Consider the following 115,099-nt stretch of genomic DNA (forward strand, 5'->3'; position numbering starts at 1 on the left):
TCGAGGGTGGAGGCAACGACGCCGCACTGGGTGCCTCGGACGCGCAGATCCTCGCCGGTGCCGATGCCCTCGTGGCGGCACTGAGGAGTACATACCCGTCGTCGCCCCTGGTCATGATCGGTACCCTCAGTCGGGGGGCCGGTGACGGCGGGGGCCGCCGTGCACAGGTCGACGCCGTCCTCGGCGGCTTCGCCGCCCAGCGGGGCATCCCTTTCGTATCAGCCGGCGACTGGCTGACGCGCCACAGGCTGGCGGGCTTCCTCGCCGACGGCGTCCACCTCACCCCTCAGGGCCATCTGCTGGCGGCGCAGGTACTCGAGCAGCACCTCACCGCACTGCAGCTCACCGCCGAGGAAACCTCCCCGGAACCCGTGCGGCGTCGGCCCCACGACCATCGACCGACGGAGTAGCAGCGGACCCCGCGAGCCGTTTCCGCCGGCAACGCTAAGTCGGCTTATTGTTATGCCATGAGCTTCAACGACAACGCCCGGTTCGATCCCTCCCGCGTCAGTGACCGGCGGGGCCGCGGACGCGGTGCCGCCGTCGGAGGCGGAGTGGGCGGCGGGCTCCTGCTGATCCTCTCCCTGATCTTCGGACCCGGCGTGGTGGACGACCTCGGACTCGGCGACGGCAGCACCATCACGCAGGAGCAGGATCCCGCCGGCGAGCCGGCCATCAACGAGTGCCTCACCGGCGCCGATGCGAACGAGCAGCTCGACTGTCGCATCCTCGGCACCGCCGAGAGCCTCGACAGCTTCTGGTCCCCCTACCTCGACCAGTTCGGCGTCACCTACACCCAGCCCGGAGTCGTCCTCTTCACCGACCGGACGAACACGGGCTGCGGCACGGCCACCAGCGCCGTGGGCCCCTTCTACTGCCCGGTCGATGAGCAGACCTACTACGACACCGCGTTCTTCGACGAGCTCGTCACGCAGTTCGGCTCCTCCAGCGGCCCGCTCGCACAGGAATACGTCGTCGCGCACGAGTTCGGCCACCATATCCAGAACCTGATCGGCACCCTCGGCGCCGCGCAGCAGGATCCGCAGGGCGAGGAGTCCGGAGGTGTGCGCGTCGAGCTGCAGGCGGACTGCCTCGCCGGGATGTGGGCGGCCCACGCCACCTCCGTCCCCGATCCGGAGTCCGGCGAGCCCTTCCTCCGCTCCTTCTCGACCACCGACCTCGGGGATGCGCTGTCAGCTGCCGCGTCGGTGGGCGACGACCGCATCCAGGCGGCCGCGACCGGCCAGGTCAACCCCGAGGGCTGGACCCACGGCTCCAGCGCCCAGCGCCAGGCCTGGTTCTCACAGGGCTTCGAGACCGGCGACCTACGGTCCTGCGACACGTTCGCCGCACGCGATCTCGACAACCCCTGAAGGATCACCCCGTGACCGACCGACTCGCCGTCGTCGTCCCCGTCCTCAACGAACCCGGGATCGCTGACACCCTCGAGGCGCTCCGGCGGCAGCGGGACTGCCCGGACCTCCACGTGTACGTCGTGGACAACGGCTCCACCGACGGCACCGTGCAGCGCGTGCGGCGCTTCGCCGCCGAACATCCGACACCCCGCATCACGATCCTCCACGAGCCGCAGAAGGGCACCGGCGCAGCCTGCGACACCGGGTTCCGCAGGGCGATCGCGGACGGCTACGCGCTCGTCGCCCGCACCGACGGCGACAGCGCACCGACCGAGGACTGGGCCGCCCGGCTCCGCACGCTGTTCACCCTCCATCCGGACGTCGCGCTCGTCGGCGGCACGAGCGTCCCGCTGCGCGACAGGTACTACCGCTGGGGCGATGCCCAGCTCATGCCGGGCGCACTGTGGCTCCTGCGGATGATGATGGCCGTGGGACATCTCGATGCCGCCTACCTGCGCTTCGTCGTGGGTCACAACATGGCGGTGCGTGCGACGGCGTACCTCGAGGTCGGCGGTCTCGGACGGACATCGATCGACACCTCCGACGAGGACATCGACTTCTCCGTCCGGCTCTCGCACCGGCTCGGCCACCGCGCCGTCCTGATCGACCCCCGCCTGCGCGTGGCGACGTCGATGCGCCGCGTGCGGCGCTACGGGCTCGGCCTGATGGGTCTCCACCATCTTGTGCCGGCACTGCGCGGGAAGCTCATCCGCACCATCGACGTCCGGTAGGCAGCACCCGCCCGACCGGCGCGACGGCGTCCGGCCCGTCGGGTGCGGGTCGGACCGTCAGCCTGCCCCGCTCGCCCGGACGAGGGCGACGGCGTCCTCCACCGTGCTCACCCGACCCTGGTGCGCCCCCGAGACGAGACGGACGATCCTGCGGAACGAGGCGTCGTCGCCTTCGCCCGTCCGGAACGCCGGGAGGTGGGCCAGGACCGCCGCGCGTCGCAGCCAGGGGTCGTCCGCTGCTGCCCACCGCTCGAGCACGGCGTGGGCGCGCACGGCGTCCTGTCCGCGCAGCCGGAGGAGCAGGGGCCCGACGACGTCGACGGCGAGGGGATCGACGAGGTCGGGCAGGTGGGCCGAGCGCAGGAAACCCTCGATCCGGGTGAGGTCGGAGGATCGCAGGAGTCGTACGGAGGACTGCAGCAGCACGGCGGCCGCCAGGCGCCGCTCGAAGACCGGGCGACTCCACAGCTCGGAGGCCAGGGCTGTGACGTCGTCGTGCCCGAGGCCCGGGTATCGGCGCTGCGCGTTGCGGAGGGTTCCACGTACCGCACCCACGGATGCGCCGTAGTACTCGAGGTGGTCGCCGTGACGCCGCTCGTAGTCCTCGGCCCGCTCCCAGGAGCTCTCGTACTGGAGCGCCTCGTCGATGAAACCGGCCGGGCCATCCGCGTCGGGCATCAGGCGGGCATCCGGCGCAGCGTGAGGTAGGACCCGGCGGTGAGCACCACGGACACCAGGATGGCCCACAGGGTCAGCCCGAGCGCTCCGGTGTCGAGGATCCACTGCCCCACCTCCGGCCAGGCCTGCTGCCACGTCACGAGGGCTACGAGACCCACGAGCGCGAGGCCGATACCGATCAGGACGGTCGTGAGCACCGCCGTGCCGTACCGCTTGTAGATGGTGGCGGACCAGAAACCGACGATGAAGAACAGCATGGTCAGCACGAAGTACGTCAGGCCCGCCGCGACCGGTCCTCCCTGCCACAGCCAGTCCAGGTAGGCGAAGTAGCCGTTCATGCCGTAGCCCCCCGTCGCACGTTCGACCAGGCCGAGCAGCACGAACACCAGCGACATCCCGAGACCGCTCACCGCCGCCGCCGCGAGGGAGCCGACGTAGAACTCCCGCCGGGTCAGGCTCATCGCCTGCGAGAAGGGGAAGGTCATGGTCATGGCCTGGATGCCGACCACGAGGAAGTACCACAGCGGGGCCTGCGAACCCCCGCCGGTCTTGACCCCGGTCACTCCCGCGTTCTGCAGGATCCAGTAGATGAGCATCGTCAGGACCCAGGCACCACCCAGGACGAGGGCAGGCACCCAGATGAACGTCTGCGTGTTGACGAACTGCAGGCGCACCACGTTGCGCGTGCGGTTGCGCACGACGGCAGGGCGCGTCGCGCTGCCGGACTCGATGGTGGTCATCGGAGGCTTCCTTCCTGCGCTTCGGCGGCGAATGCGTCGCGGCCCGGGGTTCTCTGCTGGGTGAGGCGGACGATGAGTTGCTGCAGCGAGACGGGCGCGAGGTCGAGCCCCGCTGCGGCGAGCGCGTCGCGCTCCGCTGCGTCGAGCCGTCCCAGGAACGTCACGGAGGCCACGCGGCCGAGGCTCTCGCGGTGGATGACCTCGCGGCCGCGGAGGGCCCTCTCGACGGCGGCGGTGTCGCCGACGACATTCGTGGCCTGTGCGCGGGCGTCCTCCGTGGACTCGTCCATGATGATGCGCCCCGCGTCGATCACGAGCACCCGTTCGATGAGGTTCGAGACCTCGTCGATGAGGTGGCTCGACAGGAGCACCGTCCGCGGATGCTCGGCGTAGTCGGTGAGCAGGCGGTCGTAGAAGATCTGGCGGGCGACGGCGTCGAGACCGAGGTACGGCTCGTCGAAGAAGGTGATCTCGGCGCGGGACGCCAGCCCGATGATGACACCGACGGCGGAGAGCTGCCCCCGCGAGAGCTTCTTGATGGTGCGTTTGAGCGGCAGCTGGAACTCCTCCACCAGGTCGTCGGCGAGCTCCTGGTCCCACTGCGGGAAGAACAGGCGCGCGGAGGCGAGGGCGTGGCGGGGTGTCGCGTCGTCCGGGTACTTCTGGCTCTCACGCACGAAGCACATGCGACTGAGCACCCGGGCGTTCTCGTAGGGATCCTCACCGAAGACGCGGACCTGTCCGCTCGTCGGGAGGTTCTGCGCCGTGAGGATCGACATCGCGGTGGTCTTGCCGGCACCGTTGCGACCCAGGAAGCCGTAGATGGTGTCCCTCCGGATGTCGAAGCCGACGTCGTCGAGGGCGAGGACGTCCTTGTAGCGTTTGGTGAGGTTCCGGACCTCGATGACAGAGTCCATGATGTCCTTCGATTCGATTGCCCTTACGGGGTCACCGGCTCCACGCCGGCTCGGATGAGGCTCGCGACGTCATCGAGTTCGAGCCCGATCCTGCGCGCCTCGGCAAGGAGGGGTTGCACGTACCGCACGGCGAAGTCGTTGCGGCGCTCCTCGAGCAGCAGGTCGCGGGCACCGGCGGCGACGAACATGCCGATCCCCCGGCGCTTGTAGAGCACTCCCTTGTCCACGAGCATGTTCACCCCCTTCGCGGCGGTGGCCGGATTGATGCGGTAGAAGGCGGCGAGTTCGTTGGTCGACGGCGCCTGGGTCTCCTCGGCGACACTTCCGTCGACGATCGAGTCCTCGACCTGCTCGGCGATCTGCACGAACAGGGGCTTGCCTTCCTCGATCACCGCATCCTCCCTGTTCGCTGGTTAGTTACTTGACTAGTGAACCCCTTCGGTGGTGCGGAGTCAAGCATCAGTAGAGGAAGATGTCGATCCAGGCCCGGTTGTGCGCGTGGATCAGGACGAGGAACAGGACGAGATCGAACAGGAGGTGGACGCAGATGATGTAGGACAGGGACCGCGTCCGGGTGAAGATGAACGCCTGCAACAGCGCGAAGGGGAAGATGAACAGCGGCGCCCAGGCGTGGAACCCCAACTCCCACAGGAAGGACGTGAACAGGACCGCCTGCAGCACGTTCGCCTGTGCCATCGGCAGATGTCGGCGGAGCAGGGCGAACACCGTGCAGATGAAGAACAGCTCGTCCCAGATCCCGAGCCCGTTGGTGCCGACGAACAGCCTGACGATGTCCGCGGGCTCCGACGCCGCAGGCCAGTTGGTGTACACGCCCGTGCGGAGCATGTAGACGGGCAGCAGGGCATAACCGAGGACGACGACGACGGGCAGGTACCACTTCTCCGTGCGCGTCCACCGCTCGCCCGTCCGCACGGGGAAGGTGATCGCGTGGTCCCGGTAGACGAAGCGTGAGACGGCGTAGGGCACGCCGACCGCGAGGATCATGGCGGTCCCCATGACGGCCATGTGCTCGGGGCTGATGTCCGTGGTGATCGGCACGAGCGTCATCACGGACAGGCCGAAGGCGATCAGCAGCAGGTCCCGGAAGAACGCCCTGCCGACGAACGCCGCCGTTCCGAGCGCCACCGCCAGCACGGCATACCCGATCACCGCCTGGTGCAGCACCAACACGAGGAAGCCCGCGAGGGACACCAGCGCGGACGGGATCAGCTCGGGTGACGGCGTGGTCCACGGGCCCTGCTTCCAGGCCTGCTGGCGGGCCGCCTCCGGTAACGCCGGGGCTCGCTGTTCCACCCGATCACGCTCCTTCGTGAGGTGCTCCCCAAGTCACGCCGTCCTGCGCCGGCGCGGGACGCTACCATTCTTTCCCCTGGTGCCCGGCCGGTCCACTGGGGTTCCCCCGCTCGCGGGATGGAAGACTGAGGGCCATGCGTGAGCTCGTCATCCTCGGCACGGCGTCGCAGGTGCCCACCCGGACCCGCAACCACAACGGCTACTTCCTGCGCTGGGAACGCGAGGGCATCCTGTTCGATCCCGGCGAGGGCACGCAGCGCCAGATGCTCCTGGCCGGCGTCCCGGCGTCGAGGATCACGAGGATCTGCCTCACCCACGTCCACGGCGACCATTGCTTCGGGCTGCCCGGCGCACTCTCGCGTATGGTGCTCGACGGCGTCGCCCACCCCGTGCACCTCCACTACCCGGCCTCCGGCGAGGACGTGGTGCGCGCGCTGGTGTCGCTCGCGACGCCGGGACTGGACCTCCACCTGCACCCCCACGGCGCGGCCGGCGGCATCGCGCCCGGAATCAAGGTCGAACCGCTGCGCCACCGGATCGAGGCCTACGGCTACCGGTTGACCGAACCGGACGGACGGACGTTCCTGCCCGGACTGCTCACTGCCGCAGGGATCACCGGACCCGACGTCGGACGCCTGCAACGCGAGGGCGCACTCGGCGCCGTCCGGCTCCACGACGTCAGCGTGCACCGGCCCGGGCGCCGCTTCGCGTTCGTGATGGACACGGCGGAGTGCGACGGCGCGGCGGCGCTCGCGGACGGCGCCGACCTGCTGGTCGCCGAGAGCACCTTCAGCGACGACGACGCGACCCTCGCCGAGCGCTACCTGCACCTGACGGCGGGACAGGCGGGCGCGATCGCCGGCAGCGCCGGGGTGGGGACGCTCGTCCTCACGCACTTCTCGTCGCGGTACGACGACGTCGGCGTGCTTGCCGCGCAGGCCCGGGTGAGGGCAGGCTCCGCGGGGGTGGTCGCGGCGTCCGACCTCGACCGCATACCGTTCCCCCCGCGTCCGGAGGCGGGGGTTCCCGGTGACCGCCGAGGCCCTCCCGCATCGGACGGCTGACGGGCCACGGGATGCCGTCCGTCCCGCATGTCCCCATCCCGTTCGAGGGCGGACTGCTGACCGGACCTGCAAACGAGCGGGAATCCGGGCCCTTCACGCGCCCGATCGATGTCACTAGACTGTGCCGCATGACCGGGCAGGAACCGTCCCCGCCGTCCCCCGCTGCGCCCCGAGGCAGCGGCTCACACCCCTCCGACGACGCCGCCTCCCTCCAGAGCGCTGAACACTCCGTCGACGACGCGGACTCCTCCGCCCAGGGCGGGGACGACGACGGCATCGACCGGTCGGTCCGCGACCCGAAGCAGCGCTCGCGCACCTTCGCCGGCATCCTCGTCAATACCGCGCTCGCGAACATCACCACGAGCTACCTGTGGTTCGCCCTGACGTTCTGGGTGTACCTCGAGACCCGCAACGTCATCGCCACGGGGGTGGTCGGTGGGGCGTACATGCTCCTGATCGCCCTCTCCAGCATCAGCTTCGGCACCTTCGTGGACCGCTTCCGCAAACTGGCGGTGATGCGCTTCGCCGCCGGTTTCACCCTGGTGATGTTCCTGCTGGCCGGGGGCATGTTCCTGGTGACGCCCACCGCGTGGCTGCTGGACCTGGGGCAGCCGTGGTTCTGGGTGTTCATGCTCGTCATCCTCGTCGGTGCGGTGGTGGAGAACATGCGCAACATCGCGTTGTCCACCACCGTCACCATCCTGATCGAACCGGACCGGCGGGCCAACGCCAACGGGCTCGTAGGCATTGTGCAGGGGCTCATGTTCATCGTCACCTCGGTGCTCTCCGGGCTGTCGGTCGGGCTGCTGGGCATGGGCTGGACCATCGCCGTCGCCGTCGTCCTCACGGCCCTGACCGCCCTGCACCTGCTGACCCTGAGCATGCCCGAGGAGGTGCGGGTCGCCAGGACCGACGCCCACGGCGGCTTCGATCTGCGCGGTTCGTTCGCCGCCGTGCTGGCCATCCCCGGGCTGTTCGCGTTGATCCTGTTCTCGACGTTCAACAACTTCGTGGGCGGCGTCTACATGGCGCTCATGGACCCCTACGGCCTCGAACTGTTCTCCGTGGAGATGTGGGGCACGCTGTTCGCCGTCGGTGCGACGGGGTTCATCGTGGGTGGCGCGCTGATCGGCAAGTTCGGCCTCGGGTCCAACCCGCTGCGCACCATGCTCCTCGCGGTGATCGCCATGGGCGTGCTCGGTGCGGTGTTCACCCTCAGGGAGTGGAGATGGCTGTACATCGCGGGGATCTGGGCGTACCTGGTGCTGATCCCGTTCATCGAGGCCGCCGAGCAGACGGTCATCCAGCAGACGGTGCCGCTCGAGCGCCAGGGCCGCGTGTTCGGCTTCGCCATGGCCTTCGAGTCCGCGGCGGCGCCGGTCACCGCGTTCGTCATCGCGCCGATCGCCCAGTTCTGGATCATCCCTTATGCACGCTCGACCGAGGGCGCAGCCCGACTGGCTCCACTGCTGGGAGAGGGTACGTCCCGCGGGATCGCCCTGGTGTTCCTGATCGCCGGGATCATCATGGTCCTGGCCGCCGTCGCGGCGTTCTTCACGCCCGTATACCGCCGGGTGTCGGCGTCGTACGCCGCGTCGACGGCGGGGACTCCCGAGAGTGCGTCGGCGCCGGTCGGGCGGTAGGCGTCGTCCGCCGTCGCACGCGTGTCGTCCGTCTAGGCGGTGTCCGTCTCGGCGGTGTCCCTCTAGGCGGTGTTCGGGAGAAGGGCGTCGAGTGCATCGAGGACGGCGAGGGACGGCATGTCCGCGACAGCCGCGACGACGGCCAGCGGTTCTCCATGGCTCACAGCGGATGCGACCGCCTGCTGGAGCTCGGCGGGCGGTTCGGCATCCACGGTGAAGCCCGTGGAGTGTGCAATTGCAGCAACCTGTTCGAGGTGGTCCGAGCGCATTGGGTGTCCTGTCGAGTGGGTGTTTCGAGTGTGACCTGCACGCACTGCAGACAGGAAGCACCGGAGCGGATGGACCCGCGCTTGCCAATGCCTGAACCATCAGGATGCCGGCGCTGAGACAGAGGAAGAAGGTGGACAGGATGACGCATCGGGTGAGGACGGCAGTACAGCGGGACGCTGCCACGGTGGGACAACTCCTGTACGACTTCAATACGGAGTTCGACGCTGTGACGCCGACGGCACGGGTGCTCGGTACCCGCTTCGATCGACTCCTCGCCTCCGCTGATGTCGTCGTGATCCTCGCGGAGGACGGCAGCGGCGAGGCGATCGGTTTCGCCTTCCTCACGCTGCGTCCCACCCCCTACTACGACGGTCCCGTCGCCCAGCTCGAGGAGCTCTATGTCCGCCCGACCCTCCGCGATGGAGGCATCGGCACCGCACTGCTCGGCGGGGCGATAAGCCTCGTGCGCGCCCGCAGTGCCGGGGAGATGCAGATCAATGTGGACGAGGTCGACGTCGACACCCGACGCTTCTACGAGCGCCACGGGTTCGTCAATACCGAGCCCGGTTCCGACTACCGGATGCTGTGCTACATCCGTGATCTCTGATGTGGGGATGAAGCGGTCGCACGATGCCGCCCCCTAGCCGGCCCTCCCGCGTCACGTCGGAGGGTCGAACGGCAATCGACTACAGCGGAAGCCCCACACCCCGCGGGCGCTCCCCTGCGAGGTGTGGGGCGTCGTGGCTACTGGACGAGGAAGTCGTCGATCCTCACCTGCAGCGGCGCGATGGTCGCCGACCCTGAGAGGTAGGCAGTCACGGCCACGGAACCGGCCTTCTGAAGTACGGGGTCGGAGTCGGTCGACGTGACCTGCCAGCCGGCAGGCTCCGCCGCGCCGACCTTCCACACCTTCACCTGCACCGTCGCCGGAGCAGTACCCGAGACCCTGACGCGCACGTTGTACGTATCCGCCACATTGAAGGTCAGCGGAGACAGCGAGGCACTCCCGAGGGTGGTCACCGTCCCGTTCACGGCCTTCTCGGTGATCAGCGTCATCCCGCCAGTTCCCGAGATCAGGAGCTTCGCCCTGTAGTCCCCGGCCCCTGCGACACTGCGGCCGATCACCGTGAGGTGGAACCCGCCCCCGTTGGGCGCCTTGTCGAGCTTCGTCGTGAACCGGGTGTCGGTGGTCAGCGAGGAGACGGAGTTGAGCTGTACGGTACCGCTCGATGCTGCTGCCGCCAGGTTGATGAGACCCGCGCCACCGTTGACGGAGTACTTACCGGTGGAACCACCGACTGCCCACGGCCCGCCGACGTCCGCGCTGCCCCAGCCGCCAGTGACGGACCGGCCGAACGCATCCCGTGCCAGTTCCGTCACAGGCTCCCCTGCGGCCGTGACCGTCACGGCACGGGAGACGACGTTGGTCGCTCCCGCGTTGTCCATCACCGTCAGCTTCACCGTGTAGGTCCCGGCCGCGGCGTAGGTCCTCGACGCCCTCACGCCTGTTGCTGTCCCCCCGTCACCGAAGTCCCATGCGTAGGAGGCGATGGTGCCGTCCGCGTCGCTGGAGGCCGACCCGTCGAAGGATGCCGCGAGCCCGGCGGCGGTATGGGTGAACGCCGCGGTCGGTGGCGTATTCGCGGGAGTGGGCGCCGCGACGGTGATCGCCCTGGACACCGAATGGGTGGCGCCCGCGTTGTCCGTGACGGTCAGTTTCACGGTGTAGGTCCCGGCCGCGGCGTAGGTCCTGGACGCCTTCGCGCCGGTCGCTGTCCCCCCGTCACCGAATTCCCACGCGTGGGAGGCGATGGTGCCGTCAGGATCGGTCGACGTCGACCCGTCGAAGGATGCTGTCAGGCCGCTGACCGTCTCCGTGAACCGTGCCACCGGTGCAGTGTTCGCCGCGCCCGCCATGACGGTGACGCTCACCGTCCCTGAGCGGACCTCGTTACCGAAGGGATCGGTGGCGATGATCTGGTAGGTGTGAGTCGACGAGGGGGCGAGGCCCGAGTCCTCGAACGTCAGCACGGGACGCTCCCAGAACCTCGACAACTGGGAGACCTGGTGGACCGGGGTGGCGATCTGGCCATCGCGGATCACCTTGTAGGTGAGCTTCTCGTTGTCGTAGTCCCAGTTGGCCGTCCACTTGACGGTGACCCGCCCGGCAGCCGTGGAGGTGAGGGTCGGGTTGGTCGCGGTGCCGGTGACGTTCGGCCCGACCTTGTTCGGCGCGATGCTGCGGACAGCGAACCGCACGAGTCCCTGCTGCCCCTTGCCGTTCACCCGCGGGAATTCCCCGCCCAGCACCACATAGTTGGCGTTGCCGGTCACCGACCAGGCCGCCTGGCCCTGGCCCGTGAACGTGCCGGCGGTCAGCCGGGGGAACCAGGTGAGGAGCGACGGGGCCGGATTGCCCTCGAAGTTGAAGTAGTTGCCCTCGCTGTTCCGCTTGACGGTCCCCGTCGCACTCTTGCTGAACGATATGGCCCGTTGCCAGTCCCGAGGGTTCGACTCGGGGAACCCGCCGATATTTCCGCAGTAGTGGGCATGGCCCACGCTGTAGATCACTTCCCCGAGGGGAGCGACGCTGTAGGAATCGCCATGGCAGTCCTCGATCCACTTCAGGGTTCCCCCAGCCCAGTTCGCGGAGAAGGTGCCCTCGAAGTTGCCGCCGCCGCCGAAGACATAGCCGGTCCCGTAGACATTGGTGCCGTCGGTGGAAAGGCCGGTGATGGCGGCATCCACTCCCCCGTTGCGGACCAGTCCGTTGACGGCCCACGGTCTCAGCGCGCCTGTTGCCGTATCGATGGCGGCGAGCCCGTACCCGGGGTTCGAGGACCCGTTGAGGGTTGTGAAGCTGCCCCCGACGACGACCTGGCTGCGGTCGGGAGAGATCACCATCGCGGAGACGTCCCCTCCTGCAGCCCTCGGATTCCAGCTGCGCAGGGCGCCCGTGCTCGCGTCGACTGCCGCGAGCCTGGCCCGCGAGGTCGACCCGACGGCGGAGAACCAGCCGCCCAGGTATACGGCGTCGGCGGTTGCCACGATCGCATCCACCCGGGAGTTGGGCGTGGGTTTGAACGAGGTGATCAGTGCGCCGGTTGTCGGATCGAGCGCGGCGATCCGGGAGGCGGGTGTCCCGTTCACCGCTGTGAACGCGCCTCCCACGTAGATCCGCGACCCGTCCGGTGATGCAGTGATCGACCGGGCCTGCGCGTTGAGGCTCGGGGCGAAGGACTGGATGAGGGCCCCTGTCGTGATGTCGTACGCGAGGATATGGTTGCGGGTCACGGTGCTGGTTCCGGGTGCCGCCCCGGCCGGCCTGGCCGTCGTGAAGTTGCCCGCGACGTAGACGGTGTTGCCGACGATCACCTGCTGCCAGACGACACCGTCGACCTGCACTGTCGGCAGCGGGTCGGCCGACACGGTGGGCGGATTCGCCGCGGTGACCGGGTCCGGCGCGGTATCCGCCGAGGCGATGGGGCCCGCAGTGAGCGTGGCTCCGACAGCGAAGGCACAGGAAGCGGCCATCGCAAGGATGCTCCGGAATGCCCCGCCGTATCGCCTCTGCCCTGGTGCGTGCGTTCCCGGCGTGGAAGGAGAGGTCGTAGCGCTTCTCATGGTGCCTCTCCTTGGACTGGCGCGGCGCCCTCGAAGGCTGCGACCGGCAGAACTGCCTGATAGTGGAACAGGACGCGGACGGTCTTGCGCTCCTCCGGTGGGACCTGGAAGACGAAGACCCCCGAGACCTTCTGTCCGGGAGCGACCTCGGCGGGGAAGGGCACGGCCCCAGGGCCGCTGAGCTCTTCTGCCGGGATCCGATCGGCTCCCCTCTCGACGTTCACGACTGCTTCGGCCAGGGAGATGGGAGCCGCTGTGGTGTTGGTGACCTCCAGGGTGAACTGGACGGCCGGCCCACCCACCTCTCCGACCCCCCGGGCTTCGCCCTGGACGGACTTCAGCGCCTTCACCTTCGTCTTCACGCCCGTAGCGACGTCCGCTTCACTCCCGAACCCCTTGGCTGCCGCAACAGGCGGTGGTTCGTTGATGATCTTCCCGCCGGCAGCGGGTGGTGCGGCTCGTCCCGCGTCAGGGGCGGCAGGAGCGGGTGCGGCTTCTGCCTGCCCGGGAGCGGCAGGACTCCCCGGGGCCTGCGCCTCACCGTCGGGCGTCCCCGGTTCGGGGGCGGGAGGTGCCAGCAAGAATTCGAGCTCTGACTCGGATTCCGGGGAGGTGACGGCAGGCGTCTCCGGTGACGCTCCGGAGTCGACCGACGGCGGATCCGAGGGAACCTCGGCCTGCACCGATCTGGACATCGGTTCGGGAGGGGGCGCGAGCGGGCCGGCGGCCACGGCCCACCCTGTCAGGCCGACGACGGCACTCAAGGCTGCAGCACCTGCGGCCAGTCGTCCGCTGGATTTCTTCTTTTCCGGCTGTCCGGGCTGGGTCGGGGTCATGGCGCTAGTCCGTTCGAGGAGGTACCCATAGGAGGACGCAGGCCAGGAATCTCAGTCCCTGGGCGAGGGTCAGGAGGGCGGCGATCGCCGCTACGACGAGCATGTGCACGGTCTTGGAGGCCGGGGTGGGCAGGAACCGTGGAGGGAGGGCGAGTCCGGCGGTGGCCGCGCGGGTGGGGCGCAGTGGGATCGCCAGCTGTCCGGAGGTACGGCGAAAATCGCTCATACCATCACCACCCAATGCATGACGTGCTTGTCGGAATCGATCCCAGAGTGTTCATTCCGTGCAAGGACAAGCCTATGCACCGGCGGGTGCGACCACACGAGTAGGGCTACGCGACACCGCCCCGCGCAATACGCAGCTCCATCACTCTGCTCACATCGAGTAATAGCCCCCTTACCTGTCTCGTGGTCCGGTTGGTGTCGGCGGGTGGGGTGTGGTTGGCTGTACGCGCATCGCCTTCAGCACAACAGGCGGGACGCGCCCGACGGGAGCCCACCCCGACAGCTACCCTGAAGCAACCACTGCGAATCCTTTCCTCGCGGTCGAACCACCTCAGGAGAAATTCATGGCTGCCAGCCGTAACCCGCTCGACGAGCTGCGCGAGACGCTCGGTCATCTGGCCGATCAGCTCAAGCTCCCGAGTTCGGAGCGGATCGACGACCGCGTGAGCGAGCTCTTCAGTGCGCGCCCCGGGCCGGCGCGGCCGCTCTTCGAGGTGCAGGCCGAGCTCGACGCGCTGGTGGGGCTGGAGACCGTGAAGGAACAGGTGCGGGCGCTCGTCGCGCTGCTCCAGGTCCAGGCCCGCCGCAAGGCGCACGGCCTGCCGGAGGTGGCCACGTCGCAGCACCTCGTGTTCCTCGGTAATCCGGGCACCGGCAAGACCACCGTGGCCCGCCTCCTGGCCGAGATGTATCGCGCGGTCGGGTTGCTGCAGAAGGGCCATCTCGTCGAGGTGGACCGGTCGGGTCTGGTCGGCCAGTACGTCGGTGAGACCGCGGTCAAGACGGACCGGGTCATCCGGCGGGCCCTGGACGGGGTCCTGTTCATCGACGAGGCCTACGCGTTGACCCCGGAGGAGGGCCGGGTCGACTTCGGCCCGGAGGCGATCGAGGTCCTGCTCAAGCGGATGGAGGACCACCGCCACCGGCTGGTGGTGATCGTGGCAGGCTATCCCCGGCTGATGGAGTCGTTCCTGCTCTCCAACCCCGGCCTCCGGTCCCGGTTCGCGCGCGAGATCACCTTCCCCGACTACTCGGTCGACGCGCTCGAGACGATCTTCAACCAGATGCTCGTCCAGCACGAGTACGTGCTCGAATCCGGCGCGGACCAGATGCTGCGCCGCATCCTCGCCAACCTCCACGCCGGAGAGGACTCGGGCAACGCGCGCTTCGCTCGTACGCTGTTCGAGCAGGCGCTCAACCGCCAGGCGCTGAGGCTGTCGCTCGACGCCGATCGTGATCTCGACGCTCTCGATCGGGACGAGGTGATGACGCTCACCACCGACGACCTCATCCGGGCCGCCCAGGCCCTCGGCGAGGAACCGGAGCCGGCGCCCCAGCCGGAGCCCGAGCGGTCGTCATGGTGGCGCTGGCTGACCTCGCCGACCGGTTGAGCGGACCGGCTCGGTGGCTGCGGTTATCCAGCAGGGTTACTGACCGGGGCCGCACCGGAGTCCGGCGGATGGCGGCCGCAGAGCGAGCCCTTCATTCGGCCGGCGGTCGCCGGACGAACGCCGGAGCGCGGGGCGCTCGACGGCTGGGAGTCATGCGGCGCGATCGAACCAACCGAGTGCGAGGTCGGCGACCTCGGCGGGGGCGTCGTCTGTGATGAAGTGCGCCGCGTCCTCGACGTAGGCGAACTCCACGTGATCGGCGTATCGCTCCGGGTTGCGGCAGATGCGCTCCAGGACCGGTTCGGTCCACGGGTGGTCGCGGCGGCCGTAGACGATGAGCGTCGGCACCGTGAGCCGCCGACGGCGGTAGACACCCACCATCATGCGCACGGCTTCGGGCAGAATCATGCCGCGGGTGAGCGGACGTACCGCCTGATCGATATGGGGCCGGCGCAGCGGGGCAAGGTTGGCGTCGACGGTCGCCTCCGACATCGGGCGGGCCACATAGGCCTCGGAGAAGATCCCTCGTAGTGAGGCGTCCGGGCGGTGCCAGATGAACCGCGGCAGATGCCGGAAACCGGGAACGATCTTCGGGCTGAAGGCGAAGAAGGCCGGCGGCACGGCGAGTTGAACTGCCGTCCGAACCCGCTCGGGGTGGTCGTAGCACAGCTGCATGGCGGTGATGACACCCATGTCGTGCGAGACGACGTCGGCACGCGAGATGCCGAGGATGTCGAGGAGAGCGAGCAGATCGCGAAGCCGGCTCTCACGATCGATCCGCGGATCGTCGGCCTCCGTCCAGCCTGCACCGCGCAGATCGGGACAGATGACGCGGTAGCCGCGTGCGGCGATGATCGGAGCTATGGCGCGCCACTGCCACCAGTGCTCGGGAAATCCGTGCAGGAGCACCACCGGATCACCTTCCCCGATGGTGGCGATGTGCGTCCGCAGGCCGGGCGTCTCGACCACGAGGTGGTCGAAGCCTGCTGCATCCGGCAAAGGCGGGGACCAGATCGAGGTGGGCGTGGACATGGCGACCTCCTTCGTGAGGTGGAGATACTATGTTCATAGTAAACCTCGCGGAAGGGGGTGTCCATGCCAGCGTCCACGCGCGAGCGGGGCCTGGAGGCGGCCGTGGAGTTGCTCGGTGCGGAGGGCGTGCGCGCGTTGAGTCATGCGCGGGTCGATGAACGGGCCGGCCTACCGCAAGGGTCCACCTCGAACTGGTTCCGCACGCGCCGGGCGCTGCTGGGCGGGGTGGTCGACTGGATCGCGGAGCGCGAGCGGGCCGATTTCGACCCAGCCGCGATGCCGGCTATCACCGGCGCCGACGGACTGATCGAGGGTTTGTGTGCCATGGTCGAGCTGCAGGCCGGGCCGTTCGCTGTGCGGACCCGCGCGCGCTATGCCCTCTTCCTCGAACTCGCCGCCGATCCTGAGCTCGGCGAGCCGTTGCGGCAGCAGCGCCGTGAATTCGAAAAGTGGACCGAGTCAATCGTGACGGCCGTCGGAATCGCCGATCCCGAGCCAGCTACGCGGGCCCTCATGGCGCTCGCCGACGGACTACTCCTGCACCGGCTGACCGTCGATCCCGAACTCGACATGCGGCCCGCCATCGATCGCGCGGTGCACGCCCTCGCAGAATCATGACCGCTCCGACGCCGGATCCCGCCGCCACTGGCCGAACAGGGGTTTCGAGGGTCCTCGGACCTAGGTTGCCATGGCGCCATCCCGGCTTCGATAGCGTAGTCAAGGATTGCAGTGGGTAGCCACCGCTCATGATCGGGTTCAGAATCCCAGGGATTGTGGCCACTGTAGGGCGCTTTGCCCGGCTCGCAGCCTTGCCTTGGAGAACCAGCGCTACGCACGAGGCAGAGAGGTGCGTTCCCCTGCCGAGCTCACCCGAGTGCCGGACTCCTGCACGGGACTTCGACGAAAGGGTCCCGTCAGACTTCGGGGACCATCTTTACAAGCGTCAGACCGCTCTCATTCGACACGCGCAGAGGACTCGCGGGCAATGGAGCGTTGCGGTGGTTCACCGACGAGTGGACGCGCGGAATGGGAGCAGTGCTCGAACTGGTCCAACATGCCCCCACGTCAGCATGAAGGAGTTTCCCGTTCACCTACTCGGCGACCCGGAAACCATCGAACTGAAGTCCGCAGAACTCGATGTCCTTCTCACGAAGGACGATGGTTTGAGTATGGAGAGCACCGGTGCGAAGGAGCTTCCGGGAACGAAAGGGCGAGAGGAACTTGAGCAGTATCATGATGGTCACCACATTGCTTCAGCCCTTGCTTGGGTTCTCTCTGGAGCACTCAGTTCAAGTGAACTTCGCGGCGACGCCGTCGAAAATGACGCGGGAACTACAATACGATCGAGAAAATTAGTGAACTTTCCGTCGTCGCTCGGTTCCATGAATGGGCGCTCTCTCTCGGATCCTGTATCGGGCCACCACAATATTGTGGATTAGGTGCTGCTTAGTGAATCGTCACGGCTTATGAGGAGCGATCTCGCACTGTAGGTATCGACGGCGAAAGCCCTGCGCGACGACGCGCAGGGCTTTCGGCGAAGATGCGCGTATCGCGCATCAGTGACTAGACGGGCTTAGAAATCCCAGTCCTCGTCCTCGGTGTTCACGGCCTTGCCGATCACGTACGAGGAACCCGAGCCCGAGAAGAAGTCGTGGTTCTCGTCGGCATTCGGGGACAGCGCCGAGAGGATCGCCGGGTTCACATCGGTCACCGAGGACGGGAACATCGCCTCATAGCCCAGGTTCATCAGCGCCTTGTTGGCGTTGTAGTGCAGGAACTTCTTGACGTCCTCGGCCAGACCCACGGAGTCGTAGAGGTCGTGCGTGTACTGGACCTCGTTCTCGTACAGCTCGAAGAGCAGCTCGAACGTGTAGTCCTTGAGCTCCTGGCGGCGCTCCGGCGTCGCGCTCTCCAGCCCGCGCTGGAACTTGTACCCGATGTAGTACCCGTGCACGGCCTCGTCACGGATGATCAGGCGCACCAGGTCCGCCGTGTTCGTGAGCTTGGCCCGCGAGGACCAGTACATCGGCAGGTAGAAGCCGGAGTAGAACAGGAACGATTCGAGCAGCGTTGAGGCGATCTTGCGCTTCAGGGGATCGTCGCCTCGGTAGTAGTCCGTGACGATGTTCGCCTTCTTCTGCAGGTTGACGTTCTCCGTGGACCAGCGGAACGCCTCGTCGATCTCCTTGGTGGAGGCCAGCGTGGAGAAGATCGACGAGTAGCTCTTGGCGTGCACCGACTCCATGAATGCGATGTTCGTGAGCACGGCCTCCTCGTGCGGGGTGAGCGCATCAGGGATGAGGCTCACGGCGCCAACCGTGGCCTGCACCGTGTCGAGCAGCGTGAGCCCCGTGAAGACACGCATGGTGAGCTGCTGCTCCTCCGGCGTCAGCGTGGCCCACGACTGCACGTCATTGGACAGCGGCACCTTCTCGGGCAGCCAGAAGTTGTTCACCAGGCGGTTCCAGACATCCACGTCCTTGTCGTCCTGGATGCGGTTCCAGTTGATGGCCTGGACCCGGTCGACGAGCTTCAGTTTCTCGCTCATGAGATGTTCCTTGCTTGGGGTGGGAATGGCGATGGGAAGAACTGCGGGACGGTCTGATTCAGTTGCCTACAGCATGCAGCTGACGCAACCCTCCACCTCGGTGCCTTCCAGCGCGAGCTGGCGGAGACGGATGTAGTAGACGGTCTTGATGCCCTTGCGCCAGGCGTAGATCTGCGACTTGTTGATCTCACGCGTGGTGGCGGTGTCCTTGAAGAACAGCGTCAGGGACAAGCCCTGGTCCACGTGCTGCGTGGCAGCGGCGTAGGTGTCGATGATCTTCTCGTAGCCGATCTCGTACGCGTCCTGGTAGTACTCCAGGTTGTCGTTGGTGAGGTACGGCGCCGGGTAGTACACGCGGCCCAGCTTGCCTTCCTTGCGGATCTCGATCTTCGACGCCACCGGGTGGATGGAGGACGTCGAGTTGTTGATGTACGAGATCGACCCGGTCGGCGGGACGGCCTGCAGGTTCTGGTTGTAGATGCCATGCTCCATGACCGACGCCTTCAGCACACGCCAGTCCTCCTGCGTGGGGATGTGCACGTCCGCGAACAGCTCACGCACGCGCGGAGTCGCCGGCTCCCAGACCTGATCGGTGTACTTGTCGAAGAACTCGCCCGTGGCGTACTTGGACTTCTCAAAACCGGCGAACCGTCGACCGGTCTCGATGGACATCAGGTTCGACGCCCGGATGCAGTGGTACACCACGGAGTAGAAGTAGATGTTCGTGAAGTCCAGGCCCTCTTCGGAGCCGTAGTGGACCCGCTCACGGGCGAGGTAACCGTGCAGGTTCATCTGGCCGAGGCCGATGGCGTGCGAGGCGTCGTTGCCCTTGGCGATCGAGGGCACCGAGCTGATGTGGCTCATGTCGGAGACGGCCGAGAGGGTGCGGATCGCGGTCTCGATGGTCCGGCCGAAGTCGGGCGAGTCCATGGTCTTCGCGATGTTCAGCGAGCCGAGGTTGCAGGAGATGTCCTTGCCCACGGAGTCGTAGGACAGGTCCTCGTTGTACGTGGTGGGCTCGGAGACCTGGAGGATCTCGGAGCACAGGTTGGACATGATGATCTTGCCGTCGATCGGGTTGGCCCGGTTCACGGTGTCCTCGAACATGATGTACGGGTAGCCGGACTCGAACTGGATCTCCGCGAGGGTCTGGAAGAACTCGCGGGCCTTGATCTTGGTCTTCTTGATGCGGGCGTCGTCCACCATCTCGTAGTACTTCTCGGTGACCGAGATGTCGGAGAACGGCATGCCGTAGACGCGCTCGACGTCGTACGGCGAGAACAGGTACATGTCCTCGTCGCGCTTGGCGAGCTCGAAGGTGATGTCGGGGACGACGACGCCGAGGGACAGCGTCTTGATCCGAATCTTCTCGTCCGCGTTCTCGCGCTTGGTGTCGAGGAAGCGGTTGATGTCCGGGTGGTGCGCGTGCAGGTACACGGCTCCCGCACCCTGGCGGGCACCGAGCTGGTTCGCGTAGGAGAAGCTGTCCTCGAGGAGCTTCATCACCGGGATGACGCCGGAGGACTGGTTCTCGATCTGCTTGATCGGCGCGCCGACCTCGCGGATGTTGGTGAGGGCGAAGGCCACGCCGCCGCCGCGCTTGGAGAGCTGCAGGGCGGAGTTGATGGACCGCCCGATCGACTCCATGTTGTCCTCGATGCGGAGCAGGAAGCAGGAGACGAGCTCACCGCGCTGGCGCTTGCCGGCGTTGAGGAAGGTGGGGGTGGCGGGCTGGAACCGGCCGTCGATGATCTCGTCGACCATCTGCTCGGCGAGCTGCTCGTTGCCGCGGGCCAGGTGCAGGGCGACCATGCAGACGCGGTCCTCGTAGCGCTCGAGGTAGCGCTTGCCGTCGAACGTCTTCAGCGTGTACGAGGTGTAGTACTTGAAGGCGCCCAGGAAGGTCTCGAAGCGGAACTTCTTGGCGTACGCGCGCTTGTAGAGGTCGCGGATGAAGTTCATCGTGTACTGGTCGAGCGTCTCGCGCTCGTAGTACTCGTTCTTCACGAGGTACTCGAGCTTCTCCTCGAGGTCGTGGAAGAACACGGTGTTGTTGTTGACGTGCTGCAGGAAGTACTGGTGCGCGGCCTCGCGGTCGGCGTCGAACTGGATCTGCCCGTCGGGACCGTACAGGTTGAGCATGGCGTTCAGCTCGTGATATCCCATGTCCTTGAAGCGGTCCACCGCGGCTGCGGGTGCGCCCGTCTCCGTCTCTGCAACACTCATGTCCAAAACTCTTCCAATCCTGTGGTTACTCGGTCCACGTCCTCGGACGTGCCCATGACTTCGAATCTGTACAGCACGGGGACCCCGCACTTGGCCGCGACGATGTCGGCCGCAAGGCAGTAGGTCTCACCGAAATTTGTGTTGCCGGCTCCGATGACCCCCCGGAGGAGGCCGCGGTTCTGCTCGTCGTTCAGGAACTTGACGACCTGGCGGGGCACCGCACCCTTTCCGGTGATGCCCCCGTAGGTCGGCAGGACCAGCACGTACGGCCGGGTGGCCCGCAGCGTCGGCTCCCTGGTGAGGAGCGGCATCCGGGCAGCCGGAACCCCCAGCTTCTGGACGAAGCGGTGGGTGTTGTCAGACACCGACGAGAAGTAGATCAGTGGAGCATCGGTGACCGGCCCCTCCGCGTCCCCGACCGGGGAGGCGGAGGTCGCCTGGTCATCCACGATGAGGGTGCTCATCCCGATGCCGCGCCGAGCGGACCCCGAAGGGTTCCGTTCAGGCTACCGAGCTGACGGCGGAGTCCGCGAGGGCGCTGATCTTGTCGGGGCGGAAGCCGGACCAGTGGTCGTTGTCGGTGATGACGACGGGTGCCTGCATGTAGCCCATGGAGCGGACGCGCTCGAGCGCCGTCGGGTCCTGCGAGATGTCGACGCTCTGGTAGGCGATGCCCTTCTTGTCCAGAGCGCGGTAGGTGGCGTTGCACTGTACGCAAGCCGGCTTCGTGTAAACCGTGACGGTCATGTCCTAGTCCCCTTTTCCTCATACGGCTGCTGAATATCCATCAGCAGCGTGCTGTCGTGTCATGAGCGGCGCGGCCCCGGAAATGGGGAAGAAATCTGGGGTTTCTCGCACCTTGCGGCTCATGCTGTGCAGCGGCTGTTTCTGTCCCTCGATACTACATCTAGTGCGGGCCCTCGGGACAGACCCCAACATGATGTATTACAAGTATGTCATTCCGGCAGCGAGTAGTCCACACGATGTCCACAGATCAGCGCCCGGCGGAAGCCCGGAAACGCGCCGAATCCGGCCCTTTTCGAGGCTCCGGTCCACATGCTGTGGAGGACTTCCACACAGGCGCAAGAATTTTCGTGTCGCGCATTTTCTGGCGTGTCGCGCTGCGTGCCCGGCAGCCGCGAGGTGAGGATCCGGCGCCCCGGTAAGCTCGACGGACAGCCGCCGGACGAGAGGAAGGGTGGTCGATGGTCAACCCGATCCACCTGAGGACACTGCTCGAGGTGATCCGCCACGGGTCCTTCAGCGGGGCGGCGACCAGCCTGGGCTACACGGCGTCGGCCGTCTCCCAGCAGATGTCGGCGCTGGAACGCGACACGGGCGCCACCCTCTTCACCCGCTCCGCCCGCAGTGCGGTGCCCACGGACGCGGCTGTCGCGATGTCCCGCCATGCCGCGAAGGTGCTGACGGACATCGACGCCCTGCTCGCCTCGACGGCACGTGCCGGCTCGGGCCCGGCGCACGAACTCCGCATCGGGATCTTTCCCAGCCTCGCGACCTTCGCCCTGCCTCGTCTGCTCCGCATGCCCGAGTGGCAGCGGCTCGGCGTGTCGCTGCGCCTGTTCGTCGGGGAACCGGCGCACGCCATCCAGGGACTCCGCACCGGCGGCGACCTCGACCTCGCGCTCGTCTACCAGGTGGGACAGGCCGGCCTCGCCTGGCCCTCCACGCTCAGCCGCCAGTGGATCGGCGACGACGACTTCCGGGTCATCCTGCCTGCGAGCTGGGGCATCCGCAGCGGCTCGCGCGTCACGGCCGACCAGCTGGCGGACATGCCCTGGATCATGCACCACCCGGGCACGGCCGACGCCACGGTGATCGAGCGGCTCTTCGCGAGCTGCAACCTCCACCCCCGGATCGCGGCCTACTGCGACGACTTCAACGCCAGCCTGGAACTGACGGCCGCCGGCCTCGGCGCGGCACTGGTGCCCGAACTCGCCATGGTCAACCGGCCCGAGGGCATCGTGACGCTCGACGTCCCCGAGATCCGGCTCGCCCGCAGCATCTTCGCGCTGCGCACGGGCGACGCCGACGACGCCCGGGTGCGGCTCTTCATGGACCAGCTCGCCGAGATCCTCAGGAGTCAGAGCATCGGGCCGAAGCACACGGCCCGGGGCTATGCACCCACGGCCGCTCGCTGATCCCCCGTTGCACGCGCGGCGACCGGACCGTACGTTCGGGGACAGGGCGGGCGCGGGTCCGCCGGCCATCGGACTCTCGTCAGGAGGAACCCCCATGCGCATCAGGAACAGCGTGGTCGTCATCACCGGTGCAGGAAGCGGGATCGGCCGAGCCACGGCCCTGCACTTCGCCCGCCGCCGCACCTGCCTGGTCCTCGCGAGCAGGCGGGAGGAAGCACTCGAGTCCCTCGTCGCGGAATGCATGGCCCTGGGCTCCCGGGCCATCGCCGTCCCCACCGACGTCTCGGAGCACGACGCCGTGCAGGAACTCGCCAGCCGGGCCGTGGAGGAGTTCGGCCGCGTCGATGTGTGGGTCAACAACGCCTCCGTGGCCGTCTTCGCACCCTTCCTCGACATCCCTCTGCGCGATTTCGAGACCGTGATCGACGTCAACGTGATGGGGTACGTCTACGGCTCCCGCGCCGCGCTCGAACGCATGCAGGAGCAGGGCTCCGGCGTCCTCGTCAACGTGGCCTCCATCCTCGGAGCGGTTCCGCAGCCGTACAATTCCGCCTACTCCATGTCCAAGGCCGCCGTGCGGGCCCTCGGGGTGAGCCTCAGGTCCGAGCTGATGCTGGAGAAGAAGAAGCGCATCCACGTGTGCACCGTCCTTCCGCCCACCATCGACACGCCGTTCTTCCACCACGCCGCGAACTACACGGGCCGGCGCGTGGTGGCCATGCCGCCGGTCTACCCCGCCGACCTCGTCGCCAGGGCGATTCTGGCCGTCGTCGAGAAGCCGGTGCGCGAGGTGGCCGTCGGTCGTCTCGGGCGTTCCGTGGTGCGCCAGCACCGCCTCATGCCGGGCCAGGTGGAGAAGGGTATGGCGGTGCAGGCGAAGCACGGTCAGCTCTCGACCGAGGAGCCGGCGCAGGACTCCACCGGCAACCTGTACGGCCCGTCCCTCGATCCCACCGACGCCGCAGTGAGCGGCGGCTGGAGCGGCAAGCGCCGCACCGCCCAGCGCGTGGTCATCGGCTCCGTTCTTGCGGGAGTCGGGGCCGTGGTCTTCAAGGACAAGCTCGTGGCTGCCACTCCGACGGCGGTCACGGCGATCGCCGCCGCGGGAAGGGCCGTCACGAAGAGTTCCTAGCCCGGCACGACCCCCGACGCCCGGACGGCCCACGCCGGGTACGCCGCCTGCTCGTCCTGCCGCAGGGGCAGCAGGGAGCTGCCGGCCCCCGCTAGAGGGAGGCTGCGAGTCCCGCCTGCGGGGGCCGCGCGAGGTCCAGGGCGTCGAGGACGTCCAGGGCTGCGGCGTGCTGGTTGAAGGTGTAGAGGTGCAGGCCCGGGGCGCCGTCGTCGAGTGCCGCCCGGGCGAGGTCCACCGTGGCGGCGACACCCACGCGGCGGCGCTCGTCGTCGGTACGCGCGCCCTCGAGTCGGGCCCACAGGGCGTCGTCGACGTCGATCCCCGCGAGGCTGCTCAGCTTCCGCAGCCGCCGGGTGCTCGTCAGGGGCATGACGCCGGGGATGATGGGCATCGTCACACCGGCGCGCCGGGCCCGCGCGACCAGGCGCGTGTAGTCGGAGGACCGGAAGAACACCTGGGTGATGGCGAAATCGGCGCCGGCCTCCTCCTTGGCCAGGAGCACGTCGATGTCCTGGTCGAGGTTCGCCGAGTCGGGGTGGCGTGTCGCGTACGCCGCCACACCGACCGACACCCTGCCGGCGGCCAGCTGGGCGGTCCGCTGCGCCTCGACCTCCCGGATCAGGCGGACGAGCTCGTCCGCGTGCTCGACGTCGCCCGCCCGCGTCCTGCCCTCCGGCGTGTCGCCCCGCAGCGCGAGGATGCCGCGCACTCCCCCGCCGATGAGACGGTCGATGATCCCCGTCAGCTCCGTCCGGCTGCTGCCGACACAGGTGAGATGTGCCAGCGGCTTCAGCGTGGTCTCCGTCAGGAGCCGCCGCAGCAGGCCGATGGCGGCTTCCCGATTGCTGCCGGCCGCGCCGTAGGTCACGGAGACGAAATCCGGGCGCGTCTCCTCCAGCCGGCGGATGGTGGTCCACAGGGACTGCTCGGACTCGGCGCTCCGCGGCGGATACAGCTCGTAGGAGAGAGCGGGGTAGGACGGTTGCGACATCGCGGGCCTCTTCGTACGTGCCGTGCACCGCTGGGCGCGGGGCCGGCTGGAGATTGTGCGGGCGACCGCGAACGATCCCCGCCGGGCATTTGTACGAATGTCAGGCCCGCATGGAGGCACTCGCCCTTCCCTGCGGAGGTCGCTGACCCGCTACCGGAGTAGCTAGGACCACACGCTACGACACACCTGCGCGTGCATCAAGGACCATGGAAGGATGACGCACCGCGTGCAGGCGGGGATCAGCCGTTCTCCTCCGGCTCATCGGCCGAACGCACATCGTTGCGGATGATGCCCAGCTCCGCGAGCTGATCGGACATGCCCGCGCCGTCGGGTGCGTAGATCCAGGGGATGCCCGGCGTCGGGCGTACCCCGCTCTTCGAGCGCCCGCCGGCGAGGACGGCCTCCCCGGTGGACAGCTGGCGGATCGCGATGGCCCGGACGTTCTGCGGGTGGCGCTGCGCGAACTCGGAGTAGATCGCCTCGTCGTGCTGGCCGTCGTCGCCGACCAGCAGCCACTTCACGTCCGGGAACTCCTCTGCGAGGCGCTCCAGGGAGGTCCGCTTGTGGTCCTGGCCGCTGCGGAACCAGCGGTCGCGGGTGGGCCCCCAGTCGGTGAGCAGCTTCGGGCCCGCGGGGTAGAGGTTGCGGGAGAGGAAGCGGGACAGGGTCGGCGCCACGTTCCAGGCGCCGGTGGAGAGGTACAGCACGGGTGCGGAGGGGAGGGTCCGCACGATCCGCTCGTAGAGCACGGCCATCCCGGGCGTGGGGGTCCGCGCGTGCTCGTCGAGCACGAAGGTGTTCCAGGCCGCGAGGAACGGCCGCGGCAGGGCGGTCACCACCACGGTGTCGTCGATGTCGGAGACGACGCCGAACCCCGTGCCGTCCGCGACGATCCGCACGGGGGCTTCCACGGTCTTCGACTCACCCGACTGCAGGGCGATGGTGTGCCACCCCGCGTCGAGGGTCACGGGGATGCGGGCGTCCACCACGCCACCGCGGTCCGCCTCGACGTCGTGCACGGTGTCCCCGATGGTGACGTGGACGACGGCGTGTGCCACCGGGGCGCTCGTGAAGTTGCGCCAACCGCGCATGCCCTCCTGCAGGGGCTTCAGCGGGCCGTCCGCCGACCCCTTCCCCGTATCACGCGGGTCGCTGAGGACCACCCGCGCGAGTACCCGCACCCACGACGTCGTGCCGTAGCCGGTGTACGGGATGACGGTCTCGACGCGGCCGCGGCGAACCGCGAGGCGCGTCTGGAACCGGAGCCAGGCGTCGTCGAGGCGCATGCCGAGGTGCCGGTCCCCCACCCCCGGCGCGACCGCGGGATTGCTGCTCGAGCTGGTGGTGCGTGCGTGCGACTTCGCGAAACGTGGACACATGCGTCCCAGTCTGGCACGGCGCGCCCCGGTGGACGACCCATCAACGCGGCCGTGCGCAGGTAACGGGCGGCTAACAACTTCCGCTTTCACCTCGCGGCGTCTTGTTGGCGGGAACCGGCGGCTGCGACGCTGGAGCCTCTATCCAGCGAGGGAGCATCGGGGGAAGCCATGGCATTCGACTCGGAAGTGGTCGGCGTACGCGTGAAGCAGGACGTGGTTCTGCGCACCTGGAACCGGGCGGCCGAGCAGGATCCGGCCACTGCGGCGGCCGACCTGGCACACGCCGTGCTCTTCGGCAGGGCGCAATCGGCCCTCGAAGCGGTGGCCGCGGGCGGCGTGGGCCTCACCGTCGACCACGCCCGTGCACTCCACTTCGCGAACGAGATGGCGGAGCTGCGGCACTACGCTCCGCTGATCGCCGTCGAGGACGGCCTGCCCACGCTCGCCCCGGGAGTCCGGGAGCTCATCGACACCATCAACGAGTGCGGCCTGTGGGACGGCCAGCCGGCCTGGCACCTCTGACGATCAGCTGCTGTCGACCCATCCGCCCGCCTCCCCTGCTCCGAATGGATTCCGGTTCGCGCCCCTCCGCGCGGTCCGCCGCCGCAGGGCGGTTCATCGGATGTCCCGGCGGCACTGCGAAGCGCGGCCGGGACGCGTGGAAGGCGCTCGCTGGAAGTGGATACGGACGTACTGGATGCTCGCCCTGATCACGCGACGTCCGAGGACAAGGCCCGGTTCTCCCTGAGGGTCCTGCCCTTCGCGCTCCACTTGTGCTGGCAACCGCGCCTCGTCATCGACCGGGCGGATATCGCGCAGGTCGGCTCCGCTCTCGCCTCCTCCGGCCGGCGGGGGTTGCCGCTCCTGGTGGAGGTCACCGCCCTCGAGGACATGACCCGTGAGGCGCGTGAGGCGATCCACGCGTACGAGCACCCCGCGCGCATCGCGATCCTCGGGTACGACGCCGTGGACCGCATGCTGGCCGCGTTCACCGTGAGGACCGCGACCGACGTCCGGTTCTTCACGGGCCGGGACCACGCCGTGCGCTGGCTGCTGCAGTGACCATCACCGGCGCGGGAGAAGCTCGGAATCACAAGGCGCTGGAAGAACCGGGCCGGACCTCAACTGTGACCCAACCGAGACGTGTCGACAGTAGCCCTGCCACCTCGAAGCCGGACACTTGGAGCATGGCGCTCATGGGACTCGAATCGGCACGACCGACGCAGTGGTTGAAGGACAACGGAGGGGCCTTGCCGTCGATCGCGGCTCTGGTCGGCGTGGCCCTGTTCTGGGTCGTGGGAGCGGTCGGAGGGATCGGGTTCCTGCGGGACGCGAGTTCCCCCATGGCGATGCTGGCGGGGCTCTACGTGATGCTTGCCGCCGTCGCCGTCTCGATCATCATCGCCATCCTGGCACTGACCGACCTGACCCGCCGCTATTCCCGGCCGCGCACCCGCCGCTGAAGGCCGGCTCACCTGCAGGACGGCGCATCCCGGTCTGCACCGCGGCGACGCCCCGTGCGCGGAGCCCTGCGGCCGACGTGGTGGACCAGCCTGCGACGACGGAGGAACCAGGACTGACGGCCCTGCCCTCGGGTCGGTTCTTCGGCCGGGTCATCGGTGGCGCGTCGCCCGCGCTGGCGGCGGACCGGCTGGGCCGTCGACATCTTTCTCGCCTGCACGACAAAAAACCGCCGGATCAGGGCTCTCACCCTGTGGTCCGGCGGTTCGTCGTGGAGCTAAGGGGATTCGAACCCCTGACCCCCTGCATGCCATGCAGGTGCGCTACCAGCTGCGCCATAGCCCCGTGCTTCGCTGCTCCCGGAGGTCTTCACCCCGCCGAAGCAACTTGTTCAGTGTAGTAAATTCTGGCTGCTTCGCCAAATCGACCACCCTGGCGGTCTCACCCTTCGAGCGGCTCCACCGGCAGCGAGCCGAGTCCCACATTGTGCTCCGTCAGCTGCCACGAGAAAAGCGCATCGGCCCTGCCCACGACTTCGTGGACCTCGGACCAGTGACAGTTGGACAGGCCGGCAAGGGAACCCCAGCGCCTCGGCGGCAGCCCCATGAGTGCCGCCAGCGCAGCCCTGATCGCTCCACCGTGGCTGACCACCACGAGGGTCTCCGCGGGCTCGATGCGAGCGACGGCATCCGTGACCGCCGCCAGCATGCGGTCGCCGACATCGATCCGGTTCTCCGCACCGCCGGCGCGCACCTCGGGGTCTCCCCCACGCCAGGCGGCGTTGTCCTCGGCGAACCTCTCGTCGATCTCGGCGAAGGACAGACCCTGCCACTGGCCGGCGTCCGTCTCGCGCAGACGTTCGTCGAAGGACACCGGCACGCCGCTGAGCCCGGCGAGGGCGGCCGCCGTGTCGGCGGCCCGCCGGAGGTCGGACGAGACGATCATCGCCGGCTGCCGGGTCACGAGCACCTCGGCAGCACGAGCCGCCTGCTCACGGCCCGTCTCGTCCAGGTCGATGTCCTCCTGGCCCTGGAACAGGCCGGAGCGGTTCCACTCCGTACGGCCGTGGCGCCAGAAGATGACGCGGCGGGCTGCTGGATCCGCGTGGGGATATCGCGTCACTCGGCGGCGTCGGAGGCTGCGGTCTGAGGTGAGCTCTGCAACGCACCCTCGAGCTGGAGGTCGACGGACGGGCAGTCCTTCCAGAGGCGGTCGAGGGCGTAGAACACGCGGTCCTCCTCGTGTTGCACGTGGACGACCACCTGGGCGTAGTCGAGCAGGACCCAGCGGCCCTCACTGCGCCCTTCACGCCGTACGGGCTTGAGGCCCTGCTTCGAGAGTTCCTCCTCGATGCCGTCGACGATCGCGTTCACCTGGCGCTCGCTGGGTGCGGACGCGATCAGGAAGATATCCGTGATGGCGAGCCGGTCGCTGACGTCGATGGCGATGATGTCCTGGGCAATCTTGTCCACGGCGGCGTGCGCCGCGGTGCGGGCGATGCTGATGGACTCTTCGGTAGCGCTCACTGATCTCCTTGTGTGGTGCCAGCGGTTTCACCCATTGAGGGAGCTGACTGTCAATACTATTCCGGTTGAGAGTGCCGCCGCGCCCGCACCGAGCAGCGAATACTGGATGATGCGGATACGGCGCAGCCTGCCGAGGCCTGCGGTCATCGCGTCGAGGGGATCCAGGCCGAAGGCGCTTCGCGCCCCGACCGGTTCGGTCTCGTCGGGATCCACCCGGGCGGGTGTGCCGACGCCCCCTCCCTCGGCGCCCTCCGCGGACGGGGTGGGAGAAGACGGCGCGGGATGCAGGAACACCACCGGCACGGAGGAGGTGGCCGGCGCCCGCAGCACGGCCTGGGACCCGCCCGGGACCTGGACGAACTCGGGCGGTGCGACGATCGACAGGTTGTGTGCCGTCGTCGGGTCGTTCACCGGCACCGTGGGCTGCTCATTCGGCCGCGAGGGCCGCTCCTCCGTCGCACGAGCCCGACTGTTCAGGAGCGCGGCCCGCTCGGCGAGTGCCTTCTGCTGCGCCAGCAGCCCGGCGTCCACGATGAAGGGATCGTCGGTGCCGGCGGTCCGGAGCCCGGCGACGAGCTCCCTCGCCTCCTCGGCGATCGCGTGACGCGCGGCGAGGGCCTCCTCGACGCTCAACTCCTCGGTGCGTCTCCCATCGACCGCATCGTCGACCGCCCTGTCGGATGCGCCGCCGGAGACACCCGCGGGCGTGTCCGGCGTCCCATCTGCTGGGCGACCGCCCCGCCGACGTCGATCCCGGCGCCCGCCGGGGACCGGCGTCGGTGCTGCCCCGGCAGCGGTCGCACACGGTCGGTCAGCCATGGAGGCGGAATCCGTCGGGGTCACGGCCACCAGCCCTTCGGTCAGGGGCCGGGGCAACACTGCCCGACCCTGCGCCTGCTGCAGCCTCAACTGCCGCCGGGTCGGCATCTCGACGCGTACGCCGCTCTGCTGGGGGTCCTGCGCCTCGGCAAGGGTGTGGGACGCCCTCGGCGCCTCCCCGTCGCGGGCTCGTGTCCGCGACGCGCGCTCCACCGCAGCCTCCGGTACGGAGTCGGCCGGCGCCTCCGCTGCCATCCTGCTGCGACGCGCGGCGCTGTCCACGGTCGTCCGGTCCGCTCCGTCACCGACGGAGGCGGGGCCGGTGCTGCCTGTCATCCCGAGTCCCCCTGACTCGGGGCGGTCCGCTCGGTCCCCGGTGACAGGTGCGTCGTCGCTCGCCTTGCCCATCGCCTCTTCACCCGGTCGGTTGGTGTACGGTGCTGGGGCTGCCCCCGTGCTTCCCCTCCGCCGGGAAGACTTCCTCGCCCTCGGGGCGCCGGGGCAGCCGGCCTCCGGACGGTGCCGCGCGCCGGTACAGGCGGTGCTTGGCGATGTACTGGACGACGCCGTCGGGCACCAGGTACCAGACGGGCTTGCCCTCGCCCACGCGACGTCGGCAGTCGGTGCTCGAGATGGCCATGGCCGGGACCTCCAGCAGGCTGACGTCGCGTCCCCGCCCGTTCAGCTCGTGGCCGGGCCGCGTGACGCCGATGAAGTGCGCGAGGGACCACAGTTCCTCCGCGTCCTTCCACGTGAGGATCTGCGCCATCGCGTCGGCACCGGTGATGAAGAACAGCTGCGCGTCCGGCCGCTCCGCCTTCAGGTCGCGCAGCGTGTCGATCGTGAAGGTGGGACCCGGCCGGTCGATGTCCACGCGACTCACCGTGAAGCTGGGATTCGAGGCCGTGGCGATGACCGTCATCAGGTAGCGGTGCTCCGCCGCCTCGACGTCCTTGTCGGCCTTCTGCCACGGCTGCCCCGTGGGCACGAACACCACCTCGTCGAGGTCGAAGACCGTGGCGACCTCGCTGGCCGCGACGAGGTGGCCGTGGTGGATCGGGTCGAAGGTCCCGCCCATGACGCCGAGTCGCCAGCGCGATCCGTCCCGGTGCCGCTGCTGAGGGCCGCCCATGGCGTCCCGCTGGATGCTGTCCGTTACCACCTGGACCGCTAGAGCCGGTTCGCTTCGCCGTGGTCGTGGTTGTTGGCGTGCTGCTTGTGCGGGTCGATGTGCTCCTCGACGGCCTCGTGGCGATTCCGGACGTTGGAGAAGGACAGCGTGACGACCATCAGGGTGAGCAGGATGCCCATGGCGATCAGACCGTACGCGATGGCGGGCATCGGCAGTTCGGTGTGGTGTTCCATGGCTTCGGTCGCCAGCAGTGCGCTGCCGAGGGAGTAGAGCATCGTGATTCCCCTGTCGGGTCAGGTTCCGCCGGTCCGTCCGGCCCGGCGCGGGCATTTGCTTCAATGGTACGCGCAACCGGACCGCGTCCTCCCCGCGGACGGGGGCGTCAGCGACGGACCTGCCCCTCCCCCTGCACGATCCACTTGGTCGTGGTCAGCTCCGCCAGGCCCATGGGACCGCGGGCGTGCATCTTCTGCGTGGAGATCCCCACCTCGGCGCCGAGACCGAGCTCACCGCCGTCGACGAAGCGGGTCGAGGCGTTGACCAGCACGGCGGCCGAGTCGACGCCGGCGATGAACTCCTCGGCCGACGCCAGGCTGTCGGTGATGATGGCCTCGCTGTGTCCTGTGCTCCACCGCCGGATGTGCTGCAGCGCCTCGTCGACGCTGTCGACCGTCCGCACGGCGAGATCGAGCTGCATGTACTCGCGCCCCCAGTCGTCCTCCGTCGCGGGCGGCGCGTCGGCCCCGGCGGGCAGCAGCGCGCGTGAGCGCTCGTCCACGTGCAGGACCACCCCGGCGCGCACGAGGGCGGCGAGGACGGCGGCCGCGGCACGCGACCGGCTGTGGACGAGGAGCGTCTCCACGGTGTTGCAGACACTGGGACGCTGGGTCTTGGCGTTGAGCAGGATGTCGACCGCCATCTCCTCGTCCGCGCTCTCGTCGAGCAGGATGTGCACGTTGCCCTCCCCCGTCTCGATGACGGGGACGCGCGCGGTGGTCACGACCGACTGGATCAGCTCGCGCCCGCCCCGCGGGATCAGGACGTCGATCCGCCCGCGGGCCTGCATCAGCACCTGGGCGCCCTCCCTGCCGAACTCGTCGACGGTGAGGACGGCGTCGTCGGGCAGGCCGTGGTCCTCGAGGGTGTCGCGGATGATCCCGACCAGCGCGGCATTCGTGGCCGCGGCCGCACTGCCTCCGCGCAGGATCACGGCGTTGCCGCTCTTGAGGGCGAGGCCCGCGATGTCCACCGTGACATTGGGGCGCGCCTCGTAGATGGCGGCGACGACGCCGAGCGGCACGCGGACCTGCCGCATCCTCAGCCCGTTGGGGAGTGTCTCGGCACGGACCGCGGTGCCGACGGGGTCCGGGAGCGCGGCGAGCTCCGTCAGGGCGTCGGCGAGCTTGTCGATCCGCGCCGGATCGAGGCTGAGCCGGTCCAGCAGGTAGGCGGAGGTACCGGAGGCCCGGCCGCGCTCGACGTCGGTGCGGTTCGCGGCCAGGACGACGTCGCGTCGCGCGACGAGGGCGGCGGCGACGGCGAGGAGGACCCGGTCCTTGCGGGCCCGGTTGGCGCGCCCGAGGACACGGGAGGCGACGCGCGCCCGGTCCGCGATGGCGTGGACGGCCGTCGTGAGCTGTTCCGGGGACAGGGCCTCGGCGTCGTCGGTCCGGGGGGTGGTCTCGGCCTGCAGGTCGGTCATGCCAGCAGTCTAGCGAGGACCCTGTCCGCCGACCTCCCAGGGGTGCTTCATGACGCGGCAGCGGCCTGCAGCACCACGAGGTCGTTGACGTGCACGATCGAGCGCTCGTACTCGGCCCCGAGCTCGTCGGCGAGCTCGTGCGTGGACCGTCCCAGCATCCGCGGGAGCTCGGCGGAGCTGTAGTTCACGAGGCCGCGCGCCACCACCGTCCCGTCGCCGCTGACGAGCTGCACCGGATCCCCGGCCTCGAAGACGCCCGAGACGTCCACCACACCGGCCGGCAGCAGCGACCGGCGCCGCTCGCCCACGGCGCGCACGGCGCCGTCGTCGAGCACCAGGGTGCCGAGGACGCGGGCGAGGTGGGCCAGCCACAGCAGGCGGATGGGCTGGCGCTTGCCGGTCGGCGTGAACCACGTCCCGACGTCGTCGCCGCGCAGGGCCGCCGCGGCGTTCGCCGTGGACGTGACGAGGGCGGGGATGCCGGAGGACGCGGCGATGGTGGCGGCCTCGACCTTCGTGACCATGCCGCCCGTGCCCACACCGGCCCTGCCGGCCCGCCCGATCGTGACGCCGTCGAGGTCCGACGGTGAGGCGACGAGCGGGATGCGGCGCGCGCCGGCAGCGGGCGGCCCGTCGTACAGCGCGTCGACGTCGGACAGCAGCACGAGCGCCTCCGCCTTCACCAGGTGCGCGACCAGCGCAGCGAGGCGGTCGTTGTCGCCGAAGCGGATCTCGTGGCTGGCGACGGTGTCGTTCTCGTTGACGATGGGCACGACGCCGAAGTTCAGGAGCCGCTCCATCGCACGGTGCGCATTGGCGTAGTGGGAGCGCCGGATGAGGTCGTCGGCGGTGAGCAGGATCTGGCTCACCGTGACGCCGTGGGCAGCGAAGGCCTGCGAGTACTGCGCCATCAGCAGGCCCTGCCCCACGCTCGCGGCAGCCTGCTGGGTGTCCAGCTGGGACGGGCGGCGGGCGAGGCCGAGAGGCGCGAGGCCCGCGGCGATCGCCCCGGAGGACACCAGGATGACCTCCGTGCCGGCGACGCGCCGCTCCGCGAGGACGTCCGCGAGGCCCACGAGGGCCTGACCGGAGATGCCTCCCGAGACGGACGTCAGCGACGACGACCCGACCTTGACGACGATCCTGCCCGCGGCCGCCAGCCCCGCGCGGGACGGCAGGGGCCGGCGCGACTGCTCCGGTCCCACCGCGTCAGTCCCCCTCGCCGTCCGCTTCCTGCGGGGCAGGGGCGGTCTTCGAACGGTTCTGCACGGACTCGGTCCAGATCCCCGCCCTGCGGTCCGCCTCGAGGTCCGCGCGCGCGGCGGCCTTCGCCTCCTTGCGCTCCTGGTACTCCTCGCGCTTCTGCTCCCGCGTGGGCCGGACGTACTCGGCCAGGCGGAGGTCGGAGCCACGCGGGCCGGCGAGCAGCTCGGCGCCGCCCATCATGGTGGGCTCCCAGTCGAAGACGACGCCGTCGCCCTCGCCGATCACCACGGTGTCGCCGGGCTTGGCCCCGGTCTTGAACAGCTGCTCCTCCACGCCGAGCTTGGCGAGGCGGTCCGCGAGGAAGCCGACGGCCTCGTCGTTGGTGAAGTCGGTCTGCTTCACCCAGCGCTCGGGCTTCTCCCCGAGCACGCGGAACAGCGGCAGCGCGTCCTTCTCCTCGTGCCGGATCCGGAACGAGGCCGCATTGACGCCGCGGGGGCGCAGGACGGGCGCTGCCACCTTCGGGGGCGCGGTCGCCACGGCCTTGCGGGCGTTCTCGACGATCTCCGCCATGGCGAAGCCGAGCCCGCGCAGCCCCTCGTGGCTGGAGGCGGACACCTCGAAGACGCGGTAGCCGCGGGCCTCGAGGTCGGCACGGACGAAGTCCGCCATGTCGCGTCCGTCGGGGACGTCGACCTTGTTGAGCGCGATGAGCCGCGGGCGCTCGTTCAGGGGTACGACGTCGCCGTCGGGTCCCGCGAAGCTCATGTCCACCGAGTACTTGTCCAGTTCGCGTTCGATGATCGCGAGGTCGGCCAGCGGATCGCGGTCGGTCTCGAGTGCGGCGCAGTCCAGGACGTGCACGAGGGCCGCGCAGCGCTCCACGTGGCGCAGGAAGTGGTGGCCGAGGCCCTTGCCCTCGCTCGCACCCTCGATGAGGCCCGGGACGTCGGCGATGGTGAACCGCGTGGAGCCGGCCTCGACGACACCGAGATTGGGCACGAGGGTGGTGAACGGGTAGTCGGCGATCTTCGGCCGTGCGGCCGACATGGCGGCGATCAGGCTCGACTTGCCGGCCGACGGGAAACCGACCAGCGCGATGTCCGCGATGGACTTCAGTTCGAGGACGACGTCCCGCTCGTCGCCCGGGATGCCGAGGAGGGCGAATCCGGGTGCCTTGCGCTTCTGGGAGGACAGGGCTGCGTTGCCGAGGCCGCCCTGTCCGCCGGCGGCGGCCACGAACTCCGTGCCCTCGCCGACGAGGTCGGCGAGGACCTGACCGTCCTTCGTCTTGACGACCGTGCCGTCCGGGACGGGCAGGATCAGCGTCTCCCCGCTCTTGCCTCCGCGCCAGTCGCCCATGCCGTTGCCGCCGTTGGTGGCGTGGCGGTGCGGGGCGTGGTGGTAGTCGAGCAGGGTGGTGGTCTGATGGTCGACGCGGAGGATCACGTTGCCGCCGTCGCCGCCGTTGCCGCCGTCGGGCCCGCCCAGGGGCTTGAACTTCTCTCGGTGGACGGAGACGCAGCCATGGCCACCGGTGCCTCCGGATACGTGCAGGACTACGCGGTCAACGAAGCTCGCCACGGTGGTCTCCTTCTACAAATGTCTCGCTGTGCCGAGTCTAATCGGCTTAAAAGAAGGTGGGGCGAGCCGTAGAGGCTCACCCCACCCGAATGCTTCTAGCACCGTGTACAGGCAGAATTACTCTGCTGCTGCTCCGACGATGTTGACGACCTTGCGTCCGCGACGCGTGCCGAACTCGACGGCACCGGCCTCGAGGGCGAACAGGGTGTCGTCCCCGCCGCGGCCCACGTTGGCGCCCGGGTGGAAGTGGGTGCCGCGCTGGCGGACGATGATCTCGCCGGCCTTGACGACCTGACCGCCGAAGCGCTTCACGCCGAGGAACTGCGCGTTCGAGTCGCGGCCGTTGCGAGTGGAGCTTGCGCCCTTCTTATGTGCCATGAGTTATGCCTGCCTTCGCTGAAGTGTCTGCTTGACCGAACGATAGCCCGAAGGGACTACGCGATGCCTGTGATTTTGACGCGGGTCAGTTCCGAACGGTGACCCTGGCGCTTCTTGTAGCCGGTCTTGTTCTTGAACTTCTGGATGACGATCTTCGGTCCACGAAGATTCTCGATGATCTCGGCAGTGACGGTGACCTTCTCGAGGTCCTCCGCTGCGGAGGTGATCTTGGCGCCGTCTACCAGAAGGAGGGCGGGAAGCTTGAACGTGCTTCCTGCCTGACCGGCGACGCGGTCAAGGGTAACGAGGTCTCCTACAGAAACCTTTTCTTGGCGGCCGCCTGCGCGGACAATCGCGTACACCACTTGGGAACTCACTTCTCTCGACATTCTTGACTTCTGATGAAAAAACCTGGGTGCGCTTCGGCAGCGATCCTGGAGCTTGCTCCCCGTGCGGGATTCGCTGTGCGCGTCCCGGACACCGCAGCCTGGGCTGCCGAGATCCGAAGGACATCTGCGTGCGTGCATCCCTCACCGTTGCCGCCGGACATGCCGGTTGACAGGCAAGTGCACCGAGGGTCCAGATTACGGCAGTACGGCACCTTCCCGCAAATCAGCGGGCGGGACGGCGCTCGCGCCGGCCGATTCCCGGACACAGGAACGCCGGAGTCCCCGTGGACCCCGGCGTTCCCTCTCCCTGGCCTCTACGGCCCCGTTCAGCCCCTACAGCTCCGAGGCGGGCACGCCGACACCGAAGATCAGCGGCTCGGCTGCCGATGCCTCGGGCTTCCGTGCCGCCACGGGCGCCTTGGCGACGTGCCGGGTGCCGGCGGGGTCACCGGCGGGCCCCGCGACCTGCGTCTCGATGGTGGTGTCCGCAGCGCCCTGGGCGCTGCGGGCGACCCTGCGGGGGCGCGTACGGCGGGCAGGCGCTTCCGCCACCTCCGTGGGCGCTCCGGGCCGCGACGCAGCGGGAACCCGCGCCTCGTCGGCCACCGCTGCGGCCGGCGGGCCGGACACCGCCCGGACCGGGGCCACGGGATCCTCCTGCACGTCGTCCCCCGCGCTTTCCCCGGGCTCTGCTGCGGGTGCCGCTGCTGCGTCGTCGGCCGGCTTCCTGTTGAAGGCCTCGCTCAGGCTGTCCAGTGTCAGGCGGGTCGACGGCGGGACCTCCCGGTCCCGGCCGTCCTGGTTCCGGCCCTCCGCACGGGGCAGGGTCACCGTCTCGCCGTTGAAGGTGAGCACGGCCTCCGTCACCTGGACGGCGGCCTCGACAGCAGCCTCCGTGCCCTGTTCCTCCTGAGCGTGGTGCGTCGCGGCGGCGATGCTCGCCAGGGCGGCGCGCGCCGCCTCCGCCTTCGCAGCGCGATCGGGGCTCTCGGCCACGGGTGCGACGGCGGCGGGCAGCACCAGGCCCTCGTCCTGCTGGCCTCCGCGTCCGCGGTTCCGCTTGCGCTCGCTCCGGGACACCCGGTCCTGGCGCACCTGCGGCGTGCTCTCGGGCGCGGGCGCGGTCCGGCGGTGCTCCACGGGCTCCATGTGGGTCACGACGCCTCGGCCCGCACAGTGCTCGCAGTCCTCACCGAAGACCTCGAGCAGGCCCGTGCCCATGCGCTTGCGCGTCATCTGGACGAGCCCGAGGGAGGTCACCTCGGCCACCTGGTGCTTGGTCCGGTCGCGGCCGAGGCACTCCACCAGCCGGCGCAGCACGAGGTCGCGGTTCGCCTCGAGCACCATGTCGATGAAGTCGATCACGATGATGCCGCCGATGTCGCGGAGGCGGAGCTGCCGGACCACTTCCTCCGCGGCCTCCAGGTTGTTCTTGGTGACGGTCTCCTCGAGGTTCCCGCCGCTGCCGGTGAACTTGCCGGTGTTGACGTCCACCACCGTCATGGCCTCGGTGCGGTCGATCACGAGGGATCCGCCCGAGGGCAGGAAGACCTTACGCTCGAGTGCCTTGGAGATCTGCTCGTCGATGCGCGACGCGGCGAAGATGTCCTCGTCGCCCGTCCACTTCTCGAGCCTGCCCACGAGGTCCGGGGCCACGTACATGACGTAGGCCTCGATGGTGTCCCAGGCCTCCTCGCCGGACACGACCAGCTTGGAGAAGTCCTCGTTGAAGACGTCGCGCACCACCTTGATGGTGAGGTCGGGCTCACCGTACAGCAGCTCGGGTGCCAGGGTCTTGGTGGAGCCGGCCTTGCGCTCGATCTCCTCCCACTGGGCGCGCAGGCGGTTGACGTCGTGCGTCAGCTCCTCCTCGCTCGCGCCCTCGGCCGCGGTGCGGACGATCACGCCGGCGTTCTCGGGCAGGCGGTCCTTCAGGATCCGCTTCAGGCGGTTGCGCTCGACGTCGGGCAGCTTGCGGGAGATACCCGTCATCGACCCGCCGGGCACGTACACGAGGTAGCGGCCCGGGAGCGAGATCTGGCTCGTGAGCCGGGCGCCCTTATGACCCACCGGGTCCTTGGTGACCTGCACCAGCACGGGGTCGCCCGACTTCAGCGCGAGCTCGATGCGGCGCGGCTGGCCCTCGAGGCCCGCGGCGTCCCAGTTGACCTCACCGGCGTACAGGACGGCGTTGCGACCCCGTCCGATGTCCACGAACGCCGCTTCCATACTCGGCAGGACGTTCTGCACCTTGCCGACGTAGACGTTGCCGATCAGCGAGTCCTGCTGCGTCCGGGAGACGAAGTGCTCGGCGAGGATGCCGTCCTCGAGGACGCCGATCTGGATCCTGTCGTCGCGCTGGCGAACGATCATCTGCCGGTCCACGGACTCGCGGCGGGCGAGGAACTCCGCCTCGGTGATGACCTGTCGGCGGCGGCCCGTGTCCCGGGACTCGCGGCGCCGCTGCTTCTTCGCCTCGAGCCGCGTGGAGCCGCGGACGCTGGTCACGCGATCGGACACGGGCTCGCTGGACTGGCGGGGGGCGCGGACACGCGTGACGGTGTTGGGCGGGTCGTCGTCGTCGCCGCCGGAGAGTTCGAGGTCCTGGTCACCACGACGACGACGGCGGCGGCGGCGTGACGTGACGCCCGCGCCGTTCTCCGGGCCGTTCGATCCGGCCTGCTCGTCCGGTCCGTCCGCCTCGGCGTCCTCCGCGCCGGGCTCGGTCTGGCCGGCGTCGCCGCGGCCGCGGGTCCTGCTGCGGCGGCTCCTCCGCGACCGGCGTCCGGGGTCCTCGGCGTCCTCGTCGGCGTCCTCCTCGGCGGGAGGGGTGACCTTGACGGCCGGCACGGTGACAGTGCTGAGATCCGGTGCGTGGAACAGGAGCGAGAGCGGCGATTCCGGGACGGCGAAGGGGTCGGCTGCGGTCACCGGGGCCGGCTGGTCCACGGTGCTCCGGGAGTCCTGCGCGTCGTCGGGGTCCTGCGCGTCGTCCGCGGCGGGCGCTTCCGGGGCGGACGCCGTCGGGGCAGCGGCCGCGTCGGCGGCGGGCGAGGGGACGTGGTCCTGCTGGACCGGTTCGGACGCGCGGCGGCTGCGGCTTCTGGTGGAGGTACGGCGCGCGCGTGCCGGCTTCTCCTCGGTGCCCTCGGCGTCCTCCACGGCGGTCCCGGGCTCGACGGCCGGTGCAGCCTCGACGACGGGCTCGACGACGGGCTCGGTGGGGGCCGCGGCGACGGGAGGCTGCTCGACGGGGCGGGCGGGGCCCGCCTCAGCCGTGGCGGCGCGACGACGCGTGCGGGTCGCGCGGGCCGGGGCCGCAGGTGCCTCGGGTGCTGCATCGGCGTCGGTGGTGCCTGCGGCCTCGACGACGGCGGCCTGCGCCGGTGCTGCGTCCGTGACCGTCTCGTCCGTCACGACGACGGGCTTGCGCGTCCGGGTGGCCCGCTTGCGGACCGGAGCGGCGGCTTCGACCTCGGCATCGGGCCCGGCGTCGGGCAGGGATCCCGTGAGGGCGGGTGGCGCCCCGGCCGGGGCGCTGGCGGTGCGTCGCTTCCGCGGGGCCTTCGCCGGCGCGGCCTGCTCGGGCGCTTCTGCCGTTGCGGCCGCGTTCTGTTCGTTCCCCAGCTGTTCTGACTGATCCATGGGTGCTCGCTCCAAGCCCCTGCGGCACCGGCCACATTCCGGCACCCTCCAGGGCGGTATGTCGGCCCGCCGCGGGCCCTTCGCCCGGCGGCTGACCGGAAGTCGTTGTCATGTCGCCCGAGGTCACACCGTCATGGGGGTGCGGAATCACTCGGAGACCAGTGGCGCTTTTCCACCTCAGCCGTCCGGGTGGACGGTGGGTCCCGACAGCGGATTCGGCCTACTTCCGCCGACGGGGCGGACTCGGTAGGACGGAAGCATCGCCGGCGGAACGGAAGCCTGTCACTGGACCGGCGCGGGAATGTGGTTCCCTCGTCGGCCTTCGCCATTATCTCACACCACCTCCCGCCTGCGGCTCCCGCGCACCGGCGAGCCCGCCCGGCCGGTCCGGCGGAGCGACGGTGGGGAACCGCGGCCGGGCACGGGTGTCCCGGCCGGGAGCACCGTGCCGGGCACCGCCGGATCCCTCGGTCAGTGCTTGGGGAGCTGCCCGGTCACGGGTGGGGAATCCCCCGCGAGCGGACGCGCGACGGGCACCTTGGTGCCGAGGACCTGCGCGACGACGTCGTGCGTGATCTGCTGCGCCGTGAGGCCCACGCGCTCCAGGACCTGGTTGCGGGAGCCGTGGTCGAGGAACTCGACCGGCAGGCCCACCTCGTTGAGCGCGGTGTCCACGCCCGCCGAGCGCATCTCCTGGCGGATCCTCGAGCCGACACCGCCGGCACGGACGCCGTCCTCGATGACGATCACGATGCGGTGCTCGGCCGCGAGGTCGATCACGGACCGGCGGACGGGCAGGAGCCAGCGCGGATCGATGACGGTGGAGCTGATGCCCTGGGCGCCGAGCCGGTTCGACACGTCGAGGGCCAGCTCGCTCATGGCGCCGACGCTGACGATCAGGACGTCGTTGGTCCGGGAACCGGCGGGCCGGCGGGAGAGGACGTCCACGCCGTCGTCCAGGCGCTCGATCGCCTCGACCTCGGCCCCGACCGACCCCTTGGAGTAGCGCACCACGCTCGGGGCGTCGCCGATGGCGACGGCCTCGCGCAGCTCCTCCCGGAGCCGGGTGGCGTCGCGCGGGGCGGCGAGGTGCAGGCCGGGGACGGCCTGCAGCAGCGCGAGGTCCCACATGCCGTGGTGGCTCGCGCCGTCCGGCCCCGTGACACCGGAACGGTCCAGGACCACCGTGACGCCCGCCTTGTGCAGGGCCACGTCCATGAGCAGCTGGTCGAAGGCGCGGTTGAGGAAGGTCGCGTACAGGGCGATCACCGGGTGCAGCCCGCCGAACGCCATGCCGGCGGCGCTCGTGAGCGCGTGCTGCTCGGCGATGCCGACGTCGAACACGCGGTCCGGATGACGGGCCGCGAAGCGGTGGAGCCCCACGGGGATGAGCATGGCGCCGGTGATCCCGACGATGTCGGGGCGCTCGTCGGCGATGTCGGCGATCTCGTTCGCGAAGACGGAGGTCCAGGACTGCTGGCCCGCGACGTCCACGGGTTCGCCGGTCTCGGGGTCGATCACACCGACGGCGTGGAACTGGTCCGCCTCATGGGCGCGGGCCGGCGCGTAGCCGTGGCCCTTCTCGGTGATCGCGTGGACGATCACCGGCCCCTCGTAATTCTTGGCGAGCTGCAGGGCCTGCTCGACGGCCGACTGGTCGTGGCCGTCCACCGGACCCACGTACTTCATCCCGAGGTCCTCGAACAGGCCCTGGGGCGCCCACCAGTCCTTGATGCCCTTCTTCATGGCGTGCAGGCTTTTGTAGCTGAACTCGCCCACCGTCCCGCCGTCGTGCATGCGCTGCTTGACCCAGTCGAGGGTGCGCTCGTAGACGCGGTGCGTGCGCACGGAGTCGAGGGTGGGGCGCAGGGACGCGAGGTAGTCGGCCACACCGCCGATGGTCGGTGCGTAGGAGCGGCCGTTGTCGTTGACCACGATCACCACGCGGCGTCGCTTGTCCGCGGCGATGTTGTTGAGGGCTTCCCAGGCCATGCCGCCCGTCAGGGCGCCGTCCCCCACGAGCACCACGGTGTAGCGGTCGCCCTCGCCGTTCAGGACGCGGGCGCGGGAGATGCCGTCGGCCCACGAGAGGGAGGACGAGGCGTGCGAGCTCTCGACGACGTCGTGCACCGACTCGGCGCGTGACGGGTAGCCGGACAGTCCGCCCTGCTGGCGCAGCGAACTGAAGTCGTGGCGGCCCGTGACGAGCTTGTGCACGTAGGACTGGTGCCCGGTGTCGAAGATGACGCTGTCGCGGGGCGAGTCGAAGATGCGGTGGATGCCGAGGGTCAGTTCGACCACGCCCAGGTTGGGGCCCAGGTGCCCGCCCGTCCGCGAGACATTGCTGACCAGGAAGGCGCGGATCTCTTTGGCGAGTGACGTCAGTTGCGCGTCGCTGAGCTTGCTCAGGTCCTGCGGGCCGTGGATAGTCTCCAGAAGTCCCATCGGCGCCTCCTCGGTTCGTTCGGCGTGGCGAAGGAATCGCCGTTGACTGTTCTTAACTCTAACGTTCGGGCTTCGGACGAGGTGCCATTGCCATCGTGTGGCGATACCTCAGACGGACGGTGGCAGGAGCCGTGCGAAGGACTCCATGTGGTGGGTGTGGGGGTAGAGGTCGAAGACGCGCAGGGTGTCGAGCGACCAGCCGGCGGCGAGGAAGTAGCCGAGGTCGCGGGCGAACGACGCCGGGTCGCAGGACACGTAGCCGACGGCCCGCGGGTTTGCTGCGAGGATCTGCCGGACCACCTTCTTCCCCGCCCCGGCACGCGGCGGGTCGAGCAGGACGGCGTCCAGCGGCTCGGACCACCGGCCCAGGACGGCATCCACGCGGCCCTGCACGATCGCCACGTGGTCCTGTCCGTGCAGGTTGCGCTTGGCGTCCCGGCTCGTCCCGGGCGATCCCTCGACCGACAGCACCGCACCCCCGGGCCCTACCGCGCGCGCCAGCGGGACGGTGAACAGTCCCGCACCGGCGTAGAGGTCGGCGACCCGCTCCCCCGTGGCGGGCCCGAGTCCGTCGAGCACAACGGAGGCGAGGGCCTCCGGCGCGCCGCGGTGGATCTGCCAGAAGCCGGCCCCCGTGACGCGGTAGTCGAGGCCCAGCACGCTCTCCTGCAGCCAGGTCCGTCCCTTCAGGCGCTGCACCTGGCCGGACTCGGGATCCAGGACACCCACCGAGGCGCCGTCGATCGAGGCCGCCACGGCGGCGACGCGGCGCGGGGACGTACCGGCTGCGGGCACGAGGAGGACCAGCGGCTCTCCCCCGCCCGAGGGCGCGGCGACGTCGACGCGTCCGATGCCGGAGAAGTCGAGGGTCCAGAGCCGCAGCGCGTTGATCGCGGGGACGGCCAGGGGCATCTCCCGGATCGGGGCGACGGCGTGGGAGCGGTGCAGGTGCATCGCCAGACGGCCGGCGGTGTCCACGGCGAAGGCCGCGCGGGTGCGCCAGGCGAGCCCGTCCGCCGTCTCGCCGGGGGCGGGTTCCACGGTCACCGTGCGCTCGGTCCGCGCGAGCCGGGTGAGTTGCTCCTCGAAGATGGCGGCCTTCAGGCGCCGCTGCTCGTCGAGGGCGATGTGCCCGAACTCGGCGCCGCCCACGGCCGCGCGTCCGCGGGCGGCGGTGAAGAGGGCATCAGCGAGGGGCCAGTGATGCGCCACCCGGTGCGGGGAGGCCTCGAGTACCTCGACGACGTCGGCACGCCAGAAGCTGGCGCCGTCGTCCGTCTCGGTGAAGCGCACCCGCACCCGCTCACCCGGCAGCGCGTGGCGGACGAAGACCACACGGCCCTCGTGCCGGGCGACGAAGTGCCCGCCGTGTGCGGGCCGCTCGACGGTGAGCTCCGCCGTCGCCGCCTGGGCGGTCCCGGGAGCGGCTGGTGCTGCGGGTGGTACGGCGTCTGTCATCGTGTGTTCCTACTTCAGGTCCTGGTAGATCCGACTCGCGTCGGAGGACGCGAGCTGCCACGGCACGCTGGCCACCATCACGCCGGGCACGAAGTGCAGGCGCGCCTTGATACGGAGGGCGGTCTGGTTGTGGACCAGCTGCTCCCACCACTTTCCCACCACGTACTCGGGGATGTAGACCACGACCAGATCGCGCGGGGAGTCCCTGCGCATGGTGGTGATGTAGTCGAGGATCGGGGTGATGGTGTCGCGGTACGGCGAGGCGAGGACCGTGATGGGCACGGGGATCTCGTATCGCTCCCAGTCGGCGAGGGTGCGGCGGGTCTGGGCGGGGTCGACGTCCACCGTGATGGCATCGAGCCGGGACGGCCGTGAGGCCCGTGCGAAGGCGAGCGCCCGCAGCACCGGCTTCCGGACGTGGGAGACGAGGATCACGGCGTGGACCCGGGAGGGAAGGGCCCGCAGGTGCACGGCGTCGTCGATCGCGAGTTCGGCGGCCACCACGTCGTAGTGCTTCTTGATGCTGCGCATGACGGCGAAGAGCATCGCCATGGCGAGCACCGCGATCCACGCCCCGTACTCGAACTTGGTGATGAGGACGACGACGAGCACGGCCGCGGTGAGGCCGAAGCCGAGCGCGTTGATGGCCAGCGACCGGCGGATGGACCAGCGCTCCTGAGCGCCGACGGTGCTGCGCAGGGTCCGGCTCCAGTGCCGGACCAGACCCAGCTGTCCCCCCGTGAAGGAGACGAACACGCCGACGATGTACAGCTGGACCAGCGCTGTCACGTCCGCCCGGAAGACGAGGATCAGCACCACGGCGCCCAGCCCGAGCAGGAGGATGCCGTTGCTGAAGGTCAGCCGGTCCCCCCGGGTGCGCAGCTGCCGGGGCAGGTAGCCGTCCTTGGCGAGGATGGAGGCCAGCACGGGGAACGCGTTGAAGGCCGCGTGGCCGGCGAGCAGGAGGATCAGCGCCGTCGCCGCGACGACACCGTAGAAGGCCGGGGATCCGGTTCCGAAGACGGTCCGGGCCAGCTGGCTGATGACCGGCGCCTGGATGTAGTCGGCGGGGACGGGCTGTCCGTCGAGGAGCAGCTGCGCCGCGGGGTTCTGCACCACGTGCACGCGTGTGGCGTTGGCGAGGTAGATGACGCCCGCGAGCATCGCGGAGGAGACGACGCCCACGAGCAGGAGGGTGGTCGCCGCGTTGCGGCTCTGCGGCGCCTGGAAGCGCTGCACGTTCGACGCCGGCCCTTCGAGTCCGGTCAGCGCCGCGGCGCCGGCCGAGAACGCCCGCAGGATCAGCAGGCCGCCGGCCAGGCCCACGAGGCCGGCGTCGAGGGCCGCCTCGGGCACGATCTCGAACCGGGCGCTCGGCGCCTGCCCGAGCGAGCCCGTGAGCGCCCGGACGATGCCCGTGGCGCACAGGGCGAGGATCCCGGCGAGGAAGGCATAGGTGACGACCGCGCGGGCACGGACGCCCCGCGTGACGCCGCGCAGGTTCAGCAGCACCAGCACCGCGACGCCCGCGACGGCGAGGGTCACGCGGGCGCCCTCGAGCGCCGGGGCGAGCGAGACGACGTACTGAGCAGCCGCCGACACCGAGACGGCCACGGTGAGCAGGTAGTCGATCATGAGGGCCGACGCGACGGTGGTGCCGGCCCGGGGGCCGATGTTCCGCTTGGCGATCTCGTAGTCGCCGCCGCCGGACGGGTAGGCGTGGACGGCCTGGCGGTAGGAGGCGACGACCACGAGCAGCACCGCGATGACGGCCAGGCCCACCCAGGGCGAGATGGCGACCGAGGCCACTCCGGCGAGGGCGAGGGTCAGCAGGATCTCGTCGGGGGCGTACGCGACGGACGAGAGGGCGCTTGCGGAGTACACGGGCAGGGCGAGGCGTTTCGGCAGGCTCCTGGTCCTCAGCCTGTCGCTGGCGAAGGGCTTGCCCACCAGCACCCTCTTGACAGCCTCGAGAAAAGTCAGCACAGCCCAGACTAGCGCGTCCGCGCCTGCGCCCAGCCACTAGGCTTGGTGCTGGTACGGCACGGGACGGCATGGTCGGCAGCAGGATCTACAGCAGGAATCAGGGGTGCCCTCGGTGGCTCATTTCGTGATCATGGGGTGCGGCAGGGTGGGCGTCAGCCTGGCGCACACGCTCGACGAGTCCGGGCACTCCGTGGCGATCATCGACCAGGACGACCGTGCGTTCCGCCGGCTGCGCTCCTCGTTCGGCGGGCGGAAGGTCACGGGTGTCGGCTTCGACCGGGAGACGCTCAAGCACGCCGAGATCGAGACCGCCTACGCCTTCGCCGCCGTCTCCAGCGGTGACAACTCGAACATCCTCGCCACGCGCGTGGCGAGGGAGACGTTCCACGTACCGCACGTCGTCGCCCGTATCTACGATCCGGGGCGCGCCGAGATCTACCAGCGCCTCGGCATCCCCACGGTGGCCGCGGTCCGCTGGAGCGCCGACCAGGTGCTGCGGCGGATCCTGCCCGAGCAGACCATCAACGGCGACTTCCGGGAGACCTCGGGCCGGCTGATCCTCGCCGAGCTCGCACTCGCCGACGCCTGGCTCGGCAGGTCCCTGAGGAGCATCGAGGCCGCGAGCGGCGTGCGGATCGCCTACGTCACGCGCTTCGGCGAGGGCATCCTGCCCACGGCCGGGACGAGCTACCAGCAGGGTGACACCCTGCACGCCATGATGAGGACGACGGCGACGGACGAGATCACGCGCATCCTCGCCGCGGCGCCGAAGGAGGAGGACTGATGAGGGTCGTCATCGCCGGGGCAGGGAGCGTGGGATCCTCGATCGCGCGGGAACTGCTCGGCAACAAGCACGAGATCCTGCTGATCGACGAGAAGCCGGAGGCCATCGGCCGCAGCGGCCTCAAGGGCGCCAAGTGGCTGATCGGCGACGCCTGCGAGTTGACCACGCTCAAAGACGCCCGCCTCGACGAGGCCGACGTCGTGGTCTCGGCGACGGGCGACGACAAGGTGAACCTGGTGGTGTCGCTGCTCGCCAAGAGCGAGTTCGGGGTGGGGCGCACGGTGGGCCGGGTGAACAACCCGAAGAACGACTGGATGTTCGACGACTCCTGGGGCGTGGACGTGGCCGTCAACACCCCGCGCCTGATGACCGCCCTCGTCGAGGAAGCCGTGGAGGTGGGCGACCTCGTCCGCCTGCTGACGCTGCAGACCGGGGTGTCCTCGATCGTCGAGTTCACCGTCCCCGCGGACTCCCCCCTGGTCGGCAGCACGATCGGCTCCATCGCCCTTCCCCAGGACTGCGCCGTCGTGGCCGTGCTGCGCGACGACTCCCCCGTCACGCCGAGCCCTGACGACGTCGTCGAGGGCGGCGACGAGATGTTCTTCCTCGCGGCGATCGCCGCGGAGGACGACCTCCGGATCGCCCTCTCCGCCCGCAGCGACGGGCCCGAGGACTAGCCGCCGGGTCACCGGTCGGAGGCTTCGCGACGCCGACCCGACGCTCAGCGGCTCCCTAGTCCGCCGTCCCGGAACCGGAGGCTGCGCCTGCCGGCACGGCGGGCCGGGACACGACCCACGCGAGCCAGAGACCGAGCGCGTAGAGCGGCAGGCCCATCGCCACACGCGTGGAGCCGAGGGCCGCGACGTTCTCCGCGAGGTACAGCGGCACCTGCACCACGAGGCGCAGCGCGAGGACCGTGACGATGATCCAGGTCGCCACGCCGTAGGCGCGGACGCGTGCAGCATCCTTGCGCCACTCGATGCCCTCGTTGCGGATGAAACCGAACAGGAGTCCGGCGAAGGGCCACCGGAACACCACCGAGGCCACCATCGCCACGATGTAGCCGGCGTTGATGAAGAACCCGGGGAGGAAGAAGTCCTCGGCGTTGCCGGTACGCAGCGCCACGAACGCGCAGACCGCGACCCCGATCAGCCCGGCCACGGCCTGGGTGACGGGTGTCCGCGAGACGAGCCGCACCACGGTGAAGACCGCCGAGACGGCCAGCGCCGCGATCAGCGAGACCTGGAGGTCCGTGGTGAAGGTGAAGAGCACCGTGAACACGAGCCCCGGGCCGATGCTCTCCGCCAGCCCCTGCACGCCGCCGATCGAGGACAGCACGTCGATCTGGCCGGAGTCGCCGCGACGCACCCCGGACTTCGCCGCGTACTGCGTCGCGAGGTCCGCCGCCGACGGGCCCGCCTGCTCGCCGGCCGGTGCAGCGGCCGTGGGACGGGCACCCGGGCCGGCGCCGCCCGCGGCGGGCACGGGCTGCCCGGCCTCCGGCTCGTCGATGGGATGGCTCATGTCTGGTTGCTCATTCAGTACTCCTCGGGACGTCCGATGATCTCGTAGCGCGGGTTGTACACGGTGGGGGTGCCCCCGACGCGGCTCAGCATCCCCTCGAACCGCAGCGCGACACCGGCCTCGATGCCGGGGACGCGCCGCTGACCCATCCACATGAGCCGCACGTCCTCCTGCGTGCCGTTCCACTCGATCCTCGCGAGGACGGCGAACGACGGCGGGGCCGTGACGGGGGCGATGGTGATCCTGGCGACGACACCACGTGCCTTGATCCTGCCGCGCTGCGGCAGGGGTGCAGGAGCGCCGGACGCCGCCGGGCCCGCGGCCACGTCCGGCCCGGACGAGGCCGCGCGGCGGGGGTTCGCCTGCGATGCGGGTACGGAGCGGCCCGCCGGGCCCTGGGGATCGGCGGGACCGGGGGCGTACTGCCGCGCGGTCATGGGCTCTAGCGGGTCTCGGTGATCTCGGGACCGCGCTCGAGAGGGTTCAGGTCCGGGCGCGCGGGGGCGGGGGCTGCGGGAGGGCCGGCTGCGGCGTCCTTCGGCAGCTTGAGCGGCAGCAGCTCGCGTGGCGGGAGGGGGTGCTCGCCGCGCACCACCACGACGCTGCGGAAGAGCGCCTCGATGGGCGCTGCGGCGTTCTGGTCGAGCGCTGCGGGACCGCCGAACACACCGCGGAGGAACCAGCGCGGACCGTTGACACCGACGAAGCGGGCCACGCGGTAGCCCGCCTGGCCGTCCGGGGTCTGCGCGGGAAGTTTCGCCAGCAGCTCGGTCCCGAGGCGTCCGGGCCGCTCCTCCACGGTGCCGCCCTGCGCGCCCACCGAGGCGCCGATCTGCTCCCGGATCTCGTCCCAGAGTCCTTCGGTCTTCGGGGCGGCGAAGGCCTGCAGCTGCAGCGTCGAGCCGCCGAGGTCCAGTGTCACGGCGATGACACGCTTGCTGCGCTCCTCGACTTCGAGGCGGAGCTGCAGGCCCTCGGCCGCGTTGATCCGCAGGGCGCCCAGGTCGATGTATCCGCTCGCCGTGTCCTGCTCTGCGGCGTCGAACGGTCCGAGCGTGCCCCGGGCGTAGTCGGCGCTGGAGACGTGGCCGGCGGGCACGCGGGGGACATCGGCGCCGGGCCGGCCCTCCGTGCTCCCGGTGGCGTCCCCGGCGCCCGCGGTCGCCGTCGTGTCTCCGGCGTTCGGAGCCTCCGCGGCGTCGGCCGGCGCGTCCTGCATCGGGGACGCGTCGGCGTCGTCCTGCTTCTTCTTCCTGAGGCGCCCAAAAGCCATGTCCGGGGTCCTTTCCTGATTACGTGGTCGGGGAGGTGTGTCGTGGGGCGTGCTGCGTGGCCCGCAGGGCGGGTTCAGCCGCCCTCGGGGATGCCGACGGCCGTCAGCGTGGCGTCGGGTGTCGTGAATCCGCCGGTCGAGCCGAATCCACCCGTGCCGCGGACGCTCGCCGGCAGCTCGTGCACCACGGAGAAGCGGGCGTGTTCGACGCGCTGGATGACCAGCTGCGCGATGCGGTCGCCGCGCGTGAGGCGGACGGTCTCGTTGGGGTCGGTGTTGAGGAGGCAGACCTTGATCTCTCCGCGGTAGCCGGCGTCGATGGTGCCGGGGGCGTTGACGATGGTCACTCCGTGTCGCGCGGCGAGACCGGAGCGCGGGTGGACGAGGCCCACGTAGCCGGTGGGCAGCGCCATCGCCACACCCGTGGGGACCAGCTCACGCGCGCCCGGCGCCAGCACGACGTCGACGGCGGTCCGGAGGTCCGCGCCCGCGTCGCCGTCCGTGGCATAGGCGGGGGGCTCCAGGCCGTCGTCGAGCATCAAGATCTGGACCGGGAGGTCCTGCTGTGTACCCATTGACCGCATCTCCCACGCAAGCTATCCGGTTACCAGCCCCCCACTTTAGCGCCTTTGCCTCGGCGTCGGCGGCGGCCCGGGATGAGTCAGCGGACAAATGGTGGAATGCTGGTGTCATGTCCAGCGCGCCAGGGGAAGCCCCCCGGAACACCCCCGACCAGGCCGTCCTCTACGAGGAGCGCCTGTGGCCGTCCCCGTGGATCTGGCTGATCGCCGCGGGCTTCTCCTCGGCCACGATCGTGATGTTCGCGCCCATCTCGGCGGAGGTCGGCTTCGGCGCCGCAGCCGTCACCGCGATCATCGTTTTCACGCTGCTCATCCTGTCGACACCGCGCATCACGGTCACCGCGACCACCCTGACCGTGGGCCGCGCGAGCATCGAGCGGGCCTATCTCGGGGCGGTGGACTGGTTCACCGGCGACGACGCCACCTACCAGCGCGGTCCGGGCCTGAACGGCCTCGCCTACCTCTGCATCCGGGGATGGATCTCCCCCGTGGTGCGTATCGAGGTCACGGACCCAGCGGACCGCACGCCCTACTGGCTCGCGTCCTCGCGCAACCCGGAGCGTCTCGTCGCCGCGCTCGCCCGCTGACGCACCTCGCGCTCAGCCCTCGCAGTCCATGCAGTAGAGCTTCCCGGCCCGGTCCAGGGCGATCTGCGAGCGGTGGCGCACGAGGAAGCACGATGCGCAGGTGAACTCGTCGGCCTGCGCCGCGAGGATCTGCACCGAGATCTCCTCGCTGGAGAGGTCGGCTCCGGGCAGGTCGAACGAGTCGGCGGCCTCGATCTCGTCCTCGTCGACCGGCGGCGTCATCAGCGCCGTCGCCGAAGCCGTCATCGGGCCGGACCCGGGCGCGGTCCGCCGGACCCCGTGCTGCCGGAGGTGCCCCGGGTCGCGGGATGCTCCGTCATCGCCCGCTGCGTGCTGTGCCTGGTGTTCCATCGCCATACCTGCCTCTTTCCCCCGTCATCGACCCCCGCCCTCCGGACGGGTTCCATCGGAATCGCATAACGCGGAAACCGCCGGATTTGTGCCCGCCGCCGCTGCGACGTGCGCCACGCCTTCGCGCGTAGTAGGAATGGCCGCCATTCAATGGCACAGTTTCCCCTAGGAATTATTGTCGGCTGGAGGATTCGATGCAGGAGTTACGCCTGGTGGGTGTGGATGGCGAACATCTGCTGTTGAGCGGCGAGGAGGGCACGTCCTACCGGCTGCCCGTCGACGACGCACTGCGCACCGCGAGCACCGCCGGAGCCTCGCCGGCCCCCGCGCCGCCGCAGGCCGCTCCCCGCCAGAAGCCTGCCAAGGCCCCGGTCCCCCTGACGCCCCGCGACATCCAGGCGCGCATCCGCGCAGGTGCGACGGCGGAGCAGGTCGCCGCCGAGTCCGGGCTCGAACTGTCCCACGTGCAGCGGTACGAGGGCCCGGTCCGCGCCGAGCGCGACTACGTGGCGTACCTCGCGCAGCGCGTCGAGGTCGCGACCCCCCTGCCGAGCCACGACGGCTACCGCTCCGCCTTCGGCGACAACCCCGCCCTGCTCGGGGACATGGTGACATTCCGGGTGCGCAGCTACGGGATGGACCCGGCGTCGCTCGAGTGGGATTCCTGGCGGCGCCAGGACGGCTCGTGGCACGTCGAGGCGTCCTTCGACCTGCCCGACGGTTCGACGGTGGACCTCGGGGAGGAGCCCCCCGCGCAGTGGACGTACAACCCGACCCGGAAGACGGTCGCCAACGGCAACCGGTGGGCGCAGGTGCTCAGCGAACTGGAGCCGCTCGACGGCCCGCTGCCCTCCCGCCGGCTCAGCGCCGTCGCGGACCGCGTCTTCGACTTCGAGGCGGAGGCCGAGGAGGCCCCCGAGACCCCGCCGGCGGATCAGGACGGCCTGCTGGACGTGCTCCGCTCACGGCGCGGCCAGCGCCTCGGAGCCGACGAGGACGGCGATGACGCCCTCGCCGAGCTCCTGAGCCGCGGCGGTATCCCCGCCGCCCACCCCAGGAACGCCGAGGGCACCGACGACGAGCAGGAGGACGAGGACGTCCCCGTGCCCGGTCTCTCGCTGGCGCCCCGCACGGCGGACGGCGACGACGTCTTGGGCGCGGCGCAGGACGCCACGCTCCACGAGGACGGCACCCCGAGACTCTACGACGGCGTCAGCACCGAGACCCGGGAGATCAGCATCTTCGCGCAGCCCGCGCGCCGGCTGCAGCCGCCCGCTCCGGAGACGCAGGACCCCGGCGCTCCGGCAGCGGGAAGGGCATCCGGTCGCGGCGCGGCCGCGGCGGCCTCCGACGACTCCGGGCAGGACACGGGCGGGGACGCGGCCAAGGAGGCGGCGAAGGACACGGCGAAGACCGGCACCGAGGCGTCGGCGGAGCGCCGGCCCAAGCCCAAGCGGTCGAGCGTCCCGAGCTGGGACGACATCGTCTTCGGACGCAAGGGCGACTAGCGGCGCCCGGTCCTGCGGGGAGGTCGGTGTCCGCCGTCGCGGCTACGGGCGACGGCGGCTCCCAGGGCCACCCCTGCCAGCGCCCAGAAGGCTCCGGCCCCCACACCCGCCAGGACGATCCAGAACGGAACCCTCAGGGGGTCGTGGTCGCTCCGCTCTGCGGCTTCGGCACCCGTGTGCGTCATCGTCGGAGTCTGCCGGATCCCTGCTTCGATTCGAAGGGCAGCGGCATCTCGTTGGAGTAGAGCGACGGCGACGTCCTGGAGGTCTGCCGGCGCATATGGTGCCGTCGGCACAGCGTCTCGTAACCGACCACCGGTTCGCGGCGGGTATCGGTGAGCGGTTCCCGGCGGTGGTCGGGCGCCCGGCCGGGCGTGCGGTCAGGTTTGGTGTCGGGCACCGGTTCGAGCACGGCGTCCAAGACCGGCTCCCGCACCCCCTCGAGCGCGGCATCGAGCGCGGACCCGAGCACCGCATCGGGGTCACCGGGCTGGTCGACGTCCCCGACCACCATCTGGTCGCCCTCGACGACCATGACGCCGTCCACCGTCCGGGCGTTGTGGGTAGCCCGCTTGCCGCACCAGCACAGGGCCTCGACCTGCAGGACCTGCACGCGGTCTGCGAGCTCGATGAGGCGCTGCGACCCGGGGAACAGCCTGGTGCGGAAGTCCGAGGTGATGCCGAAACTGAAGACGTCGATGTTCATCTCGTCCACGACGCGCGCCAGCTGGTCGATCTGGTCGGTCGTGTAGAACTGGGCCTCGTCGCAGATGATGTAGTCGATCCGGGCCCCCATGGTCTGCCGGACGGTCAGTTCCACCCAGAAGTCGGTGTCCGGGAACACCTCGACGGCGGACACCTGCAGTCCCAGGCGGCTCGAGATCGTCGACTCCCCGGCGCGGTCGTGGGAGCTGAACAGCAGCCCCTTCCGCCCGCGGGCCTTGTGGTTGTGGTCCATCTGCAGGGCGAGGGTGGATTTCCCGCAGTCCATGGTGCCCGAGAAGAACAGGAGCTCAGCCACGTCCGGCCCCCCTGCCGCTCCGGCGCCTGGGACCGGCGGGCTTGTTCAGCGTCAGCAGCGGGATGTCGCGCTCGGCCCGGGTGAGGGAGCCGTGCTGCCCCACCATCTCGAACGCGCCGGCCTGGACGCGCCGTCCGTCGATGAGGGCGATCGGCTCGCGCGCCAGGACGAGGATGTCCCCGATGCGGGGCAGGACGGCGTCGTCCACGGTTCCGAAGTAACCCTGGGCCACGGCTTCCTCCCGCGTGAGGATCCAGGCACGGGAACCGAACGCCTCGTGCCAGCGCGCGGCCAGCGCGTCGCGGCCTTCCGCGGGGACACCGGGGTCGAGGTAGAGGTGGAGCATGCGCGGTTCGCCGGCCGTGTGGGCGACGCCCTCCAGCAGGTCCTCGCGTTCCGAGTAGTCGATGCGCCCCGACGGCGGGACGTCCACCATGCCGTGGTCCGCCGTCAGCAGCAGCAGGGTGTCCGGCGGCACCCTGCGGGCCAGGAGCTTCAGGGCGGCGTCGAGGTCCTCCAGGGCGCGCACCCACTCCGGGGAGTCGATCCCGTACCGGTGACCGGCCTTGTCGAGGTCGTTGACGTAGAAGTACATGAGCATCATGGGCGTCTTCGCCAGGTGCTCCGCGGCGGCATCGATCCGCGCGTGGATGGTGCCTGCGCCGACGAAGGTGGCGCCGCGCAGGGCCGCCCGCGTCATCGGCGAGTCCTCGAAGCGCGGCTGGCTGACCGTGACCACCGGCAGGTGCGCGGACACCCGCTCGAAGACCGTGGGGTGCGGCTGCCACGCGAGGGGATCGACGCCGGCGTCCCAGTGGCCGAGCATGTTGACCACGCGGTCCTGAGCGGGATCGAGGACGTCGTACCCCACCATCCCGTGCTGTCCGGGCGCCAGTCCGGTCCCGACGCTGGCCAGCGATGCCGCCGTCGTGGAGGGGAACGCGGAGGAGAGGATGCGGGCGGAGTCGAGGCTCTCGCGCAGGAAGGGCGCGTGTGCCGCGTACTTCCGCAGCAGCGACATGCCGAGGCCGTCCACCATGACGATGGCGATCCGGCGGGAGGCCGGCAGCGCCAGGGCGTTGTGGAAGCCGTCGACGCCGAGCGCCACGGCTGCGCTGGGCATCACCTCGGCGACCGTGGAGGCACCGTAGAGGGGCGGAGCCGGGAGGGGCTCCTTGTGCGGGAGGGCCACCGCTACTGCTGGTGGTGGGCCCGGTTGAACCGTCCGCCGAAGCCCGGCTGGCGCCGGGTCGTCGCCTCGGGTGCGCCGATGTACCCGCCGATCGCGGGGCTCGCCGTGTTGGCCTTGCGCAGCGCCCGGGCGAACGCCTTCGCGTTCTGCACCGCCTGCGCGCCGTCGGCCTCGGCGCTGACGCGGAGCACGATGTCCTCCTGCGCCACGGTGCCGGTAAGGCCGTGGTCGGCGTCGCACTGGGGGTCGCCGCAGCTGGCGGGGCCGATGTCGAGGCGCTGGCCGCCGGACCAGGCGATCGCGAGCGTCATCTCGCGGACGGGGTCGCTGGGCTTGTAGTCCTGCGGCTGGGCGTAGAGGTAGCTGAGCACCACCGAGCGGATCTGGCTGACGGGGACGGATTCGGTGGAGATCTGCGCCATGACCTGCTCACCCGCGTCGTCGAGCTGCTGGTCGTCCACGTGCGTGATGACGAGCATGTCCTCCGTGAGCACGAGCACGGTGATGTGCCGGTGCACCTCGGTGCGCTCGAAGTGCGTCTCGAGATGCGCGACGTGGGACAGCGGCTCGCGCCCGTCGAGGGCGTCGTGGACGACGTCGGCCACGAGGCGTGGGTAGAAGCCGGCCCGCTCGAGCGATGCATCGAGGTCACGCCACTGGGCGGAAAGCGATGGGGTCATGCCCCCAGTTTCCCCCACCGGCCCGGGTTGTGCCTAACCCGCGACGCGTCAGTCGCGCATGGCGCGGCGGGCGCTGTCCGTGCGCCGCTGGGGGTTCCCGACGTCGATCACGGCGCTGAGCACGGTGAGGCCCGACGACGCGACGAGCACGGGGTTGAACTCGAGCCGCGCGATCTCGGGATGATGGTCCTTCAGCAGCGCCACGCGGGCCACGAGGTCCTCCACGGCCGCGACGTCCGCCGGCGGCAGGCCCTGGTAGCCGAAGAGCTTGCGGGACGCGCGCGGTGCCCGGACGAGGTCCGCGATGTCTCCCGTGCTCAGCGGCGGGACGGCGTGGGCCCAGTCGTCGAGGAGGTTGACGGAGTCTCCCGCGAGGCCGAAGGACAGCACCGGGCCGAGGAGCGGGTCCTCGATGGCCCGGATGCTGCACGCCTGGCCGGAGGGGGCCATCGACTGCACCTCCATGCCGAAGCTGCCGAAGGGCGCGAGCACCTTCTCCATCCGCGTGATGTTGCGCCGCAGGGACTCGGCGTCGTCGATGTTCAGTCGCACGCCGCCGAGATCGAGGCGGTGCCTCAGGTGCTCGTCCATGGTCTTCAGTGCCACCGGCCAGCCCAGGCGGCCGGCCTGCTCGACGGCGTCGTCGGCGGACGAGAAACGGGCCGAGGGCAGGAGCCGGATGCCGTAGGCACCCATCAGGGCGGTGCATTCGTCCGGCGTGAGCCGCGTGAGCTCGATGTCCGCGACACGCGTCCGGATCTCCGCCAGGATCCGGGAGGCCTCGTCGGCGTCGACGCCGTCGGGGTCAAGGAACTCGCCGTGATCCCGGGCGCGCCACTGCGCGTACCTGACGACGGCGCCCAGTGCCGCGAGCGCGGCTCCCGGGCTCGGGAAGCAGGGCAGGCCGCGCTGCAGGGGCAGGACGGCGGCGGTCTCGCGTTCGGCGGTACCCGCGCCCGCCGGCGCCGCGGGTGCGCCGGCGTCGAGCGGCCCCTGGACGGTATCAACGCCGTCCTGCTCCGCATCCTGCCCGGGGTGCTGCGCGTGGGCTCGGGACAGGGTCGGCGCCGACACGAGCCCGTCGAGCTGCAGGCGGACGTCCAGGATGCCCGTGAACGAGGCGACGACCGGCTTGCCCGCCCGCTCCGCGCACTCCTGCAGGCATGCTGCGATCGCCTCCGCCGTCAGGCCTCGGGCCGGCAGGGTGGTCACGACGGCGGCGTGGACCGACTCCTCGCCCAGCGCGTCCCCCACAGCCGCGGCGAGGGCGGGCAGGGCCACGGACTGTCCGGTGTCGAGCTGCAGGCCGGTCTCCAGCCGCGCGACCGTCATGCCCTGCGAGGCGACGCCGTCCGCCACCACCTTGCCGAGCGCCGACGAGTTGCTGAACACGGCCACGCCGGTACCCTGCGGCAGGGGCTGGCTCGCGACGATCTGCGCGATGTCCATGAGCTGCTCGGTCGTCTCGACCCTCATCACCCCGGACTGGCGGAGCATCGAGTCGAGGGCGCCGGGCGGCGCCTCGGTGGTCCGGACGGCGTGGCCGGGCGGCAGCTGCAGGCCGGTCACGTCGGATTTCGCGACGATGACGGGCTTCGTCCTGGCCAGTCGGCGGGCGATGCGCGAGAACTTCCTCGGGTTGCCGATCGATTCGAAGTACAGGCCGACGGCGCGGGTGCCCGCGTCGTCCTCCCAGAACTGCATGGCGTCGTTCCCCGAGACGTCCGCGCGGTTGCCCGCCGAGATCACCGAGGACACCCCGAGCCCGCGGCGGTGGGCGCTCGCGTACAGGAGCACGCCGAGGCCCGCCGACTGGCTGAAGAGCGACAGCGCCCCCCGGCGGGGCAGGTCCGGTGCCATCGAGGCGTTCAGGCGGACCGCCGGGTCCGTGTTGACGAGGCCCAGCGAGGCGGGCCCCACCACGCGCATGCCGTGCGCCCTGGCCTTGTGCACCAGGGCGCGCTGCCGGGCGAGCCCGTCGTCGCCGTCGTCGGCGTAGCCCGCCGTCGCCACCAGCAGTCCCTTGACCCCGGCCCGCGCGCAGTCGTCCACCACCGCGTCCACCTGGTCGTGCGGCACGGCCACGACGGCGAGATCCACGGGTTCGGGGACCTCGGCCAGCGAGGCGTGGGAGATCATGCCGTGCAGCTCGAAGGCCTCCGGGTTCACCGCGTACACGTGGCCCGTGAACCCGCCGTCGGTGAGGTGTTCGAGCAGGGCGTAGCCCACGGTGCCCCACTCCCGGCTCGCGCCGATCACGGCGACCGACGACGGCGTCAGCAGCTCCTTCATGCTCCTGGCCTCCGCGCGGTGCTCGCGCGCCTCCATCACGGCCTGCGACCTCCGCGTGGGGTCGATGTCGAAGCTCAGCATCACCACGCCGTCGTCGAAGTGCCGCTCCACCTCGTACCCGGCCTCGGCGAAGACCGTGATCATCTTGCGGTTCTCGGGCAGCACCTCGGCGGAGAAGCGCCGGATGCCGTTCTCGCGGGCGGCGGCGGCCAGGTGCTCGAGCAGGATGGAGCCGACGCCGCGGCCCTGGTGGTGGTCCGAGACGTTGAAGGCGACCTCGGCCTCGTGCGGGTCGTCGAGGCGGTCGTAGCGGCCGATGCCGATGATGTCCGCGCCGCGGGTGATGACGAAGGCCACGCGGTCGCGGTGGTCCACCTCGGTGAAGCGCTTGAGCTCCTTCGCGCTGAGCTTGGCCTTGTACGTGAAGAAGCGCAGGTAGATGGAGTTCTGCGACTGGCGGACGTGGAAGGCCTGGACCGCGTCCGCGTCCAGCGGTGAGATGGGGCGCAGGTGCCCGGTCCCGCCGTCCCGCAGGACGACATCAGCCTCCCAGTATTCCGGGTATTGTCCGTCCGTCGCCATAGACTCAGGGTAGTCGGCATTGCTTCGGGCCCGGGTCGGGCCGCCGCCGGACGCGCGGAGATGCGCCGACCACCCCATCCGATCACCTGAGTTGTTGAGGAACCGCGACGCACATGGCCAGGCGCCAGAACTCCGCACCGCCGGAGGATTTCACCGAGAAGATCATCGACATCGACGTCGAAGCCGAGATGGAGGAGTCCTTCCTGGAGTACGCGTACTCCGTGATCTACTCGCGCGCCCTCCCCGATGCGCGGGACGGCCTGAAGCCGGTGCAGCGGCGCATCCTGTACATGATGACGGACATGGGCCTGCGCCCGGACCGCGGTCACGTGAAGTCCGCGCGCGTGGTCGGCGAGGTCATGGGCAAGCTGCACCCGCACGGCGACACCGCCATCTACGACGCCATGGTGCGCATGGCCCAGGACTTCTCGCTCCGGCTCCCCCTGATCGACGGGCACGGCAACTTCGGCTCCCTCGACGACGGTCCCGCCGCGCCGCGCTACACCGAGGCCCGCCTCGCGCCGTCGGCACTGGCCATGACCAGCCACCTCGACGAGGACGTCGTCGATTTCATCCCGAGCTACGACAACGAGCACACCCAGCCCGAGGTGCTGCCGGCGGCTTTCCCGAACCTGCTCGTCAACGGCGCCAGCGGGATCGCGGTCGGCATGGCCACGAACATGCCGCCGCACAACCTCGGCGAGGTCGTCGCGGCGGCCCGCCACCTCATCGCGCACCCGGATGCCTCGCTCGAGGACCTGACGCGTTTCGTCCCCGGACCGGACCTGCCGAGCGGCGGCAAGATCGTGGGCCTCGACGGCGTGCGCGACGCCTACGCGACGGGCCGCGGCTCCTTCAAGACCCGCGCCACCGTGACGGTGGAGCAGCTGTCGGCGCGGCGCACGGGCCTCGTGGTCACCGAACTGCCGTACACGGTGGGACCGGAGAAGGTGATCGAGCGCATCAAGGACGCCGTCACCGCCAAGAAGCTGCAGGGCATCTCCGACATCGTGGACCTGACGGACCGGACCCACGGCCTCCGCCTGGTGATCGAGCTGAAGAACGGCTTCAACCCGAACGCCGTGCTCGCCCAGCTCTACCGCTTCACGCCCATGGAGGACTCGTTCGGGATCAACAACGTGGCGCTCGTGGACGGGCAGCCGCGCACGCTGGGACTCCGGGAACTCCTGCAGGTCTACGTGTCCCACCGGATCCTCGTGGTCCGACGCCGCACCTCCTACCGGCTGCGGCGCAAGCGTGACCGCCTGCACCTGGTCGAGGGCCTGCTCGTCGCGATCGTGGACATCGACGAGGTCATCCAGATCATCCGGTCCTCCGACGAGTCGGCAGCCGCCCGCGAGCGGCTCATGGCGATCTACGACCTCACCGAGATCCAGGCGAACTACATCCTCGAACTCCGCCTGCGGCAGCTCACCCGGTACTCGCGGATCGAGCTGGAGAAGGAGCAGGAGCAGCTCCGCCGGGAGATCGCCGAGCTGGAGGCCATCCTCGGATCCGAGGAACGCCTGCGCACCCTCGTGTCCGACGAGCTCGCCGAACTGGCAGAGCAGTTCGCCACACCGCGCCGGACGGTCCTGCTGGAGTCCGAGGCCGCGGCCCCGCTGAAGGGGTCCACACTGCCCGCCCCTGCCGGCAAGGGCACCAAGGCGGTGATGCCGCTCGAGATCGCCGACGACCCCTGCTGGGTGCTGCTCTCGGCGTCCGGGCAGCTCGCTCGCACCTCCGACCGCCAGCCCCTGGGTGACGGGCAGCGGATCAAGCACGACGCCTTCCGGTCCGTGCTGCCCTCGACGGCCCGCGGAGAGGTGGCGGCCGTGACCTCCGCCGGCCGGATGATCCGCCTCCAGGTCATGGACATGCCCGCCCTGCCCCCCACCGCCGGGGTGCCGAACCTCGCGGGCGGCGTGCCGTCGTCGGAGTTCATCACGCTCGACCGCGGCGAGAGCCTCGTGGGACTGGCACCGCTGAACGGCGTGGTGGCCCTCGGGACGTCCCAGGGCGTCGTCAAGCGCGTCCAGGCGGACCACCCGCTGAACCGCGACGACTGGGAGGTCATCGCGCTCAAGCCCAAGGACAGGGTGGTGGGTGTCGCCTCCGCCTCGGACTCCGACGATCTCGTGTTCATCACGCGCCTCGCGCAACTGCTGCGCTTCCCGGCGTCGGCGGTGCGCCCGCAGGGCAGGACGGCGGGCGGCATGGCGGGCATCAAGCTCGCCGCCGGGGACGCCGTACTGCACTTCGGCGCGGTGGCGCCCGGAGACGAGCAGGGCGTGGTGGTGACGGTCGCCGCGGCCGGGAACGCCCTGCCCGGCACCGCCGCCGGATCGGCGAAGATCACCGAGTTCTCCGAATACCCGATCAAGGGCCGGGCCACCGCGGGCGTGCGGGCGCACCGTTTCCTGCGCGGCGAGGACGCGCTGTCGCTGGCCTGGGCCGGGCACGGTCCGGCGCGGGCGGCGTCGGCGAACGGCGTGGCACGGGCGCTGCCCACCGAGCACGGTCGCCGCGACGGCTCGGGTGTGCCGCTCACCCAGCAGATCGACGCCGTGGGTCCGAACCTGGCCGGGCTCATCGAGGCGTCACGCCCGGTGGTGCCGGCCGGGTCGGCGGGCCCGGCGGCGTCGGACGCCTCCGTCGCCGGGGTGCGGCTCGTGGACGGATCCGCATCGGATTCTTCCGTCTCTCAGGACGGGTCCGACGACGGTCAGGGCACGCTGCTCTAGCGTCCCCACCGGCAGGCACCCGCGCCGGGCGCCCGCCACGCCGGTCAGTCAGCCTCGGCGGTGAGGGGCAGGTCGAAGACGATCACGCGCTGCGTCGGCACGTAGCCCATGCGCTCGTACAGCCCGAGGGCTCCCGAAGGGTTCTCGGTGTCGACGCCCAGACCCGCGTTGTCCATCCCGGCGGCCCGGTAGCGCTTCATCGCCTCGGCCAGAAGCGCCGGGGCCAATCCGCGGCCGCGCCAGGTCCGCCGCACACCCAGCAGGTCCGTGTACCCCTCCGCGTGGCCCAGCAGTTCCGGGGAGTCGGGGTCGAAGCTGGCCAACTGGTAGGCCGCCACCTCGCCCGTCGCCGGGTCCAGGAGCGCCAGACTCCAGTCGGCGCGGAATTCAGGATGGGTGACGGTGAACTGCCACGACTCCTGGTCGCGCGGCTCGCTCCCCCAGTGGTCCTGGAAGGCGTCGTTGTGGGCGAGGCGGACCAGTTCCGTGATGTTCCGGTGGGCACCCTCGGCGAAGCTCAGGAGCTCCAGCTCCGGCGGGAAGGGCAGGTCGGGGATCGGCTGGTCCAGCGGCCTCGTCATCTCGGTGAAGTACCGCACGATGGTGCTCCCGCTCGCCCTGAGCAGGGCCAGGTGCGACGGATTGCGTTCCTCGACGTAGTTCCTGAAGGTCCCCTCCGCCTGGCCGGTCTCGCGCAGACGCTCGCGTGCCCGCAGCACCTGCCAGGCGAGGACGGCCCGCCCGATGCCCCGTCCGCGCCACTGCGGGTCCACACCGCCGCCACCGTGGACGAGCGAGGACCCCGTGTTCATCGACAGGCGGCCGAAGGCGCGGGGCGTACCGTCCCCGTCGAACCCTGCGACGGTGTCGCGGCGCGGGTCGTTCTTGGAGGCCCGCAGTGCCTGCTCGAGGTCGGCCCGCTGCTCCACCCAGTCCGGCTCGTCGACGGCCGCGATGCGGCGGACCAGCGCGAGCCAGCCGTCGATGTCGGCGTAGGTGAGCGGACGCCACTGCAGCATCCCGGGCAGCGTCGGGGTCTCGGGTGCTGCAGCGCTCCCGGTGTCGGGATGCTGCCCGGGCGTGTCGGAGGTACTCATGATCCCAGCGTATGGCAGGGCGGTCCGCCCGTGCGGAGCGTTACGCGCAGGAGGGGACGGCGGCCCGCAGCTCGACCATGGCGTCGCACAGCATCGCCTCATCGGCGTCGTGCGTCACCAGCAGGACCGCCGTGCCGGTCAGTCCGCGCCGCAGGTCCTCGAGCAGTGAACGGGCGCCCTCGGCGTCGAGGTGCGCGGTGGGCTCGTCGAGGAGGAGGACGCCGGAGCGTGTCAGCAGTGCTCGCGCGACGGCGAGCCGCTGCCGCTGCCCGCCGGACAGCCGCGATCCCCCGGCACCGACCTGCGCGTCCAGGCCGTCCTCGAGACCGGACACCAGCGGCGTGAGTCCCACCGCGCGGAGGGCTCCCTCGAGCTCGTCGTCGGTCGCCGCATCCCCGGCGGACCGCGCGAGCTGCAGGTTGGAACGCAGACTCGAGTTGAACAGGTGGCTCTCCTGCGGGCACCAGGCGACGAACGGCGCCGCCCCGTCGGGGACCTGCATGCCGTCCGCGAGCAGCCGTCCCTGCTCGAGCGGCAGGAACCCTGCCAGGGCTCCGATCAGGGTCGACTTCCCGCTGCCGGACGGGCCGGTGAGGGCCGTCCAGGTCCCCGGGGCGAGGTGCAGGTCCACGTCGGTGACCACCGGCCGGCCGGGTTCGTACCCTACTCCTGCGCCTTCCAGGTCCAGCCGCCTCACCGGTACCAGGGCCGGTCCGTCACCGTCGGCCACGGGGGCATCCCCGTCCTGCGGCGGCGCGAGCATCGGGAGGATGCGGCGGGCGACGGCGGACAGCGGGCCCCAGTGCTGCACGGCCGATGCACCGGCGACGAAGGGCTCGACCAGCGCGAGCTGCATGAGCACGAGCACCGCCGTCGTGTCCGCGGGCAGGGCGGCCGAGTGCACGAGGATGCCGAGCGACGCGGTGCAGCACGCGGCGATGATCAGCGCGGTCGCTGCTCCCGCGGCGGCTGCCGACCGGCGTGCGGCAGCCGATGCCGCACGGTCCAGGCGGCGCGTCGACTCCAGTGCGGCCCGGTGCGCTCCGTTCACCCGGAGGTCGGGCGCTGCCGCCAGCAGGCCGGTGACCCGCGCGAGGGCGTCCGCGCGTACCTGCACGGCCGCGGACCCCGCCGCCCGCTCGCGGAGCACGGCCACGACGGGAGCGACGACGACGGCCACGCCGACCGCCAGAGCCTGCCAGCCCAGGGATGCGGGGTGCAGGACGGCGGTCGTGACGAGTGCCGCGAGTCCGGTGAGCACCGCCGTGAGGAACGGCAGCAGGGCCCTGGACGAGAGGTCCCGCAGTTCGTCGATGTCGCCGACGAGCCGCTCGACGCCGCCGGACCCGCGGGCCAGGGTCCGCCACGAGGACCCCGATCGGAGGAGTCCGGTCCACAGGCGCAGGCGTGTGTCGTCGGCCCGGTGGAACACGGCGCGGTGCAGCCAGAGGCGTTCCTCGTAGCGCAGGAGGGACCGCCCGATCCCGAAGAACCGGACACCGACGATGGCGGTGAGCAGGTACAGGATCGGCGGCTGCTCGGCGGCGCGCACGATCAGCCAGCCGCTCAGGGCGGTGAGTGCGACGGCGAAGACCGAGGCGCCGAGACCGAGCGCCGCCGCGGCAGCGAAGCGACGGTCCCAGGGCCGCACGAGGGCGAGGACGTCGCGCCCCGACCGGAGGAGGGAGACCTCCCGGGTCGGTCCTGTAGGGCTCTCCTCCCCCGGCGCGGTGTCACCGGGTACGGGAGCGGGCCGGGCGGCGGGCGGCGCGGTGCGCGGCGCCACCTGGTGTCCGGCAGCGTGCCGTGCGGTGTCCGGTGCGCCGGTGTGCGGTCCGGTCGCGTCCGATGAGGTCGCGTGCGGTCCGGCGAGCTCGCGGGCATGCGTGAGAACTGGCTGAGCACGGAGAGCCACTGATCGGTATCCCGCAGTGAGCACACCGACCGGGGCGAGCGCGTCGACCCGCTGCGCGTCGAGGCGTACCTCGGCGGTGGCGATGGCTGCCGTCTCGTCGTCGTGCGCGATCAGCAGGACCGTGAGCCCCGGCCGGCGTGCCTCGATGGCCGAGCGGATGGCACGCGACGCGTCCGGGTCCACGTGGGCCGTCGGTTCGTCGAGCAGCAGGAGGCCCACCGACGGATCCTGCGCCCTCGACAGTGCGCGGGCGACGGCGACACGCCGCAGTTCCCCCGGGCTCAACTGCCCGGTGTGCCGGTCGGCCAGTCCTGCGGCGCCGACGGCGTCGAGCTGGTGGTCGATGGCAGGGGCGTCCTCGTCGAGTCCGCCGTACAGGGCCAGCTCCGCGCGGACCGTCTCCGTCAGGAGCGCCGGATGCTGCGGCACCCACGCGACGCCCTCCGGCAGGCCCGTGATGCGTCCTTCCGTCCGGAGCCCGGCCGGGACTGCCGCTCCCCCGGCCAGCACGCGCATGAGCGTCGACTTGCCCGACCCGCTGGGGCCGCGGAGGGCCACGACGGAGCCCCGCTCGACGACGAACGAGACGTCCGCGAGGACCGGCTCGAGCAGGCCGTCGTAGCGCGCGGTCAGCCCCTCGATCCGGAGGTCGCCGCCCGCTCGGGCAGCGACCACCGCTCGGGCAGCCTCCGGGTCGGGAACGACGCCGGCCGGATCCTCCACCGGCGGCACGACGGCGGCCGGACCCGCCGCAGGAGCCTCGATGACCGCACGCACGCGCGCTCCGGCTTCCTCGCCGTCCTCGCTGGCGTGGTGCGCGGCGCCGACGTCGCGGAGCGGGCCGTAGCACTCCGGTGCCAGGATCAGCGCGATCAGGGCCGTCTCCAGCCCCAGGTCGCCGTGGATCAGGCGGACCCCGGCGAACACCGCGACGACGGCCACCGAGATGGTACTGATGAGTTCGAGGGCGAGGGAGGAGAGGAACACCGTGCGCAGCGTCGTCATGGTGCGGGAGGTGTACGCACCGGCGATGTCACGCAGCGCCCGCGTCTGCTCCGCCGCACGCCCGAGGCCCACGAGGACCGGGAGCCCCCGGGCGAGCTCGAGGAGGTGGTCGGACAGGCGTCCTAGGGCCGCGGCCGCCTGCTGCGTGCGCTCCTGCGTGTGCAGGCCGATCAGGGCCATGAACACGGGCACCAGCGGCACCGTGAGGACGATGATGAGGGCGCTGACCCAATCGGCCGCGAGGACCCGGACGCCGACGAGCAGTGGCACCACGGCGCACGTGATCAGTGCGGGCAGATACTGCGTGTAGTACTTGTCGAGGCCGTCGATACCGCGGGTGAGCAGCACCGCGAGGGACCCCTGGCCGCTGCCGGGTGCGGCCGCGGACGTGGTGCCTCCGTCGTCGAGCACGCGCAGCAGCGCGGCCTCCCGCAGCCGCTCCTTCACGCCGACGGCGAGGCGCGCGGCGGTGGCGTCCTGACCCCAGGCGGCGACGGTACGCAGGACCGCGCCGAGGACGCCCTGGAGCAGGACCGCGCGGACGTCCAGCGACCCTGCCGCGAGAGAGGCGATACCCAGGGCGAGTGCCTGGGCCATGAGCACGAGTCCTCCGGCGCGGGCTGCGGCGAGCACCCCGAGGAGATACACGGCCGACGTCGACCCTGCGGCCCCGGCCGGTCCGCCCGATGTCAGCACGGCCAGGGGGCTGCGACGGGACGCCGCGGGGCCGGGTGTCCCGCCGGCGGCGCTCACAGGGCCACCACGGGGTGTGCCTTGGGGATGCTCGCCTCGGACACGCGCCGCCGGAAGACCCAGTACGTCCACGCCTGGTACGCGAGCACGAGCGGCAGGCCGAAGCACGCGACGATGCTCATCAGGCCGAGTGTGTAGGGCGAGGACGAGGCGTTCTGGACCGTCAGGTCGAAAGCGCCGTCCAGGGTCGAGGGCAGCACGACCGGGAACACCGCGGCGAAGATCGACCCGACGAGCGCGAGCATCCCGACGCCGAGGGCGGCGAACGCGCGGCCGTCCCGGCCGCCGGCTGCGGACCGGTAGGACGCCGCGAGTGCCGCGACGGCGAGGACCACGGCGAGCCGGGTGAGGGTCGATCCCGAGTCCACCTGCACGAGGAGCGCCCACCCCAGGAACGGGAGCATCGCGACGGGCAGGAGCCGGCGGAACAGGCGCTCCGCCTGGCCCCGCACACCGCCCTCGGTCTTCAGCGCGATGAACGCGGCGGCATGGACGAGGCAGAACAGCACGACGGCGGCGGCCCCGAGGAGCGCCGGTGCCGTGGCCCACGCGAGGGCGCCTCCCACGCGATTGCCGTCGGCGTCGAGCGGCAGTCCCGTCGTCGTCAGTGCCAGGGCCGCGCCGATCCCGGCCGCCGCGGTGAAGGACCCGACGGCGATGGCCCAGTCCCACCGGGTGCGCCATGCGTCGCTGTCGCGCTTGCCGCGCCACTCGAAGGCGACGGCGCGGAAGATCAGGCCGAGCAGCACGAGGAGGAAGGGCAGGTAGAGCGCCGACAGCAGTGAGGCGTACCAGTGCGGGAAGGCGGCGAACATGGCACCGACGGCCGTGATGAGCCACACCTCGTTGCCGTCCCAGACCGGGCCGACCGTGTTGAGCAGCACGCGCCGCTGGGTGTCGTTGCGGGCCATGAGCTTCATGAGCATGCCCACGCCCAGATCGAACCCCTCGAGGAAGAGGTAACCGGCCCACAGCACGGCGATCAGGACGAACCAGAGCGTAGGCAGGGCCTCGGTCATCGTGGAGCCTTCCAGTCGTTCGGAATCGGGGAAACAGGGCGTGACGGCGGCGCGGTCCTGCGGCCGATGGCCGGACCGGTGGCCGGGCCCGCCACCGGTCTGCCGGCCGGGTCCGCCGTGCCGCGTGCGCCCGGGCCGGCCGCCGGGTCAGTAGGCGAAGGCGAGGACATCGCCGTCGTCCTTCCCGCCGGCGCCTGGAGCGGAGTCGTCGTCGGAATGCGCCAGCTCCGGCATCGCGGAGGCGGTGCCACCGCGGACGTAGGTGAACAGGAGCTTCACCTCGACCACGAGCAGGACGGCGTACACGGTGGTCAGCGCCACGAGCGAGAGGATCAGCTCGGCGACGGTGACGCCGGGTGAGACGGCCGCGGCAGTGAACATGAAGACGCTGTCGACGCCCGAGAAATCGGGATTGGGTGCGACGACGAACGGCTGACGGCCCATCTCGGTGAAGATCCAGCCCGCGGCATTGGCACCGAAGGGTGCGAGGATCCCGAACACCGCGAGGCGCATGAGCCAGCGGGACTCCGGGACCGTCCCCCTGCGGAGGACCCAGAGGGCCGCCCCTGCCGCGGCCGCGGCGATCGCGCCGAAACCGATCATGATGCGGAACCCCCAGTAGGTGACCTCCATGACGGGTAGGTAGTCGATCTCCGTGCCCGCGCGCTCGCCGTACATCGGATCATCAGGGAGCGTGGTGCCGTACTTCTCCTGGTACTCGGGTAGGAGGGTGTTCACGCCCTTGACCTCGGTGGTGAAGTCGCCGTTGGCGAGGAAGGAGAGCACGCCGGGGACCTCGATGACCGCTGTGATGTCGTCGCAGCTCTGCGCGCCGAGGTTGCCGACGGACAGGAGGGAGAATCCGGTGCCGTCGTGGCAGGCGGCCTCGGCGGCCGCCATCTTCATGGGCTGCTGGTCGAACATCAGCTTGCCCTGCAGGTCACCCGTGATGCCCGTGCCGGCGAAGGCGATCATGGCGACGACGGCGCCGGCCCGCGCGGAGCGGAGCCAGACCCGGTGGTCCACGGCGTCGCGGGCACCGGCCGGATCACCGACGGTGAGGGTGCCGTCCGCTGCGAGGATGTCGAGGCCGTCGTGGCGCCGCCGCCACAGGTGGTACCAGCTGATACCGAGGAGGAACGCGCCGGCCACCGAGAGGGCACCGAAGAGCGTGTGCGGGAAGGCGACGAGGGCGGTGTTGTTGGTGAAGACCGCCCAGGCGTCCACCATCACCGGCCTGCCGTCCACCACCTCGACGCCCACGGGGTGCTGCATCCAGGAGTTGGCGACGAGGATGAAGTAGGCGGAGAAGACCGAGGCGAGGACGGCGGCCCAGAGGGACAGCAGGTGGATCAGCCGGGGAAGGCGGTTCCAGCCGAAGATCCAGAGACCGAGGAAGGTCGACTCGACGAAGAAGGCCAGGAGTGCCTCCATCGCCAGGGGCGCCCCGAAGACGTCCCCGACGAAGCGGCTGTACTCGCTCCAGGCCATGCCGAACTGGAACTCCTGCACGAGGCCGGTGGCCACGCCCATGATGAAGTTGATGAGGAACAGCTTCCCCCAGAACTTCGTCATGCGGAGGTAGTGCTCCCTGCCCGTGCGGTGCCAGGCGGTCTGCATCAGGGCGACCAGGAGACCGAGCCCGATGGTGAGCGGAACCATGAGGAAGTGGTAGACGGTGGTGATCCCGAACTGCCATCTGGCAATCTCCAGAGCTTCCATCAGACCCTTTCAGCTGTGCCGTCCAGCGACGGGAGCAAACTTCTACAAGCGGTAGAAAACTTTCTTCTACACATCGTAAAACAAACGCAGGATCTTTTCTACGTGGAGTAGAAATGTTCGCCCAGAGGCGGTAGGTTGGATACACCACCCTTGGTGGCTCCCTCCGGGGAGCGGGCCGGGATCCGCGGCGGATCGCGGTCGTGCATTAATCGAAGGAAGAACATGGCAACACTCGGAGACCTCGAACGCACAGTGATGGACCTGCTGTGGGCAACGCCGGAAGCGATGACCGCCAACCGGCTCCGGGACGCGATCGCCGAGGCGCCCTCGGGTGAAGTCGGCCGCGAGCTCGCCGTCACCACCGTCCTCACGGTGCTGTCACGCCTCGAGAAGAAGGGCCTGGTGGAGCGGGAGCGCGACAGCCGCCCGCACCGCTACAGGTCCGTCACGAGCCGCGAGGACCACACGGCGGAACTCATGCACGAAGTGCTCGTCACGGCACCCGACCGCGAAGCCGTCCTCGCGCGATTCATCGGCAGCGTCACCGCGTCCGAGGCCGAGACCCTCCGTAAGTTGCTCGGCGGCAGCTGACCCACCGGTGTTCTGGGCCTCCTACCTGCTCGCGGCACTCGCGATCATCCTCGCGTGGCCCGCTCCCATCGCGCTCTCCCGCGCCGCGTGGCCTGCCCGGGCGCCGTTCACCGCAATGGTGCTGTGGCAGTCGATCGCGCTCGCCGGCGGGCTGTCCATGATCGGGGCGATGCTCGTCTGGGGCCTCGAGCCGCTCGGTGACAACCTCGTATCCGCCTCGGCCGGCTTCTTCAGCATCCTGTTCGACGACGACTCCGCCCAGACCCTCGGCGTGATCCACGTCTTCGCCATCAGTGCCGCGACCCTGCTGTTCGGCCACCTCGTCTTCACCCTGGCACTGACGTTCGTGCGCATCCGGCGGCAGCGCAGCCGTCACCGGGACATGCTCAACCTGCTGAGCTCCCCCGCCGCCGACCAGCCGGCAACACTGGTGATCAGCCACCCCGCGCCCGTCGCATACTGCCTGCCCGGCGGCGCGCGCTCCGTGACGGTCATGTCGGACGGACTCATGGACCTCCTGAGTCGCGCGGAGCTCGACGCCGTCCTGACCCACGAGAACGCACATCTCCATCAGCGCCACCACCTGCTGCTGTGGGCCTTCGCCGCATGGCGCGCGGCGCTGCCGTGGCTCCCCACCTCCCAGCTGGCCCAGCGTTCGGTCAGCGAACTGATCGAGATGCTGGCCGACGACGAGGCCCTGCGCCACGTGGACGAACCCACGCTCGTCCGTGCCATCGCCATCGTGGGGTCCGGCGCGCTCCCGTCACCGGCCGACGCACTGGACGACCCCCTGGGCGAGGAGGGCCGGGGCGGGCCGGTGCCCGGGGCGTCCGACGTCTCCGGCGGCGCCGCCGATGCCCGGTCCACGGCGCACAGGCTCCGACGGCTGCTCACTCCCCTGCCGCCGCTGAACCGGATCCAGCAGGGCCTGGCCCTGTCCACCGCCGGGATGCTGCTGGTGGTTCCGCCCGTGCTGCTGGTCGCCCCCGAGCTCCTGGGCTGAACGCAGCACCGGCGCTACCCATAGCACCCCGACGCTCCGGCGCTTCCGCCACCATGGTGCCCGGTGCCGGCGGAGGATGCGTCGGCCGGCCGGCCTCGCCCGATCCGTCAGGCGTCGATGCGGTCGCGGTCCAGCGATGCTGCCCCGGCGACGATGAAGTCCTTCCGCGGCGCGACGTCGCTGCCCATCAGGAGGTTGAAGACGCGCTCGGCCGATTCGGCCTCCTGGATGCGGACGCGCCGCAGCGTCCTGTGCCGCGGATCCATGGTGGTCTCCGCCAGCTGGTCCGCGTCCATCTCACCGAGTCCCTTGTAGCGCTGGATCGGGGACTTGTGCCGTCTGCCCTTCTTCTCGAGGGTCGAGAGCAGACGCGTCAGCTCCGCCTCGGAGTACGTGTACATCATCTCGTTGGCCTTCGAGCCGCCGTTGATGACCTCGACGCGATGCAGGGGTGGCACGGCGGCGTAGACCCTGCCGGCCTCGACCAGCGGGCGCATGTACCGGAAGAACAGCGTCAGGAGCAGCGTGCGGATGTGCGCACCGTCGACGTCGGCGTCGGTCATCAGGATGACCTTCCCGTACCGGCGCGCGTCCAGCTGGAAGCTCCGCCCCGAGCCGGCCCCGATGACCTGGATCAGGGCGGCGCACTCCGCGTTGGACAGCATGTCGCCCACGGATGCCTTCTGCACGTTGAGGATCTTCCCCCGGATCGGCAGGAGTGCCTGGTAGTCGGAGGACCGCGCGTTCTTGGCGGTGCCCAGGGCGCTGTCGCCCTCGACGATGAACAGCTCGGAGCGCTCCGGGTCGTCGATGCGGCAGTCGGCGAGCTTGGCCGGCATGGTCGAGGTCTCGAGGGCGTTCTTGCGCCGCTGCGTCTCCTTGTGCACACGTGCCGAGATGCGGGACTTCATCTCGGCGACGACCTTCTCCAGCAGGAGTGCCGACTGGGCCTTGTCGTTGCGCGCCGAGGACGACAGGCGTGCCTGCAGCTCCTTCTCGACGACCCTCGCCACGATGGCCTTGACGGCGGAGGTGCCGAGGATCTCCTTGGTCTGTCCCTCGAACTGCGGCTCGGCGAGGCGCACCGTGAGCACGGCCGTCAGTCCCGCGAAGACGTCGTCCTTCTCGATCTTGTCGCTGCCCGCCTTCAGCTTGCGCGCATTCGCCTCGATCACCTTGCGGAAGGTCTTGAGCAGCGCCTGCTCGAACCCGCTCTGGTGCGTCCCGCCCTTCGGGGTCGCGATGATGTTGACGTAGCTGCGGACCGTCGTCTCGTAGCCGATCCCCCAGCGCAGGGCGATGTCGACGTCGCAGTCGCGCTCTACCTCCGCCATCCGGCTGTGGCCGCGCTCGTCCAGCACGGGCACCGACTCCTTGAAGCGGCCCGAGCCCTGGAAGCGCCATACGTCCGTGACGGCCGCGTCCAGCGCGAGGAACTCGGCGTATTCCGAGATGCCGCCGTCGTGCTGGAAGACCTCCTCCACGGGCCCCGACTCGCCCGGCGTGCCGGGGAGCTTCCGTTCGTCGCGGAGCACGATGCGGAGGCCCGGGACGAGGAAGGAGGTCTGTCGCGCGCGGGTCTGCAGCTCCTCGTACGAGAAGGCGGCGTCGGGCGTGAAGATCTGGCGGTCCGCCCAGTAACGGATGCGCGTCCCGGTCACGCCCCGCTTGGTGGTGCCTGCGATCTCGAGGCGGGAACCGTCGAGGAAGGGCTCGAAGGACGAGGTGGGCGACGGCGTCCTGCCGTCGTCGAAGATGCCGGGTTCGCCGCGGCGGAACGACATGGCATAGGTCTTGCCGCCACGGTCCACGAAGACGTCGAGTCGGGACGACAGCGCGTTGACGACGCTCGCCCCCACGCCGTGGAGGCCGCCGGAGGCGGTGTAGGAGCCGCCGCCGAACTTGCCGCCGGCGTGCAGCTTGGTGAACACCACCTCCACCCCGGTCAGGCCCGTCTTGGGCTCGATGTCCACGGGGATCCCGCGGCCGTCGTCGTGGATCTCCACCGAGCCGTCCGCGTGCAGGATCACGGTGATGCTCTGGCCGTGACCGGCAAGGGCTTCGTCCACCGAGTTGTCGATGATCTCCCAGAGGCAGTGCATGAGGCCACGGGAGTCCGTGGACCCGATGTACATGCCGGGACGCTTGCGCACCGCCTCGAGGCCCTCGAGGACCGAGAGGTGCCGGGCGGTGTAGTCCGAGGTGGGGGGTGTCACGGTGGGGCTGTCTCCTTGGCGGAACGGGCGCGGTCCAGGACAGGCGTCAGGCGGGTGTCTTCCGGGGGGACCGTGTAGCTCCAGTTTATTACCCGGGACCGACACCGCCCGGCAGGCGCGTCCCGACGGGCTCGCCGCGGGCTCCGAGTGTGACCCATACCCCTGGTACGCCCGGAGCGAAAGGAGGCCCAGCCTGCGAAGGGGGTGCGACGAATAGTGGTTATATGAGTAGACGATCCACATGAGGAGACATTCATGACCACTGCAGTAGCAACTCGCGAACTCACTGCCCTGGACCGCTGTGACCGATGCGGCGCCCAGGCCTACGTGCGGGCCGTCCTCCAGTCCTCCGGTGGAGAGCTTCTTTTCTGCGGCCACCACGCGCGCGCCGTCGAAGCGAACCTGAAGCCGCTCACCTCGGAGTGGCAGGACGAGACGCAGCGGCTCCACGAGAAGCCGGCCGTCGCAGGCGACTGATTCCGCCAGGACTCGCACCACCCACAGACACAGGCGCCCCGTGTACAGGCGCTGACAGCACAAGGACGGGCCCCCTCCTCGGAGGGGGCCCTCCTGCGTTCCGGGTCCGTCCGGGCTGCGGCGGCCCCGCGCTGCTCCGGAATCCCGTTCCTCGCGGCAGCCCCGCCGTCCGGGAACGACACAGGGCCCCTCCCGAAGGAAGGGGCCCTGTGCGGGTAGCTGCTGGTCTCCGGAGTCCGGATCAGTCCAGGTAGTCGCGCAACACCTGGGAGCGCGAGGGGTGGCGCAGCTTGGACATGGTCTTCGATTCGATCTGGCGGATCCTCTCGCGGGTCACGCCGTAGACCTTGCCGATCTCGTCCAGCGTCTTCGGCTGTCCGTCGGTCAGTCCGAAGCGCATGGCGACGACGCCCGCCTCGCGCTCCGACAGGGTGTCGAGCACCGAGTGGAGCTGCTCCTGCAGCAGCGTGAAGCTCACGGCGTCGGCGGGTACGACCGCCTCGGAGTCCTCGATCAGGTCACCGAACTCGGAGTCGCCGTCCTCACCCAGGGGCGTGTGCAGCGAGATGGGCTCGCGTCCGTACTTCTGGACCTCGACGACCTTCTCCGGCGTCATGTCGAGTTCGAGGGCGAGCTCCTCGGGGGTGGGCTCGCGGCCGAGGTCCTGCAGCATCTGGCGCTGCACGCGGGCGAGCTTGTTGATGACCTCCACCATGTGCACGGGGATGCGGATGGTGCGGGCCTGGTCCGCCATGGCGCGCGTGATGGCCTGGCGGATCCACCACGTGGCGTAGGTGGAGAACTTGAAGCCCTTGGTGTAGTCGAACTTCTCGACCGCGCGGATGAGGCCGAGGTTGCCTTCCTGGATCAGGTCGAGGAAGAGCATGCCGCGCCCGGTGTAGCGCTTGGCGAGGGAGACCACGAGGCGGAGGTTCGCTTCGAGGAGGTGGTTCTTGGCCCGCTTGCCGTCGTGGATGACGAACTCGAGCTCGCGCTTGAGCTTCGGGTCCATGTCCGGGTCGGCGGCGATCTTCTCCTCGGCGAAGAGGCCGGCCTCGATGCGCAGGGCCAGGTCCACTTCCTGCTCGGCATTGAGGAGGGCGACCTTGCCGATCTGCTTGAGGTAGTCCTTGACGGGGTCGGCGGTGGCGCCCGCGGATACCACCTGCTGGGCGGGGGCGTCGTCGTCGTCGGCATCGGAGTAGACGAAGCCGGTGGTCGTGGCGACCTCGGCGGCCTCGGGCTTCAGGTCCTCGGGGTCGACGTCGACGGCGGCATCCGCGACGGGATCCGTCACGTCGAGGGTGTCCACCGAACCCTGGGCATCGGAGGTCGAGGCCTTCGCGGCCGCAGCGGAGGAAGCAGCCTTCGTGGCGGGCTTCTTGGCCGCTACCCGGCGCTTGGTCGTGGTGGTACCGGCGTCTGTCGACGCCTGTGCTGCTGTCTTCTTGACCGGCACAGAAAACCTTTCATACGGCGGTGTGTGGTGCCATCAGAGGGACAACACCACTATGACCCTGTCAAGTCCGCGCTGGTTATCAGACAGTTCCGGCGAGGCCTGGTCCCATGGGAAACGGTCCCGCCGCCCTCGCTATTCCCGCGGAATCCGCTCTGGGGCGGGATCCGGAATGGAATGCTCGGTCTGTTCTGATGCACGGACCCAACCGGGTCTCAACTACCATTGTCTCACGGTTGTCCGCCGGCCCGGAAATCATGTCGGTGCTTTTGTGCCTGCTGTCGGCACCGGCGTCGCAGGTGCGTGATGCTCACGTCGCCCCGCCCGATGAGGGTGCACCACCCGTGGTCCACGCGGTGGAGCGGCGCCTGGCCCAGGCCGGCAGCCCGCCACGGCGCAGCAGTTCGGAGAGCAGGCGTGCGAGCCGGTATCCGGGAACGGCCTGCTCGGCCGCCCCGAGGAACACCGCTGCCCGTGAACCTCGACCGCGGGCGTACTCGAACCAGGCGGACATGGTGAGTGCGGCGGCCCTCGACTCCCCGTCCGACACCGCCGCGAGCTGCGCGAGTACCTCGCTCATCGCATCGACCCGCTCCCACGCGATGGGTCCCGGGAAGCGCCCCGCCAGGAGGTCCGCGTAGAGCAGGGCTGCATCGGCGCCATGGCCCCGGCCACCCGATCGCTCCACAGTTGCGGTCGAAGCAGCCACCGCAGGAGCAGTCGGTACCGCAGCGGCGGGAGCAGTCGTCGGGGCAGCGGCCGAGGCGGCCGTCGAAGCCGCCGTCGGAGCGGTCGGATCAGCAGCAGCGACAGCGCCGCGCGCCACCTCCAGGGCCTGACGCAGCGCCACGGGCGACACCGCTAGGCCGCGCACCGCCGGCACGGCCCAGGCGGCGGCACCGGGTTCCAGCCGATCGGGAGTCTGACCGGGATCGAGCGGGCCCGGCTCGGGGCCGGGGCCGAAAGCGTCGGGGTCGAGCAGGCCACACGCCCGCGCGCCGTCGAGCGCCGCGGTCGACCCCAGGCATGCACTGGCGAGCAGGAAGTCGCGGACCGTGCGGCACTCGATGCTCGCCAGCAGGAAGCCCGCGACCTCGGGTTCGGCCTGCACATGGAACGTGCCCGGGCGTGACAGGACGACGTCCCAGAGGGCGGACGTCGCGGTGAACTGCCCCGGGGAGATCCAGCGGCCGGCGCATCGCGCGGCGAAGTGGGCCTGGGCGTCCTCCACGGCCCCGGGGTTCGCCGACCATCCATCGCGCGGGGCCACGGCCGGCGCGGCGCGGAGGACTGCTTCCGGTGCCGACGCGTCGAAGGCACTGCCGCCGAAGATGAGTTCCGCGTTCAGGGCACTGTGCACCACGGCGTCGAGCGGCGTGCCCGGCCAGGGACAGCACCGCTCGTCCCGGCAGAAGTAGTCCCGCCACCCGCTCCCCGACACGAGCCACCCCGCCCGGACGGGAAAGCCCTCGAGCTTCAGGGCCATCTCGAGGTCGTCCAGCAGATCCTCGTGCGGAGGAGGTCGGAGCCGGTGCCACTCCTCGCGCGTGTACACGACGACGAGTGTGCCGTCGGCGTCGGGATCCCCCCGCAGGAAGGACACCACCCCCTCGGCGAACGCCAGCGGATCCGCCCCCTGGGCGGGCAGGTCCACCCGCAGCGTCGCCCCCAGCCTCGTGCCCGTGGTGGTCAGGACGACCAGGCTCTCCGCGGGCATGAAGCCGAGGGCGTGGGGTATGTAGGACAGGATGTCCGCAGGCGAGGTGATGGTGAAGGACGGGGACGCCGGACCGCCAGGAGCGGGGCTCGATGGAGATGACATGCAGATACCCTGCTCCTCGCGCGCCAGGCCCGCGTGACGGATACGCCCTATGTGGACAACCGGACCGGCCCGAAGGGAGGGATACCGCCTACCCGCCCTGGTTCCTCCGATCCATCTTCTGCTCCCGCCGACGGCGGTGTTCCCGCGCCAGGGCGTCGCGGAGGGGCGGGACCACCACGCCCTGCTCGGCCATACGACGCCGAACCCTGCGCCGCACGATGACGACGGCGATCGCCCCGGTCGCGAGGACGACGAGCTGGGCGGCCATCGCGAGGCGGAACGAGGGCAGGGCATAGAGCTCGCCCTGCGAGAAGCCGCTGCCGAGGAGGACGTCGAGGACCACCCCGATGATGAACATCGACAGCAGGGAGGCCGTGAACCCCCCGATGTTCACGATGCCGGTCGCCGTCCCGATCCGCGCGGCCGGATTGAAGGTGCGGGCGAAGTCGAAGGCGATCATCGAACCGGGGCCGCCGATCGCCAGGGCGACCACCAGCAGGATCAGCAGCGGCAGGGGCGCGGGCCCGGGGTACAGCAGGACCGCGAGCCAGGCGCCGGTTATCAGTGCGGCGATGGTGAGCACCATGGTGGACCGCCGCAGGGGGTGCAGCCCCACGTAGCGCCCGAGGAACGGCCCGCACGCGATACCCACCGCCACGAACAGGGTCATCAGCGCGGAGGCCGCGCCCTCCCCGACCTTCTCCGCGCGCACGAGGTAGGGGTAGCCCCACATGATCACGAACACCGTGCCCGGGAACTGGATGGTGAAGTGCGACCAGAGGCCCAGGCGCGTGCCCGGCTGCTTCCACGCTTCGGCGAGGGAACGGCCGGTCTGCCGGAGCGTCTGCGGGGTGCGCTCACCACCCGCCAGCGGCGAGTCCCGGATGACGGCCACGGAGAGCACGACGGCGATCGCGGAGAGGGACGCGGCCGAGAGGAAGGCCGGCTGCCACCCGAAGGTCGAGAGCAGCCCCACGAACGGGATGACCGAGACAACCTGCCCGAGCTGACCCACGATGCCGGTCCACTGCGTGAGGATCGGGATGCGTCGCGGCTCGAACCAGGCCGGGAGCAGCCGAAGGACGCTGATGAAGGTCATCGCGTCCCCCGCGCCCACGAGCAGGCGACCGACGATACCCTCCCCGACCGAGTCGGCGAAGGCGAGCTGCGCCTGGCCCAGCGCCATCAGCGCGCCGCCGGTCACGATGAGCGCCCGGGGACCCCAGCGGTCCACGAGCACGCCCACCGGCACCTGCAGGGCCGCATAGACGAGCAACTGCACCACCGTGAAGATCGACAGCTGCGAGGCCGAGGCGTCGAAGCGCTCCGTCGCCTCCAGACCCGCCACCCCGAAGGAGGTGCGCTGCGTCACCGCGACGAGATACGCCACGACACCGGCCGCCCAGACCAGGAGGGCCCTCGAGGAATTCACTCCCCCATTATGGCGTGGCCGGGAGAGCGCACGACGTCGGATGCGCCGGACCGCGAACCCGCGACCCGCAGCGTCACGGTCCCGCGCACAGCAGAGCCCGCCGGTGCTCACCGGCGGGCTCCGACGGGACAGCGGTCTATGCCAGGGGGCGGGGGTCGGGACCGGGGGTCTCGTCGTCGCCCTCGGACGTGGCACCCGTGCCCGACTCGGATGCCCGCGCGGACCGGACGCCGTGCTCACCCGCGTAGTCGATGGCGGTCGTGCCGAGGAACTCCGTGTCCCAGAGCAGTGTGGACTCCTCTTCCGCCTGCGGGCTCGCGAGGTACGCCTCGACGGCCGCGCCGAGCTCCTCGGCGCTGGCGAGTTCGCTGTTCTCCTTGACGAGCAGCGACTTACGAGCGACGCCGTCCGCGTACTCGTCGTACCGCTTCTCGAGCGAGGCCACCACGGACTGCACCTCGGCCGAGTTGCCGACCTGGCGTGCGATCTGCCGTTCGACGTCGCGCCCGGTCTCACGCAGACGGTCGGTGGGCAGCACCAGGCGGGCGGTGGCGCCCAGGTACTCGAGCCCGGCGACGGCGGCCGGCGGGTACTCGGCCTCGGCGAGGTAGTGCGGCACGTGGATGACGTGGCCGACGACGTCGTGCCCCGCCTCGATGAGCCGCAGTTCCAGGAGATGACCGATCGACGCCTGCAGCTCGGCGGTGGGACGCCAGGCGTTCATGCCGTTGATGATGTCCGTGCGGTTCCCGTGCAGCGTGACACCGATGGGACGCGTGTGCGGCACCGGCATGGGGATCGCGTGGATCCACGAGATGAGCGGGACGTCGAGGTCCTGCACGAGTCCGACGACGGCGCTCGCGAACCGCTCCCACTGCAGATCGGGCTCCACGCCGGTGAGGAACAGGAAGGGCTCACCCAGCCCGTCGTACAGCCGGTGCAGTTCCAGGCGGTGCGGCTGGTAGTCCCTCAGGTGGTCCTCGGCGAACGTGACCTTCGGGCGCCGCCCGCGGTAGTCCATGAGCTGGTCGGCGTCGAACTCCACCACGGTGTCGTGGTCGAGGATCTCGAGCAGCTCCTCGCTGATCTGCGAGACCACATGTCCGGCGTCCATGAAGCCGGTGAGGCTCACGAGCAGCGGCAGGCCCCGGTTCGCGGGGTCGCCGAAGACCTCGGCGTCGGTGTTGTACAGGGTTCGTGGGTCCAGCATGGCTCTCTCCTGACGGTGGGCTCCTGCCGGTATCAACACCGTCGGCGCCACCTTCATTCCGGGACCGGCAGCCCGCGCCGCGCGGTCCGCAGCCGGACCCGCCACCCCGTCCACCGGGGTCGGCACGGCGCAGAGACTAGGATCGTCAGGACGGTTCCCGGCCCACCAGATACCGGACCGCAAGTGAGCAGCATCTGGACAACCCATCCGGACACGAGGAGAGCGATTCCGTGATCAAGACGACCGAACTACACCTGACAGCATCCGCGAAGGACCTCAGGAAGATCCCGAGCGACGCACTCGTGATCGGGGTCGCCAAGGGGGCCGACGGGCCGGTGCTGCTCGGGAGCCCGCTGCCGGCGAAGGCCGCTCGCGCCCTCGGGGACAGCCTCCAGGTCCTCGGGATCACCGGCGCCGCCGACGAGGTCCGCCGCCTGCCCGGACTGCCCGAGACCGGCGCCGACTCGCTCGTGCTCACCGGCGTGGGACCGGTCGCCGCCGAGGAGGTGCTGGGGCACGAGACGCTGCGCCGTGCCGCCGGTGCCGCCGTCCGTCAGCTGACCGGCCTCGAGACCGTGGTCCTCGCCCTGCCCGCGGACACGGTGGACGCCGCGACCGCCGTCGCCGAAGGTGCGGCCTTCGGCGCGTACAGCTACGAGGGCCACAAGTCGGGCATCAAGCCGGACGGCACCGTGGCGCCCGCGAAGGACACGGCGGCGGTCCGCGACGTCGTCGTCCACACGGCCGTCGCCGAGGACGCCGACCTCGCACCGGCGCTCAGGCGCGCCGTCGTCCTCGGCAAGAACGTCAACGCCACGCGCTCGCTCGTGAACCAGCCGCCGAGCCACCTGTACCCGGAGACCTTCGCCCAGGCCGCGAAGGACCTCTCCCGCGGGCTCCCCGTGAAGATCACCGTGATGGACGAGAAGCGCCTCGAGCGTGACGGCTACGGGGGCATCCTCGGCGTCGGCAAGGGATCCACGCGCCCGCCGCGCATGGTCAAGGTCGAGTACTCCCCCGCGAAATCCGCCGTGCACCTGGCCCTCGTCGGCAAGGGCATCACGTTCGACTCCGGCGGACTCTCGCTGAAGCCCGCCGCCGGCATGCAGACCATGAAGCTGGACATGGCCGGCGCCGCCGTCGTCCTCACCACCCTCCTCGCGGTCGCCGAACTGGGCCTGCCCGCGAAGGTCACGGCGTGGCTCTGCCTCGCCGAGAACATGCCCTCGGGGTCCGCCCAGCGCCCCGAGGACGTCCTGTCGATCTACGGCGGACGGACCGTGGAGGTCCTCAACACCGACGCCGAGGGCCGCCTCGTCATGGCCGACGGCCTCGCCGCCGCGAGCGAGGAGTCGCCCGACGCCATCATCGACATCGCGACCCTCACCGGCGCCCAGATGATCGCGCTCGGCACCCGCGTCTCCGGCGTCATGGGCGACGACGGTGTGCGTGACGCCGTCAAGGCCGCGGCCGACCGCGCCGGGGAGCAGTTCTGGCCCATGCCCCTGCCCGAGGAGCTGCGCCCGAGCCTCGAGTCCCAGGTCGCGGACATCGCCAACATCGGCGAGCGGAACGGCGGCATGATGACCGCCGCGGTGTTCCTGCGCGAATTCGTCGGGCAGGTCGACGGCGAGAAGATCCCGTGGGCGCACCTCGACATCGCCGGACCCGCGTTCAACGAGGGCGCACCCTACGGCTACACGCCGAAGGCCGGGACCGGCGTCGGCGTCCGCACGCTGCTCGCCTACGTCGAGGACGTCCTGGCCCGCGCCCTGTAGCGCCCGAAGCGGGTGCCGCCCGATCGGTGGCACCCGCCCGTCCCTGGAGCCATGGTGCCCGCGCGTGACACTGCGCACATGCGGGCACTATGGCGCACACGACATGCACTTCGGGTGGATGCCGGGTCCCGGTGGGGATAGGGTGAAAAACGAGCACAAAGCACCTGCGACCGCACCTGCGACCGCAACAGCCATCGACTTACCAATCGACGCGCCCTGCGCGTCGACAGACCACGCGAGGGAGCGTTCAAGTGGCCGGATCGGCAACTGCGCAAGAATTCGACATCCTGGTACTCGGCGGAGGCAGCGCCGGCTACGCCGCGGCACTCCGCGCGGTGCAGCTGGGCTTCACCGTGGGTCTCATCGAGAAGGCCAAGCTGGGCGGCACCTGCCTCCACAACGGCTGCATCCCCACCAAGGCACTCCTGCACTCCGCGGAGATCGCCGACGGCGCCCGCGACGCGGAGAAGTACGGCGTGAAGGCCAGCTTCGAGTCGATCGACATGACCGCCGTCAACGCGTACAAGGACGGCATCATCGCCGGCAAGTACCGCGGGCTGCAGGGACTGATCAAGTCCAAGGGCATCACGGTCATCGAGGGCTCGGGCAAGCTGGCGTCGCAGAACACCATCGACGTCGACGGCACCGTGTACACCGGCAAGCACGTCATCCTCGCCACCGGTTCCTTCTCCCGCAGCCTCCCCGGCCTGGAGATCGGCGGGAAGGTCATCACCTCGGACCAGGCCCTCACCATGGACTTCGTGCCCAAGAGCGTCGTGATCCTCGGCGGCGGCGTCATCGGGTGCGAGTTCGCCTCCGTCTGGAAGTCGTTCGGCGTCGACGTCACGATCGTCGAGGCCCTGCCCTCCCTCGTACCCAACGAGGACGCGACGATCGTCAAGAACTTCGAGCGGGCGTTCAAGAAGCGCGGCATCAAGTTCAACACCGGCACCCGGTTCCAGGCCGTGCAGCAGAACGACGACGGCGTCGTCGTCACCCTCGAGGACGGCAAGACCTTCGAGGCGGACCTCATGCTCGTCGCCGTGGGGCGCGGACCGGTCACGAAGGACCTCGGCTACGAGGACGCCGGTCTGACCATGGACCGCGGCTTCGTCATCGTCAACGAGCGCCTGCACACCGGCGTCGGCAATGTCTACGCGATCGGTGACATCGTCCCCGGCCTGCAGCTCGCCCACCGCGGCTTCCAGCAGGGCATCTTCGTCGCCGAGGAGATCGCCGGCCTGAAGCCCGTCGTCGTCGCCGACCTCAACATCCCCAAGGTCACCTACAGCGACCCCGAGATCGCGTCCGTCGGCTACACCGAGAAGGCGGCGCGCGAGAAGTTCGGTGACGACCGCGTCGAGACGCACGAGTACAACCTGGCCGGCAACGGCAAGAGCTCGATCATCGGCACCGGCGGCATCGTCAAGCTCGTCCGCGAGAAGGACGGCCCGATCGTGGGCGTCCACATGCTCGGCAGCCGCATGGGCGAGCAGATCGGCGAGGCGCAGCTGATCGTGAACTGGGAGGCCTACCCCGAGGACGTCGCCCCGCTCATCCATGCACACCCCACGCAGAACGAAGCGCTCGGAGAGGCCCACCTCGCCCTCGCCGGCAAGCCGCTGCACGGATGAGGCAAGGGACCGGGCCCTCTCCGGGCCCGGTCCACGCTCCGGGGGCTTGGACTAAGCTCGGGAGCAGGAAATCAACGCACGTCCAGCTGAGCGGGCCCCGCTCGTCGACCAGCTGCCAAGGAACGATCTACGAAGGAGAAACGGGCGCATTATGTCTGAATCCGTGAACTTGCCCGCTCTCGGTGAAAGCGTCACCGAAGGCACCGTCACCCGCTGGCTCAAGCAGGTCGGGGACCGTGTCGAGGTCGACGAGCCCCTCCTCGAGGTCTCCACCGACAAGGTCGACACCGAGATCCCCTCGCCCATCGCGGGCGTGATCGAGGAGATCCTCGTCGCCGAGGACGAGACCGCCGAGGTCGGCGCGCCCCTCGTACGGATCGGCGACGGTTCGGGCGGCGGGTCCGGCGACAGCGGCTCCGACAGCGCAGCCGCAGCCCCTGCCGAGACCCCGGCCGAACCGGAGCAGCCCGCGGCCCAGGAGGCGCCGCAGCCCGACGCCGCGCCCGCCGGCAGTGATTCCGACGCCTCCGGTGGTTCCGGCGAGGGCACCGAGGTCACGCTGCCCGCCCTGGGCGAGAGCGTCACCGAAGGAACCGTCACCCGCTGGCTGAAGGAGGTCGGCGACGACGTCGAGGTCGACGAGCCCCTCCTCGAGGTCTCCACCGACAAGGTGGACACCGAGATCCCGTCCCCCGTCGCGGGCAAGCTGCAGGAGATCCGGGTCAACGAGGACGAGACCGCCGAGGTCGGCGCCGTCCTCGCCGTGATCGGTTCCGGTGCAAACGCCCCGAAGAAGGTGGAGGCCGCCTCGGGTGAGCCGCTCGTCGCAGCTCCCGCCGAGGAACGCGCCGACTCCCCCACCGAGAAGCCCGGCGCCGACAAGGAAGCCGGGCGCGCCTCTAAGACCTCCGAGACCGACGACGACGCGAGCGGCGCGCCCGCACCGCAGCCCGCCGCCGAGGAGAAGTCCGCGGCGCAGGAGAAGCCTGCCGTGCAGGAGTCCGCGCCGTCGGACTCCGCAGGGTCGGACGCCTCCTACGTCACGCCCCTCGTCCGCCGCCTGGCGAACCAGAACGACGTCGACCTCTCGACGGTCAAGGGCACCGGCGTCGGCGGCCGTATCCGGAAGCAGGACGTCCTGGAGGCCGCCGGAGCCCGCAAGGCCGAGCAGGCGGCACCCGTAGCCGCCCCGCAGGGTGCACCGTCCGCCGCGCCTGTCGCGCCGTCGAAGCCCACGGCTCCCGCCGTCGAGCCCTCCAAGCTCCGCGGGACCGTCGAGAAGGCCCCGCGCATCCGGCAGACCATCGCCAAGCGCATGCGCGAGTCACTGGAGGTCTCAGCGCAGCTCACGCAGGTCATCGAGGTCGACATGACCCGCATCGCCAAGCTGCGGACGGCGTCCAAGGACACCTTCCAGGCGCAGAACGGCGCCAAGCTCACCTTCCTCCCCTTCATCTCGAAGGCCGTCACCGAGGCGCTCAAGCAGCACCCGAAGCTGAACGCGTCCTTCGACGAGGAGAAGAAGGAGGTCACGTACCACGACGCCGAGCACCTCGCGATCGCGGTCGACACCGAGAAGGGGCTCCTGGTCCCCGTCATCAAGGACGCCGGCAACCTCAACCTCGGCGGCCTGGCGAAGAAGATCGCCGACGTGGGTGCACGCACCCGCAACGGCCAGATCGGCCCCGACGAGCTCTCGGGCGGCACCTTCACGATCACGAACATCGGCTCGGCCGGTGCCCTGTTCGACACGCCGATCATCAACCAGCCGCAGGTCGGCATCCTCGGGACCGGCATCATCGTCAAGCGCCCCGTGGTCGTCACGGGCGTGGACGGCGACGACACCATCGCGATCCGCTCGATGATGTACCTCAGCCTCACGTACGACCACCGCCTGGTGGACGGCGCCGATGCGGGACGATTCCTGCAGACGCTCAAGGCACGCCTCGAGGGTGGCGCCTTCGAGTCCGACCTCGGACTGTAGGACCCGCCCGGCCGATTCAAGGAGCCGCCTCCCGCCCGGGAGGCGGCTCCTGTGCGTCCGGGGCAGGAGTTCCAGACCTGTCGTGGAAGTCCGTCGCGGCGCTCCCTAGGATGGGGGTGAAGTACCGGATGCGATCTCCGCGTCCGCCCGACAGCAAGGAGAACCATGGCTACCGTTCGTACAGCCCACACCGTCTGGAGTGGGGACCTCCCCACCGGCTCAGGCCAGGTCACGCTCGACTCGTCCGGCCTCGGCACCTACGACGTCACCTGGAAGGCACGCGCCGAGCAGTCGGGCGGCAAGACGAGCCCCGAGGAGCTCATCGCGGCGGCGCACTCCGCGTGCTTCTCGATGGCCTTCAGCCACGCCCTCGGCGAGGAAGGCAAGACTCCGGAGCGCGTGGAGACGAAGGCCGAGGTGGATTTCCAGCCGGGCACCGGCATCACGGCGATCCGCCTCACGCTCGACGCGACGGTGCCGGGCCTGTCCGAGGAGGACTTCCAGCGCGTGGCGCAGGCCGCCAAGGAGGGCTGCCCCGTGTCGCAGGCCCTCGCTGCAGTGAAGGACATTTCGCTCACGGCGACGCTGCAGGGCTGACCGGACTCGCCACAGGAACCAGGGAAGGCCCCGGACGGTGTCCGGGGCCTTCCCTCTGCCCGGCTGCTGCTCCGTCCTGACCGCGGTTCCGCCCGGGGTCAGCCGTCCGGGGTCAGCCGCGGGACTCCTGCGGGCGAGGCGGCAGCGGTCCCGGTCGGCGGGAGGGGTAGCCCTCCTTCGCGGGGGGAACATCCGTGGGGGCCTCGGCGAGCATCTCACGGAGGACCGCCAGCCCGTGCTCGAGCTGCGGGTCCTCGCCCGCGGCGTACGCCTGCGGAGGGAACGGCACCTCGACGTCCGGGTCCACGCCGTGGTTCTCGATCCCCCAGCCCACGCCACCCGTCACGTGGAAGCCGTACCGCGGCTGGTTGACACCCGTCCCGTCCGCCAGCGTGAACCGACCGTCGATGCCGATCACCCCGCCCCAGGTCCTGGTGCCGATCACCGGCCCGATCCCCCGCAGCTTCGCCACCTGCGTGATGATGTCGCCGTCGGATCCGGCGAACTCGTCCGTCAGGACGACGACCGGCCCGCGCGGCGCGTGCGCCGGGTAGGTGCCGGGCACCTCGCCGCGGGGCATCGACCACGCCGTGACGCGCCTGCCGATCAGCTCGGCGACGAGCTGGGAGGTGTGGCCTCCCCGGTTGCGCCGTACGTCGATCACCAGGGCGTCGCGGGCTGTCTCGCGGTCGAGGTCGCGGTGCAGCTGGCCCCATCCGTGGGCCACCATGTCGGGGATGTGCAGGTAGCCGAAGCGCCCGTCGGACGCCCGCTGGACGGCGGTCCGATTGGCCGCGACCCAGTTCTGGTACCGCAGGCGCTCCTCGCTGCGCAGGGGCACGACCGCGACGCGGCGGCGCGGACCCGGAGTCCCACCGGACCGGACCGTGAGCTCGACGGCGATGCCGGCCGCACCGGTCAGGAGGACGGACGGACCGAAGACCTCCGGCACGGGAACGCCGTCGACGGCCTCGATCACGTCGCCGGCCACCACGGCGACCCCGGGTGCGCTCAACGGCGAGACCGCCTGGGGGTCGGAGGACTCGGCGTCGAAGACCCGGGTCACGGCCCACCCGCCGTCCGCGGGCACGAGGTCCGCGCCGAGGAAGCCCTGGTGTCCCCCGGGCTCCGTCACGAGCTTCGGGGCCACGTAGGCGTGGGAGGTGCCGAGTTCACCGTGCAGCTCCCACAGCAGGTCCGCGAGGTCGTCGTGCGACCCGAGGCGGTCGACGAGAGGCAGGTACCGCTCCCGGACGCCGTCCCAGTCGACCCCCGCCATGTCCTCGGTCCAGTAGAAGTCACGCTGCAGGCGCCAGGCCTCGTCGAAGGCCTGTTGCCACACGCTCACCGGATCGAGGGTCACCCGGATGCGTTTGAGGGCCACATCGACACGCTTCGGCGAGTCCGCGTCGGTCCTGCCGTCGGTGGGGATCGCGGTGACCTTCCCGTCCGCGGTGAACACCGCCGTCGCACCGTCCCTGCTGACCTCGACGGCGTCGATCTCCGTCGCGAGGACCTCGACGGTCCTGCGGCTCATGTCGAAACGCTCGAGGCGCCGCGGCGGCTCCTCGGTCGAGGAGGATGCGCGCCCGTCGCCCGTGACTCCCCCGATGTCACCGGCCGTCCAGAGCAGGGCGCCGTCCACTGCCCGGAGGTCGTCATAGGTGCCCTGAGCGACGGGGAGCGCGAGGGTGCGCGCCATCAGGAGGGCGGGGTCGACGACGACGGTCTTCTCCCCCTCGGCGGCGCCGTCCGCTGCGGGAGCCTCACCGGCGGCGTCCCCGGTGCCGGCGGGCGCCGCGCTCGGCCCGAACGGCGACGGCGTCCCTGCCGCGAGGGCCACGAGGTAGGGCTTGGTCGAGGCGGGGAAGCTCAGGTCGAAGCGGTGGGTGTCGTACACGGGGTCGAAACTGCGGTCCGAGAGGAAGGCGAGGTACTTGCCGTCGCGCGTGAACACGGGAGACCAGTCACGGAAACGCCCGTCGGTCACGTCGATGATCCCGGCGGATCCGTGGACCGCGGCGTTCCCGGTGGTCCCTGTCCCCTCGGCCGGCGTCGACACCGCAGCCAGCCGGATGCGGCTGCGTGTCCCCTCCTGCGCCATGGGTTCGGCCCAGGCGAGCCACGCCGAATCGTGGGAGAAGGCGAGCGACTCGATCACCCCGTGCCCGGTCGTGGCGATGCGCCGGTGCTCACCGGTCGTGAGCGTCACCATCTCGAGAACTCCCGTCTCGGAGGCGACGGCGATGCGGGAGCCGTCCGCGCTCACGGCGAGCGCGGACGCGCGGAAGCGTCCTTCGAACCCGAAGCGCTGCGCACCGTCGAGGGCTCCCGCCGCCTGCGCCTCGAGCACCGCGGCGTCGCCGTCCGATGGGTCACCGTCCGAGGGGGCGCCGGCTCCCTGCTGCGGCGTCGCTGAGGGAGGTCGGACGGCGTCCTCCCGTCCGGCCGGCTCCGGTCCCCCGTTGCGGGCGCCTGCGAACACGTCCCGGATGTAGAGCGCCTCCTCGCCGTCGGCGTCGGCGATGTAGGCGACACGGGAGCCGTCCACCGGCCGGCCGAGGCGTGCGCGCACTCCGGGAGCAGCCTCGACGACGCGTGACGGACCGTCCCGGTGGGTGAGCCAGTGGAGCGTACCGTGCGCCTCGACGACCGACGCGGAACCGTCCGTCGTCGGCACGGCCGCGGCGAGGTGCCGTTCCACCACGAGGGGCTGGGGCCGGCGGGCCGTGGACGCCGAGCCGAGCGTGATGGCCAGGGGCACGGCCTCCTGGTCGAGGGTCGGGAGGTGCCAGAGGCGGCCCGCCGACTCGTAGACGATCCCGGCGCCGTCGGTGCTCGCGTGGCGGACGTAGAACCGGTCGTGGTCCGTGTGCCTGCGCAGGTCCAGGCCCCGGCGGTCCACGGAGTACAGGTTGCCGTGACCCTCGTGGTCGGACAGGAAGGCCAGACGGTCCGAGACCCACATCGGGTCGCTGAGATTGCCGTCGAGCTCGCGCAGGAACCGCTCGAAGTGCCCGCTGCCGTCCGCGTCCATCCAGAACTTGCCGGCGGTGCCGCCCCGGTAGCGCTTCCACCACGCGGGTTCCCGGGTCAGGACGCTGCCGATGACCGTCGGCGTCCCGCCCGCGAGCGCGGGACCCTCCACGATCGTGTCCACGGGGCCGAACGGGAGGACGGACTGGGACGACCCGTCGAGCGGGACACGGTAGGCCCAGCCGAGGCGGGAGTCCTCGTGCCGGAAGGCGCTGGTCGCCAGGACCTCGCCCTCAGCGGTGAAGCCCTTGACGCGGGTGCTCTGGTGACCCCAGTAGGTGAGCCGGCGGAAGCTCCCGCCCTCGACGTCGGCCGCGACGACCTCCGGCGCCCCGCCCTGCACGACGGTCCACGCGATCGTCGTTCCGTCCGGCGAGAAGCGCGGCGTTCTGGCGGCGAGCTGCAGCGCGGAGATGCGCCAGGCGCGGCCCCCGGCCAGCGGAGCCACCCAGACATCGTTCTCTGCGACGAAGGTGACCCGGTTGCCGTGGAGGTGCGGGTAGCGGAGGTAGTCGGAGCCCATTGGTCGATCTTAGCCACGGCGGTGTGCCTCCTCGCAGGCCCGACGCGCCCGTTCCCGCAGCACTCCGGGGCGGGACGGCAGGACCGCCGATGCCGCCGCCGGTACCCTTCGGGCGGCACAGATGGTTCGATGGTGCCATGCGCATCCTCCTCGCCGGCGCGTCCGGGACCATCGGCACAGCCCTCATCCGTCACCTCGAGACGAACCACGAGATCAGGCGTCTGGTGCGCAGGGCGGCCCGCGGCCCGCAGGAGGTCCGCTGGAATCCGTCCGCGGGCGAGCTCGACGCAGAGGCGGTCGAATGGGCCGACGCCGTCGTCAACCTCTCCGGTGCGGGCATCGCCGGCGGGCTCTGGACGAGGAGTTACAAGGAGACGCTCTACGCGTCACGGATCACCGCGACCAGGACACTGGTCGAGGCCATGCGGAGGGCCGCGAACCCGCCGGCGGTGTTCATCAGCCAGTCGGCGTCGGGCTACTACGGGGACCGCGGCGACGAGATCCTCACCGAGCACTCCTCCTCGGGCGGGACCCTCATGGCGGACATCTGCCGCCGCTGGGAAGCCGAAGCACTCCGGGCTCCCGACACTGTCCGGGTCGTGCTGGCCCGGACGGGCATCGTGATGGCGCACGAGGGCGGCGCCCTGCCCAATCTGCTCATCCCCATCCGCCTCTTCGCCGGCACGTCCATCGGCTCCGGCCGACAGTGGTGGCCCTGGATCAGCATCAACGACGAGGTGCGCGCCCTCGAGTTCCTCCTGACGGCGCCCGTCTCGGGTCCCGTCAACCTGAGCGCGCCGGCGCCGGCGACCATGGACGCGATCACGATCGGCCTGGGCAGGGCGTTCCACCGACCGGTCTGGTTCCGCGTGCCCGGTGCCATCCTGACCTTCGTGATCGGCCAGCTGGGCCAGGAGCTCCTGCTCACGAGCGCGCGGATGGAACCCCGAGCCCTGGTGGGCGCAGGATTCTCCTTCGACGAGCCCACGCCGGAGGCGCTCGCGGCATGGGTGCGCCGCACCGCCAAGCGCTAGGCTCCCACCCGGGCTCGGCGCCCGGTGGACCGCCCGGATCCGGCACCCGTTCGGACAGCCGGCACCGAGTCCTTCACTCCGACGCCGTCACCACGGTGTGGATCCGCCAGCCGAGCCCGGACTCCCAGAGGATGAAGATCAGCTCCTGCCGGCCCGCGGCCATGAGGGGGCCAGGGTGCTCATCGGGCGACGCCGTATCCGCGGTGACCATCGGTCCCGCCCCGCGATCCGCTTCCGCGTCGGTCTCGGTGTAGGAGGAGAGAGCAGCCGTCGCCCGGAGGACCGCGACGTCGGTGGCCGGAGGCGGCGAGGCGACCGCGGGGAGTGCTCGGACCGCCGGAAGGGCCTCGAGATCCGCCCCGGCGAGTACCGCGGGATCCCGGATGGTGATCGAGAGGTCGCTGAGTCTCCTGCCCGTCCCGGCGAGCGCAGTGACGGCTTCCCTGTCGGCGGCCATCGCCGGTGACCCCTCCACATCGATATCGGCGAGGACGGCGGGATCCGCGGTGGTGAACGCCGTCGCGCGGAGGGCCGCGAGTCGCATCAGCGCCGCGGTCGGGTCGGGCGGACGCTGACCATCGTCAGGAGCCGACGTCCCGACGGGTCCCATGTCGGCGGGCGTCACCCGCACGCTTCCCTCACCGGTCCCGTCCCCGGGCGTCCCACCCGCCTCGGACGAGGACGGCGAGCTGTCGGGCGCACCTGCTCCGGCGCGCCCGGTCCCGACCGACACCGCGCCCGGTGCAGCGAAGCCACCCGAGGTCAGCGCGACGCCCGCGACCAGGAGCACGAGGGCGGCCAGGCCCGCCACGACACCGACGACGCGTATCCCCCGTCCTGAGGATCCGTGCGGACCGTACCCCGTCGCTCCGTGGCGCGTTGGTCGCCTCGACGGTCCGGCCGACCCGCGCCCCGACGCCTCACGAGGCTCCCGTGACGAGGGTCGGCCGGCATACGCGCGGCGACCGGCCGCGGACGGATCGGTGGGGAGCTGTGCAGCCGCCGGGCTGCGGAACCCGGTTCTCCCGGTGCCGCGACGGGCGAGGATCCGCCGCACCCCCGACCGAGGAGCGGCCGGAGTGGTATCGGTGCGGCGCGTCAGCAGTTCGGGCAGGACGCTGGCGTGCACCGCTCCCGCCAGGTCCACGGGCTCCGGACGGGCGCTCACCAGCAGGGTCCTCGCGAACCGGTCCGGTGTGGGTCGGCGCTCTCTGTCGGCATCGAGACCGTCCTCGATGAGCTGCATGAGCTGCGGTGGGACCTCCGGCACGATCAGGGCGAGCGGGGGTCGCTGGTCGGTGGGACCGGGGACGCGTCCCGTCAGCGCGAACCAGGTGACGGCGGCCAGCGCGAACACGTCCGCTCCCGCATCGAAGGACCCTCCCCGGGCCGGGTCGATGAAGCCCGCCGTGCCCACGACCGCGCCGTCGGCGGATCCGAGGAGCCGCGCGGTCCCGAAGTCCCCGAGCAGGGGTTTGCCCTCGTGCGTGAAGAGGATGTTGGCAGGCGTGACGTCGCCATGGAGGGCGCCGGCACCGTGCAGATGATCGAGTACCTGCGCGACGGGCACGAGCGCCGTGACCACCTCCGAGACGGGAAGCGGCCCCCTGCTGGTCACCAGGCCCAGCAGTGATCCTCCCAGGGCCAGGTCCATGAGCAGACCCGGGCCGCGGTCCGTGTCGATCAGCCGGTGCACACCGAGGAGGTGCTGGTGGGCGAACCGCTGCAGGAGGCGGAGTTCCTGCTCCAGGTCTCCCCGGTCCTCCACGCCGTCGGGGCCTTCGAAGAGCTCGGACGCGGCTCGACGGCCTGCGGTCCCGCTCGGATCGGTCTCCGGAGGGCGAGGACGGCCGACGGAGGACCGGGACGGCGGTGCAGGGACCGGATCGCGCGGCGCGGCTGCCCGGCGCCCATGCGACGCCGGCCCGGGCGACGCCGTGGGGCGACGGGCTGCAGCAGGCTCTGCGGGTCGCGTCAGGCGCACCTTGAGCGCGAACCGTCGTCCGCCGTCGTCCGTCACGAGCCAGACGGAGGACGTCCCCCCGCGTCCCAGCAGACGCCCGACGCGTAGCCCCTCTGCGCGGGGCCGCTCGGCCTCCTCGTCGGGGTCCAGCGGCAGCAGCTCGTCCTCCAGCGCGTCCGACAGCGCGTCCGGCAGCGCGTCCGGCCCGTTGTCCGAGCAGCGGTCCGACCCGGCGTGCCGGTGTGCCTCGAACCGTCCCCTGGTGTCGCTCATGCATCAGTTGTAGGCGACCGGAGGATCCTCCGCGCCGTTGTCCACAGGCTGAGGACCATCGGGAGACGAACCGCTTGTCCCGATAGAACATATGTTCTATTTTTAATCTCCAGACTTCCGCGGAACAGGTGTGCCATGAATTCCAGTTCTCCCGATCCCGCCGGCGCGTGGCGGCCCTTCGACGAGGCCGTAGTCGTCACCTTCGACGACAGCAGGGGCATACGGCGGCCCCTCGCCCTGCGCTGGCGCGGATCGCTGTGGCGCGTCATCGGCGACAGCCGGCACTGGTCCACCTGGCGTGCCCTGCCCGTGGCCCCGAGGTTCCCCGACGACGAACCGGTGACGCGCGGGTACCGGGCGGACTTCTGGAGGTTCCAGGCGCAGTGCAACCCGGTGTCGCCGGTCCTCCACTTCGAGGTGCGGAGGGCAGGCAACGAGTGGCGCCTGGTGAGACTCGGCGCGACGTTCGAGCTGCCGGGCTGAGCGGCACGGAGGGCCCGGTTCGGCGAGCGGAGGATGTCTGCAGGAGGTGTCGGCGGACGGGACTAGGCTTGTCCCATGACTCTTGCACTGTCGCGCGTCGGCCTCGCCCCGGACTACGTCGAGTACACGCAGGGCTGGGACATGCAGAAGGCGCTGCACGAGCAGGTGGTCGCCGGTACGGCGCCCAGCACGGTGCTCCTCCTCGAGCACACCGCCGTCTACACCGCCGGCAGGCGAACCGAGGACCACGAGCGACCCTTCGACGGGACGCCGGTGGTGCCGGTCGATCGCGGCGGGAAGCTCACCTGGCACGGTCCCGGGCAACTGGTCGGGTACCCCGTTCTCGCGCTGCGCGATCCCGCCCGGGTCGCCGAGTACGTCTCCACCCTCGAGGAGGTCATCATCGCCTCCCTCGGGACGTTCGGTATCGACGGCATCAGGATCGACGGCCGGTCCGGCGTATGGCTGGCCGCGGCGGACGGGCGTCCGGCGCGCAAGATCGCGGCGATCGGCATCAGGGTCAAGGACCGCGTCACGATGCACGGCTTCGCCGTCAACTGCAGCAACGACCTCGCCCCCTTCCAGCAGATCGTCCCCTGCGGGATCAGCGACGCAGGCGTCACCTCCATCTCCGCCGAGTTGGGACGGACGGTCACCCCGGCGGAGGTCGTGTCGCTCATCGAAGCCGAACTGCGCAAGAATGAGGCGGTGCTGGTGGGCGAGGACGGCCCCGACACACCCCGAACGGACACCGCCGACACCGCCCCCGCGGACGGCACCGCCCGAGACACCCATCCAGAAGGAGCTTTCCTGTGAGTCTTGCCCCCGAGGGTCGCCGCCTGCTGCGCATCGAGGCGCGCAATGCCGAGACACCCGTCGAACGCAAGCCCGACTGGATCAAGGCGAAGGTCAACATCGGGCCGGAGTTCGTGTCGATGAAGAACCTCGTGAAGAAGGAGGGGCTGCACACCGTCTGCGAGGAGGCGGGGTGCCCGAACATCTTCGAGTGCTGGGAGGACCGCGAGGCCACCTTCCTGATCGGCGGTTCGGAGTGCACGAGGCGGTGCGACTTCTGCCAGATCGACACCGGCAAGCCGCAGCCGCTCGACCGCAGCGAGCCCTTCAAGGTGGCGCAGTCCGTCCGGTCCATGAACCTGCGCTACGCCACCGTGACGGGCGTGGCCCGCGACGACCTGCCCGACGAAGGCGTCTGGCTGTATGCCGAGACCATCCGGCAGATCCACAGCATGAACCCCGGCACGGGCGTGGAGATCCTCATCCCCGACTTCTCCGGCCGCCCCGAGCACATCGCGGCCATCTGCGACGCGGCACCGGAGGTCTTCGCGCACAACGTCGAGACGGTCCCCCGTATCTTCAAGCGCATCCGCCCGGCCTTCCGGTACGAGCGCTCACTCGACGTGATCACGCAGGGGCGCGACCGAGGCATGGTCACCAAGTCCAACCTGATCCTCGGGATGGGGGAGACGCGCGAGGAGATCTCCGCTGCGCTCCGGGATCTTCACGATGCGGGATGCGACCTCATCACGATCACGCAGTACCTGCGGCCGAGCGAGCGTCACCTTCCCGTGGACCGGTGGGTCAAGCCCGCCGAGTTCGTGGAGCTCAGCGAGGAGGCGGAGCAGATCGGCTTCCTCGGTGTCATGAGCGGGCCGCTCGTGCGCTCCTCGTACCGCGCCGGCCGCCTCTGGGCCCGCGCCATGAGGAAGAAGGGACTCGAACTTCCCCCGGAACTCGCCCACCTGGACGACTCCGGATCGGCCTCGCAGGAGGCGTCCTCGCTCCTGGCCGGCTAGTCACACGCAGGACGGCGGCCGCCCGCCGCCGCCGTCGTCGTCCCGGCATCCCGTAGAATCGAAGCACTATGTCACACGCGATCGATCCTTCAGGCCCCCCGCCCAGACGACGGCTGTTCTCCCGCAAGCCGAAAGCCGAGAAGGGGCCCAAGAAGACCGGGCGCATGAAGCAGGTGGCCGAGGTCTTCAAGATGACGCGGCGCAATGATCCCAGTGTGGTCTGGTTCATGCTGCTGGCCTTCGTCGGCATCATCGCCGTGGGGCTGCTCATCGGCCTCCTGATCAACAACGTCATCACCCTGATGATCATCGCGATCCCGCTGGCGTTCCTCGCGGCGATCTTCATCCTGTCGCGCAGGGCCGAGCGGGCGGCGTTCTCCCAGATCGAGGGGAGGCCCGGCGCCGCCGGTGCGGCCCTCAGCGTCCTGCGCCGCGGATGGATCCTGCAGGAGCAGCCGGTCGCCGTGAACCCGCGGACGCAGGACGCCGTGTTCCGCGTCATCGGACGACCCGGCGTCATCCTCGTCTCCGAGGGTCCGTCCACGCGGGTGAAGCAGCTGATCGACGGCGAGAAGCGCAAGATGGCGCGCATCATCCCCAACGTACCCGTGCACGTGATCGAGACGGGCCGCGACGAACGCCAGGTCCCGCTGGCGAAGGTCCCGAAGGCGGTGCAGAAACTGAAGAAGACCCTCACCAAGCAGGAGGTGCACGCGGTCGACAAGCGGCTGACGGCCCTCGGCACGAAGCTGCCGATCCCCAAGGGCGTGGACCCCATGCGCGCCCGCCCGGACCGCAAGGCCATGCGCGGTCGCTGACGAGCCGAACGAAGGGCCCCTCCCCACCGGGGAGGGGCCCTTCGTGTATCCGGAGGCGTACCGGGAGAGGCGCCGGAGACGCCGGGAGGCGTGTCAGATGCGGAACAGTCCGGTGTTCCGGACGCGGTCGTGGAGTCCCCGCTGGTCGGGATCGATGACGAGCGGCGGGATCACGAGGCACAGCAGCACGCTGCGGATGAGCGCCGTCAGGAAGCCGGCGGGCCTGCCGTCGAGTGTCTGCACCTGCATCCGCAGGATGCGGTGACCGATGCTGTAGCCGAAGAAGCCGACGAACAGGACCTGCTCCACGAGGAAGATGGCCAGCGTCGCGACGCCGTCGTAGCCGAAGAAGGCCGCCGAGAGCAGCGAGCAGATTAGCCAGTCGATCAGGAGTGCCCCCGCCCTGGGGCCGAAGCGGGCTATCGACCCGGGCCCCGATTCGGGACGCCCCAGCCTCTGCCCGGGCCACTGCTGATCGCCCGACGGCGGCGGGCCCTCCATCCACGAGCCCAGGTCCTGTCTGTTCACCACGCCTTCCAGCCTACCGGCAGCCGCCCGGCGCATTATGCCTCCGCCCATCCGAAGGCGCTAGGGTGAAGAGCGCAGTTCACGTCAAGTAACGTCCCGGAAACAACAACGACACCGGCGGGAAACTGCCCGCTCCTACAGTTGGGACGAGTCGGCGGCAGCGTTTCCTCCTGCCAGAGCTCGTGACCACTGAGCGGAGCAGGGACACGCGCTGGCGCCGGGTCGTTCCCCCAGCCATGCGTTAGGAGCATGAATCGATGTTTATAAATGCGGACGAGGTCCTCACATTCATCGCCGACGAGGACATCAGGTTCGTCGATGTCCGCTTCACCGATCTCCCGGGAGTGCAGCAGCACTTCAATGTCCCCGCGAAGTCGGTCGATGCGGACTTCTTCATCCACGGCCAGCTCTTCGACGGGTCCTCGATCCGCGGTTTCCAGGGCATCGCAGAGTCGGACATGCAGCTCATCCCGGACGTGACCACCGCGTTCATCGACCCCTTCCGCACCGAGAAGACCCTCGCGCTCAACTTCTCCATCGTGAACCCGCGGACCGGTGACCCCTACCACCGCGATCCGCGCAGCGTCGCCGAGCGGGCCGAGGCCTACCTGTCCTCGACCGGCATCGCGGACACCGCGTTCTTCGCTCCCGAAGCCGAGTTCTTCATCTTCGACAACGTGCAGTACGAGTCCTCCCCGCAGGGCAGCTTCTACAAGGTCGACTCCATCGAGGCACCCTGGAACAGCGGCCGCGAGGAGGCCGGCGGCAACCTCGGCAACAAGACGCCCTTCAAGGGCGGGTACTTCCCCGTGTCCCCCGTCGACAAGCAGGCCGACCTCCGCGACGCGATCTGCGTCGAGCTGGACAAGGCCGGCCTCGAGGTCGAGCGTTCGCACCACGAGGTGGGCGGTGCAGGCCAGGCGGAGATCAACTACAAGTTCACCACCATGACGCACGCTGCGGACGACCTGCAGAAGTTCAAGTACATCGTGAAGAACGTCTCCGACGCGTGGGGCAAGACGGCCACGTTCATGCCGAAGCCCGTCTTCGGGGACAACGGCTCGGGCATGCACTGCCACCAGTCGCTGTGGAGCGGCGGCCAGCCGCTGTTCTACGACGAGCGCGGCTACGCCGGCCTGTCCGACATGGCCCGCTGGTACATCGGCGGACTGCTCAAGCACGCCTCGGCCGTCCTCGCCTTCACCAACCCGACGGTGAACTCCTACCGCCGCCTGGTGAAGGGCTTCGAGGCCCCGGTCAACATGGTCTACTCGCAGGGCAACCGCTCCGCCGGTATCCGTATCCCGATCACCGGCTCGAACCCGAAGGCCAAGCGCATCGAGTTCCGCGCGCCGGACCCCTCGTCGAACCCGTACCTGGCGTTCGCCGCGCAGCTCATGGCAGGCCTGGACGGCATCAAGAACCGCATCGAGCCCGCCGAGCCGATCGACAAGGACCTCTACGAGCTCCCCGCCGAGGAGGCCAAGGACATCCAGAAGGCGCCCGGCTCCCTGGAGGAGGCCCTGCTGGCCCTCGAGGCGGACAACGAGTTCCTGCAGGCCGGCGACGTGTTCACCCAGGACCTGATCGACACGTGGATCGACTACAAGCGTGAGATGGAGATCAAGCCGCTCTCGCTGCGCCCGAACCCCTACGAGTTCGAGCTCTACTACGGCGTCTAGCAGCACCTGGCACCACCAGCACGGAACGACGACGGCGGCCCTCCCTCCACGGGACGGCCGCCGTCGTCGTTCCCTCGACGGGAACGACTAGTACCCGTAGAAGTGCCGCTCGAAGACGGCCCTGCTGCGCCGCGTCACGCGCAGGTAGTCCTCCTCGAGGTCCGCGCCGCTGCCGGGCCCGTATCCGCACCACCGCGCGACCGCCTCGAGGTCGCGGCGGGGGGACGGCAGCAGGTCGGAGCCGCGCCCCGTCCAGATGACGTTCGCGGCACGGATGCGCGTGGCCAGGCTCCAGGCGTCCCGGAGCGTGGCGACGTCCTCGGCGGGGAGCAGTCCCTCCGCCTCGATCACCTCGAGTGCGGCCAGCGTGGACTGCACGCGCAGCGCGGGGACCGCCCGGGCGTGCTGGAGCTGCAGCAGCTGCACGAGCCACTCCACGTCGCTCAGCGCGCCGCGCCCGAGCTTCAGGTGCCGCGACGGGTCGGCGCCGCGCGGGAGCCGCTCGGACTCCACCCTGGCCTTGATGCGACGGATCTCCCGCACGTCCGTCTCGCCGAGCTCCTTCGGGTACCGCACGGGGTCGATGACCTCCAGGAACTCGGCGGCCAGCCCGTCGTCGCCAGCAAGGGGCCGTGCCCGCAGCAGCGCCTGCGCCTCCCAGACGAGCGACCAGCGCCGGTAGTACTCGCGGTAGGACTCCAGGGACCGCACCATCGCGCCCTGCTTGCCCTCCGGGCGGAGGGCGGCGTCGATCTCGAGGACGCGCTCGGCGAGCACCGGCGGCTTGCACGGCTGGGTGAGGAGGGCGGCGAGCCGGGACACGATCGCCTCCGCCTGCTTCTGCGCCGCCGCCTCGTCGGCGCCCGGGAACGGACGGTGGACGTAGATGACGTCGGCGTCCGAGCCGTAGGTGATCTCCCGGCCGCCCTGGCGTCCCATCGCCATGACGACGACGTCGGTGAGCTGCTCCTCGGTGGCGAACACCGCGGTCTCGGCCACGTGCAGGGCGCCGAGGATCGCGGCGCGGTCGGCGTCGGCGAGCGCCTCTCCCACCTGCATCTGCGACAGCAGTTTCGAGCTGTCGGCGACCGCGATGCGCAGCAGCTCCCGACGGCGGATCAACCGGATCAGCCGGATGGCCTCCCCCTGCTCCGGATGCCGCGACATCTTCGACCGGATCTCCTGCCACTGCGCGTCGAAGGTGTCCGGGACCAGTGCGGCGTCGGAGCCGAGCCACTGCGTCGACTCGGGTGAGACCTCCAGCAGGTCGGTGATGAAGCGGCTGCTGGAGAGGACGGCGCAGAGCCGCTCGGCGGCGGCGTTGGAGTCGCGCAGCATCCCGAGGTACCAGTGGCTCTCCCCCAGCGACTCGCTGAGGCGGCGGAACCCGAGCAGGCCGGCGTCGGGGTCCACGCCGTCGGCGAACCACCCCAGCAGGATGGGCAGCAGCTGCCGCTGCAGCATCGCACGCCGCCGGAGACCGCCGGTGAGGGCCTCGATATGGCGCATGGCCCCCCTCGGGTCCAGGTAGCCCAGTGCGGCGAGGCGGGCCTGCGCTGCCTCGGCCGTCAGCTGGACGTCCTCCGGCCGCAGTGTCGCCACATTGTTGAGCAGGGGCCGGTAGAAGATCGACTCGTGGAGCCGCCGAACGAGCTTCCGGGTCCGCTGCCACGTGTCGTGAAGGGTCTGGGGGCTCGGGCGCACGGTGACCAGGCAGCCCTGCGAGGACCGGGCGAGGGCCCGCAGCGCGAACTCGTCCTCGGGCATCAGGTGCGTGCGGCGCATCTGCATGAGCTGGATGCGGTGCTCGAGTACCCGCAGGTAGCGGTAGGCGTCGTCGAGGTCGAGGGCGTCGGAGCGTCCGATGTACCCGGCGGAGCTGAGCGCGCCGATCGCGGTGACGGTGTCCCGGACGCGCAGCGACTCGTCCAGCCGCCCGTGCACGAGCTGCAGCAGCTGGACCGTGAACTCGACGTCGCGCAGGCCGCCCGGGCCCAGCTTGAGCTGGCGTCCCTCCTCCTCGCGCGGGATGTTGTCGGTGACCCGGCGTCGCATGGCCCGGACGGCCTCCACGAACCCCTCGCGCTGCGAGGACGCCCACACGAACGGGGCGATGGCCTCCTCGTAGCGGCGGCCCAGCTCCGGATCGCCGGCCGCGGCCCGGGCCTTCAGGAGCGCCTGGAACTCCCAGGTCTTCGCCCAGCGCTCGTAGTAGGAGATGTGGGACTGCAGCGTCCGGACCAGTTGCCCGTCCTTGCCTTCGGGGCGGAGGTTGGCGTCGACCTCCCAGAGCGCCGGCTCCGGCCCGGCCGAGTAGACGCCGCGGGACATGCCGGAGGCGAGTGCCGTGCCGATCCGGGTGACCGTGGTGTCGTCGACGTCGTCGCCCTCCACCACGTACACGACGTCGACGTCGGAGATGTAGTTCAGCTCGCGCGCGCCGGTCTTGCCCATGGCGATCACCGCGAGGCGGACGCGCGCGACGACGTCGGCCCCGTACACCTCGCCGAGCTCCGCGCGGGCGACGGCCAGCGACGCCTCGAGCGCCGCGGTGGCGAGATCGGCGAGTTCGCGGCCGACGACGGGCAGGTAGTCGACCGGCACGCAATGACCGAGGTCCCGCACGGCGAGGTCCGTCAGGTGGCGCCGGTACGTCACCCGCAGCCGGCGATAGGCGTCAGGGCCGGTGATGCCCGCCACGGGGTTGTCCTGCGACGGGTCGGCGTCGACGGACAGCAGCAGCTCGGACCGCAGGCTCTCGGGCCCGACGACGGCCGGCGTCATCGGGCCTGGCTTCACCACGTCGAGGTGCTCGGGGCGGCGCATGAGGAACTCGCCGAGGGCCTCGGAGGCGCCCAGGAGCCGGAACAGCGGGCCGCGCCGCCCTTCCTCGGAGAACGCGGCCAGGGTGGCCTTCCGGCTGCCCGCCAGCAGGCGGACGAAGGACTGCAGGGCGAGATCGGGGTCGGCGGCCGCGGCGAGACCGGCGAAGAGGTCGTCGTCGTTCAGGCCCTGCAGCTCGGGAGCGTCCAGGAACCGCCGGCTCTTGTCGAGGTCCGTGAAGCCGTAGCTGATCAGCTTGCGGTTGAGGCTCATCCCCCAACCCTAGCCATGTCTCCGCCGGCCCCGGCAGGCACTACAGGATGTTCAGGTTCCGGCGCAGCTCGTACGGCGTCACCTGGATGCGGTAGTCGCGCCACTCGGCGCGCTTGTTGCGCAGGAAGTTCTCGAAGACCTGCTCGCCCAGGATGTCCGCCACCAGCTCCGAGTCCTCCATGACGCGGATCGCGTCGTGCAGGCTCGCCGGCAGCGGGTCGTGGCCCATCGCGCGGCGCTCGGCCGCCGTCAGGCTCCAGACGTCGTCCTCGGCCGCCGCGGGGAGTTCGTAGCCCTCCTCGATGCCCTTGAGTCCTGCACCCAGGAGCACCGAGTAGGCGAGGTAGGGGTTGCTCGCGGAGTCGATGCCCCGGTACTCGATGCGCGCGGACTGGCCCTTGTTGGGCTTGTAGAGCGGTACGCGCACCAGTGCCGAGCGGTTGTTGTGGCCCCAGGAGAGGTAGCTGGGCGCCTCCCCTCCACCCCAGAGCCGCTTGTACGAGTTGACGAACTGGTTCGTCACCGCCGTGAACTCGGGCGCGTGCCGCAGGATGCCCGCGATGAACTGGCGCGCCGTCCTCGAGAGCTGGAACTCGGCACCGGCCTCGAAGAACGCGTTCGTGTCCCCCTCGAACAGTGAGAAGTGGGTGTGCATGCCGGAGCCGGGATGTTCGGAGAAGGGCTTGGGCATGAAGGTCGCATAGCTGCCGGAGGTCAGTGCCACCTCCTTGATGATGGTGCGGAACGTCATGATGTTGTCCGCGGTCTGCAGCGCGTCGGCGTAGCGCAGGTCGATCTCGTTCTGGCCGGGCCCTGCCTCGTGGTGGCTGAACTCCACGGAGATGCCGACCGACTCGAGCATCGCCACGGCGTTCCGCCGGAAGTCCTGGGCCACCCCGCCGGGGACGTGGTCGAAGTAGCCGGCGGAGTCCACGGGGACGGGCTGGCCGTCCACGCCCAGCTCGGCGGACTTCAGGAGATAGAACTCGATCTCGGGATGGGTGTAGCAGGTGAACCCCATGTCGGCGGCCTTCGCCAGCGTCTTCTTCAGGACCCCGCGGGGATCGGCCGCGGAGGGCTGGCCGTCAGGGGTGAGGACGTCGCAGAACATGCGCGACGTCTGCTCCTTCTCGCCCCTCCACGGGAGGATCTGGAAGGTCGCGGGGTCGGGCTGGGCGAGCATGTCCGATTCGTAGACGCGCGCCAGTCCCTCGATCGAGGAGCCGTCGAACCCGAGGCCCTCCTCGAAGGCGCCCTCCACCTCGGCCGGAGCGAGTGCGACCGACTTCAGGGATCCGACGACGTCTGTGAACCACAGGCGCACATAGCGGACGTCCCGCTCCTCGATGGTGCGCAGTACGAACTCCTGCTGCCGATCCATGGCAACCCCTCTTCCTGTCCTCGTCGCCCCCGCAGGGCGGGCGGTCCGCGCCCGTCGTGGGCATCCGGCGCCCTACCCGGCACGTGCCGCCGGATACGCCGGCGCCCGCCTCGAATACTCTACTGACCCGACTCTACTGACCTCCGGGGGTCCATCGGGTGCGCGGGTCTCCGCCCGGTCCGGCGTGCCGCCGTCCGATAGTCTCGTTGCATGACTTCCGCCGAACTGCCAGCACCCTACGGAGCGGGAGCGGGCAGCACCCCGGCTCCTGCCGCGGACGCACCAGCGGGCGCGACGCCGGCCGGCCGGGTCCGCATCCACCACCTCCAGCAGGCCAAGGACCAGGGCACGCGCTTCGCGATGCTGACGGCGTACGACCAGTACGCGGCCCAGGTGTTCGACGAGGCCGGCATCGAGGTGCTCCTCGTAGGCGATTCGGCCGCCAACAACGTGCTGGGGCACGCCACGACCCTGCCCATCACCCTCAACGAGATGATCCTGTTCAGCCGCGCGGTGAGCAGGGCGGCCAGCCGCGCCCTCGTGGTCGCGGACCTGCCCTTCGGCAGCTACGAGGTGTCGCCGGAGCAGGCCGTGGAATCCTCCGTCCGGCTCCTCAAGGAGGGCCTGGTGCACGCGGTCAAGATGGAGGGCGGCGCCGCCTATGCGGACACCGTGCGTGCCCTCGTCCGCGCCGGCATCCCGGTCATGGCGCACGTGGGCTTCACCCCGCAGAGCGAGCACGCGCTCGGCGGCTACCGGGTGCAGGGCCGCGGGGAGGCGTCGCAGCGCATCGTGGACGACGCCGTCGCCCTCGCCGATGCCGGGGCTTTCTGCGTGCTGATGGAGATGGTGCCCGCGGCGACCGCGGACGCCGTCGATGCGGCCGTCCGGGTACCGACCATCGGGATCGGCGCCGGGCCGGGCACCACGGGGCAGGTGCTGGTCTGGCAGGACATGGCGGGGCTGCGCGGGGGCAGGCAGGCGAGGTTTGTCAAGCAGTACGCGGAGGTGCGGACGGTCCTCGCGGACGCCGCGCGGGCGTATGCGGACGATGTCCGCGCCGGGACCTTCCCCGGGCCGGAGCACACCTTCTAGGGCTGGCGCCGCTAGTCGTCCTCCCGGTCGCAGCCGCTAGTCGTCCTCCCGGTCCCAGGCGTCGTTGCGCTGCTGGACCTTCTCCAGGGCCTTCTCCGCTTCCCCACGGGTGGCATAGGGTCCGATGAGCTGGGACCAGTCCGATTGCCGGTCCTCCTCGACCTCGTGCGTGCGCACGTTGAACCAGTACTCCGTCATGTCGACCTCCTAGATCCACGGAAAGCGTCGGGTCATCAACGGTCCCGGGGGACACCACCACTTCCGTGGCCTCCCCGCGCCCGCTATAGGATCAAGGGTATGCCCCTGTCTTCCGCCACCGCTCCCCTCGGGACACTGACACCCGGCACGGTCTCGCCGCAGCGACCGGTCCCGCCGGGCATCGCCCGGCCCGAATACGTGGGCCGCAAGGCTCCCGCGCCCTTCACGGGCTCGGAGGTGAAGACGCCGGAGACGATCGAGCGGATCAGGACCGCCGGCAGGATCGCGGCACAGGCGATCGTCGAGGTGGGCCGGCACGCGGTGCCCGGCATCACCACCGATTCCCTCGACAGGATCGGGCACGAGTTCCTGCTCGATCACGGCGCCTACCCCTCGACCCTCGGGTACCGCGGCTTCCCCAAGTCCCTGTGCTCGTCCCTCAACGAGGTCATCTGCCACGGCATCCCCGACACGACCGTCCTGCAGGACGGCGACATCCTGAACATCGACATCACCGCGTACAAGGACGGCGTGCACGGCGACACGAACTACACGTTCTGCATCGGCGACGTCGACGAGGAGTCGCGTCTGCTCGTGGAACGCACCCAGGAGTCCCTGAACCGGGCCATCCGCGCGGTGGCGCCCGGCCGGGAGATCAACGTCATCGGCCGCACCATCGAGTCCTACGCGAAGCGGTTCGGTTATGGTGTTGTCCGTGACTTCACCGGGCACGGCGTCGGCGAAGCGTTCCACACGGGCCTGATCATCCCTCACTACGACGCCGCCCCCGCCTACAACCGCGTCATCGAACCGGGCATGGTCTTCACCATCGAACCGATGCTCACGCTCGGCACCATCGACTGGACCATGTGGGCGGACGACTGGACCGTCGTCACGAAGGACCGCAAGAGGACAGCGCAGTTCGAGCACACGCTCGTTGTCACCGACCGCGGCGCGGAGATCCTGACCCTGCCCTAGCGCAGCCGCCCCGCGGATGCCTGCCCGACCACCGCTCGACACCGCTGGACACCGCTCGACACCGCCCAGCACTGCCCCACTGCCCCCTTCCGGCTCACGCCGGCCCCTCTCGACGGAGAATCACGGAGAATCATGGCCAAGGACACCGACAAGAAGAAATCGAAGAAGCTCCCCGCGACGGTCATCGGCGTCGACATCGGCGGCACCGGCATCAAGGGTGGCATCGTCGACCTTGCCAAGGGCGTGATCGTCGGTGAGCGCTACCGTATCCCGACGCCCCAGCCGGCCACGCCGGAGGCCGTGGCCGAGGTGGTCGGGCAGATCGTGGCCGAGCTGTCCTCACGTCCGGGGGGGCCGGCCGCGGACGTGCCGGTCGGTGTCACCTTCCCCGCCATTATCCAGCACGGCGTCGCGCGGTCGGCGGCGAACGTGGACAAGAGCTGGGTGGACACCGATGTCGACGCCCTGTTCACGGCCGTCCTCGGACGCGACGTCCACGTGATCAACGACGCCGACGCCGCCGGCCTCGCAGAGGTCCGCTACGGCGCGGGCAAGGGCAAGATGGGCACCGTCCTGGTGATCACCCTGGGCACCGGCATCGGGTCCGCCTTCATCTTCGACGGCAGGCTGGTGCCGAACGCCGAACTCGGACACCTCGAGATCGATGGGCACGACGCCGAGACGAAGGCCTCGGCAGTGGCCCGTGAACGGGACGGGATCGGCTGGGACGAGTACGCCGTACGCCTCCAGCGCTACTTCTCGCACGTCGAGTTCCTCTTCTCGCCCGAGCTGTTCATCGTCGGCGGCGGCATCTCGAAGCGGAGCAGCGAATACCTGCCGGCCCTGAAGCTGCGCACGCCGATCATCCCGGCCGAGCTCCGCAATCATGCGGGCATCGTGGGCGGGGCGCTGCAGGCCGCGCTGCTCTTCACGCCGAAGGCCTGACCCGGGACGCCGCCCCTGCAGCGAGAAGCCCGGTCCGGATGTCCCGGACCGGGCTTCTCCCGTCTCCACGGTCCTGCCACGGGGGCGGAGGTGGAACCGGTGGTGGCGTCGGCTTCCCCTCCGCAGCCACCACCGGGGTCTTGTAGGGCGCTACCGCGCCGTCAGGGGCCGTTGCGCGCCGCTCGGCACGCGCTCGTTGTCCTGTGCCTGCCGGCGCAGGGTCTCGATGGCTTCCTCGAAGTCCTCAAGGGACTCGAAGCCCTGGTACACGCTCGCGAAGCGCAGGTACGCGATCTGGTCGAGCTTCCGCAGGGGTCCCAGGATCGCGAGGCCCACCTCGTGCGCGTCGATCTCGGCGACGCCGCTGGCGCGGACGTTCTCCTCGACCTCCTGGGCGAGCAGCGCTAGGTCGTCCTCCGTGACCGGACGGCCCTGGCAGGCCTTCCGCACGCCGTTGATGATCTTCGAACGGCTGAACGGCTCCCCGGCACCGGAGCGCTTGACCACGCTGAGGCTCGTCGTCTCCACGGTGCTGAAGCGTCGGCCGCACTCGGGACACTGGCGGCGGCGACGGATGGCCGAGCCGTCGTCGCCGAGGCGGCTGTCCACGACGCGGGAGTCTGGATTGCGGCAGTACGGGCAGTACATGCGCCCCCCTCTCCCGCTCTGGATCTACCGTTGCACCAAGTTTAGGACTACATGTGGTGAAAGAACAACACTGTAATTACCAGATGTAGTGGGTCACGGCGTGTCGTTCCCGAAACGCGCCGTGACCGCCTCCCCGTGCGCGGGGAGGTTCTCGGCACCGGACAGGGTCACGATCGACGACGCCACCTCGCGCAGCGCCTCGCGGTCGTAGTCCACGAGCTGGACCGCCCGCAGGAACGTGGTGACGTTCAGCCCGGAGGCGAAGGCCGCGGTGCCGCCGGTCGGCAGCACGTGGTTGGAGCCGGCGCAGTAGTCGCCGAGGCTGACGGGGCTGTGGGCGCCGACGAAGATGGCCCCGGCGTTGCGGATGCGGCCCGCCACGGCGGCGGCGTCCGCTGTGTGGATCTCGAGGTGCTCCGCCGCGTAGGCGTCGCACACCGCGATCCCGTGGTCGATGTCCTCGACGAGGATCACGCCGGACTGCGGACCGGAGAGCGCCGTCCGGACCCGGTCGGCGTGGCGTGTCGCCGCGGCACGTACCTGGAGCGCCTCGATGACGGCGGCGGCGAGTTCCTCGGAGTCGGTCACCAGGACGGACGCCGCCTGCGGGTCGTGCTCGGCCTGGCTCACGAGGTCGGCGGCCACGAGGTCGGCGTCGGCGGCGGCATCGGCGAGGACGGCGATCTCCGTGGTGCCCGCCTCCGAGTCGATGCCCACGCGTCCGCGGACGAGCCGCTTGGCCGTGGCCACGAAGACGTTGCCCGGTCCGGTGACCACGTTGACGGGGTCGATGGACAGCTCCGCCCCGGAGTCGGGGATGCCGTAGGCGAGGGCCGCCACGGCCTGCGCCCCGCCCATCGCGTACACCTCGGTGACCCCGAGCATCGACGCGGCCGCGAGGATCACGGGGTGCGGCCACCCGCCGAACTCCTTCTGCGGGGGCGATGCGAGGGCGATCGAACCGACGCCGGCGGCCTGCGCCGGCACGACGTTCATGACCACGGAGGACGGGTAGACGGCGAGCCCACCGGGGACGTAGAGGCCCACGCGCTCCACGGGGACCCACTTGTGCGTCAGGCGCGCACCGGGCGCGATCTCCACCCCGACGTCGGCGGGGACCTGGGCGCGGGCGAAGATCCGGGCGCGGCGGATGGCCTCCTCGAGGGCGCCGCGGACGTCGTCGTCGAGCCCGGACACCGCCGCCGCGATGACCTCGGCGGGCACGCGCGGGTGGTCCTGCTCGACGCCGTCGAACCGAAGGGCGAGGTCCCGGAGGGACGCGAGACCGCGGGCCCGGACGTCGTCGATGATCGCCTGCACGGCGGCCTCGGAGGACGTGGCACTGCCTGCGGCCCGCGGCATGGCGCTCCTCAGCTCACCGGCGGACAGGGTCCGGCCGCGCAGGTCGATGGTCCGGAAGCCGACGGGCCGGTCGGCAGGAGAGGGGGTGCTGGGCGCTGAAGTCACCGGACGAGTCTATCGGGAGGCGCACCCGGCGCGGCCCGTGCGGTCACCGGTACCGCCCGCATCGGCGTCGGGTCCGGCGTCGGGTCCGGCGTCAGGTCCGGCGGCGTGCGAGCCCGATCAGGGCCGTGACGAAGATGACGACCGCCGCCGTCGCCGGCCAGATCGCGAGGGCGCCGTAGGACTGCAGCAGGAAGGAGGAGCCCGGCAGGTCGTCCGTCCCGTGGGGGCCGAGCAGGTGGGCGAGCCCTTCGCCCACCCCGAGGGCGAGGAGTGAACCGAGGATCGACCCTCCGACGGCGGCCAGGATGCGGGTGGGCGCCCCGGGGAGTTCCAACCGGAGGGCGACGACGGCTCCCACCGCGATGCCGGCCACCAGTTCGAGGCCGGCGAGGGTGAGGTCGCGCAGCACCCAGTCGCCGGCGACCTCGGGGTCACCGAACAGGCGCCCGGTGGGAGCGAGGAGCCACCAGGCAGCACCCAGCAGGGCGCCGAGCAGGACCGTGGAGCCGAGCCACCAGAGGACACCGGCGGGGGGCACGGACCGCCGGTCCTCGGCGACGGCGTAGACCGGCGGCGGATAGGTGCTCGATCCGGTGTCCGGCTGCTGGCTGGCGCGCATGACTTCTACATTAACAAACCCTCCCGCGCCCGGGGACCGCGCCTAGGGTGGGAGGAGCGGCGCGAGCCGTGACCGGCACGGGTCCGTCCGCACACCGCGCTGCCCTGCCCCTACCTCCCGGAGGAACCCGTGAACATTCCCAGCACCGCCCCGGCGGGCCAGCCGTCAGCCCTCGTTCCGCACGGCGAGTCCTTCCGCGAGGTGTTCCGCCGCCACGCCGCCGGCGTCGCGATCATCACCGCCACGTACGACGGCGTCCCCTACGGCTTCACCGCCACCTCCGTGGCGTCGCTGTCCGCGGAGCCTCCGCGGTTCTCCTTCAACATGGCGCGGACATCGTCCTCGTGGCCGGCGGTGGCGAACACGAACTTCGTGGGTGTGCACATGCTCAGCACCGAGAACGAGGGACTGGCGAACCGCTTCGCGCGCACGAAGGACCGCTTCACCGGGGACCACTGGGAGCCCGGGCCGGAGGGCGTGCCCGTCCTCAGGGACGTCGCCGGCTGGCTCGTGGGCCGGATCAGCATGCGCCTGTCCTTCGAGAACAACGCCGTGGTGGTCGCCGAGGTCGTCGCCGCGAGCATCGGCCCCGACGGCGCCCCCCTGCTGTACCACGGCGGGAGCTACGGCACCCCGACGGCCACCGACTACGTGATCTGAGCCCGCCGGTCCTCCGCCAGGTACCCGTCGGGCGCCCGTCAGGCGTCGAGGCAGGCCGGCCCCAGCAGCACCTTCAGGTCACCGAAGAGCCCCGGCGTCGGGTTGACCCGCAGGTCCACGCCGAGCTTCATGACCTCGACCTTGCGGGAGCCGTTGAGCCGGATGAGGACCTCGCTGGTACCCGGGTGCGTCCGCAAGACGTCACCGAGCGCCGTCACGGCCGTCTCCGTGGCCTTGTGCTGCAGCATCGAGATCACCACCGGGCCCGAATGGCCCTCACTGAGGTCCGGCACCGTCAGTTCCTGCGCGTTGAGCATCACGGCGCCGTCGTCCCTGCGCTGCAGGCGCCCCCGGACCACCACGATGAGGTCCTCCGCGAGGACGGCCGAGATTGGTCCGTACACCTGTCCGAAGAACATCACCTCCATGGACCCCGAGAGGTCCTCCACCTCGGCCCGGGCGTAGGCGTTGCCGCTGTTCTTGGCGATCCTGCGCTGCAGGGAGGTGATCATCCCCGCGATCGTCACGATCGCGCCGTCCGCCGGCCCCTCCTCGCCGATGATCGACGGGATCGAGGCGTCCGCGTGCTGGCCGAGGATGCCCTCGAGTCCCTGCAGCGGGTGGTCGGAGACGTAGAGGCCGAGCATGTCGCGTTCGAAGGACAGCTTGTCCTTCTTGTCCCACTCCGGCAGGTCGGGCACCTCGACGGACAGCCCGCCCACGCTCCCGCCGTCCGGATCGTCGAACGCGCTGAAGAGGTCGAACTGGTTCGCCGCCTCGTTGCGCTTGAGGACGATCACGGAGTCCACGGCCTCCTCGTGGATCATCGCGAGCGCGCGGCGCGGATGCCGGAGCGAGTCGAAGGCGCCGGCCTTGATGAGCGACTCGATGGTGCGCTTGTTGCACACCACGGCGGGCACCTTCTGCAGGAAGTCGCTGAACGAGGCGAACGCCCCCTTCTCCTCGCGCGCGCCCACCATCGCGCCGACCACGTTCGCGCCGACGTTGCGGATGGCCCCCATGCCGAAGCGGATGTCCTTGCCCACGGGGGTGAAGTTGACGCTGGACTCGTTGACGTCCGGCGGCAGCACGGTGATGCCCATGCGGCGGCACTCGTTGAGGTAGATGGCCAGCTTGTCCTTGTCGTCGCCGACGCTGGTGAGCAGGGCCGCCATGTACTCGGCCGGGTAGTGCGCCTTCAGGTACGCCGTCCAGTAGGACACCAGGCCGTAGGCGGCGGTGTGGGCCTTGTTGAACGCGTAGTCGGAGAAGGACTCCAGCACGGTCCACAGCTTGTCCATCGCGGCCTGGGAGTAGCCGTTGGCCTTCATGCCCGCGAAGAAGTCCGCCTGCTGCTTGTCCAGCTCCGACTTCTTCTTCTTACCCATCGCTCGGCGGAGCATGTCCGCCTGGCCGAGGGTGAAGTTGGCCAGCTTCTGGGCGGCGCTCATCACCTGCTCCTGGTACACGATCAGGCCGTACGTGCCGCCGAGGATCTCCTCGAGGGGGCCCTCGAGCTCCGGGTGGATGGGCTCGATGTCCTGCAGGCCGTTCTTGCGCAGCGCGTAGTTCGTGTGCGAGTTCACGCCCATGGGACCCGGCCGGTACAGCGCCAGGACGGCGGAGATGTCCTCGAAGTTGTCGGGGCGCATGAGCTTCAGCAGGGACCGCATCGGCCCGCCGTCGAGCTGGAAGACACCCAGGGTGTCGCCGCGCGCCAGGAGTTCGTAGGACGCCTTGTCGTCGAGTTCGAGGTCCTCGAGGACCAGGTCGGTGTCCTTGTTGGCCTTGATGTTCTCGACGGCGTCCGTGATGATCGTCAGGTTCCTCAGGCCGAGGAAGTCCATCTTGATCAGCCCGAGGCCCTCGCAGGTGGGGTAGTCGAACTGCGTGATGATCTGGCCGTCCTGCTCACGGCGCATGATCGGGATGATGTCGATCAGCGGGTCGGAGGACATGATGACACCGGCCGCGTGCACGCCCCACTGGCGCTTCAGCCCTTCGAGCCCGAGGGCCGTCTCGAACACCTTCTCGGAGTCGGCGTCGGTCTTCAGCAGCTCGCGCAGCTCCTCGGCCTCCGAGTAGCGCTTGGCGTTCTTGTTGTGCACGTCCGCCAGGGCCAGGCCCTTGCCCATGACGTCCGGCGGCATGGCCTTCGTGAGGCGCTCCCCCGTGGAGAACGGGTAGCCCATGACGCGGGAGGAGTCCTTGAGTGCCTGCTTGGCCTTGATGGTGCCGTACGTGACGATCATGGCAACGCGCTCGTCGCCGTACTTCTCCGTCACGTACCGGATGACCTCGGAGCGGCGGCGATCATCGAAGTCGACGTCGAAGTCGGGCATGGACACGCGCTCGGGGTTGAGGAAACGCTCGAAGATCAGGCCGTGCTTGAGGGGGTCGAGGTCGGTGATGCGCATGGCGTACGCCACCATGGACCCGGCGCCCGAGCCGCGGCCGGGGCCCACGCGGATACCGTTGTTCTTGGCCCAGTTGATGAAGTCGGCCACCACGAGGAAGTAGCCAGGGAAGCCCATCTGCGTGATGACGCCCACCTCGAACTCCGCCTGCTTGCGGACGTCGTCCGGGACGCCGGCGGGATAGCGGTACTGCAGCCCCGTCTCGACCTCCTTCACGAACCAGGACTGCTCGTTCTCCCCCTCCGGCACGGGGAAGCGCGGCATGTAGTTGGCCTTGGTGTTGAACGAGACGTCGCACCGCTCGGCGATGAGCAGCGTGTTGTCGCAGGCCTCGGGGTAGTCGCGGAAGATGGCGCGCATCTCGGCGGGCGACTTCAGGTAGAACTCGTCGGCGTCGAACTTGAAGCGCTTCGGGTCCGCGAGCGTGGACCCGGACTGCACGCAGAGCAGCGCCGCGTGCGCCTTCGAGTCCTCCGCGTGCGTGTAGTGCAGGTCGTTGGTGGCCACGAGCGGCAGGCCGAGCTCCTTCGCGAGCCGGATGAGATCCGCCTTCACGTTCCGCTCGATGTCGAGCCCGTGGTCCATGAGCTCGCAGAAGTAGTTATCTGCGCCGAAGATGTCGCGGAAGTCCGACGCCGCCTGCCTTGCCTCGTCGTAGAGGCCGAGCCGGAGCTTGGTCTGGACCTCGCCGGAGGGGCAGCCCGTGGTGGCGATGAGTCCCTTGCCGTAGGTCTGGAGCAGGTCGCGGTCCATGCGCGGCTTGTACAGGTAGCCCTCGAGGGAGGCCAGTGAGGACATCCGGAAGAGGTTGTGCATCCCCTCGGTGGTCTCGGACCACAGGGTCATGTGGGTGTAGGCGCCGGCACCGGACACGTCGTCGCGCCCTCCGCCGCCCCACTGCACGCGGGTGCGGTCGCTGCGGGCGGTCCCGGGAGTGACGTAGGCCTCGACGCCGATGATCGGCTTGATGCCGGCGCTGGTGGCCTTGCTCCAGAAGTCGAAGGCCCCGAACACGAACCCGTGGTCGGTGGTCGCGAGGGCCTTCATCCCGAGTTCCTCGGTGTGGCTGAACAGGTCCGTCAGTCGGGCCGCACCATCGAGCATCGAGTACTCGGTGTGGTTGTGGAGATGGACGAACGAGTCTTCGGATGCAGGAGTAGCCACCCCCCGAGTCTAGTGCTCCCCCACCCCCTCGGCGGCCGCCGAGACCGTCGTCCGACGTCGGTACGGCGTGTCCCGCGGGGCCGCTCGGGTGTGTCGGACGAGGCCCTCCGAAAGGTCAGACGAGGCCGCTGGTCAGGGCCATGAGAGCGTACGCGAGGTCCACCGGGTAGGGGCTCGTCACGCTGACCGGCTCCCCCGTCACCGGGTGGGCGAAACCCAGACGGTGCGCGTGGAGCCACTGCCGCGTGAGGCCGAGCTCGGCGGCCAGCCGCGGATCCGCCCCATAGGTGAGGTCGCCCGCGCAGGGGTGGCGGAGGGCCGAGAAATGCACGCGGATCTGGTGCGTCCTGCCCGTCTCGAGGTGCACCTCCACGAGGCTCGCCCGGCCGAAGGCCTCCAGCACCTCGTAGTGGGTCACGGAGTCCCGGCCCCCGTCCATGACGGCGAAGCGCCACTCGTGGTGCGGGTGCCGGCCGATCGGTGCATCGATGGTGCCCTGCAGCGGTTCGGGCAGGCCCTGCACCACCGCGTGGTACACCTTGTCGACCGTGCGCTCCTTGAAGGCACGCTTCAGCGCCGTGTAGGCGGGCTCGGTCTTGGCGACCACCATCGCCCCCGAGGTCCCGACGTCGAGGCGGTGGACGATCCCGACGCGCTCGGGAGCGCCCGAGGTCGAGATGCGGTAGCCCGCTGCGGCCAGGGCCCCGACGACGGTGGGGCCCACCCAGCCCGGCGAGGGGTGGGCTGCGACGCCCACAGGCTTGTCGACGACCACGAAGTCCTCGTCGTCGAGCAGGATGCCCATGCCGTCGACCGCCTCCGGGATGACGCGGTGCCTGTCCTCGGGATCCGGGACGTCCACGTCGACGCGGTCCCCGGCGTGGACCCGATCCGACTTCGCCAGCGGGATGCCCCCGCGCCGCACCCGGCCGTCGGAGCACCACTGCGCCACGGCCGACCGTGAGACCTCCAGCAGCCGCGCCAGGGCCGCATCGACGCGGCTCCCGGCATCGGCCTCGGGGACGAGGATCTCCTGGTGGTCAGCGGTCACGGTCGTCCTGCTCCCCCCCGGCGGGTCCGGCATCGGCGCCGGTCTCCGCGGCGGGCTGCTCATCCGTGCTGCGCGTGCCGTCCATGCCGATCCCCCGCAGCGTCAGGATGCAGATGAGCACCACCCCGCTGACGACGGCGGAGTCGGCGATGTTGAAGATGGCGAAGTTGGGCAGCGCGATGAAGTCCACCACGTGGCCCTGGCCGAACGACGGCTCCCGGAGGAGGCGGTCGGTGAGGTTGCCGAGGGCCCCGCCGAGCACGAGCCCGAGCGCGACGGCCCAACCCCAAGACGCGACGCGCCGGACCTGCAGCACGATGGCCGTGGCGACGACCACCATGATGATCGTGAACACCCAGGTGTAGTCCGTGCCGATGGAGAACGCTGCCCCGGGGTTGCGGATGAAGCGCCAGTCCAGCAGGGGCGGGAGCACGGGGATGACCTGTCCCTCGGTCATGGTCGTGACGACCCACCACTTGGTGAGCTGGTCGAAGGTGTAGGCGACCACGGTGCACAGCAGCATGAGGGCGCCGTACCGCGCGGGGATCCTCCGGGCGTGGGCCGGGTCCCCGGTGGGAAGGGACTCGGCTGGCTGGTGCTCGTTCACGGTGCATCCAAGGTGTAGGCGCTGCGGGGGGCTGCCGCCGGGGCGGCTGGGACGGCGGAAGGGCCGGTGCCGGGGATCGCGCCCCCGGCCACCGGCCCTTCCACTGGAGGCCCGACACGCATCGGTCGGACCGGTCGTCTGCTAGGAGGCCGACGCGTCGGACGCGAGCGAGCCGCGGGCGTCCAGATCGCGCAGCTGGCCCTCGATGTAGGCCTTGAGGCGCTGGCGGTAGTCGCGCTCGAAGCCGCGCAGCTGCTCCACCTTGCTCTCGAGCACGGTCTTCTGCTCCTCGAGGTCCCCGAGGGTCTTGCGGCTCTTCTCCTGGGCGTCGTCGACCAGGCCGGTGGCCTCGATCTGAGCCTCGGCGATGATCTTGTCGCGCTGCTCCACCCCGGCGTTGACGTACTCGTCGTGCAGGCGCTGGGCCATGGCGAGCACGCCCGCGGCGGACTCTGCCGAGCCGGTGGAAGCTGTGGCGGGGGTGGCGGGAACGGCGGCGGGCGACGGCGTCTCGACGTCGGCGACGATCCCGGTGGCGTCGTCCCCGCTGACGGCTTCCGTGCTCGTGCTGGCCGCGACGGGGGCCGGGATGGTCCCGGTCTGCGGGGCGTCGGACGGGCCGTCCGAGACCCGGCGGCGCAGTTCCTCGTTCTCGGAGTTCAGGCGGCGGAGTTCGACGACGATCTCGTCGAGGAAGTCGTCCACCTCGTCCTGGTCGTAGCCCTCGCGGAACTTGGTCGGCTGGAACCTCTTGTTGACAACGTCTTCTGGCGTCAAAGCCATCTGGTCACCTCATACTCATAGGAGCCGTCCGCCCCGAAGGGCAGGCAGGGCTGTGGTACCGATTCATGGACATGATCTCGTGACTCACGTCGGACTGTGCATCAGCGTATATCTTCTGGAACTTCATTCCGAAACGGACTCGGTGGCTATCGCGCGAGCCCTTCGGACACGGACATCAGGATGAGCACGACGATGAACAGCACCAAGAAGGCGAGATCGAGCTGCACGCCACCCAGTCGGAGCGGCGGGATCAGCCGGCGGAGGGCATTGATGGGCGGGTCGGTCACCAAGTAGACGCCGGAGGCGAGGACCAGCGCCGACTTCTGGGGACGCCAGTCCCGCGCGAAGCCCTGCACGGCGTCGTAGACGATCCGCAGGATCAGGGCGAGCTGGAACAGCATCAGTACCAGGTAGATCAGGGCGAATACCAAACTCACGGAGCAGTTCCAGTCCTTCGGGCCATCGGAGGGTCGGCGACCGTCGTGGCCGCGCCGGTCAGCTCTGGTTGAAGAAGCTGGTCTGCGCCTCGCTCGCCTTCAGGTCCTCGCCGAGGACTTCAATATACGACGGCGAGAGCAGGAACACCTTATTGGTGACCCGCTCGATGCTGCCGTGCAGACCGAAGACGAGGCCGGCCGAGAAGTCGACGAGCCGCTTCGCGTCGGCCTCGCCCATGTCGGTGACGTTCATGATCACGGGGATGCCGTCCCGGAAGCTCTCACCGATGAGCTTGGCGTCGTTGTAGGAGCGTGGGTGGATCGTGGTGATCTGGCGCAGGGCCGCGGAGTCCTCACGCGACGACGGCGCACGCTTGATGGGTGTCACGGGTGCACGGTACTCCTCGGCGGGGGCCACCCGGGTCACGGCGGGGGCCGGCTCGAGGTGGCGTTCGTCGCGGTCGTAATCCACTGAATAGTCCTCGTTCCTGCTGTGCGCGCTCTTCGTTTCGGGCTCGTAGTG

General features: G+C 70.2%; 99 protein-coding genes, 1 tRNA gene and 1 pseudogene (2 of these 101 cut by a window edge). 36 read left to right on the top strand and 65 right to left on the bottom strand.

The features are described 5' to 3' along the window. The 3 genes in view from ACX80N_RS10605 to ACX80N_RS10615 are tightly spaced (at most 57 nt apart) and all read left to right on the top strand, a layout consistent with a single transcriptional unit that may run on beyond the window. Nucleotides 1-410 carry the end of an SGNH/GDSL hydrolase family protein gene (locus ACX80N_RS10605; RefSeq protein WP_459339362.1) on the top strand. It extends 478 nt beyond the left edge of the window, so the window shows 410 of its 888 coding nt (coding positions 479-888); its start codon lies off the left edge, out of view; the stop codon is at nt 408-410. 57 nt (nt 411-467) lie between these two features. After that, nucleotides 468-1,373, top strand: a complete 906-nt coding sequence (gene ypfJ, locus ACX80N_RS10610; RefSeq protein ID WP_105030463.1) for a KPN_02809 family neutral zinc metallopeptidase — start codon at nt 468-470, stop codon at nt 1,371-1,373. 11 nt (nt 1,374-1,384) lie between these two features. Beyond that, nucleotides 1,385-2,146, top strand: coding sequence for a glycosyltransferase family 2 protein (locus ACX80N_RS10615; RefSeq protein WP_459339363.1), 762 nt, complete (start codon nt 1,385-1,387; stop codon nt 2,144-2,146). Between the two features lie 57 nt (nt 2,147-2,203). Here ACX80N_RS10615 and ACX80N_RS10620 read toward each other — a convergent pair whose 3' ends face one another. The 5 genes from ACX80N_RS10620 to ACX80N_RS10640 all read right to left on the bottom strand — a co-directional run bounded on the left by ACX80N_RS10620 (nt 2,204) and on the right by ACX80N_RS10640 (nt 5,795). Beyond that, entirely contained in the window at nt 2,204-2,824 is a 621-nt protein-coding gene (locus ACX80N_RS10620; RefSeq protein ID WP_459339364.1) for a DNA alkylation repair protein, read from the bottom strand. Further along, nucleotides 2,824-3,564 (bottom strand): hypothetical protein, encoded by a 741-nt coding sequence (locus ACX80N_RS10625; protein ID WP_459339365.1) that lies wholly within the window; start codon nt 3,562-3,564, stop codon nt 2,824-2,826. Before ACX80N_RS10625 ends, ACX80N_RS10620 begins: the two co-directional genes overlap by 1 nt. Continuing rightward, nucleotides 3,561-4,481, bottom strand: a complete 921-nt coding sequence (locus ACX80N_RS10630) for an ABC transporter ATP-binding protein (RefSeq protein WP_459339366.1) — start codon at nt 4,479-4,481, stop codon at nt 3,561-3,563. Before ACX80N_RS10630 ends, ACX80N_RS10625 begins: the two co-directional genes overlap by 4 nt. 23 nt (nt 4,482-4,504) lie before the next feature. Beyond that, the gene (locus tag ACX80N_RS10635) at nt 4,505-4,873 is read right to left on the bottom strand and encodes a GntR family transcriptional regulator (RefSeq protein ID WP_459339367.1); all 369 of its coding nucleotides are present in this window, start codon (nt 4,871-4,873) and stop codon (nt 4,505-4,507) included. Between the two features lie 67 nt (nt 4,874-4,940). Beyond that, nucleotides 4,941-5,795, bottom strand: coding sequence for a CPBP family intramembrane glutamic endopeptidase (locus tag ACX80N_RS10640; protein ID WP_459339368.1), 855 nt, complete (start codon nt 5,793-5,795; stop codon nt 4,941-4,943). Nucleotides 5,796-5,929: 134 nt separating this feature from the next. On the opposite strand from ACX80N_RS10640, the gene ACX80N_RS10645 reads away from it, so the two are divergent. Then, entirely contained in the window at nt 5,930-6,859 is a 930-nt protein-coding gene (locus tag ACX80N_RS10645; protein WP_459339369.1) for a ribonuclease Z, read from the top strand. Nucleotides 6,860-6,987: 128 nt separating this feature from the next. Continuing rightward, the gene (locus ACX80N_RS10650; protein WP_459339370.1) at nt 6,988-8,502 is read left to right on the top strand and encodes an MFS transporter; all 1,515 of its coding nucleotides are present in this window, start codon (nt 6,988-6,990) and stop codon (nt 8,500-8,502) included. A 62-nt stretch (nt 8,503-8,564) separates the two neighbouring features. Here the strand turns inward: ACX80N_RS10650 and ACX80N_RS10655 are convergent, their stop codons facing one another. After that, entirely contained in the window at nt 8,565-8,771 is a 207-nt protein-coding gene (locus ACX80N_RS10655; RefSeq protein WP_459339371.1) for a hypothetical protein, read from the bottom strand. Nucleotides 8,772-8,911: 140 nt separating this feature from the next. Between ACX80N_RS10655 and ACX80N_RS10660 the strand changes: the two genes are divergently transcribed. After that, nucleotides 8,912-9,379, top strand: a complete 468-nt coding sequence (locus ACX80N_RS10660) for a GNAT family N-acetyltransferase (RefSeq protein ID WP_459339372.1) — start codon at nt 8,912-8,914, stop codon at nt 9,377-9,379. A gap of 137 nt (nt 9,380-9,516) precedes the next feature. Here the strand turns inward: ACX80N_RS10660 and ACX80N_RS10665 are convergent, their stop codons facing one another. The 3 genes from ACX80N_RS10665 to ACX80N_RS10675 form a co-directional block, all read right to left on the bottom strand. Continuing rightward, nucleotides 9,517-12,306 carry a PKD domain-containing protein gene (locus ACX80N_RS10665; protein WP_459339373.1) on the bottom strand — a complete coding sequence of 930 codons (2,790 nt, stop codon included), beginning with the start codon at nt 12,304-12,306 and terminating at the stop codon, nt 9,517-9,519. 86 nt (nt 12,307-12,392) lie between these two features. Then, nucleotides 12,393-13,232 (bottom strand): hypothetical protein, encoded by an 840-nt coding sequence (locus ACX80N_RS10670; RefSeq protein WP_459339374.1) that lies wholly within the window; start codon nt 13,230-13,232, stop codon nt 12,393-12,395. A gap of 4 nt (nt 13,233-13,236) precedes the next feature. Further along, nucleotides 13,237-13,458 (bottom strand): hypothetical protein, encoded by a 222-nt coding sequence (locus ACX80N_RS10675; RefSeq protein ID WP_459339375.1) that lies wholly within the window; start codon nt 13,456-13,458, stop codon nt 13,237-13,239. Nucleotides 13,459-13,801: 343 nt separating this feature from the next. Between ACX80N_RS10675 and ACX80N_RS10680 the strand changes: the two genes are divergently transcribed. After that, nucleotides 13,802-14,848 carry an AAA family ATPase gene (locus ACX80N_RS10680; RefSeq protein WP_459339376.1) on the top strand — a complete coding sequence of 349 codons (1,047 nt, stop codon included), beginning with the start codon at nt 13,802-13,804 and terminating at the stop codon, nt 14,846-14,848. A 150-nt stretch (nt 14,849-14,998) separates the two neighbouring features. Here the strand turns inward: ACX80N_RS10680 and ACX80N_RS10685 are convergent, their stop codons facing one another. Beyond that, nucleotides 14,999-15,880, bottom strand: coding sequence for an alpha/beta fold hydrolase (locus ACX80N_RS10685; RefSeq protein WP_459339377.1), 882 nt, complete (start codon nt 15,878-15,880; stop codon nt 14,999-15,001). A 63-nt stretch (nt 15,881-15,943) separates the two neighbouring features. Here ACX80N_RS10685 and ACX80N_RS10690 point away from each other — a divergent pair, with 63 nt between their 5' ends. Further along, the gene (locus ACX80N_RS10690) at nt 15,944-16,498 is read left to right on the top strand and encodes a TetR/AcrR family transcriptional regulator (RefSeq protein WP_459339378.1); all 555 of its coding nucleotides are present in this window, start codon (nt 15,944-15,946) and stop codon (nt 16,496-16,498) included. A gap of 452 nt (nt 16,499-16,950) precedes the next feature. After that, a complete protein-coding gene (locus ACX80N_RS10695) occupies nt 16,951-17,319 on the top strand; it encodes a hypothetical protein (protein ID WP_459339379.1) in 369 nt (122 codons plus the stop codon). 134 nt (nt 17,320-17,453) lie between these two features. On the opposite strand, the gene nrdF is transcribed toward ACX80N_RS10695, so the two are convergent. From nrdF to nrdH, 4 genes are all read right to left on the bottom strand, one after another. Next, entirely contained in the window at nt 17,454-18,428 is a 975-nt protein-coding gene (gene nrdF, locus ACX80N_RS10700; protein WP_459339380.1) for a class 1b ribonucleoside-diphosphate reductase subunit beta, read from the bottom strand. Between the two features lie 66 nt (nt 18,429-18,494). Continuing rightward, complete coding sequence (nrdE, locus tag ACX80N_RS10705) at nt 18,495-20,654, bottom strand: class 1b ribonucleoside-diphosphate reductase subunit alpha (protein ID WP_459339381.1); 2,160 nt, start codon at nt 20,652-20,654, stop codon at nt 18,495-18,497. Continuing rightward, nucleotides 20,651-21,118, bottom strand: a complete 468-nt coding sequence (nrdI, locus tag ACX80N_RS10710; protein WP_459339382.1) for a class Ib ribonucleoside-diphosphate reductase assembly flavoprotein NrdI — start codon at nt 21,116-21,118, stop codon at nt 20,651-20,653. Before nrdI ends, nrdE begins: the two co-directional genes overlap by 4 nt. Before the next feature lie 37 nt (nt 21,119-21,155). Continuing rightward, nucleotides 21,156-21,401 carry a glutaredoxin-like protein NrdH gene (gene nrdH, locus ACX80N_RS10715; protein WP_105030477.1) on the bottom strand — a complete coding sequence of 82 codons (246 nt, stop codon included), beginning with the start codon at nt 21,399-21,401 and terminating at the stop codon, nt 21,156-21,158. 458 nt (nt 21,402-21,859) lie between these two features. Here nrdH and ACX80N_RS10720 point away from each other — a divergent pair, with 458 nt between their 5' ends. Both ACX80N_RS10720 and ACX80N_RS10725 read left to right on the top strand, forming a co-directional pair. After that, nucleotides 21,860-22,813 (top strand): LysR family transcriptional regulator, encoded by a 954-nt coding sequence (locus tag ACX80N_RS10720; RefSeq protein ID WP_459339383.1) that lies wholly within the window; start codon nt 21,860-21,862, stop codon nt 22,811-22,813. 94 nt (nt 22,814-22,907) lie between these two features. Then, a complete protein-coding gene (locus ACX80N_RS10725; RefSeq protein WP_459339384.1) occupies nt 22,908-23,945 on the top strand; it encodes an SDR family oxidoreductase in 1,038 nt (345 codons plus the stop codon). Between the two features lie 91 nt (nt 23,946-24,036). Here ACX80N_RS10725 and ACX80N_RS10730 read toward each other — a convergent pair whose 3' ends face one another. Both ACX80N_RS10730 and ACX80N_RS10735 read right to left on the bottom strand, forming a co-directional pair. Then, complete coding sequence (locus ACX80N_RS10730; RefSeq protein ID WP_459339385.1) at nt 24,037-24,936, bottom strand: methylenetetrahydrofolate reductase; 900 nt, start codon at nt 24,934-24,936, stop codon at nt 24,037-24,039. A 239-nt stretch (nt 24,937-25,175) separates the two neighbouring features. After that, the gene (locus tag ACX80N_RS10735) at nt 25,176-26,222 is read right to left on the bottom strand and encodes an App1 family protein (protein WP_459339481.1); all 1,047 of its coding nucleotides are present in this window, start codon (nt 26,220-26,222) and stop codon (nt 25,176-25,178) included. Between the two features lie 261 nt (nt 26,223-26,483). Between ACX80N_RS10735 and ACX80N_RS10740 the strand changes: the two genes are divergently transcribed. The 3 genes from ACX80N_RS10740 (at nt 26,484) to ACX80N_RS10750 (ending at nt 27,778) form a co-directional block, all read left to right on the top strand. Beyond that, nucleotides 26,484-26,837, top strand: a complete 354-nt coding sequence (locus tag ACX80N_RS10740; protein WP_459339386.1) for a hypothetical protein — start codon at nt 26,484-26,486, stop codon at nt 26,835-26,837. A 156-nt stretch (nt 26,838-26,993) separates the two neighbouring features. Further along, nucleotides 26,994-27,377 (top strand): hypothetical protein, encoded by a 384-nt coding sequence (locus ACX80N_RS10745; RefSeq protein WP_459339387.1) that lies wholly within the window; start codon nt 26,994-26,996, stop codon nt 27,375-27,377. A gap of 125 nt (nt 27,378-27,502) precedes the next feature. Continuing rightward, a complete protein-coding gene (locus tag ACX80N_RS10750; RefSeq protein WP_105030484.1) occupies nt 27,503-27,778 on the top strand; it encodes a hypothetical protein in 276 nt (91 codons plus the stop codon). A 270-nt stretch (nt 27,779-28,048) separates the two neighbouring features. On the opposite strand, the gene ACX80N_RS10755 is transcribed toward ACX80N_RS10750, so the two are convergent. The 15 genes from ACX80N_RS10755 to ACX80N_RS10825 form a co-directional block, all read right to left on the bottom strand. Further along, a tRNA-Ala gene (locus ACX80N_RS10755) sits at nt 28,049-28,121 on the bottom strand. Nucleotides 28,122-28,217: 96 nt separating this feature from the next. Further along, nucleotides 28,218-28,898 carry a histidine phosphatase family protein gene (locus ACX80N_RS10760; protein ID WP_459339388.1) on the bottom strand — a complete coding sequence of 227 codons (681 nt, stop codon included), beginning with the start codon at nt 28,896-28,898 and terminating at the stop codon, nt 28,218-28,220. Beyond that, nucleotides 28,895-29,302, bottom strand: coding sequence for a ribosome silencing factor (gene rsfS, locus ACX80N_RS10765; protein ID WP_105030485.1), 408 nt, complete (start codon nt 29,300-29,302; stop codon nt 28,895-28,897). Before rsfS ends, ACX80N_RS10760 begins: the two co-directional genes overlap by 4 nt. Before the next feature lie 27 nt (nt 29,303-29,329). Then, on the bottom strand, nt 29,330-30,457 hold the full coding sequence (locus tag ACX80N_RS10770) for a hypothetical protein (RefSeq protein ID WP_459339389.1): 1,128 nt from the start codon (nt 30,455-30,457) through the stop codon (nt 29,330-29,332). A gap of 79 nt (nt 30,458-30,536) precedes the next feature. Then, a complete protein-coding gene (nadD, locus tag ACX80N_RS10775) occupies nt 30,537-31,199 on the bottom strand; it encodes a nicotinate-nucleotide adenylyltransferase (protein ID WP_459339482.1) in 663 nt (220 codons plus the stop codon). 92 nt (nt 31,200-31,291) lie between these two features. Further along, nucleotides 31,292-31,528 (bottom strand): hypothetical protein, encoded by a 237-nt coding sequence (locus tag ACX80N_RS10780; protein WP_105030487.1) that lies wholly within the window; start codon nt 31,526-31,528, stop codon nt 31,292-31,294. A gap of 107 nt (nt 31,529-31,635) precedes the next feature. Continuing rightward, nucleotides 31,636-32,955, bottom strand: a complete 1,320-nt coding sequence (locus ACX80N_RS10785) for a glutamate-5-semialdehyde dehydrogenase (RefSeq protein WP_459339390.1) — start codon at nt 32,953-32,955, stop codon at nt 31,636-31,638. Between the two features lie 47 nt (nt 32,956-33,002). Beyond that, nucleotides 33,003-34,160 carry a glutamate 5-kinase gene (proB, locus tag ACX80N_RS10790; RefSeq protein ID WP_459339391.1) on the bottom strand — a complete coding sequence of 386 codons (1,158 nt, stop codon included), beginning with the start codon at nt 34,158-34,160 and terminating at the stop codon, nt 33,003-33,005. Nucleotides 34,161-34,164: 4 nt separating this feature from the next. Then, nucleotides 34,165-35,745, bottom strand: a complete 1,581-nt coding sequence (gene obgE / locus ACX80N_RS10795) for a GTPase ObgE (protein ID WP_459339392.1) — start codon at nt 35,743-35,745, stop codon at nt 34,165-34,167. A 117-nt stretch (nt 35,746-35,862) separates the two neighbouring features. Further along, a complete protein-coding gene (rpmA, locus tag ACX80N_RS10800; protein ID WP_087073579.1) occupies nt 35,863-36,123 on the bottom strand; it encodes a 50S ribosomal protein L27 in 261 nt (86 codons plus the stop codon). 56 nt (nt 36,124-36,179) lie between these two features. After that, nucleotides 36,180-36,488: a 50S ribosomal protein L21 gene (rplU, locus tag ACX80N_RS10805; RefSeq protein WP_459339483.1), complete on the bottom strand. Its 309-nt coding sequence runs from the start codon at nt 36,486-36,488 to the stop codon at nt 36,180-36,182. 357 nt (nt 36,489-36,845) lie between these two features. Continuing rightward, a complete protein-coding gene (locus ACX80N_RS10810) occupies nt 36,846-40,157 on the bottom strand; it encodes an Rne/Rng family ribonuclease (RefSeq protein WP_459339393.1) in 3,312 nt (1,103 codons plus the stop codon). 471 nt (nt 40,158-40,628) lie between these two features. Then, on the bottom strand, nt 40,629-42,602 hold the full coding sequence (gene dxs / locus ACX80N_RS10815) for a 1-deoxy-D-xylulose-5-phosphate synthase (protein WP_459339394.1): 1,974 nt from the start codon (nt 42,600-42,602) through the stop codon (nt 40,629-40,631). 108 nt (nt 42,603-42,710) lie between these two features. Continuing rightward, nucleotides 42,711-44,060 (bottom strand): class I SAM-dependent RNA methyltransferase, encoded by a 1,350-nt coding sequence (locus tag ACX80N_RS10820; protein ID WP_459339395.1) that lies wholly within the window; start codon nt 44,058-44,060, stop codon nt 42,711-42,713. A gap of 9 nt (nt 44,061-44,069) precedes the next feature. Beyond that, nucleotides 44,070-46,046, bottom strand: a complete 1,977-nt coding sequence (locus ACX80N_RS10825) for an APC family permease (RefSeq protein ID WP_459339396.1) — start codon at nt 46,044-46,046, stop codon at nt 44,070-44,072. Between the two features lie 112 nt (nt 46,047-46,158). On the opposite strand from ACX80N_RS10825, the gene ACX80N_RS10830 reads away from it, so the two are divergent. Beyond that, on the top strand, nt 46,159-46,830 hold the full coding sequence (locus ACX80N_RS10830; RefSeq protein ID WP_105030591.1) for a potassium channel family protein: 672 nt from the start codon (nt 46,159-46,161) through the stop codon (nt 46,828-46,830). Further along, nucleotides 46,830-47,507, top strand: a complete 678-nt coding sequence (locus ACX80N_RS10835; protein ID WP_459339397.1) for a potassium channel family protein — start codon at nt 46,830-46,832, stop codon at nt 47,505-47,507. Before ACX80N_RS10830 ends, ACX80N_RS10835 begins: the two co-directional genes overlap by 1 nt. A 55-nt stretch (nt 47,508-47,562) precedes the next feature. Here ACX80N_RS10835 and ACX80N_RS10840 read toward each other — a convergent pair whose 3' ends face one another. The 4 genes from ACX80N_RS10840 to dut all read right to left on the bottom strand — a co-directional run bounded on the left by ACX80N_RS10840 (nt 47,563) and on the right by dut (nt 50,202). Beyond that, nucleotides 47,563-48,354 carry a DUF3159 domain-containing protein gene (locus ACX80N_RS10840; RefSeq protein WP_459339398.1) on the bottom strand — a complete coding sequence of 264 codons (792 nt, stop codon included), beginning with the start codon at nt 48,352-48,354 and terminating at the stop codon, nt 47,563-47,565. Between the two features lie 14 nt (nt 48,355-48,368). Beyond that, nucleotides 48,369-48,791, bottom strand: coding sequence for a hypothetical protein (locus ACX80N_RS10845; protein ID WP_459339399.1), 423 nt, complete (start codon nt 48,789-48,791; stop codon nt 48,369-48,371). A 5-nt stretch (nt 48,792-48,796) separates the two neighbouring features. Beyond that, nucleotides 48,797-49,627: a DUF3710 domain-containing protein gene (locus ACX80N_RS10850; protein WP_459339400.1), complete on the bottom strand. Its 831-nt coding sequence runs from the start codon at nt 49,625-49,627 to the stop codon at nt 48,797-48,799. Between the two features lie 74 nt (nt 49,628-49,701). Further along, the gene (dut, locus tag ACX80N_RS10855; protein ID WP_459339401.1) at nt 49,702-50,202 is read right to left on the bottom strand and encodes a dUTP diphosphatase; all 501 of its coding nucleotides are present in this window, start codon (nt 50,200-50,202) and stop codon (nt 49,702-49,704) included. A gap of 116 nt (nt 50,203-50,318) precedes the next feature. Here dut and ACX80N_RS10860 point away from each other — a divergent pair, with 116 nt between their 5' ends. Beyond that, nucleotides 50,319-50,795 (top strand): DUF3093 domain-containing protein, encoded by a 477-nt coding sequence (locus tag ACX80N_RS10860; protein WP_105030499.1) that lies wholly within the window; start codon nt 50,319-50,321, stop codon nt 50,793-50,795. Nucleotides 50,796-50,807: 12 nt separating this feature from the next. On the opposite strand, the gene ACX80N_RS10865 is transcribed toward ACX80N_RS10860, so the two are convergent. Continuing rightward, nucleotides 50,808-51,146, bottom strand: coding sequence for a DUF4193 family protein (locus ACX80N_RS10865; protein WP_459339402.1), 339 nt, complete (start codon nt 51,144-51,146; stop codon nt 50,808-50,810). A gap of 194 nt (nt 51,147-51,340) precedes the next feature. On the opposite strand from ACX80N_RS10865, the gene sepH reads away from it, so the two are divergent. After that, nucleotides 51,341-52,654, top strand: a complete 1,314-nt coding sequence (sepH, locus tag ACX80N_RS10870) for a septation protein SepH (RefSeq protein WP_459339403.1) — start codon at nt 51,341-51,343, stop codon at nt 52,652-52,654. On the opposite strand, the gene ACX80N_RS10875 is transcribed toward sepH, so the two are convergent. From ACX80N_RS10875 to ACX80N_RS10895, 5 genes are read right to left on the bottom strand one after another with little or no spacing between them, the layout of a single operon-like run. After that, nucleotides 52,651-52,839 (bottom strand): hypothetical protein, encoded by a 189-nt coding sequence (locus ACX80N_RS10875; protein ID WP_459339404.1) that lies wholly within the window; start codon nt 52,837-52,839, stop codon nt 52,651-52,653. The genes sepH and ACX80N_RS10875 overlap by 4 nt on opposite strands. Next, the gene (locus ACX80N_RS10880; RefSeq protein ID WP_459339405.1) at nt 52,836-53,675 is read right to left on the bottom strand and encodes a thymidine kinase; all 840 of its coding nucleotides are present in this window, start codon (nt 53,673-53,675) and stop codon (nt 52,836-52,838) included. Before ACX80N_RS10880 ends, ACX80N_RS10875 begins: the two co-directional genes overlap by 4 nt. After that, nucleotides 53,668-54,867, bottom strand: coding sequence for an alkaline phosphatase family protein (locus ACX80N_RS10885; RefSeq protein WP_459339406.1), 1,200 nt, complete (start codon nt 54,865-54,867; stop codon nt 53,668-53,670). Before ACX80N_RS10885 ends, ACX80N_RS10880 begins: the two co-directional genes overlap by 8 nt. 2 nt (nt 54,868-54,869) lie before the next feature. Then, nucleotides 54,870-55,547, bottom strand: a complete 678-nt coding sequence (locus tag ACX80N_RS10890) for a DUF5998 family protein (protein WP_105030502.1) — start codon at nt 55,545-55,547, stop codon at nt 54,870-54,872. A 48-nt stretch (nt 55,548-55,595) separates the two neighbouring features. Then, nucleotides 55,596-58,421, bottom strand: coding sequence for a bifunctional acetate--CoA ligase family protein/GNAT family N-acetyltransferase (locus tag ACX80N_RS10895; protein ID WP_459339407.1), 2,826 nt, complete (start codon nt 58,419-58,421; stop codon nt 55,596-55,598). A gap of 113 nt (nt 58,422-58,534) precedes the next feature. Here ACX80N_RS10895 and ACX80N_RS10900 point away from each other — a divergent pair, with 113 nt between their 5' ends. Continuing rightward, nucleotides 58,535-61,165 (top strand): DNA gyrase/topoisomerase IV subunit A, encoded by a 2,631-nt coding sequence (locus tag ACX80N_RS10900; RefSeq protein ID WP_459339408.1) that lies wholly within the window; start codon nt 58,535-58,537, stop codon nt 61,163-61,165. 44 nt (nt 61,166-61,209) lie between these two features. On the opposite strand, the gene ACX80N_RS10905 is transcribed toward ACX80N_RS10900, so the two are convergent. From ACX80N_RS10905 to ACX80N_RS10920, 4 genes are all read right to left on the bottom strand, one after another. Continuing rightward, a complete protein-coding gene (locus tag ACX80N_RS10905; protein ID WP_459339409.1) occupies nt 61,210-62,262 on the bottom strand; it encodes a GNAT family N-acetyltransferase in 1,053 nt (350 codons plus the stop codon). 40 nt (nt 62,263-62,302) lie between these two features. Beyond that, nucleotides 62,303-65,935, bottom strand: coding sequence for a thiol reductant ABC exporter subunit CydC (gene cydC / locus ACX80N_RS10910; RefSeq protein WP_459339410.1), 3,633 nt, complete (start codon nt 65,933-65,935; stop codon nt 62,303-62,305). After that, entirely contained in the window at nt 65,932-66,954 is a 1,023-nt protein-coding gene (cydB, locus tag ACX80N_RS10915) for a cytochrome d ubiquinol oxidase subunit II (RefSeq protein WP_459339411.1), read from the bottom strand. The genes cydC and cydB overlap by 4 nt, the downstream gene beginning before the upstream one ends. A 147-nt stretch (nt 66,955-67,101) precedes the next feature. Next, complete coding sequence (locus ACX80N_RS10920; RefSeq protein WP_459339412.1) at nt 67,102-68,676, bottom strand: cytochrome ubiquinol oxidase subunit I; 1,575 nt, start codon at nt 68,674-68,676, stop codon at nt 67,102-67,104. Nucleotides 68,677-68,898: 222 nt separating this feature from the next. Between ACX80N_RS10920 and ACX80N_RS10925 the strand changes: the two genes are divergently transcribed. Next, entirely contained in the window at nt 68,899-69,267 is a 369-nt protein-coding gene (locus ACX80N_RS10925; RefSeq protein ID WP_105030508.1) for a BlaI/MecI/CopY family transcriptional regulator, read from the top strand. 7 nt (nt 69,268-69,274) lie between these two features. Further along, nucleotides 69,275-70,270: a M56 family metallopeptidase gene (locus ACX80N_RS10930; protein ID WP_459339413.1), complete on the top strand. Its 996-nt coding sequence runs from the start codon at nt 69,275-69,277 to the stop codon at nt 70,268-70,270. 107 nt (nt 70,271-70,377) lie between these two features. Here the strand turns inward: ACX80N_RS10930 and ACX80N_RS10935 are convergent, their stop codons facing one another. Beyond that, entirely contained in the window at nt 70,378-72,486 is a 2,109-nt protein-coding gene (locus ACX80N_RS10935; RefSeq protein WP_459339414.1) for a DNA gyrase/topoisomerase IV subunit B, read from the bottom strand. Nucleotides 72,487-72,741: 255 nt separating this feature from the next. Here ACX80N_RS10935 and ACX80N_RS10940 point away from each other — a divergent pair, with 255 nt between their 5' ends. Further along, nucleotides 72,742-72,963 (top strand): DUF7455 domain-containing protein, encoded by a 222-nt coding sequence (locus ACX80N_RS10940; RefSeq protein ID WP_105030511.1) that lies wholly within the window; start codon nt 72,742-72,744, stop codon nt 72,961-72,963. Between the two features lie 241 nt (nt 72,964-73,204). Here ACX80N_RS10940 and ACX80N_RS10945 read toward each other — a convergent pair whose 3' ends face one another. The 4 genes and pseudogenes from ACX80N_RS10945 to ACX80N_RS10960 all read right to left on the bottom strand — a co-directional run. Next, a complete protein-coding gene (locus tag ACX80N_RS10945) occupies nt 73,205-74,422 on the bottom strand; it encodes an RNA polymerase sigma factor (protein ID WP_459339415.1) in 1,218 nt (405 codons plus the stop codon). A 307-nt stretch (nt 74,423-74,729) separates the two neighbouring features. Further along, the gene (locus tag ACX80N_RS10950) at nt 74,730-76,241 is read right to left on the bottom strand and encodes a DUF4192 family protein (RefSeq protein ID WP_459339416.1); all 1,512 of its coding nucleotides are present in this window, start codon (nt 76,239-76,241) and stop codon (nt 74,730-74,732) included. Nucleotides 76,242-76,329: 88 nt separating this feature from the next. After that, the gene (locus ACX80N_RS10955; protein WP_105030514.1) at nt 76,330-77,673 is read right to left on the bottom strand and encodes an MFS transporter; all 1,344 of its coding nucleotides are present in this window, start codon (nt 77,671-77,673) and stop codon (nt 76,330-76,332) included. Between the two features lie 316 nt (nt 77,674-77,989). Next, nucleotides 77,990-78,940: pseudogene (locus ACX80N_RS10960) on the bottom strand (proteasome assembly chaperone family protein); the annotation flags it as partial. Between the two features lie 173 nt (nt 78,941-79,113). Here ACX80N_RS10960 and ACX80N_RS10965 point away from each other — a divergent pair. The 4 genes from ACX80N_RS10965 to ACX80N_RS10980 all read left to right on the top strand — a co-directional run bounded on the left by ACX80N_RS10965 (nt 79,114) and on the right by ACX80N_RS10980 (nt 84,876). Next, a complete protein-coding gene (locus tag ACX80N_RS10965; protein WP_105030516.1) occupies nt 79,114-80,661 on the top strand; it encodes a leucyl aminopeptidase in 1,548 nt (515 codons plus the stop codon). A 251-nt stretch (nt 80,662-80,912) separates the two neighbouring features. Continuing rightward, on the top strand, nt 80,913-82,295 hold the full coding sequence (lpdA, locus tag ACX80N_RS10970; protein ID WP_105030517.1) for a dihydrolipoyl dehydrogenase: 1,383 nt from the start codon (nt 80,913-80,915) through the stop codon (nt 82,293-82,295). 151 nt (nt 82,296-82,446) lie between these two features. Then, nucleotides 82,447-84,279 (top strand): 2-oxoglutarate dehydrogenase, E2 component, dihydrolipoamide succinyltransferase, encoded by a 1,833-nt coding sequence (gene sucB / locus ACX80N_RS10975; protein ID WP_459339417.1) that lies wholly within the window; start codon nt 82,447-82,449, stop codon nt 84,277-84,279. A 165-nt stretch (nt 84,280-84,444) separates the two neighbouring features. Next, nucleotides 84,445-84,876, top strand: a complete 432-nt coding sequence (locus tag ACX80N_RS10980) for an OsmC family protein (protein ID WP_105030519.1) — start codon at nt 84,445-84,447, stop codon at nt 84,874-84,876. A 112-nt stretch (nt 84,877-84,988) separates the two neighbouring features. Here the strand turns inward: ACX80N_RS10980 and ACX80N_RS10985 are convergent, their stop codons facing one another. Further along, complete coding sequence (locus tag ACX80N_RS10985) at nt 84,989-88,435, bottom strand: S41 family peptidase (protein WP_459339418.1); 3,447 nt, start codon at nt 88,433-88,435, stop codon at nt 84,989-84,991. Between the two features lie 137 nt (nt 88,436-88,572). On the opposite strand from ACX80N_RS10985, the gene ACX80N_RS10990 reads away from it, so the two are divergent. Beyond that, nucleotides 88,573-89,469 carry a TIGR01777 family oxidoreductase gene (locus ACX80N_RS10990; protein WP_459339419.1) on the top strand — a complete coding sequence of 299 codons (897 nt, stop codon included), beginning with the start codon at nt 88,573-88,575 and terminating at the stop codon, nt 89,467-89,469. 73 nt (nt 89,470-89,542) lie between these two features. On the opposite strand, the gene ACX80N_RS10995 is transcribed toward ACX80N_RS10990, so the two are convergent. Further along, entirely contained in the window at nt 89,543-91,705 is a 2,163-nt protein-coding gene (locus ACX80N_RS10995; protein ID WP_459339420.1) for a serine/threonine-protein kinase, read from the bottom strand. A 135-nt stretch (nt 91,706-91,840) separates the two neighbouring features. Here ACX80N_RS10995 and ACX80N_RS11000 point away from each other — a divergent pair, with 135 nt between their 5' ends. The 4 genes from ACX80N_RS11000 to ACX80N_RS11015 all read left to right on the top strand — a co-directional run bounded on the left by ACX80N_RS11000 (nt 91,841) and on the right by ACX80N_RS11015 (nt 94,820). Beyond that, nucleotides 91,841-92,188 (top strand): hypothetical protein, encoded by a 348-nt coding sequence (locus ACX80N_RS11000; RefSeq protein ID WP_459339421.1) that lies wholly within the window; start codon nt 91,841-91,843, stop codon nt 92,186-92,188. Nucleotides 92,189-92,263: 75 nt separating this feature from the next. Then, nucleotides 92,264-93,004, top strand: coding sequence for a lipoyl(octanoyl) transferase LipB (gene lipB / locus ACX80N_RS11005; RefSeq protein ID WP_459339422.1), 741 nt, complete (start codon nt 92,264-92,266; stop codon nt 93,002-93,004). Continuing rightward, entirely contained in the window at nt 93,001-94,002 is a 1,002-nt protein-coding gene (gene lipA, locus ACX80N_RS11010; protein ID WP_105030524.1) for a lipoyl synthase, read from the top strand. Before lipB ends, lipA begins: the two co-directional genes overlap by 4 nt. Nucleotides 94,003-94,070: 68 nt before the next feature. Beyond that, nucleotides 94,071-94,820, top strand: a complete 750-nt coding sequence (locus ACX80N_RS11015; protein WP_105030525.1) for a DUF4191 domain-containing protein — start codon at nt 94,071-94,073, stop codon at nt 94,818-94,820. A 93-nt stretch (nt 94,821-94,913) separates the two neighbouring features. Here ACX80N_RS11015 and ACX80N_RS11020 read toward each other — a convergent pair whose 3' ends face one another. Continuing rightward, entirely contained in the window at nt 94,914-95,351 is a 438-nt protein-coding gene (locus ACX80N_RS11020; protein WP_459339423.1) for an RDD family protein, read from the bottom strand. Between the two features lie 254 nt (nt 95,352-95,605). Between ACX80N_RS11020 and glnA the strand changes: the two genes are divergently transcribed. Then, nucleotides 95,606-97,030, top strand: a complete 1,425-nt coding sequence (gene glnA / locus ACX80N_RS11025) for a type I glutamate--ammonia ligase (protein WP_459339424.1) — start codon at nt 95,606-95,608, stop codon at nt 97,028-97,030. An 87-nt stretch (nt 97,031-97,117) separates the two neighbouring features. Here glnA and ACX80N_RS11030 read toward each other — a convergent pair whose 3' ends face one another. Beyond that, the gene (locus ACX80N_RS11030; protein ID WP_459339425.1) at nt 97,118-100,126 is read right to left on the bottom strand and encodes a bifunctional [glutamine synthetase] adenylyltransferase/[glutamine synthetase]-adenylyl-L-tyrosine phosphorylase; all 3,009 of its coding nucleotides are present in this window, start codon (nt 100,124-100,126) and stop codon (nt 97,118-97,120) included. Between the two features lie 40 nt (nt 100,127-100,166). After that, entirely contained in the window at nt 100,167-101,507 is a 1,341-nt protein-coding gene (locus ACX80N_RS11035) for a glutamine synthetase family protein (protein ID WP_105030529.1), read from the bottom strand. A 210-nt stretch (nt 101,508-101,717) separates the two neighbouring features. Here ACX80N_RS11035 and panB point away from each other — a divergent pair, with 210 nt between their 5' ends. Continuing rightward, nucleotides 101,718-102,602 (top strand): 3-methyl-2-oxobutanoate hydroxymethyltransferase, encoded by an 885-nt coding sequence (gene panB, locus ACX80N_RS11040; protein WP_459339426.1) that lies wholly within the window; start codon nt 101,718-101,720, stop codon nt 102,600-102,602. 36 nt (nt 102,603-102,638) lie between these two features. Here the strand turns inward: panB and ACX80N_RS11045 are convergent, their stop codons facing one another. Continuing rightward, the gene (locus tag ACX80N_RS11045) at nt 102,639-102,800 is read right to left on the bottom strand and encodes an SPOR domain-containing protein (protein WP_126130568.1); all 162 of its coding nucleotides are present in this window, start codon (nt 102,798-102,800) and stop codon (nt 102,639-102,641) included. A 99-nt stretch (nt 102,801-102,899) separates the two neighbouring features. On the opposite strand from ACX80N_RS11045, the gene map reads away from it, so the two are divergent. Both map and ppgK read left to right on the top strand, forming a co-directional pair. Next, nucleotides 102,900-103,778, top strand: coding sequence for a type I methionyl aminopeptidase (gene map, locus ACX80N_RS11050; RefSeq protein ID WP_459339427.1), 879 nt, complete (start codon nt 102,900-102,902; stop codon nt 103,776-103,778). Nucleotides 103,779-103,910: 132 nt separating this feature from the next. Next, a complete protein-coding gene (gene ppgK / locus ACX80N_RS11055) occupies nt 103,911-104,723 on the top strand; it encodes a polyphosphate--glucose phosphotransferase (RefSeq protein ID WP_459339428.1) in 813 nt (270 codons plus the stop codon). A gap of 150 nt (nt 104,724-104,873) precedes the next feature. Here the strand turns inward: ppgK and nrdR are convergent, their stop codons facing one another. From nrdR to ACX80N_RS11070, 3 genes are all read right to left on the bottom strand, one after another. Beyond that, nucleotides 104,874-105,371 (bottom strand): transcriptional regulator NrdR, encoded by a 498-nt coding sequence (gene nrdR, locus ACX80N_RS11060; RefSeq protein WP_105030533.1) that lies wholly within the window; start codon nt 105,369-105,371, stop codon nt 104,874-104,876. 93 nt (nt 105,372-105,464) lie between these two features. Continuing rightward, complete coding sequence (hisD, locus tag ACX80N_RS11065) at nt 105,465-106,838, bottom strand: histidinol dehydrogenase (protein ID WP_459339429.1); 1,374 nt, start codon at nt 106,836-106,838, stop codon at nt 105,465-105,467. Nucleotides 106,839-106,929: 91 nt separating this feature from the next. Beyond that, nucleotides 106,930-107,457, bottom strand: a complete 528-nt coding sequence (locus ACX80N_RS11070) for a hypothetical protein (protein WP_459339430.1) — start codon at nt 107,455-107,457, stop codon at nt 106,930-106,932. A gap of 129 nt (nt 107,458-107,586) precedes the next feature. On the opposite strand from ACX80N_RS11070, the gene ACX80N_RS11075 reads away from it, so the two are divergent. Beyond that, nucleotides 107,587-108,117 (top strand): flavin reductase family protein, encoded by a 531-nt coding sequence (locus ACX80N_RS11075; protein WP_459339431.1) that lies wholly within the window; start codon nt 107,587-107,589, stop codon nt 108,115-108,117. A gap of 38 nt (nt 108,118-108,155) precedes the next feature. On the opposite strand, the gene dnaE is transcribed toward ACX80N_RS11075, so the two are convergent. From dnaE to ACX80N_RS11105, 6 genes are all read right to left on the bottom strand, one after another. Further along, on the bottom strand, nt 108,156-111,698 hold the full coding sequence (gene dnaE, locus ACX80N_RS11080) for a DNA polymerase III subunit alpha (protein WP_459339432.1): 3,543 nt from the start codon (nt 111,696-111,698) through the stop codon (nt 108,156-108,158). A 115-nt stretch (nt 111,699-111,813) separates the two neighbouring features. Then, on the bottom strand, nt 111,814-112,749 hold the full coding sequence (locus ACX80N_RS11085) for an RluA family pseudouridine synthase (RefSeq protein ID WP_459339433.1): 936 nt from the start codon (nt 112,747-112,749) through the stop codon (nt 111,814-111,816). Continuing rightward, on the bottom strand, nt 112,739-113,296 hold the full coding sequence (gene lspA / locus ACX80N_RS11090) for a signal peptidase II (RefSeq protein WP_240614970.1): 558 nt from the start codon (nt 113,294-113,296) through the stop codon (nt 112,739-112,741). Before lspA ends, ACX80N_RS11085 begins: the two co-directional genes overlap by 11 nt. Nucleotides 113,297-113,497: 201 nt before the next feature. Beyond that, nucleotides 113,498-114,139, bottom strand: a complete 642-nt coding sequence (locus ACX80N_RS11095; protein ID WP_105030538.1) for a DivIVA domain-containing protein — start codon at nt 114,137-114,139, stop codon at nt 113,498-113,500. Nucleotides 114,140-114,285: 146 nt separating this feature from the next. Beyond that, nucleotides 114,286-114,576, bottom strand: a complete 291-nt coding sequence (locus ACX80N_RS11100) for a YggT family protein (RefSeq protein WP_459339434.1) — start codon at nt 114,574-114,576, stop codon at nt 114,286-114,288. 58 nt (nt 114,577-114,634) lie between these two features. Next, on the bottom strand, nt 114,635-115,099 hold the 3' portion of the coding sequence (locus ACX80N_RS11105) for a cell division protein SepF (RefSeq protein ID WP_105030540.1). 57 nt of this gene lie beyond the right edge of the window; only the last 465 of its 522 coding nucleotides appear in the window; its start codon lies off the right edge, out of view; it ends in the stop codon at nt 114,635-114,637.

This window comes from Arthrobacter sp. MDT2-16, assembly GCF_054510925.1.

Bases quoted from the DNA above. Each gene is read 5' to 3' on its own strand.
- ACX80N_RS10630 (WP_459339366.1), bottom strand. From the start codon at position 4,481: ATGGACTCTGTCATCGAGGTCCGGAACCTCACCAAACGCTACAAGGAC.
- ACX80N_RS10810 (WP_459339393.1), bottom strand. From the start codon at position 40,157: ATGGATCAGTCAGAACAGCTGGGGAACGAACAGAACGCGGCCGCAACG.
- ACX80N_RS10890 (WP_105030502.1), bottom strand. From the start codon at position 55,547: ATGACCCCATCGCTTTCCGCCCAGTGGCGTGACCTCGATGCATCGCTC.
- ACX80N_RS11045 (WP_126130568.1), bottom strand. From the start codon at position 102,800: ATGACGGAGTACTGGTTCAACGTGCGCACGCACGAGGTCGAGGAGGAC.
- ACX80N_RS11070 (WP_459339430.1), bottom strand. From the start codon at position 107,457: ATGCGCGCCAGCCAGCAGCCGGACACCGGATCGAGCACCTATCCGCCG.
- dut (WP_459339401.1), bottom strand. From the start codon at position 50,202: ATGGGTACACAGCAGGACCTCCCGGTCCAGATCTTGATGCTCGACGAC.
- ACX80N_RS10670 (WP_459339374.1), bottom strand. From the start codon at position 13,232: ATGACCCCGACCCAGCCCGGACAGCCGGAAAAGAAGAAATCCAGCGGA.
- ACX80N_RS10680 (WP_459339376.1), top strand. From the start codon at position 13,802: ATGGCTGCCAGCCGTAACCCGCTCGACGAGCTGCGCGAGACGCTCGGT.
- ACX80N_RS10785 (WP_459339390.1), bottom strand. From the start codon at position 32,955: ATGACCGACCTGCAGGCCGAGACCACCCCCCGGACCGACGACGCCGAG.
- ACX80N_RS10750 (WP_105030484.1), top strand. From the start codon at position 27,503: ATGGCGCTCATGGGACTCGAATCGGCACGACCGACGCAGTGGTTGAAG.
- ppgK (WP_459339428.1), top strand. From the start codon at position 103,911: ATGGCCAAGGACACCGACAAGAAGAAATCGAAGAAGCTCCCCGCGACG.
- map (WP_459339427.1), top strand. From the start codon at position 102,900: ATGCCCCTGTCTTCCGCCACCGCTCCCCTCGGGACACTGACACCCGGC.
- ACX80N_RS10660 (WP_459339372.1), top strand. From the start codon at position 8,912: ATGACGCATCGGGTGAGGACGGCAGTACAGCGGGACGCTGCCACGGTG.
- ACX80N_RS10770 (WP_459339389.1), bottom strand. From the start codon at position 30,457: ATGACAGGCAGCACCGGCCCCGCCTCCGTCGGTGACGGAGCGGACCGG.
- nadD (WP_459339482.1), bottom strand. From the start codon at position 31,199: ATGGGCGGGACCTTCGACCCGATCCACCACGGCCACCTCGTCGCGGCC.
- cydB (WP_459339411.1), bottom strand. From the start codon at position 66,954: ATGACCGAGGCCCTGCCTACGCTCTGGTTCGTCCTGATCGCCGTGCTG.
- sepH (WP_459339403.1), top strand. From the start codon at position 51,341: ATGCAGGAGTTACGCCTGGTGGGTGTGGATGGCGAACATCTGCTGTTG.
- ACX80N_RS10645 (WP_459339369.1), top strand. From the start codon at position 5,930: ATGCGTGAGCTCGTCATCCTCGGCACGGCGTCGCAGGTGCCCACCCGG.
- nrdF (WP_459339380.1), bottom strand. From the start codon at position 18,428: ATGAGCGAGAAACTGAAGCTCGTCGACCGGGTCCAGGCCATCAACTGG.
- ACX80N_RS10920 (WP_459339412.1), bottom strand. From the start codon at position 68,676: ATGGAAGCTCTGGAGATTGCCAGATGGCAGTTCGGGATCACCACCGTC.
- ACX80N_RS10925 (WP_105030508.1), top strand. From the start codon at position 68,899: ATGGCAACACTCGGAGACCTCGAACGCACAGTGATGGACCTGCTGTGG.
- rpmA (WP_087073579.1), bottom strand. From the start codon at position 36,123: ATGGCACATAAGAAGGGCGCAAGCTCCACTCGCAACGGCCGCGACTCG.
- lipB (WP_459339422.1), top strand. From the start codon at position 92,264: ATGACTCTTGCACTGTCGCGCGTCGGCCTCGCCCCGGACTACGTCGAG.
- ACX80N_RS10840 (WP_459339398.1), bottom strand. From the start codon at position 48,354: ATGAGCCATCCCATCGACGAGCCGGAGGCCGGGCAGCCCGTGCCCGCC.
- ACX80N_RS10620 (WP_459339364.1), bottom strand. From the start codon at position 2,824: ATGCCCGACGCGGATGGCCCGGCCGGTTTCATCGACGAGGCGCTCCAG.
- ACX80N_RS10725 (WP_459339384.1), top strand. From the start codon at position 22,908: ATGCGCATCAGGAACAGCGTGGTCGTCATCACCGGTGCAGGAAGCGGG.
- ACX80N_RS10950 (WP_459339416.1), bottom strand. From the start codon at position 76,241: ATGTCATCTCCATCGAGCCCCGCTCCTGGCGGTCCGGCGTCCCCGTCC.
- nrdE (WP_459339381.1), bottom strand. From the start codon at position 20,654: ATGAGTGTTGCAGAGACGGAGACGGGCGCACCCGCAGCCGCGGTGGAC.
- ACX80N_RS10625 (WP_459339365.1), bottom strand. From the start codon at position 3,564: ATGACCACCATCGAGTCCGGCAGCGCGACGCGCCCTGCCGTCGTGCGC.
- ACX80N_RS10875 (WP_459339404.1), bottom strand. From the start codon at position 52,839: ATGACGCACACGGGTGCCGAAGCCGCAGAGCGGAGCGACCACGACCCC.
- ACX80N_RS11035 (WP_105030529.1), bottom strand. From the start codon at position 101,507: ATGGATCGGCAGCAGGAGTTCGTACTGCGCACCATCGAGGAGCGGGAC.
- glnA (WP_459339424.1), top strand. From the start codon at position 95,606: ATGTTTATAAATGCGGACGAGGTCCTCACATTCATCGCCGACGAGGAC.
- ACX80N_RS10675 (WP_459339375.1), bottom strand. From the start codon at position 13,458: ATGAGCGATTTTCGCCGTACCTCCGGACAGCTGGCGATCCCACTGCGC.
- ACX80N_RS10860 (WP_105030499.1), top strand. From the start codon at position 50,319: ATGTCCAGCGCGCCAGGGGAAGCCCCCCGGAACACCCCCGACCAGGCC.
- ACX80N_RS10740 (WP_459339386.1), top strand. From the start codon at position 26,484: ATGGCATTCGACTCGGAAGTGGTCGGCGTACGCGTGAAGCAGGACGTG.
- ACX80N_RS11000 (WP_459339421.1), top strand. From the start codon at position 91,841: ATGAATTCCAGTTCTCCCGATCCCGCCGGCGCGTGGCGGCCCTTCGAC.
- ACX80N_RS10650 (WP_459339370.1), top strand. From the start codon at position 6,988: ATGACCGGGCAGGAACCGTCCCCGCCGTCCCCCGCTGCGCCCCGAGGC.
- ACX80N_RS10995 (WP_459339420.1), bottom strand. From the start codon at position 91,705: ATGAGCGACACCAGGGGACGGTTCGAGGCACACCGGCACGCCGGGTCG.
- ACX80N_RS10780 (WP_105030487.1), bottom strand. From the start codon at position 31,528: ATGCTCTACTCCCTCGGCAGCGCACTGCTGGCGACCGAAGCCATGGAA.
- ACX80N_RS11030 (WP_459339425.1), bottom strand. From the start codon at position 100,126: ATGAGCCTCAACCGCAAGCTGATCAGCTACGGCTTCACGGACCTCGAC.
- ACX80N_RS10895 (WP_459339407.1), bottom strand. From the start codon at position 58,421: ATGGCGACGGACGGACAATACCCGGAATACTGGGAGGCTGATGTCGTC.
- ACX80N_RS10665 (WP_459339373.1), bottom strand. From the start codon at position 12,306: ATGGCCGCTTCCTGTGCCTTCGCTGTCGGAGCCACGCTCACTGCGGGC.
- nrdR (WP_105030533.1), bottom strand. From the start codon at position 105,371: ATGTACTGCCCGTACTGCCGCAATCCAGACTCCCGCGTCGTGGACAGC.
- ACX80N_RS10735 (WP_459339481.1), bottom strand. From the start codon at position 26,222: ATGCGCCTCGACGACGCCTGGCTCCGGTTCCAGACGCGCCTCGCGGTT.
- ACX80N_RS10820 (WP_459339395.1), bottom strand. From the start codon at position 44,060: ATGACAGACGCCGTACCACCCGCAGCACCAGCCGCTCCCGGGACCGCC.
- ypfJ (WP_105030463.1), top strand. From the start codon at position 468: ATGAGCTTCAACGACAACGCCCGGTTCGATCCCTCCCGCGTCAGTGAC.
- ACX80N_RS10850 (WP_459339400.1), bottom strand. From the start codon at position 49,627: ATGGCTTTTGGGCGCCTCAGGAAGAAGAAGCAGGACGACGCCGACGCG.
- ACX80N_RS11015 (WP_105030525.1), top strand. From the start codon at position 94,071: ATGTCACACGCGATCGATCCTTCAGGCCCCCCGCCCAGACGACGGCTG.
- ACX80N_RS10865 (WP_459339402.1), bottom strand. From the start codon at position 51,146: ATGGAACACCAGGCACAGCACGCAGCGGGCGATGACGGAGCATCCCGC.
- ACX80N_RS10980 (WP_105030519.1), top strand. From the start codon at position 84,445: ATGGCTACCGTTCGTACAGCCCACACCGTCTGGAGTGGGGACCTCCCC.
- ACX80N_RS10730 (WP_459339385.1), bottom strand. From the start codon at position 24,936: ATGTCGCAACCGTCCTACCCCGCTCTCTCCTACGAGCTGTATCCGCCG.
- ACX80N_RS10720 (WP_459339383.1), top strand. From the start codon at position 21,860: ATGGTCAACCCGATCCACCTGAGGACACTGCTCGAGGTGATCCGCCAC.
- nrdH (WP_105030477.1), bottom strand. From the start codon at position 21,401: ATGACCGTCACGGTTTACACGAAGCCGGCTTGCGTACAGTGCAACGCC.
- ACX80N_RS10990 (WP_459339419.1), top strand. From the start codon at position 88,573: ATGCGCATCCTCCTCGCCGGCGCGTCCGGGACCATCGGCACAGCCCTC.
- dxs (WP_459339394.1), bottom strand. From the start codon at position 42,602: ATGGGACTTCTGGAGACTATCCACGGCCCGCAGGACCTGAGCAAGCTC.
- ACX80N_RS10655 (WP_459339371.1), bottom strand. From the start codon at position 8,771: ATGCGCTCGGACCACCTCGAACAGGTTGCTGCAATTGCACACTCCACG.
- nrdI (WP_459339382.1), bottom strand. From the start codon at position 21,118: ATGAGCACCCTCATCGTGGATGACCAGGCGACCTCCGCCTCCCCGGTC.
- ACX80N_RS10835 (WP_459339397.1), top strand. From the start codon at position 46,830: ATGAGGGTCGTCATCGCCGGGGCAGGGAGCGTGGGATCCTCGATCGCG.
- ACX80N_RS10690 (WP_459339378.1), top strand. From the start codon at position 15,944: ATGCCAGCGTCCACGCGCGAGCGGGGCCTGGAGGCGGCCGTGGAGTTG.
- sucB (WP_459339417.1), top strand. From the start codon at position 82,447: ATGTCTGAATCCGTGAACTTGCCCGCTCTCGGTGAAAGCGTCACCGAA.
- ACX80N_RS10685 (WP_459339377.1), bottom strand. From the start codon at position 15,880: ATGTCCACGCCCACCTCGATCTGGTCCCCGCCTTTGCCGGATGCAGCA.
- ACX80N_RS10905 (WP_459339409.1), bottom strand. From the start codon at position 62,262: ATGAGTACCTCCGACACGCCCGGGCAGCATCCCGACACCGGGAGCGCT.
- ACX80N_RS11095 (WP_105030538.1), bottom strand. From the start codon at position 114,139: ATGGCTTTGACGCCAGAAGACGTTGTCAACAAGAGGTTCCAGCCGACC.
- ACX80N_RS10845 (WP_459339399.1), bottom strand. From the start codon at position 48,791: ATGACCGCGCGGCAGTACGCCCCCGGTCCCGCCGATCCCCAGGGCCCG.
- ACX80N_RS10985 (WP_459339418.1), bottom strand. From the start codon at position 88,435: ATGGGCTCCGACTACCTCCGCTACCCGCACCTCCACGGCAACCGGGTC.
- ACX80N_RS10940 (WP_105030511.1), top strand. From the start codon at position 72,742: ATGACCACTGCAGTAGCAACTCGCGAACTCACTGCCCTGGACCGCTGT.
- panB (WP_459339426.1), top strand. From the start codon at position 101,718: ATGACTTCCGCCGAACTGCCAGCACCCTACGGAGCGGGAGCGGGCAGC.
- ACX80N_RS10695 (WP_459339379.1), top strand. From the start codon at position 16,951: ATGAAGGAGTTTCCCGTTCACCTACTCGGCGACCCGGAAACCATCGAA.
- ACX80N_RS10900 (WP_459339408.1), top strand. From the start codon at position 58,535: ATGGCCAGGCGCCAGAACTCCGCACCGCCGGAGGATTTCACCGAGAAG.